Origin of the sequence: Actinoplanes sp. URMC 104 (genome assembly GCF_051386375.1) — a bacterium.
In the GTDB taxonomy this organism is placed as follows: domain Bacteria; phylum Actinomycetota; class Actinomycetes; order Mycobacteriales; family Micromonosporaceae; genus Actinoplanes.
Genome location: NZ_JBPQTO010000002.1, coordinates 504995 through 617034 on the forward strand (window position 1 = coordinate 504995; position 112040 = coordinate 617034).

103 protein-coding genes and 1 tRNA gene (2 of these 104 running past the window's edge) are annotated in these 112040 nt (G+C 73.5%); 48 read left to right on the top strand and 56 right to left on the bottom strand.

All coding sequences use genetic code 11. From position 1 onward, the window contains the following. Window positions 1-521: the start of a vanadium-dependent haloperoxidase gene (locus tag ACSNN8_RS03295; RefSeq protein ID WP_436646887.1), read on the bottom strand. Its footprint begins 769 nt before the window's first position; 521 of the gene's 1290 nt are visible here — the first part of the coding sequence; its start codon is at window positions 519-521; its stop codon lies off the left edge, out of view. 83 nt (window positions 522-604) lie between these two features. Here ACSNN8_RS03295 and ACSNN8_RS03300 point away from each other — a divergent pair, with 83 nt between their 5' ends. After that, the gene (locus ACSNN8_RS03300) at window positions 605-1273 is read left to right on the top strand and encodes a polysaccharide deacetylase family protein (RefSeq protein ID WP_436646888.1); all 669 of its coding nucleotides are present in this window, start codon (window positions 605-607) and stop codon (window positions 1271-1273) included. Here the strand turns inward: ACSNN8_RS03300 and ACSNN8_RS03305 are convergent. Further along, the gene (locus ACSNN8_RS03305) at window positions 1254-1703 is read right to left on the bottom strand and encodes a hypothetical protein (protein ID WP_436646889.1); all 450 of its coding nucleotides are present in this window, start codon (window positions 1701-1703) and stop codon (window positions 1254-1256) included. The genes ACSNN8_RS03300 and ACSNN8_RS03305 overlap by 20 nt on opposite strands. Window positions 1704-1800: 97 nt before the next feature. On the opposite strand from ACSNN8_RS03305, the gene ACSNN8_RS03310 reads away from it, so the two are divergent. Beyond that, window positions 1801-2373 carry a TetR/AcrR family transcriptional regulator gene (locus ACSNN8_RS03310; protein WP_436646890.1) on the top strand — a complete coding sequence of 191 codons (573 nt, stop codon included), beginning with the start codon at window positions 1801-1803 and terminating at the stop codon, window positions 2371-2373. 75 nt (window positions 2374-2448) lie between these two features. Further along, window positions 2449-3708: a glycoside hydrolase family 6 protein gene (locus tag ACSNN8_RS03315; RefSeq protein ID WP_436646891.1), complete on the top strand. Its 1260-nt coding sequence runs from the start codon at window positions 2449-2451 to the stop codon at window positions 3706-3708. Window positions 3709-3822: 114 nt separating this feature from the next. Here ACSNN8_RS03315 and ACSNN8_RS03320 read toward each other — a convergent pair whose 3' ends face one another. After that, entirely contained in the window at window positions 3823-4764 is a 942-nt protein-coding gene (locus tag ACSNN8_RS03320; protein ID WP_436646892.1) for an NADP-dependent oxidoreductase, read from the bottom strand. A gap of 171 nt (window positions 4765-4935) precedes the next feature. Beyond that, the gene (locus tag ACSNN8_RS03325) at window positions 4936-5442 is read right to left on the bottom strand and encodes a MarR family winged helix-turn-helix transcriptional regulator (RefSeq protein WP_436646893.1); all 507 of its coding nucleotides are present in this window, start codon (window positions 5440-5442) and stop codon (window positions 4936-4938) included. A gap of 124 nt (window positions 5443-5566) precedes the next feature. On the opposite strand from ACSNN8_RS03325, the gene ACSNN8_RS03330 reads away from it, so the two are divergent. Continuing rightward, window positions 5567-5761, top strand: a complete 195-nt coding sequence (locus ACSNN8_RS03330) for a hypothetical protein (RefSeq protein ID WP_436646894.1) — start codon at window positions 5567-5569, stop codon at window positions 5759-5761. 17 nt (window positions 5762-5778) lie between these two features. Here the strand turns inward: ACSNN8_RS03330 and ACSNN8_RS03335 are convergent, their stop codons facing one another. From ACSNN8_RS03335 to ACSNN8_RS03365, 7 genes are all read right to left on the bottom strand, one after another. Further along, a complete protein-coding gene (locus tag ACSNN8_RS03335; RefSeq protein ID WP_436646895.1) occupies window positions 5779-7215 on the bottom strand; it encodes an FAD-dependent monooxygenase in 1437 nt (478 codons plus the stop codon). 44 nt (window positions 7216-7259) lie between these two features. Then, window positions 7260-10091, bottom strand: coding sequence for an ATP-binding protein (locus ACSNN8_RS03340; protein ID WP_436646896.1), 2832 nt, complete (start codon window positions 10089-10091; stop codon window positions 7260-7262). Between the two features lie 45 nt (window positions 10092-10136). Next, entirely contained in the window at window positions 10137-11090 is a 954-nt protein-coding gene (locus ACSNN8_RS03345) for a hypothetical protein (protein ID WP_436646897.1), read from the bottom strand. 682 nt (window positions 11091-11772) lie between these two features. After that, window positions 11773-13098, bottom strand: a complete 1326-nt coding sequence (locus tag ACSNN8_RS03350; RefSeq protein WP_436646898.1) for a HupE/UreJ family protein — start codon at window positions 13096-13098, stop codon at window positions 11773-11775. Further along, on the bottom strand, window positions 13098-14252 hold the full coding sequence (locus ACSNN8_RS03355; RefSeq protein WP_436646899.1) for a DUF3500 domain-containing protein: 1155 nt from the start codon (window positions 14250-14252) through the stop codon (window positions 13098-13100). The genes ACSNN8_RS03350 and ACSNN8_RS03355 overlap by 1 nt, the downstream gene beginning before the upstream one ends. A 213-nt stretch (window positions 14253-14465) precedes the next feature. Next, a tRNA-Val gene (locus ACSNN8_RS03360) sits at window positions 14466-14537 on the bottom strand. Window positions 14538-14588: 51 nt separating this feature from the next. Next, a complete protein-coding gene (locus tag ACSNN8_RS03365; protein ID WP_436646900.1) occupies window positions 14589-14990 on the bottom strand; it encodes a TIGR02611 family protein in 402 nt (133 codons plus the stop codon). 276 nt (window positions 14991-15266) lie between these two features. Between ACSNN8_RS03365 and ACSNN8_RS03370 the strand changes: the two genes are divergently transcribed. From ACSNN8_RS03370 to ACSNN8_RS03385, 4 genes are all read left to right on the top strand, one after another. Then, window positions 15267-15698, top strand: a complete 432-nt coding sequence (locus tag ACSNN8_RS03370) for an SsgA family sporulation/cell division regulator (protein ID WP_020514863.1) — start codon at window positions 15267-15269, stop codon at window positions 15696-15698. A 187-nt stretch (window positions 15699-15885) separates the two neighbouring features. Next, window positions 15886-16743, top strand: a complete 858-nt coding sequence (locus tag ACSNN8_RS03375; RefSeq protein ID WP_436646901.1) for a helix-turn-helix domain-containing protein — start codon at window positions 15886-15888, stop codon at window positions 16741-16743. 65 nt (window positions 16744-16808) lie between these two features. Further along, the gene (locus ACSNN8_RS03380) at window positions 16809-17264 is read left to right on the top strand and encodes an RrF2 family transcriptional regulator (RefSeq protein ID WP_436646902.1); all 456 of its coding nucleotides are present in this window, start codon (window positions 16809-16811) and stop codon (window positions 17262-17264) included. A 64-nt stretch (window positions 17265-17328) separates the two neighbouring features. Then, entirely contained in the window at window positions 17329-17511 is a 183-nt protein-coding gene (locus ACSNN8_RS03385) for a DUF4236 domain-containing protein (RefSeq protein ID WP_436646903.1), read from the top strand. Here ACSNN8_RS03385 and ACSNN8_RS03390 read toward each other — a convergent pair. Next, window positions 17508-18398, bottom strand: a complete 891-nt coding sequence (locus tag ACSNN8_RS03390) for a hypothetical protein (RefSeq protein ID WP_436646904.1) — start codon at window positions 18396-18398, stop codon at window positions 17508-17510. The two genes, ACSNN8_RS03385 and ACSNN8_RS03390, sit on opposite strands and share 4 nt — an antisense overlap. A 67-nt stretch (window positions 18399-18465) precedes the next feature. Here ACSNN8_RS03390 and ACSNN8_RS03395 point away from each other — a divergent pair, with 67 nt between their 5' ends. From ACSNN8_RS03395 to ACSNN8_RS03405, 3 genes are all read left to right on the top strand, one after another. After that, window positions 18466-20055 carry a fibronectin type III domain-containing protein gene (locus tag ACSNN8_RS03395; RefSeq protein ID WP_436646905.1) on the top strand — a complete coding sequence of 530 codons (1590 nt, stop codon included), beginning with the start codon at window positions 18466-18468 and terminating at the stop codon, window positions 20053-20055. Window positions 20056-20207: 152 nt separating this feature from the next. Then, a complete protein-coding gene (locus ACSNN8_RS03400; protein ID WP_436646906.1) occupies window positions 20208-24386 on the top strand; it encodes a DNA/RNA non-specific endonuclease in 4179 nt (1392 codons plus the stop codon). Further along, complete coding sequence (locus ACSNN8_RS03405; protein ID WP_436646907.1) at window positions 24383-24931, top strand: SMI1/KNR4 family protein; 549 nt, start codon at window positions 24383-24385, stop codon at window positions 24929-24931. Before ACSNN8_RS03400 ends, ACSNN8_RS03405 begins: the two co-directional genes overlap by 4 nt. Window positions 24932-24981: 50 nt before the next feature. Here ACSNN8_RS03405 and ACSNN8_RS03410 read toward each other — a convergent pair whose 3' ends face one another. The 6 genes from ACSNN8_RS03410 to ACSNN8_RS03435 form a co-directional block, all read right to left on the bottom strand. Further along, window positions 24982-26205 carry a vanadium-dependent haloperoxidase gene (locus tag ACSNN8_RS03410; protein ID WP_436646908.1) on the bottom strand — a complete coding sequence of 408 codons (1224 nt, stop codon included), beginning with the start codon at window positions 26203-26205 and terminating at the stop codon, window positions 24982-24984. 135 nt (window positions 26206-26340) lie between these two features. Then, window positions 26341-28455: an EAL domain-containing protein gene (locus tag ACSNN8_RS03415; protein ID WP_436646909.1), complete on the bottom strand. Its 2115-nt coding sequence runs from the start codon at window positions 28453-28455 to the stop codon at window positions 26341-26343. Between the two features lie 123 nt (window positions 28456-28578). Continuing rightward, window positions 28579-29355 carry an endonuclease/exonuclease/phosphatase family protein gene (locus ACSNN8_RS03420; RefSeq protein ID WP_436646910.1) on the bottom strand — a complete coding sequence of 259 codons (777 nt, stop codon included), beginning with the start codon at window positions 29353-29355 and terminating at the stop codon, window positions 28579-28581. Next, on the bottom strand, window positions 29352-30830 hold the full coding sequence (locus ACSNN8_RS03425; RefSeq protein WP_436646911.1) for a phosphatase PAP2 family protein: 1479 nt from the start codon (window positions 30828-30830) through the stop codon (window positions 29352-29354). Before ACSNN8_RS03425 ends, ACSNN8_RS03420 begins: the two co-directional genes overlap by 4 nt. A 37-nt stretch (window positions 30831-30867) precedes the next feature. Continuing rightward, window positions 30868-31863 (bottom strand): YihY/virulence factor BrkB family protein, encoded by a 996-nt coding sequence (locus tag ACSNN8_RS03430; protein WP_436646912.1) that lies wholly within the window; start codon window positions 31861-31863, stop codon window positions 30868-30870. Beyond that, a complete protein-coding gene (locus ACSNN8_RS03435; protein WP_436646913.1) occupies window positions 31856-32821 on the bottom strand; it encodes a diacylglycerol/lipid kinase family protein in 966 nt (321 codons plus the stop codon). Before ACSNN8_RS03435 ends, ACSNN8_RS03430 begins: the two co-directional genes overlap by 8 nt. Window positions 32822-32866: 45 nt before the next feature. Here ACSNN8_RS03435 and ACSNN8_RS03440 point away from each other — a divergent pair, with 45 nt between their 5' ends. The 6 genes from ACSNN8_RS03440 to ACSNN8_RS03465 all read left to right on the top strand — a co-directional run bounded on the left by ACSNN8_RS03440 (window position 32867) and on the right by ACSNN8_RS03465 (window position 37116). Further along, entirely contained in the window at window positions 32867-33370 is a 504-nt protein-coding gene (locus ACSNN8_RS03440) for a DUF1990 family protein (protein WP_436646914.1), read from the top strand. After that, the gene (locus ACSNN8_RS03445) at window positions 33367-34143 is read left to right on the top strand and encodes an MBL fold metallo-hydrolase (protein WP_436646915.1); all 777 of its coding nucleotides are present in this window, start codon (window positions 33367-33369) and stop codon (window positions 34141-34143) included. Before ACSNN8_RS03440 ends, ACSNN8_RS03445 begins: the two co-directional genes overlap by 4 nt. Then, complete coding sequence (locus ACSNN8_RS03450) at window positions 34140-34733, top strand: DedA family protein (RefSeq protein WP_436646916.1); 594 nt, start codon at window positions 34140-34142, stop codon at window positions 34731-34733. Before ACSNN8_RS03445 ends, ACSNN8_RS03450 begins: the two co-directional genes overlap by 4 nt. 130 nt (window positions 34734-34863) lie before the next feature. After that, window positions 34864-35250, top strand: coding sequence for a hypothetical protein (locus ACSNN8_RS03455; protein WP_436646917.1), 387 nt, complete (start codon window positions 34864-34866; stop codon window positions 35248-35250). Between the two features lie 45 nt (window positions 35251-35295). After that, a complete protein-coding gene (locus tag ACSNN8_RS03460; protein WP_436646918.1) occupies window positions 35296-36216 on the top strand; it encodes a hypothetical protein in 921 nt (306 codons plus the stop codon). A 9-nt stretch (window positions 36217-36225) separates the two neighbouring features. Further along, a complete protein-coding gene (locus ACSNN8_RS03465) occupies window positions 36226-37116 on the top strand; it encodes an NAD(P)/FAD-dependent oxidoreductase (RefSeq protein WP_436646919.1) in 891 nt (296 codons plus the stop codon). Between the two features lie 11 nt (window positions 37117-37127). Here the strand turns inward: ACSNN8_RS03465 and ACSNN8_RS03470 are convergent, their stop codons facing one another. Beyond that, window positions 37128-37715 carry a GNAT family N-acetyltransferase gene (locus ACSNN8_RS03470; RefSeq protein WP_436646920.1) on the bottom strand — a complete coding sequence of 196 codons (588 nt, stop codon included), beginning with the start codon at window positions 37713-37715 and terminating at the stop codon, window positions 37128-37130. A gap of 17 nt (window positions 37716-37732) precedes the next feature. Between ACSNN8_RS03470 and ACSNN8_RS03475 the strand changes: the two genes are divergently transcribed. Continuing rightward, window positions 37733-38230, top strand: coding sequence for a DinB family protein (locus tag ACSNN8_RS03475; RefSeq protein WP_436646921.1), 498 nt, complete (start codon window positions 37733-37735; stop codon window positions 38228-38230). Here ACSNN8_RS03475 and ACSNN8_RS03480 read toward each other — a convergent pair. Further along, entirely contained in the window at window positions 38227-39246 is a 1020-nt protein-coding gene (locus tag ACSNN8_RS03480) for a hypothetical protein (RefSeq protein WP_436646922.1), read from the bottom strand. The two genes, ACSNN8_RS03475 and ACSNN8_RS03480, sit on opposite strands and share 4 nt — an antisense overlap. 137 nt (window positions 39247-39383) lie before the next feature. Between ACSNN8_RS03480 and ACSNN8_RS03485 the strand changes: the two genes are divergently transcribed. Further along, window positions 39384-40334: a serine hydrolase gene (locus ACSNN8_RS03485; protein WP_436646923.1), complete on the top strand. Its 951-nt coding sequence runs from the start codon at window positions 39384-39386 to the stop codon at window positions 40332-40334. Window positions 40335-40377: 43 nt separating this feature from the next. On the opposite strand, the gene ACSNN8_RS03490 is transcribed toward ACSNN8_RS03485, so the two are convergent. The 4 genes from ACSNN8_RS03490 to ACSNN8_RS03505 form a co-directional block, all read right to left on the bottom strand. Continuing rightward, window positions 40378-41409: a S1 family peptidase gene (locus ACSNN8_RS03490; RefSeq protein WP_436646924.1), complete on the bottom strand. Its 1032-nt coding sequence runs from the start codon at window positions 41407-41409 to the stop codon at window positions 40378-40380. Window positions 41410-41569: 160 nt separating this feature from the next. Beyond that, entirely contained in the window at window positions 41570-42835 is a 1266-nt protein-coding gene (locus ACSNN8_RS03495; protein ID WP_436646925.1) for an FAD/NAD(P)-binding protein, read from the bottom strand. Further along, the gene (locus ACSNN8_RS03500; RefSeq protein ID WP_436646926.1) at window positions 42832-43326 is read right to left on the bottom strand and encodes a winged helix-turn-helix domain-containing protein; all 495 of its coding nucleotides are present in this window, start codon (window positions 43324-43326) and stop codon (window positions 42832-42834) included. Before ACSNN8_RS03500 ends, ACSNN8_RS03495 begins: the two co-directional genes overlap by 4 nt. 55 nt (window positions 43327-43381) lie before the next feature. Next, window positions 43382-45571, bottom strand: coding sequence for a molybdopterin-dependent oxidoreductase (locus ACSNN8_RS03505; protein WP_436646927.1), 2190 nt, complete (start codon window positions 45569-45571; stop codon window positions 43382-43384). 71 nt (window positions 45572-45642) lie between these two features. Between ACSNN8_RS03505 and ACSNN8_RS03510 the strand changes: the two genes are divergently transcribed. After that, complete coding sequence (locus ACSNN8_RS03510; RefSeq protein ID WP_436646928.1) at window positions 45643-46224, top strand: NADPH-dependent FMN reductase; 582 nt, start codon at window positions 45643-45645, stop codon at window positions 46222-46224. Between the two features lie 64 nt (window positions 46225-46288). Here the strand turns inward: ACSNN8_RS03510 and ACSNN8_RS03515 are convergent, their stop codons facing one another. Further along, window positions 46289-47935: a S8 family peptidase gene (locus ACSNN8_RS03515; RefSeq protein WP_436646929.1), complete on the bottom strand. Its 1647-nt coding sequence runs from the start codon at window positions 47933-47935 to the stop codon at window positions 46289-46291. A 136-nt stretch (window positions 47936-48071) separates the two neighbouring features. Between ACSNN8_RS03515 and ACSNN8_RS03520 the strand changes: the two genes are divergently transcribed. The 3 genes from ACSNN8_RS03520 (at window position 48072) to ACSNN8_RS03530 (ending at window position 50226) form a co-directional block, all read left to right on the top strand. Next, window positions 48072-48194: a ribosomal protein bL36 gene (locus tag ACSNN8_RS03520; RefSeq protein WP_436646930.1), complete on the top strand. Its 123-nt coding sequence runs from the start codon at window positions 48072-48074 to the stop codon at window positions 48192-48194. Between the two features lie 147 nt (window positions 48195-48341). Further along, entirely contained in the window at window positions 48342-49679 is a 1338-nt protein-coding gene (locus ACSNN8_RS03525; protein WP_436646931.1) for a hypothetical protein, read from the top strand. Window positions 49680-49695: 16 nt separating this feature from the next. Next, window positions 49696-50226, top strand: a complete 531-nt coding sequence (locus ACSNN8_RS03530) for a dihydrofolate reductase family protein (RefSeq protein ID WP_436646932.1) — start codon at window positions 49696-49698, stop codon at window positions 50224-50226. 6 nt (window positions 50227-50232) lie between these two features. Here the strand turns inward: ACSNN8_RS03530 and ACSNN8_RS03535 are convergent, their stop codons facing one another. Beyond that, window positions 50233-50901, bottom strand: a complete 669-nt coding sequence (locus ACSNN8_RS03535; RefSeq protein ID WP_436646933.1) for a TetR/AcrR family transcriptional regulator — start codon at window positions 50899-50901, stop codon at window positions 50233-50235. A 65-nt stretch (window positions 50902-50966) separates the two neighbouring features. Here ACSNN8_RS03535 and ACSNN8_RS03540 point away from each other — a divergent pair, with 65 nt between their 5' ends. Beyond that, window positions 50967-51851 carry an alpha/beta fold hydrolase gene (locus tag ACSNN8_RS03540; protein WP_436646934.1) on the top strand — a complete coding sequence of 295 codons (885 nt, stop codon included), beginning with the start codon at window positions 50967-50969 and terminating at the stop codon, window positions 51849-51851. A 9-nt stretch (window positions 51852-51860) separates the two neighbouring features. Here the strand turns inward: ACSNN8_RS03540 and ACSNN8_RS03545 are convergent, their stop codons facing one another. Genes ACSNN8_RS03545 through ACSNN8_RS03555 form a run of 3 tightly spaced genes read right to left on the bottom strand, consistent with a single transcriptional unit; the run spans window position 51861 to window position 55634 of the window. Further along, on the bottom strand, window positions 51861-52961 hold the full coding sequence (locus ACSNN8_RS03545; RefSeq protein WP_436646935.1) for an XdhC family protein: 1101 nt from the start codon (window positions 52959-52961) through the stop codon (window positions 51861-51863). Further along, window positions 52954-53520 (bottom strand): nucleotidyltransferase family protein, encoded by a 567-nt coding sequence (locus ACSNN8_RS03550; protein ID WP_436646936.1) that lies wholly within the window; start codon window positions 53518-53520, stop codon window positions 52954-52956. The genes ACSNN8_RS03545 and ACSNN8_RS03550 overlap by 8 nt, the downstream gene beginning before the upstream one ends. 47 nt (window positions 53521-53567) lie before the next feature. Continuing rightward, window positions 53568-55634: a M14 family zinc carboxypeptidase gene (locus ACSNN8_RS03555; protein ID WP_436646937.1), complete on the bottom strand. Its 2067-nt coding sequence runs from the start codon at window positions 55632-55634 to the stop codon at window positions 53568-53570. Window positions 55635-55772: 138 nt separating this feature from the next. Between ACSNN8_RS03555 and ACSNN8_RS03560 the strand changes: the two genes are divergently transcribed. The 3 genes from ACSNN8_RS03560 to ACSNN8_RS03570 all read left to right on the top strand — a co-directional run bounded on the left by ACSNN8_RS03560 (window position 55773) and on the right by ACSNN8_RS03570 (window position 58132). Next, window positions 55773-56333 carry a hypothetical protein gene (locus ACSNN8_RS03560; protein WP_436646938.1) on the top strand — a complete coding sequence of 187 codons (561 nt, stop codon included), beginning with the start codon at window positions 55773-55775 and terminating at the stop codon, window positions 56331-56333. 99 nt (window positions 56334-56432) lie between these two features. Beyond that, the gene (locus ACSNN8_RS03565) at window positions 56433-57488 is read left to right on the top strand and encodes an RNA ligase RtcB family protein (RefSeq protein ID WP_436646939.1); all 1056 of its coding nucleotides are present in this window, start codon (window positions 56433-56435) and stop codon (window positions 57486-57488) included. Then, complete coding sequence (locus ACSNN8_RS03570; protein WP_436646940.1) at window positions 57485-58132, top strand: peptide chain release factor-like protein; 648 nt, start codon at window positions 57485-57487, stop codon at window positions 58130-58132. Before ACSNN8_RS03565 ends, ACSNN8_RS03570 begins: the two co-directional genes overlap by 4 nt. Here the strand turns inward: ACSNN8_RS03570 and ACSNN8_RS03575 are convergent. The 4 genes from ACSNN8_RS03575 to ACSNN8_RS03590 all read right to left on the bottom strand — a co-directional run bounded on the left by ACSNN8_RS03575 (window position 58077) and on the right by ACSNN8_RS03590 (window position 61349). After that, window positions 58077-58814 carry a dienelactone hydrolase family protein gene (locus ACSNN8_RS03575; protein ID WP_436646941.1) on the bottom strand — a complete coding sequence of 246 codons (738 nt, stop codon included), beginning with the start codon at window positions 58812-58814 and terminating at the stop codon, window positions 58077-58079. The genes ACSNN8_RS03570 and ACSNN8_RS03575 overlap by 56 nt on opposite strands. A 64-nt stretch (window positions 58815-58878) precedes the next feature. Next, entirely contained in the window at window positions 58879-60075 is a 1197-nt protein-coding gene (locus ACSNN8_RS03580) for an RNA polymerase sigma factor (protein WP_436646942.1), read from the bottom strand. Further along, window positions 60072-60413, bottom strand: coding sequence for a YciI family protein (locus ACSNN8_RS03585; protein WP_436646943.1), 342 nt, complete (start codon window positions 60411-60413; stop codon window positions 60072-60074). The genes ACSNN8_RS03580 and ACSNN8_RS03585 overlap by 4 nt, the downstream gene beginning before the upstream one ends. Window positions 60414-60485: 72 nt before the next feature. Beyond that, window positions 60486-61349: a S66 peptidase family protein gene (locus tag ACSNN8_RS03590; RefSeq protein ID WP_436646944.1), complete on the bottom strand. Its 864-nt coding sequence runs from the start codon at window positions 61347-61349 to the stop codon at window positions 60486-60488. 116 nt (window positions 61350-61465) lie between these two features. Here ACSNN8_RS03590 and ACSNN8_RS03595 point away from each other — a divergent pair, with 116 nt between their 5' ends. From ACSNN8_RS03595 to ACSNN8_RS03610, 4 genes are all read left to right on the top strand, one after another. After that, complete coding sequence (locus ACSNN8_RS03595; protein WP_436646945.1) at window positions 61466-62050, top strand: cysteine hydrolase family protein; 585 nt, start codon at window positions 61466-61468, stop codon at window positions 62048-62050. A 7-nt stretch (window positions 62051-62057) separates the two neighbouring features. Then, window positions 62058-62939 carry a GlxA family transcriptional regulator gene (locus ACSNN8_RS03600; protein ID WP_436646946.1) on the top strand — a complete coding sequence of 294 codons (882 nt, stop codon included), beginning with the start codon at window positions 62058-62060 and terminating at the stop codon, window positions 62937-62939. Continuing rightward, window positions 62932-63156 carry a hypothetical protein gene (locus ACSNN8_RS03605; protein WP_436646947.1) on the top strand — a complete coding sequence of 75 codons (225 nt, stop codon included), beginning with the start codon at window positions 62932-62934 and terminating at the stop codon, window positions 63154-63156. The genes ACSNN8_RS03600 and ACSNN8_RS03605 overlap by 8 nt, the downstream gene beginning before the upstream one ends. Window positions 63157-63238: 82 nt before the next feature. Continuing rightward, window positions 63239-63469: a hypothetical protein gene (locus tag ACSNN8_RS03610; RefSeq protein WP_436646948.1), complete on the top strand. Its 231-nt coding sequence runs from the start codon at window positions 63239-63241 to the stop codon at window positions 63467-63469. On the opposite strand, the gene ACSNN8_RS03615 is transcribed toward ACSNN8_RS03610, so the two are convergent. Further along, on the bottom strand, window positions 63466-64044 hold the full coding sequence (locus ACSNN8_RS03615) for a TetR/AcrR family transcriptional regulator (RefSeq protein ID WP_436646949.1): 579 nt from the start codon (window positions 64042-64044) through the stop codon (window positions 63466-63468). The genes ACSNN8_RS03610 and ACSNN8_RS03615 overlap by 4 nt on opposite strands. Window positions 64045-64109: 65 nt before the next feature. Here ACSNN8_RS03615 and ACSNN8_RS03620 point away from each other — a divergent pair, with 65 nt between their 5' ends. Then, a complete protein-coding gene (locus ACSNN8_RS03620; protein WP_436646950.1) occupies window positions 64110-65003 on the top strand; it encodes an oxidoreductase in 894 nt (297 codons plus the stop codon). A 112-nt stretch (window positions 65004-65115) separates the two neighbouring features. Here ACSNN8_RS03620 and ACSNN8_RS03625 read toward each other — a convergent pair whose 3' ends face one another. The 5 genes from ACSNN8_RS03625 to ACSNN8_RS03645 form a co-directional block, all read right to left on the bottom strand. Then, the gene (locus tag ACSNN8_RS03625; protein ID WP_436646951.1) at window positions 65116-66042 is read right to left on the bottom strand and encodes a sugar kinase; all 927 of its coding nucleotides are present in this window, start codon (window positions 66040-66042) and stop codon (window positions 65116-65118) included. After that, a complete protein-coding gene (locus tag ACSNN8_RS03630; protein ID WP_436646952.1) occupies window positions 66039-66683 on the bottom strand; it encodes a bifunctional 4-hydroxy-2-oxoglutarate aldolase/2-dehydro-3-deoxy-phosphogluconate aldolase in 645 nt (214 codons plus the stop codon). Before ACSNN8_RS03630 ends, ACSNN8_RS03625 begins: the two co-directional genes overlap by 4 nt. Then, window positions 66673-67284, bottom strand: a complete 612-nt coding sequence (locus ACSNN8_RS03635) for a hypothetical protein (RefSeq protein ID WP_436646953.1) — start codon at window positions 67282-67284, stop codon at window positions 66673-66675. The genes ACSNN8_RS03630 and ACSNN8_RS03635 overlap by 11 nt, the downstream gene beginning before the upstream one ends. 76 nt (window positions 67285-67360) lie before the next feature. Then, window positions 67361-70396, bottom strand: coding sequence for an AfsR/SARP family transcriptional regulator (locus tag ACSNN8_RS03640; protein ID WP_436646954.1), 3036 nt, complete (start codon window positions 70394-70396; stop codon window positions 67361-67363). A gap of 697 nt (window positions 70397-71093) precedes the next feature. After that, window positions 71094-72137 (bottom strand): class I SAM-dependent methyltransferase, encoded by a 1044-nt coding sequence (locus tag ACSNN8_RS03645; RefSeq protein WP_436646955.1) that lies wholly within the window; start codon window positions 72135-72137, stop codon window positions 71094-71096. Between the two features lie 83 nt (window positions 72138-72220). Here ACSNN8_RS03645 and ACSNN8_RS03650 point away from each other — a divergent pair, with 83 nt between their 5' ends. After that, entirely contained in the window at window positions 72221-73126 is a 906-nt protein-coding gene (locus tag ACSNN8_RS03650) for an NADP-dependent oxidoreductase (protein WP_436646956.1), read from the top strand. On the opposite strand, the gene ACSNN8_RS03655 is transcribed toward ACSNN8_RS03650, so the two are convergent. Further along, window positions 73110-74018: a GntR family transcriptional regulator gene (locus ACSNN8_RS03655; protein ID WP_436646957.1), complete on the bottom strand. Its 909-nt coding sequence runs from the start codon at window positions 74016-74018 to the stop codon at window positions 73110-73112. The two genes, ACSNN8_RS03650 and ACSNN8_RS03655, sit on opposite strands and share 17 nt — an antisense overlap. Window positions 74019-74076: 58 nt before the next feature. Here ACSNN8_RS03655 and ACSNN8_RS03660 point away from each other — a divergent pair, with 58 nt between their 5' ends. The 3 genes from ACSNN8_RS03660 (at window position 74077) to ACSNN8_RS03670 (ending at window position 76922) form a co-directional block, all read left to right on the top strand. Beyond that, window positions 74077-75270 (top strand): FAD-dependent monooxygenase, encoded by a 1194-nt coding sequence (locus tag ACSNN8_RS03660; RefSeq protein ID WP_436646958.1) that lies wholly within the window; start codon window positions 74077-74079, stop codon window positions 75268-75270. A gap of 137 nt (window positions 75271-75407) precedes the next feature. Then, a complete protein-coding gene (locus tag ACSNN8_RS03665; RefSeq protein ID WP_436646959.1) occupies window positions 75408-75983 on the top strand; it encodes a hypothetical protein in 576 nt (191 codons plus the stop codon). A gap of 123 nt (window positions 75984-76106) precedes the next feature. Next, complete coding sequence (locus ACSNN8_RS03670) at window positions 76107-76922, top strand: NmrA family NAD(P)-binding protein (protein WP_436646960.1); 816 nt, start codon at window positions 76107-76109, stop codon at window positions 76920-76922. Between the two features lie 73 nt (window positions 76923-76995). Here ACSNN8_RS03670 and ACSNN8_RS03675 read toward each other — a convergent pair whose 3' ends face one another. After that, window positions 76996-79269 (bottom strand): putative bifunctional diguanylate cyclase/phosphodiesterase, encoded by a 2274-nt coding sequence (locus tag ACSNN8_RS03675; RefSeq protein WP_436649394.1) that lies wholly within the window; start codon window positions 79267-79269, stop codon window positions 76996-76998. Between the two features lie 196 nt (window positions 79270-79465). Here ACSNN8_RS03675 and ACSNN8_RS03680 point away from each other — a divergent pair, with 196 nt between their 5' ends. Both ACSNN8_RS03680 and ACSNN8_RS03685 read left to right on the top strand, forming a co-directional pair. After that, window positions 79466-81517, top strand: a complete 2052-nt coding sequence (locus ACSNN8_RS03680; protein ID WP_436646961.1) for an N-acetylmuramoyl-L-alanine amidase — start codon at window positions 79466-79468, stop codon at window positions 81515-81517. Between the two features lie 40 nt (window positions 81518-81557). After that, window positions 81558-81923, top strand: coding sequence for a VOC family protein (locus ACSNN8_RS03685; RefSeq protein WP_436646962.1), 366 nt, complete (start codon window positions 81558-81560; stop codon window positions 81921-81923). Window positions 81924-81954: 31 nt separating this feature from the next. Here ACSNN8_RS03685 and ACSNN8_RS03690 read toward each other — a convergent pair whose 3' ends face one another. Beyond that, entirely contained in the window at window positions 81955-82200 is a 246-nt protein-coding gene (locus tag ACSNN8_RS03690) for a hypothetical protein (RefSeq protein ID WP_436646963.1), read from the bottom strand. After that, a complete protein-coding gene (locus ACSNN8_RS03695; protein ID WP_436646964.1) occupies window positions 82197-83882 on the bottom strand; it encodes a glycoside hydrolase family 13 protein in 1686 nt (561 codons plus the stop codon). Before ACSNN8_RS03695 ends, ACSNN8_RS03690 begins: the two co-directional genes overlap by 4 nt. 82 nt (window positions 83883-83964) lie before the next feature. Between ACSNN8_RS03695 and ACSNN8_RS03700 the strand changes: the two genes are divergently transcribed. The 4 genes from ACSNN8_RS03700 (at window position 83965) to ACSNN8_RS03715 (ending at window position 88844) form a co-directional block, all read left to right on the top strand. After that, window positions 83965-84963 carry a glycosyltransferase family 4 protein gene (locus ACSNN8_RS03700; protein WP_436646965.1) on the top strand — a complete coding sequence of 333 codons (999 nt, stop codon included), beginning with the start codon at window positions 83965-83967 and terminating at the stop codon, window positions 84961-84963. 157 nt (window positions 84964-85120) lie between these two features. Next, entirely contained in the window at window positions 85121-86266 is a 1146-nt protein-coding gene (locus ACSNN8_RS03705) for a glycosyltransferase (protein WP_436646966.1), read from the top strand. After that, window positions 86266-87357, top strand: a complete 1092-nt coding sequence (locus tag ACSNN8_RS03710; RefSeq protein ID WP_436649396.1) for a glycosyltransferase — start codon at window positions 86266-86268, stop codon at window positions 87355-87357. Before ACSNN8_RS03705 ends, ACSNN8_RS03710 begins: the two co-directional genes overlap by 1 nt. 8 nt (window positions 87358-87365) lie before the next feature. Further along, a complete protein-coding gene (locus tag ACSNN8_RS03715) occupies window positions 87366-88844 on the top strand; it encodes a glycoside hydrolase family 130 protein (RefSeq protein WP_436646967.1) in 1479 nt (492 codons plus the stop codon). A 3-nt stretch (window positions 88845-88847) separates the two neighbouring features. Here ACSNN8_RS03715 and ACSNN8_RS03720 read toward each other — a convergent pair whose 3' ends face one another. After that, window positions 88848-89492: a response regulator transcription factor gene (locus ACSNN8_RS03720; RefSeq protein WP_436646968.1), complete on the bottom strand. Its 645-nt coding sequence runs from the start codon at window positions 89490-89492 to the stop codon at window positions 88848-88850. Continuing rightward, a complete protein-coding gene (locus ACSNN8_RS03725; protein ID WP_436646969.1) occupies window positions 89489-90592 on the bottom strand; it encodes a sensor histidine kinase in 1104 nt (367 codons plus the stop codon). The genes ACSNN8_RS03720 and ACSNN8_RS03725 overlap by 4 nt, the downstream gene beginning before the upstream one ends. Here ACSNN8_RS03725 and ACSNN8_RS03730 point away from each other — a divergent pair. Beyond that, window positions 90591-91355, top strand: coding sequence for a YqeB family protein (locus ACSNN8_RS03730; protein WP_436646970.1), 765 nt, complete (start codon window positions 90591-90593; stop codon window positions 91353-91355). The genes ACSNN8_RS03725 and ACSNN8_RS03730 overlap by 2 nt on opposite strands. A gap of 8 nt (window positions 91356-91363) precedes the next feature. Here ACSNN8_RS03730 and ACSNN8_RS03735 read toward each other — a convergent pair whose 3' ends face one another. Beyond that, window positions 91364-92182: a methyltransferase domain-containing protein gene (locus tag ACSNN8_RS03735; protein ID WP_436646971.1), complete on the bottom strand. Its 819-nt coding sequence runs from the start codon at window positions 92180-92182 to the stop codon at window positions 91364-91366. A gap of 134 nt (window positions 92183-92316) precedes the next feature. On the opposite strand from ACSNN8_RS03735, the gene ACSNN8_RS03740 reads away from it, so the two are divergent. Beyond that, window positions 92317-93747, top strand: a complete 1431-nt coding sequence (locus ACSNN8_RS03740; RefSeq protein WP_436646972.1) for a diguanylate cyclase domain-containing protein — start codon at window positions 92317-92319, stop codon at window positions 93745-93747. A 118-nt stretch (window positions 93748-93865) separates the two neighbouring features. On the opposite strand, the gene ACSNN8_RS03745 is transcribed toward ACSNN8_RS03740, so the two are convergent. After that, the gene (locus ACSNN8_RS03745; protein ID WP_436646973.1) at window positions 93866-94273 is read right to left on the bottom strand and encodes a YkvA family protein; all 408 of its coding nucleotides are present in this window, start codon (window positions 94271-94273) and stop codon (window positions 93866-93868) included. A 117-nt stretch (window positions 94274-94390) separates the two neighbouring features. On the opposite strand from ACSNN8_RS03745, the gene ACSNN8_RS03750 reads away from it, so the two are divergent. Then, window positions 94391-95413 carry a Gfo/Idh/MocA family protein gene (locus ACSNN8_RS03750; RefSeq protein ID WP_436646974.1) on the top strand — a complete coding sequence of 341 codons (1023 nt, stop codon included), beginning with the start codon at window positions 94391-94393 and terminating at the stop codon, window positions 95411-95413. 6 nt (window positions 95414-95419) lie between these two features. On the opposite strand, the gene ACSNN8_RS03755 is transcribed toward ACSNN8_RS03750, so the two are convergent. Beyond that, on the bottom strand, window positions 95420-95968 hold the full coding sequence (locus ACSNN8_RS03755) for a TetR/AcrR family transcriptional regulator (RefSeq protein ID WP_436646975.1): 549 nt from the start codon (window positions 95966-95968) through the stop codon (window positions 95420-95422). Window positions 95969-96080: 112 nt separating this feature from the next. Here ACSNN8_RS03755 and ACSNN8_RS03760 point away from each other — a divergent pair, with 112 nt between their 5' ends. Further along, complete coding sequence (locus tag ACSNN8_RS03760) at window positions 96081-97484, top strand: MFS transporter (protein ID WP_436646976.1); 1404 nt, start codon at window positions 96081-96083, stop codon at window positions 97482-97484. Here ACSNN8_RS03760 and ACSNN8_RS03765 read toward each other — a convergent pair. The 8 genes from ACSNN8_RS03765 to ACSNN8_RS03800 all read right to left on the bottom strand — a co-directional run bounded on the left by ACSNN8_RS03765 (window position 97481) and on the right by ACSNN8_RS03800 (window position 110616). Continuing rightward, window positions 97481-98344, bottom strand: a complete 864-nt coding sequence (locus ACSNN8_RS03765) for an alpha/beta fold hydrolase (RefSeq protein WP_436649398.1) — start codon at window positions 98342-98344, stop codon at window positions 97481-97483. The genes ACSNN8_RS03760 and ACSNN8_RS03765 overlap by 4 nt on opposite strands. Window positions 98345-98535: 191 nt before the next feature. Further along, complete coding sequence (locus ACSNN8_RS03770) at window positions 98536-102081, bottom strand: discoidin domain-containing protein (RefSeq protein WP_436646977.1); 3546 nt, start codon at window positions 102079-102081, stop codon at window positions 98536-98538. Window positions 102082-102124: 43 nt separating this feature from the next. After that, window positions 102125-104464, bottom strand: a complete 2340-nt coding sequence (locus ACSNN8_RS03775) for a discoidin domain-containing protein (RefSeq protein WP_436646978.1) — start codon at window positions 104462-104464, stop codon at window positions 102125-102127. A 37-nt stretch (window positions 104465-104501) separates the two neighbouring features. Beyond that, complete coding sequence (locus ACSNN8_RS03780) at window positions 104502-106106, bottom strand: glycoside hydrolase family 13 protein (RefSeq protein WP_436646979.1); 1605 nt, start codon at window positions 106104-106106, stop codon at window positions 104502-104504. A gap of 72 nt (window positions 106107-106178) precedes the next feature. Beyond that, the gene (locus ACSNN8_RS03785; protein WP_436646980.1) at window positions 106179-107051 is read right to left on the bottom strand and encodes a carbohydrate ABC transporter permease; all 873 of its coding nucleotides are present in this window, start codon (window positions 107049-107051) and stop codon (window positions 106179-106181) included. Between the two features lie 4 nt (window positions 107052-107055). Then, on the bottom strand, window positions 107056-107997 hold the full coding sequence (locus tag ACSNN8_RS03790) for a carbohydrate ABC transporter permease (RefSeq protein WP_436646981.1): 942 nt from the start codon (window positions 107995-107997) through the stop codon (window positions 107056-107058). A 57-nt stretch (window positions 107998-108054) separates the two neighbouring features. Further along, on the bottom strand, window positions 108055-109434 hold the full coding sequence (locus tag ACSNN8_RS03795; RefSeq protein ID WP_436646982.1) for an ABC transporter substrate-binding protein: 1380 nt from the start codon (window positions 109432-109434) through the stop codon (window positions 108055-108057). 195 nt (window positions 109435-109629) lie between these two features. Continuing rightward, window positions 109630-110616 (bottom strand): LacI family DNA-binding transcriptional regulator, encoded by a 987-nt coding sequence (locus ACSNN8_RS03800; protein ID WP_436646983.1) that lies wholly within the window; start codon window positions 110614-110616, stop codon window positions 109630-109632. 142 nt (window positions 110617-110758) lie between these two features. On the opposite strand from ACSNN8_RS03800, the gene ACSNN8_RS03805 reads away from it, so the two are divergent. Next, on the top strand, window positions 110759-111166 hold the full coding sequence (locus ACSNN8_RS03805; RefSeq protein ID WP_436646984.1) for a YchJ family protein: 408 nt from the start codon (window positions 110759-110761) through the stop codon (window positions 111164-111166). 43 nt (window positions 111167-111209) lie between these two features. Beyond that, on the top strand, window positions 111210-112040 hold the 5' portion of the coding sequence (locus ACSNN8_RS03810) for a tryptophan 2,3-dioxygenase (RefSeq protein ID WP_436646985.1). 24 nt of this gene lie beyond the right edge of the window; the window shows 831 of its 855 coding nt (coding positions 1-831); the start codon lies at window positions 111210-111212; its stop codon lies off the right edge, out of view.

A 112040-nucleotide genomic window follows, 5' to 3' on the forward strand; every position in this document is an offset into this window, starting at 1 on the left:
GCCCGGAACACGCCGGGCCCGGCGCCCGCGGGCTGGGTCTCGACCGGCCGGGAGCCGTCGTCGGCGCGGGCGGCCACGACGGCGGCGCCGACCCGCTCACCCCAGGCGGCGCCGCTGGCGACGGAGGCGCCGGGGCCGAGCCGCTCGAGGTCGGCGACGAGCCGGGCGTCGTACGTGGCGGCGCGCGGGGCGTCGGCACGGGCGAGCACCGCGTGCGCCGCCGAGGCCGCCGCGGCCTGCGGGTCGGCTCCGTGCGGGCCGATGCCGCCGATCAGCGCCGGGGTGCGGCGGGCAGGGCCGGAGCGCAGCCCGTTGACCGCGTCGTAGACCGCGACGTCGACCAGGGCGTAGAGGCGGGCGGCGTCGGCGTCCGTCGCCCGGGTGGCGCGCACGGCGGAGACGGCGAGCTCGTTCCAGACCCGTACGCTGTCGATGTCCGGCCGCTCCCGGTGGGCGGCCGCCGGTGAGCCGGCTCCCACGCCGGCCACGAGCACAGCAACGACCAACAGATGCTTGTTCACATCGCTCACCGTGCTCCGCCGGGGCGCCGCGGCGGCGCGATGTGTAGCCGATCGGACAGGACATCGGCGGCCTACGATGGCTCATGGTGGTCGACATCCTGCGGCGCTGGCGTGACCCCGCCGTACGCGCCCTGTCCCGGCTCGTTCCCGGCGACGTCCTCTGGTACGTCGAGACCCGCGCCCCGGTCTTCGCCCTGACCTTCGACGACGGGCCGCACCCCGTGACGACCCCGCAGCTGCTCGACGTGCTGCGCCGGCATCGGGCGCACGCGACGTTCTTCCTGGTCGGCGAGCGCGTGGCCGCGAACCCCGAGGTGGTCGCGCGGATCGTCGCCGAGGGTCACGAGATCGCCAACCACCTGATGCGCGACGAGCGGTCGGCGTCGCTGCCCGACGACCGGTTCCGCGCGGACCTGGCCGAGGTCACCCGCATGCTCTCGGCGTACGCCCCGGTCCGGTGGTTCCGCCCGGGGTCGGGCCTCTACACGAGCCGGATGCTGCGGTCGGCCGCGGAGCAGGGCCTGCGGGCCGTGCTGGGCACGCTGGTCGCGGGCCACACCGGCGGCCCGCGCGACCAGGCCATCGCCGGCAGCCTGCTCCCCTCGATCCGCCCCGGCTCGATCGTCGTGCTGCACGAGGGCACCGACTGCCGCCTCGGCGTGGTCGCGAGCACCGACGAGCTGCTCACCGCCCTCGCCGCCCGCGGCCTGCGCGCCGTGACGGTCTCGGCGCTCATCGACGGGACGCCGTAGCGGAGGCCGCCGCTCGCTCCACACGGGCCACCCCGCCGCGCAGGGCCCGGGGCGCCAGCACCCGGTGCACGGCGGACAGCGGCGGCCACAGCAGCCGGGCCGGCGTGCGGTCGTAGCGGATGAAGGTCGACAGCGAGACCGTCCCTCCACCGGCCCGCACCACAAGGTTGGCCGACAGGGCATCGGAGGCGGCCTCCATGCGGATCCAGTCGGGGCCGCGGCCGCCGATGCGCCAGCCCGCGATGGTGCCGGGCGAGCGGCCGGGGCTGAGCCGCAGGCGCAGCAGCAGGCGCCAGATGAACAGCTCCCCGGCGTTCGGGACGTCGCCGAAGATGGCCCGGGCGAACTGCTCGGGCGTTCCGTGGGCGTCGGAGCGGACGGTGAAGCGATCGGTGTAGTCATGCGTGGACAGCGAGCTGAGCACGGTCATCGTCGGGTCCCCTTTGCGCTGTACGGTAGCGTATAAACGCAGGCTAGCATCAATGTACGGCTCCGTATATACGGCTACGTACAGAGAAAGGAACGACATGCCGCCGACCCGTACGACCCGGGAGAGCTGGATCGAGCAGGGCCTCGCGGCGCTGGCCGCGGGCGGCCCCGACGCCGTACGCGTGGAGGCGCTGGCGAAACAACTCGGCGTGACCAAGGGCGGCTTCTACGGCTCGTTCGCCGACCGCGACGCGCTGCTGACCGCGATGCTCGACACCTGGGAGCGGGAGAGCACGGACGACGTGCTCGACCGCATCACCCGCGAGGGCGGCGACCCGAAACGGCAGATCGAACGGGCGGGGCTGCTCACCTTCTCCGGGGACCGGCTGCGCCCGCTCGACCTCGCGATCCGCGACTGGGCCCGCCGGGACGAGGCCGTGGCCGAGCGCCTGCGGCGGGTGGACAACCGGCGGATGGCGCTGCTGCGCGAGCTGATCGGCACCTTCTGCGCCGACCCCGACGAGGTGGAGGCGCGCAGCCTGCTCGCCTTCTGCCTGCTGATCGGCGAGCAGTTCCTGGCCGCCGAGCACGACGGGCGCACCCGTGCCCAGGTGCTGGCGCGCGCGGGCGATCTGATCCTTTCCCGCAAGTCGGCCCCGACGCCCCATTGACTTGCGCGCACGGGACATCGAGGCTCGTTGACAGATGGGAACGCTCCCACCTTTGTGTACGAGCAGGAGTCCACCGTGTCCTTGTCTCTCCCCGTGCGGCGGGCCGCCACCGGCCTCGCCGCCGCGGCCGCCGCGTGTGCGGTCGCCTTGGCCGCCAGTCCCGCACCCGCGGGCGCCGTCATCCCGGACGGCACCCGCTTCTACACCCCGAAGCCCGACCCGGGCGCCGTTCAGCAGATCGCCCAGCTCAAGGCGGCCGGGCAGCGCGACCTCGCGCACAAGATCCGTACGATGATCGAGACCCCGCAGGCCGTGTGGGTCACCGGCGGCTCCGGCCGCACGCTGACGCAGTCGGTCAAGGCGGAGGCGAAGCGCGCGGCCGCCAAGCGGGCGCTGCCGGTCTTCGTCGCCTACAACATCCCGTTCCGCGACTGCTCGCAGTACTCCGCGGGCGGCGCCACGTCGGTGGCCGAGTACCGGGCCTGGATCGACGCCTTCGCCGCCGGCATCGGCGGGCAGCCGGCGGCCGTCATGCTGGAGCCGGACGGCCTGGGCATCATCCCCTGGTACACCACGATCAACGGCAACCAGGAGTGGTGCCAGCCGGCCGAGGCGGACGCGGCCACCGCCGCCGCCGACCGGTTCGCGATGCTCAACTACGCGGTCGACCGCCTGACCGCCCTTCCGCGTACGAGCGTCTACCTCGACGGCACGCACAGCGCGTGGCTCGGCGTGGGCGACATCGCCGACCGGCTGGTCAAGGCCGGCGTCCGCAAGGCCGACGGCTTCTTCCTCAACGTGTCGAACTACGAGACGACCGAGCGCCAGCTCAAGTTCGGCAACTGGATCTCGAAGTGCGTCTACTACGGCACCCAGGGCCCGGTCGAGGCCCGCGGCCACTTCGAGCAGTGCGCCAGCCAGTACTACCCGGCGAGCCCGGGCGACTTCAGCACCTGGCCGCTCAGCGACGCCTGGTACGACACCAACGTGGGCGACGTCTCGCCGCGCAAGCTGGCGCACTTCGTCGTGGACACCAGCCGCAACGGCCAGGGCCCGTGGACGGCGCCCGCCGGCGTCACCTGGCCGGACCCGCAGACCTGGTGCAACCCGCCGGACCGCGGCCTGGGCCTGCGCCCGACCACGAGGACCGGCGAGCCGCTGGCCGACGCGTTCCTGTGGATCAAGACCCCCGGCCAGTCCGACGGCCAGTGCGACCGCGGCACCGGCACCGGCACCGACCCGGCCCGCGGCAACATCACCGACCCCGCGGCCGGCGCCTGGTTCCCCCAGCAGGCCGTGGAGCTCGTCCAGCTGGCGAACCCGCCGCTGCGCTGATCACACGACCCCGGTGCATCGTCCGGCCCCGCCGGGCGGTGCACCGGGGCGTCGTCATCGGGCGGCCTCTGCCCGGTCCGGGGCGACGTCGCCGGCGAAATAGCCGCGGTGGGATCAGGCGCCGGGCGCGACGATGACGACCTTGCCGGACAGCTCGCCGGCAGCGGCCCGGGCGTGCACCGTGGACAGCTCCGCCAGCGGCACCCGCTGGGCCACCTCGACGCGCAGCTCACCCCGGTCCACTAGCGACGCCAGGTGTGCGAGCTGGCCCGCGTCGCTGCGGACGAAGAGGTCGATGCCCCGTACGCCCCGCTGCTCGTCGGAGGGCGCGGGCATCCACACCGTCGTGTTGACCAGCGCCCCGCCCGCACGGACCAGCGTGAGCAGCCCGGCCAGCTGCTTCGGCTCGACCGGCGCGAGGTTGAGCACCACGTCGACCGTGTCCGCCTCGGCGAGCACGTCGGCGCTGGTGTGGTCGACAACCTCGTCGGCGCCGTCGACCTTGACCCGATCGGCGCTGCGCGGGCTCGCCACGGCGATCACGTACGCCCCGGCCTGCTTGGCCAGCTGCACCGCATAGCCGCCGACCGCGCCACCCGCGCCGTTGACCAGCACCCGCTGCCCCACGGTCAGCTTCGCGTGGTCGAACAGCGCCTGCCACGCCGTCAGGCCCACCAGCGGCAGCGCCGCCGCGTCGGTCAACGGAATGCTCGTGGGCGCCGCCGCCAGCACCTCGGCCGGCGCCAGCACGTACTCGGCGGCCGCCCCCGTCCCCGCCATCGGCAGGAACCCGATCACCCGGTCACCGACCGCGAAACCGTCCACGCCCTCACCCAGCGCGTCGACCGTGCCCGCGACGTCGATGCCCGGCGTGTGCGGCAGCGTCACCGGGATCGGACCCTGCATGAAACCGCCGCGGATGTTGCCGTCCACGCCGTTGAACGACGTCGCCGCAACCCGCACCCGCACCTGCCCCGCGCCGGGGACCGGCTGCTCCACGTCCTCGTAGCGCAGGACGGACGGGTCGCCGTACTCGTGGAAACGCACTGCCTTCATCGGAGCTCCTCCATCGCCGTGTGCTTCGAGTCGAAGCAATAGCGTCGAGTGCGAGCCTGCCTGCATCCAACCGGGCGGCCCGTTCGACGGATCAAGCCTGGCGCGGCCCGGACCCCGGGTGAAGGTCGAACCTATCCACGGACAAGTTGTCCCTGGATCGCCCGCGCGGGGTCAGGCGTTCCTGTTCCGTCCCGCGCGGGGCTTGGCCGACCGCGGCGGGTTGGCGCGCATGTGGTCGCGGACGCGGCCCAGGACCGTGCTGAGGGTGGCGAGGTTCTTGCCCGTCATCGGCTCGAACAGCAGCTTCCGGACAATGTCGACGTGCCCCGGCAGCACGTGGGCGACCAGTTCCCGCCCGGCGCCGGTGACGGTCACCATCACGCTGCGCTCGTCCTCCGGCGACGGCGCCCGCGTGATCAGCCCGCGCTTCTCCAGCAGCCCGGCCTGATAGGTGAGCCCGCTGCGGCTGTAGACGACGCCGTCCGCCAGATCGGTCATCCGCAGCCGGCCCTCCGGGGCGTCCACCAGCCGGGCGAGGATCTGGAACTGCACGTAGCTGAGGTCCCCGTCGGCCCGCAGATGCTCGTCCACCGCGTACTGAAGGAGGCTGCTGACCTCCATCAGAGCGAAGTACGCCCCGAGCTGCTCGGCGTTCAGGCCAGGTGTCGGCTCCCCCACACCGAGGATCGTACTTGCTGAGAATTCGAAGCGCACTCACCCTCTGACCGTGCGGCACGCAGTCGGGCCGTTCTGACCGAGCACGGCCCTGGAGGCCACGCGGTGGCTGGACGCGGCCGTAGGGGTGCGCGACAAGGTCGTCGACACCGGGGCCGAGGTGAAGGACAAGGTTCTCGAGACCGGCGCGGACGGCGTGGGCGCCGCCGGCCGGTTCGGGGTGAAGGCCTTCGGCCGGGCCGCGTCGGTGATCGGCAAGGTCTCCGGCGACCTCGGCGACCGGGCGCACCGCCGGCTCGGCGGCGGTGACCCGGAATCGTGAGGCGACCGGCGTCGGCGTCAGGCGCGGTCGGTTGTCAGGGTCCGGCCGCGGGTTGCCGCCAGGACGGCGTCGCGGAGGACGGCCGCCGGGTCGGGCAGGGCGGTGTGCCAGCGCTCGGTGATGCGCCCGTCGGGACGGACGAGCACCGCGCCGTCGTGGCCGATCTCGAAGGCGGCCGTGTCGTCGAGAGGGTGGACGTCGAGGGGCGCGGCGGTCGCGTTCCTGCACTGCTCCGCGGCCCGGCGCCAGACCGTACCGCCGGGTCCGGTCAGCACCGTGAAGCCCGGGCCCAGCAGGTCGAGCGTCGAGAGGCCGGTTCCCCGCAGCCAGGAGTGCGGGAGGCGGCCGCCGAGGTCGTCGGCGAACGCCGCCGGGTCGGGCGGGCCGGGCGTCGCCGAGTTCATCGCGTTGCGAGCGCCCACCGGCAGCCGCTCCTCCTGGTAGCTGTCGAGCAGGCCCTCGGGCGCCCAGCCGCGCAGCACCCAGCCGAGCTTCCAGGCCAGGTCGTACGCGTCGTGGACGGCGGTGTTCATGCCGGTGCCGCCGCGCGGGGTGATGCGGTGAGCGGCGTCGCCCACGAGGAACGCGCGCCCCCGGCGGTAGCGCTCGGCGATCTGGGCCGCGAACGTGAACGAGCCGATCCGCAGGATCCGCACCGGCAGGTCCGCGACGCCGGCTCCGGCGCGGATCAGATCCGTCACCCGTGCCGCCGGAAAGTCCTCCCACCGTTCGGTCGCGGGGTCCCAGTTCCGCGAGTACAGCCAGCGGTCCCCGTCCCCGACCGGCACGAAGACCGCCGACTCCTGGATCATGTAGAGGCCGTGCCGCCGGTCCGCGACGACGCCGGCCAGCGGCGCCCGGAACAGCACCGCGAGGAAGTCACCGAGTTCGCCCGGTCCGTGCATGGCGATGCCGAGGCTTTCCCGTACGAGGCTGTGTGCCCCGTCGGCGCCGACCACATAGGAGCACCGTACGGTCGTGGTCCTTCCGGCCGTACGGATAACCGCCGTCGCGCCGTGGTCGTCGGTGTCCAGGGCGGTCAGCTCGGCGCCGAACCGGACGTCGGCGAGCCCGTACCCCCGCAGGTGTTGCAGCAGCACCGGCTCCAGATGGTCCTGCGGCGTGGCCGCCGGCGCGGTGGGACTGACCGCGAGGGCCTCCGCGGGGCTGGGGAAGCCGATCGACACGGCGAGGCCGGCCGGATCGGCCAGGCTGGCGCAGACCCAGCCGGTGGTGGCGACGTCCATCTCGCCGGCGCGGACGGCGGGCTCCAGCCCCCAGGACCGGAAGATCTCCATGGAGCGGGTGCTGATCCCCGTGGCGCGCGGCAGCGGCGAGGTGCGGGACCGCTTCTCGATCAGGAGCGAGGCGACGCCGTACCGGGCGAGGGTGATCGCGGCGACCAGGCCCGCCGGTCCGGCTCCGACTATCAGAACGGGTTTCGTCTCTGTCATGGTGCCAGCGTCGGCCGGGCCGGGCGGCGGCAGATCCGTGGCGGCTACGGAGTTTGCGCGCTCCAGTGCGCGGCGAGGGCGGCCCGGTCGGCGGCGCCGGTCTTGGCGAGCAGGTGCGACACATGGGTCTCGACCGTACGGGGGGACAGGAACAACCGCTCGGCGATCTGCGCGTTGGTGAGGCCGCGCACGACCAGGTCGAGCACGTCCACCTCCCGGCTGGTCACCCCGGCCGCCCGCAGGCGTGGCGGCACCCGGCCGGCGCCCCGCCCGCGGCGCGGCACCGGAGCGCCGGCGCGGCGCAGCAGGTCCCGGCACATCCGGGCCGGCCGCCGCTCGCCGGCCGACTCGAACGCGTCGAGGGCCGCCCGCAGCTCCTTCACCGGTTCGCCCCAGCCGTCGTCGAGGGCGCACTCCAGCACGATCAGCCGGGTGAACCGTCGCCACCAGTGCTGGGTGGCGAGCGCCTCGTCCCCCGCGGCGAGCAATGCGGCTGCTTCGTGGCGCCGGCCGGCGCGCCCGGCGGCGATCGCGTCGGCGTAGTGCAGCGCGCCGAGGTTGACGGCGCGGGCGGTCAGGCCGGAGCCGCGCAGCTCGTCGCGGGCGGCCCGGTCGCGGTCGGCGAGCGCGGCCCGGACCAGCGCCCACAGCCCCCAGTCGTGGACCGGCGCCGCGGCCGGGTGCCCGCGCATCGCGGCGACCGAACGGTCGAGCAGGTCCCGGGCGGCGCCGCGGTCGCGTTCGTACAGGGCGGCCACCGCGGCCACACCGGCCGCGGCGCCGACGACGTCGGGTGCACCGGGATCCAGCCGCTGCGCCTCGGCCAGCGCCGCGTTCATCGCGTCGGTCCGGCCGGCCGCGGCGTGGGCCAGCGCGACGAACAGCCTCGCCTTGGCCTGCACCTGCGGCAGGCGCAGGGTGGCCGCCATCCGCTCGGCGCGTTCCGCGAGCGGCAACGCGGCCGCCGGGCCCTCGACCAGTCCCCGGCAGTTGGCGAGCACCATGTCGATGCCGGCCACCTCGGCGATCATCCCGGCCTCGTCGGCCAGCCGGCGCGCCTGGTGGGCGTGCGCGGACGTCTCGGTGGCGAGCAGCTCCACGAACCCCAGCCCCAGCAGCGCCCGGATCCGCCAGGGCACTAGCCCGTGCGCCTCGGCCAGGTCGGCGGCGCGCCGGAACGCCGCCGAGGCGGCCGCCGGATCGCTCATCCGGGCGCAGCGCCCGACGACCTCCAGGGCCTCGCACGCCACGGCGGCCGAACCGGCCCGCTCGGCGGCGTCGAACGCCCGGCCGGCCAGCTCCGCCGCCTCGGCCACCCGGCCCGCCCCGAACGCCGCGTCGGCGGCCAGCGCGGCGACCCGCGGATCGTCGGGGCGGCCGGCCCGGTCCAGGTAGTCCCGCGCCGCCTGCCACCGCGCCATCATGATCGCCGCCCGGGCGAGGTGCAGGCACAGCTCCACCCGGGCCTCGCCGCCGGTCGCGGGCAGCGCGGCCTCCCCCACGGCGAGGGCTCGAGCGCCGCGCCCGGCCGTGGTGAGCACCCGGACCAGCTCGACGTCGACCGCGGTGCCGCCGCCGAGGTCGGCAGCACGGGCGAGGACGGCTTCCGCGGTACGGACGGCGCCGCGCGCGAGTGCCTGCCGGGCCACCCGGACGAGCAGCTTCGCGGCCCGGTGCGGCCGGCCGGCCCGGGCGTGCAGCTCGGCGATGAGCGCGCCGTCCGGGCCCGCCGGATCGGGGTCGCGCTGCTCCATCACCTGAGCCGCGCGCCGGGCCAGCAGCGCGTGCCCGGGCACCAGCAGACCGGCGAGGACCGCCTCCCGGATCAGCTCGTGCCGCCACCCGAACTGGCCGGGCCTCGCGGCCTCCGGCTGCAGCAGGTGAGCCTCGACGGCAGCCCGCAGCGCAAGCGCGACCGCCTCCTCCCCGACCCCGGCGATCGGCGCCAGCAGGCTCCAGTCCACGGACCGGCCGAGGACGGCGGCTGCCTGCAACACGCGCAGGTGCTCGGGCGCAAAACCCGCGGTGCGGTGCCGGACCAGCTCGGCCAGGGTCTGCGGCACCTGCGCCGTCAGCTCACCGCGGACCTGCCAGCCGCCGTCGTCGACCAGCGAACCCGACTCGACCAGGCCGTCCAGCAGCTCCCCGACCAGGAAGGGAAGGCCGTCCGCGGTGCTGGCCAGGAAGTCCAGCACCCGCGCCGGCAGCGGCTGCCCACCGGCGCACGCGGCGGCGAGCCGGCCCACCTCGTCGGGGGTGAGCCGCCGCAGGACGACCCGGATGAGCTCCGGCAAGTGCCGCAGCCGCGGCAGCAGCTCCGGCCCGCCCTCGTCGTCGCGCGCCGACAGGACGACCGCGACCGGCACGTCGGCCACGGCGGTCGCCAGATAGTCGAGGAGGCCGAGCGTGTCCCGGTCCGCCCAGTGCAGGTCGTCGAGCACCAGCAGGCACCCGTGCTCGCCGCCCGCGCGCCGCAGCAGGAGCAGCAGGCCCTCGCCCAGCACGACGAGCGGGTCGACTCCGGGCGACGTCGCCGCGTCGGCCCGGCCCGGCAGCAATCGTTCCAGCGCCGCGCGGAACGGCCGCAGCTCCGCCGACCCGGTGACGGCCGACCGTCGCAGGTGGCCGTAGAACGCCTCGGCGACCGGCCGCAGCGGGCCGCCCTCGGGCACGGCCCTCCCGCGCAGAACGGTCATGTGCAGGCCGCCGGCGACGCGGACCGCCTCGTCGAGCAGGCGGGACTTGCCGACGCCCGCCTGGCCGCTGACGACCAGCACGCGGCCGGCGCCGCCGCGTGCGTCCAGCAGCGCCTGCCGCACGGTCGCCAGCTCCGGCTCCCGTCCGATCAGGACCGTCGTACGCAGCGATCCGGCCACGCCTCCAGTAGACCGCACCCAGCGCCGCCGGACTCGCCCGTCCGGTCAGAGCGCTCCGGCCGGATCGGCGGCAACGATGATCACCGGCGCCTCCACCGGCGACCGGTGCTGCAGCGGCAGCGGTCTCCCCGGCGGCAGCACCGGTGCGAGCACCTTGAACGCCGCCTCCACGGACTGCACGGTGTAGTCCCGGAAGTCGTCGGTCACCAGCAGCGACACCCCGCCGCGCGCCAGCGGCCGTACCTGCGCGAACGCCCCGGACGCCGTCAGCGCGGCCACGCCGCCGAGCCGATCCACGAGCTCCTGCGGCACGATGGTCAGCCACCCGTAGCCCCGCAGCACCTCCCGGCAGGTGCCGATGGTCAAGGCCGGATCGCTCGGCCGATGGCCCGCCACACGCGGGTCGACCAGCTCCTCCACCGGGGTGCGCCCGCCGTAGTAGTAATACGTGATCTGCCCGTACCCGGGATTTCTCCGATCGGCGAAGTCCTCCAGGAACTCACGGCAGCGCTGCTGGGCGGCCAAGCCGTGCTCGGCGTCGAGGAATCGCGACCGGCGCACCGACGCGTGCAACTGCACCCACCCCGGCGACTCCGGATGGACGCTCGCCCGGGCGGTGAAGTTCTCCCCGCCGATCAGACCCGTCGCGTCGAGACGCCCGGCGTCCACGGTCACCTTTCGAGGCATCTCGGAGAGCTCGTCCCGCAGCCAACGCCAGCCTGCCTCCGACACCGCCCGGGCGGCAGCGCGCCGCGCCCGGCCCTCCCCACGGTCGACTCTGATCTGCCCGAAGCTGTCCCCGGCGCCGACGACACGCCCCGCCGCGGCAGCCAGCTCGGGAAGCCGCGCCGTGCCGGCCTTGATCTCCCCTGCGAGGACGGTGAAGCCGCGGTCCAGCCAGTCGTGGACCACCCGGGGAAGCTCTTCCGCCGACGCTTCCACGTTCACCTGCACATCGAGCGTGAAGTCGAACGATGCCGGGTCCACTCCGCCATACACCAGCCTCGCTCCCTTCCTCGATCATCGCCGCGTGTCAGTATGCCGCCGATCATCCATCGGCCCGGATGCCCACCCGGGCACCCGTTCGGATGACGTTTCGCGGTGGTCTGAACCGAAACGCTCCGGGCGTAGTGGCGGAGGTGTGGTGAGAGCAGTCGCCACCCGCCGAAAGGGAGACGCCATGACAGCACGAGGCAGTCGATGGGGAAGGGTTGCCGCCTCCGCGCTCGCAACCGTGATCGTGGGGGCAGGGCTGGCCGTGACCAGCACGCCGGCGCAGGCGGCCGGCTGCGACGAGAGCCGGGCCACGGCGCGCGAGCTGGCCGCGGCCGGCGACTTCTGGGAGCGCCGCGAGGAGCCCGAGCTGATCGCCCTCAGCATCCGGGTCTCGCCGTCGACGGGATGCGCCTGGGGGATCATCTCGGGGCTCCTGCCGTACGTGATGAGCGGTGACGTGTGGGTCGACCGGTCGTCGGACGGCGGGGTGACCTGGGTGAAGAGCGCCGTCCGTTCGGTGCCGGTCTCCCAGGGGAGCACCTACACGTCCGCCTACAGCACGTCGGGATTCGACGCCGTACGCACGTGCGGCATCTACACCCGGCAGACCGTCGCCGACGAGAAGAGCCTGCAGACGGGGTACTCCGGCCTGCCGAGACCTCGGACATCTACTGCACCGCCTGGGTCACTCCGTAGCCGGCTTCCCGCGCTCAGCCCTCGCGATCGAGCGGGGGCTGACGCATGCCGGGCCGAAGCCGGCGAGCCACAGCACGGCCACGAGCGGAAGGGCCACCGCGCCGAGCTGGTCGGCCGCGGTGGCGATGACGTTGGGTAGGCCGACGCGGTCGGCGAGCCAGCCGACGGCGGCAACGCCGGTCAGCGCGGCCGCCATCAGCCGGATGCCCCGGTAGCGGCCGGACCGGGCGAGCAGCACCAGCGGGGGCAGCACGAGCGCGACGACGACGAGCTGCATGAGCTCGATGCCGACGTTGAACCCGAGCAGCGACGTCACGAGCCGGTATCCGCTCAGGTTCAGGTCGCGCAGCGTCTCGGAGAAGGCGAGACCGTGGATGAGCCCGAAGCCGCCGGCGACCAGGGCCTCGCGGCCGGCGAACAGAGGGCGTACGGCGTGGGCCGCGGCCACCAGGATGCTGACCGCGATCAGCGCCTCGATCGGCGCCGCCGGAACCGGAACACCGAGCGCCCCCAACGCCAGCGTGATCGAGTGCCCGGCGGTGAAGGCCAGCGTGACCGAGCCGATCCGGCGGATCGCCGTCCGCGCGGGCACGGCCGCGGACCATCGGCGCCGCAGGGCGAGCAGCGGCGTGGGAAGCAGGATGGTCAGCAGGAACAGCTGGTGGTCCGTGCCCTCCGCGATGTGTTCCATGCCGAGGGCGACCATGCCGGCGAACCCGCGGTAGCCGCCGCCGGAAGCCAGGTCGACGTGGACGGTGCCGATGTCGCCGGTGACCGTGTCGCGCTTGACGACGCCGACCGAGGTGACCTCCCGCCGGGCGTCGCCCTGCTCCCCCGAGACGGCGGTGACGATCACCGTATGGGTGGCGACCTTGTCCACGATGGCGTCGTAGCCGAGGTTGAACTCGGTCAGGCTCTCGCCGGCGGCCGGGGTGAGCTCGAAGGTCGCGGTGAGGGCTTGATACGTACCGGTCGAGGAGTCACCCGCCGTGGTGACGGTGAAGCCGGCCGGCGTGACCGTCCACGCCGTACCGTCGTCACTGGTCGGGACGAAATGGGCGAGCAGGTACGAGGTGACGGCCGACCGCTGCGCGGTGACGGCGGCCTGCGACCCGTCGCCCAGGTCGAGGCCGGTGGCCGACTCGACGTCGGACACGGGGATCGAGACGACCGCCTCGACGCCGGCGTCACCACGGTCGAGCCGGAGGGTCGAGCCGGGGACGACGTGAGCCGACGCCGCCGACGCCGAGAAGGCCAGCGCGGCGACCACGAACAGGAACGTCAGCAGGATCCGGCGGGTCACGCGCCGCCGCATCAGCTCTTGGTCCCGCCGTAGTCGGTCGTCCGGTCGCGCCACACCGAGTGCGGGTGGTTGCCGGAGAGCACGATGCCGTTCTGCATGGAGAACTCGACCCACACCGACGGGCCGTCGATGCGGACGTAGTCGTTGCGCTCGGTGAGAGCCGTCGTGCCGGAGTACGCGACGTACGTGTCGTCCAGCTCGGACTCGTACCGGGAAAGGATCTTGGCGGCCTCGGCGTCGGAGATGTCGTCGACGTACGAGGCGATGGCCGCGAGCGCCAGCTTCTTCTGCGCCGCGGTCGCACCGGAGAGCCGCACACCCTGGCGGTCGGTGGGGAACGCCCAGTCCTTGCCCGGCCCGAGGACGAGGTCGGAGTAGGTGTCGCCGAGCTTCGCGGAGGCGAGCTGAGCGGCGGAGAGGCCGGCCAGCAGCGCGGCCAGGGCGTCCTGTTTGGCCTTCATCGGCTGGTTGGTGCGGCCGTTCTGCTGGAACTCCCCGTTCGGCTCGACGCCGCGGAACGACGGCGTGGCGCCGGCCAGCACCCCGTCGGTGTACGTGTTGGCGACGGCGAGGTGGTGGCCGCCGAACTGCAGCTCCCACGTGCCGGAGTCCTGCGGGCTGCCGAGGATGGCGACGTAGTAGTTGGCCCGGCCGTAGGCGTCGCCGCCGCCGTTGGCCGCGAGGTAGTCGTCGGCGTTCAGCTGCTGCTCGAGCCCGTCGTAGCCGGTGCCCGACCCGGATCCACTCGCCGCCTTGAGCAGCGCGTTGAGCGCCGCGAGCTGGTCGTCGTCCAGGTCACCGACGCTGAGCCCGACCCGCGCGCCGGTGCTCCCGCCCGGCCCGCCGCGCCCGAGGAGGGCCTGCGGCAGGTTCGACCACAGCTTCGCCTTGTCGAGGCTGTAGTCGAGCAGGACCGCGCTCTGCTGGTCACTGTCGAGCGTCTTGTGAAACGCCTGCGCGAGCGCCGCAACGCCGCCCGCCTTCGCCGTGCCCGTCGCCGTCGCCGTCGCGCCCGACGCCGACGCGCTTGCGCTGGAGCCCGACGAGCCGCCCGAGCTCGACGAGGCACACGCTCCCACGCCGACCAGTGCGGCCGCCGCCGGTATCGCCGCCAGAAGGTTCCGGCGCGTCACCGGCCGGTTGAGGATCGATTCGAAGGGTTTCATGCAGTCGAAGCTAGAAACGCTTCCGTTGCCCCACCTGTCCCCACCCTGTGCGCTCCTTGTGCAGTATGCGCAACCGATGGAACGCCCCGGCCCGCAACCGACCGGCAGAGGGGGTGCGGGTGGCGTAGCCCCCGCTCGCGCGACGAAGTCGCGCAAAAGGAACGAGGCTGGCCGGCTCGCGCTTTCCGCGAGCAGGATCCAGCCCCAGACTCGTGGGCGATACTGGGATCGAACCAGTGACCTCTCCGGTGTGAACGGAGCGCTCTCCCGCTGAGCTAATCGCCCTCAACGGAGACTGACTGTACTAGACCGCGACCCCGTGGAGCCAACAGGGGGTCACGCCAGGATGTCGCGCGCCTTCTCGATCAGGTCGATGCCGAAGCTGAGGCGCACGGAGAAGTAGACGATCGCGCTCACGAACACGAAGCAGACGAGCCCGACCACGGCCTTGACGGGCCACGACTGGCGGGCGATCCAGTGGGTCCAGGCGAGCACGTGCTTCTTGGTGAACTCGAGCAGGTGCCTGGCCCACGCGAACTCGATGGCCCAGATCGCCAGGCCGGCGATGACGATGGCCCATCCGGGCCCGGGGAACGGGATGAGCACGATGCCCACGGCGACGACGACGGCGCCGAGGGTGGCCACGGAGATTTTCAGGGCAAGACGCCCTGTGGGGTTGCCCCGGATCCTGTCCAGCACACCCACCGGCGACCGGTCGTGGTCCTGTTTCGCTGTCATTTCATCCCCCAGTGTCCCGGGTCCCCGTCACCACCCGGGAGAAATGGACGTTACCGGAGTAAGTCAACTGCTGGACCACCCGACGCCGGGCGGAACCGAGTACTTGGGCAGAACAGGACAAGATATCGCTTTACGTCTTGTGCGAAAGGGTTTTCGGAACCGTCTTCCCACTACTGGGTGAGATCAGCGTATGGCGGAGCGTAACGACAGGGATCACCTGAGTATGGGAAACGCGGGGTTCACCAGCCTCGCAGCGGTGCCGGGGGGAGTTCGTCCATGAGTACCATTCGTCCAACGACCGTCGAGGTCGAGACCTCGCTGCGGCTCGTAGCACCTGACGCCACGGCCCTGCCCGTGCGCGCCAGCCTGCGCTACGACCCAGCCGACCCTTACGCGGTCCACGTGTTGTTCCACGCAGAATCAGCCGGTGGGGAAGCCGTGAGCTGGTCCTTCGCGCGGGAACTGCTCGTGACCGGGCTCGATGAGCCCGCGGGCATCGGGGACGTCCGGGTGTGGCCGTGGGCCACGCCGCGGGGCGACTTCGTGGCCCTGGCGCTGTCGTCACCCGACGGCAACGCCCTGTTCGAGGTGCCTCGCAGCGTCCTCGTCCGATTCCTGCGGCGCACCTACGTGGTGGTGCCCCGCGGCCGGGAATCCGAGCACCTGGACGTCGATGCGGCGGTGAATCGGCTGCTGGCCGGCCGATAACCCGCGAAATGCGTCGGGGACGACCCGCGCGGACACTGCCGGTCCGCACGGGTCGTCTTTGTATATAACGCACAGAACAATGGTAACCGGACAATCAGCTCAGAAATGCCGGTCCAGGATGCCCATTCCCCCGAGCTGTGTTTTACCCCGTGCATCGCTGGTCATGGACGGATACCGTCGTGGCGCGATGTCCACTGCAGCGACGCGGCGCGAGGCCGCGACCACGTTCCGACCGCCCGGCTGGGCGGGCGTGGGCACCTGCGTGCTGGACGCGAGCACCGCCCAGCCACCGATCCGGCTGCCCTACCACGTGCTGGTTCTGGCCACCGCCGGGCACGGCACGGTCGAGGTCGACTTCTTCGGGCACACCTGCCGGCCGGGCACCCTGCTGTGGATCCGCCCGGGCCAGGCGCTGCGGGTGGGCCGCAACGGGCTGATCGCGTCGGTGGTCACCTTCGACCCGCGGCTCGCCGACGCCGGCGCCGACGAGGGCGTCCCGCACAACCGCTGGCAGCTGCGCGGCGAGGACGAGGACGCGGTCATCAACGAGTTCACCCAGCTCGCGGTCGACTGCGACCGGCATCCGCCCGGCCCGGTCGTCGCCGAGCTGCTGCGCAACGAGCTGCGCGTGCTCCAGCTGCGGCTGGCCCTGCTGATCGCGGGCGAGCCGCCGGGGCCCGAGAGCCGCACGTACACCCGGTTCCGCGGGCTGCTCGAGGCCGGTCATCCGCACAGCCGGCGCGTCGAGGACTACGCCGAGGAACTGGGCTGCTCGGTGCGCACGCTGACCCGGGCCTGCCTGACGGTCACCGGGCGCACCGCCAAACAGGTGGTCGACGACCGGGTCGCGCTCGAGGCGCGGCGACTGCTCGCCTGCACCCCGCTGTCGGTCGCCGAGGTGGGCCGCCACCTGGGCTTTCCCGAGCCGACGAACTTCGGCCGGTTCTTCCACCGCGAGGTCGGGATGAGCCCCGGCCAGTTCCGCGCCGAGGCCGTCGACGAGCCCCGCGGCGTCATTCCCGCACAGCGACGATCATCTGACTGAGCGTAATTCCCATAAACCCCTGGGGTATGTGCGGCACAGTGGCGCCGAGGGGGCATGATGAATGGGTGCAGATCTCCGCGCGCGGCGACTACGCGGTCCGGGCGGCCCTCAGCTTGGCAAGGGCCTACCCGGCTTTGATGTCGGCCCAGGCCATCGCCCAGGATCAGGACATGCCCCGCAAGTTCCTCGAGGCGGTGCTCGCCGACCTGCGCCGTGCGGGCGTCGTCCGGGCGCAGCGGGGCGCCGAGGGCGGTTACACGCTGTCACAGTCCCCTCGCGACGTGACGATCGGGCAGATCCTGCGCGCGGTCGACGGGCCGCTCGCCGGCGTGCGTGGCCTGCGCCCCGAGGAGACGCAGTACAGCGGCGCCGCCGAGAACCTGCCCAACCTCTGGGTCGCGGTGCGTGCCGCCGTGCGCGAGGTGGTCGACGAGGTCAACCTCGCCGACCTGCTCAGCGGGCGGATGCCGGCGCACGTCCGCAAGCTGACGACACGCCCCGACGCGTGGCAGCCGCGCTGACGTTTGCCGATTTCCTTGATCGGGAATCGTTCGCCCATCCGACGAACCCTGGAGGGACGTACCGATGGGCCTGGTGTTCCGCAGCCGCAAGAAGTTCGGCCCGCTGATCCTCAACTTCACCGAGAACGGCTTCTCGTCGTGGAGCATCAAGATCGGCCGCTGGTCGTGGAATTCGAAGACCCGGGCGCACCGCGTGGACCTGCCCGGCCCGCTGTCGTGGAAGCAGGACAAGAGCCGCGCCCGCTAAGCGGAGATGACGACGTCCCCGCCGAGCCGGCCGTGCGCGGGCCGGCGGGTGACCGTTCCCGCGTCGACGAGCGCGTGCAGCACCCGCGTGGCGTCCGCCGCCCGGTAGACCGTCTCGGTGAGGGCGAACGTCCGTAGCTCGGTCACCGTCGCCTCGCCTACGCGCCCGAGATGCGCGAGCAGCTCACGCCGCAGCGGGCCCGGGTGCGGGGTGAGCGAGATGTCGATCAGGTGCCGGTCCGGGTCGCCGGGGTCGCGGTAGCGGACGCCCGCGAACTCGTCGACCGCCCACAGCGCCTCCTTGAAGCCCTCGAGGCTCTTGCCGGCCGTCGCGCCGAACACCAGCAGCTCGCCCGGCTCGTCCGAGTCGGCCAGCTCGACCCGGGTGAACAGCGGCCACCCCGGCCGGTACGGGTCGGCCGCCGAGCCGGGCGGCAGCACCAGCAGCATCTCGGCCGGCTTTCCCGCGGTCAGGGCGGCCACTGTGGCCGGAGCGGGCGGCTGAGCCGCGCCGGCCGCATCGAGAAAACCCAGCAGCGGTACGCGGGTCGCGCCGATCGCCTTGAGCCCGACCGGCAGCCGCGCGTCCGTCCCGCCCGAGATCGTGTGGACGAAGAGCCCCGCCCCCGCGGCGATGCCCTCGAGCCGTCCACCGATCTCCGCCACGTCGTCGCCGGTGGCCACCATCGTGAGCTCCCGGCCGCGGACGAGATCGCTCTGCTCCGCCAGCACCCGCATCGCGGCCTCGGCCGACGCCCCGCCGTCCGCGTCCGCGTAGCCGTGCGCGTAGATCACCCGGCGGGCACGGTGCAGCGCCGCGGGCGCCCACGCCTCGAGGTGACGGACCAGCAGTTCCCGCTTGACGGAAGCGATCGCGGAGGAGGTCATGTACGAGTTCTACAGTGTCCGCCTCGCGAGTCGTTCGCAACATTGCCCTTGTACCTACAGTGGTCACATGAGCACTATGGGAAACGTGGCCCCTCCCCCGCTCGCCGAGCTGACCGCCCGCGCGCAGACCCTGACGTCTGCGGGCGACCTCGCGGGCGCCCGGCGCGTGCTGGCCACCGTGCTCGATCCCGCCGACGCGGCCGACCCCAGTCAGGCCACCCCCGACCTCGCGCTCGCCGCCGCCCTGCACGCCCGCATCCTGATCGCGCTGGGCGACGCCCCCGGCGCCCGCCGCTGGGCCGAGTACGCGCAGGCCGCCGAGGAGCACCTGCACGGCCCGCACCACGACCGCACGATCGCCGCCGCGGCCACCCACGCTGCCGTGCTGCAGCGCGTCGGCCACTTCTCGCGCGCCGCCGAGGTCTACCGCCGGCTCGTCCGCGACCTCACCGGCCTCGAGGGCGCCGACTCCCCGCGCGTGCTGGCCGCGGAGGCCGACCTCGCCACCGCCGAGCACTCGGCCGGCTACTGCACCGCCGCCCGCTCCCGCCTCACGGCCGCGTGGCAGCGCCACAGCCGCGTGCACGGCGACGCCGCCCCCGCCGGCATCAAGATGCTGGCCCGGCTGGGCGCCATGGAGCGCGAGTGCGGCCGGGACGCCGAGTCCCGCGAGCACCTGGGCAAGGCCCAGGAGCTGTGCGCCCGCTACCTGCCCTTCGACCACCCGCTCGTCCGCCAGGTGACCACGCTCGCCTCGGCCCCCGCCTCCGGCAAGCACGTGTGCGGCCGCGTCGAGCAGTCCCGCGGCCCCGCCGACGCGCCGGGCGTCACCGCGGTGGGCGCTCCCGGCGTACGCCCGGTGCCCTTTCCCCGGCGCCCTACGGTGCCCGACCCCGAGGCGGACACCGACACCGGGGAGATCCCCGCCGACAACCGCCCGACCGACCCCAACGGCACGGTCTACCAGCAGCCGCTCTATCTGGCCGACGTGCACCAGTCCCCCGGCGACCTGGCGGGCCGGCACGCCCGCGCCGACACCCCGCCGCCGATGCCCGGCATGCGCGCCCCCGACTACGGCCCGGACGGCCGTCCGCAGCCCGTGGGCTCCGCCCCGGTCAGCACCTACACGCCGCCGCCCAACACCCTTCCCGTACGGCGGGAGCCCGTTGCCGCTCCCCGCCGCCGCCAGCCGTTCCTGATCGCCGGCGTGCTCGTCGCGGGCGTGGCCGCCGCCGTGGCGGTGGTCGCGCTGACCCTGCCCGACGCCGACGGCGCGGAGGGCCCCGCCGCTGCTCCCGCGACCACCGCCCCGGCCGCGTCCGCCCCCGCCTCCGCGACCTCCGCGCCCGCCGCCTCGGCCACGCCCACCACCCGCCCGCCGACCGCCGCTCCCGGCGCGCCGACCGCTCTGCGGCTGCGCGACAGCCGCGAGAGCGTCACCCTGCAGTGGACCTACCCCCGCAACTCCGAGGGCCCGATCCTCATCTCCGGCGGTCGTGTCGGTCAGCCGCAGCGGGTGTTCCAGCAGCTCCCGGCGGGCAGCAGCGACTACGTGGTGTACGGCCTCAACGAGAGCCTGGACTACTGCTTCACGGTGTCGGTGGCGTACTCGAGCGCCAACATCGCCAAGTCGGTCCCGGTCTGCACGAAGCGCTGACCCGTCCGTCTGGATCGACGGATTTCGAAGGGTGATCGCCTAGAACATCGCCTGGTGTGCATGTTTGAATGTCGCCTGCCGCGTCACGGCCTTTCGGCCGCGGGGGCGCGGAGACGCACACGGGGGATGGACAAATGCATATGCGTAGACGGGTGCCTGCTGCCCTGCTGCGGAGACTTCTGCTGGCTTCGCTGGCCGCGCTGCTGGTCGGCACGGGACTGCACGCGCCGCCCGCCTCGGCGGCGCCGCCGCGGGCGCCGGGCCGCGTGCTGCTCGCCGAGGACGACCCGGTTCCGGTCCCGCCGCTGGTCACCGGGACCTGGGACGGCAAGACCGGCATCGACACGTCGAACGAGCGGTGGCGCAAGGCCGTCTCCGACGTCGCCGAGCTGTCGCCCTATCAGGAGGTCCGCGACGCGGCGCTGGCCGCGCTGGCGACCGGCGACCCCAAGGCGGTCCTGCAGTTCGCGACGGTCACCAAGCCGCAGCTCGAGAAGCAGGTCGACGCGCGCAAGAAGCAGGAGGCCGCGGACAACCTCGCCAAGATCAAGGCGATGGCCGGCACCGGCGGCCAGTACTTCAACGACGAGGTGCAGCGGGTGCTCAAGGGCACCGACGGCGACCGCGAGGCGTTCCTGGCCTACGGCGCCGACGTCGCCCGGGCCCGCGACCAGAAGATCGCCGCGAACGCCCAGGAACGGGCCACCCAGCTGCGCGACCGGCTGCGGGTGCTGGTCGCCGGCGCGGCCGCCGGATCCCAGCTCAAGGCCGCCGCCGAGCAGGCACTGGCCGGCGACGACGCCGCGGTGGCCGCCTTCTGGAGCACCGGCTACCTGGCCGCCGCCAAGGCCGACGCCGCGGCGCGCGAGCAGTACCTCAAGGATCTCGAGGCCCGCAACAAGGCCGCCGAGGACCTCTCCGAGCTGGCGCAGCGGGCCAAGCGGGCCTCGGAGGCGCGGACCCGGATGCTTGCCGCGCACGGCGAGGCGGTCCGGGCGCTGCAGCGGTCGGCCAACGCGATGGGCGGCGCGGCCAACGCCGCCCGGCACGCCGAGCGGGTGCTCGCCGGGGCCGGCACGGCGGCGAGCAAGACCGCCGAGCTGAACGCCGCGAAGGCGCAGACCGCCAACCAGGTGCTCGCCGCCCGGCAGGCCGCCGAGCAGGCCCGGACCTCGGCGGCGATCGCCGACACGGCCTCCAACGACCTGATCGACACCGGCCTCACCTACGGGGCCGAGTGGTCGCTGATCGTCGACGGGATGAGCGAGGCCGCCGCGGCCGCGGTGGGCGCCTCGACGACGGCGGCCAGTGCCGTGGATGCCACGATCGCCACGAACAACGCGCAGGGCGCCCAGGCCCAGGCCGAGGCGCACGCCAAGCAGGCCGAGCAGTGGCGCAAGCTGGCGCAGGAGCACGCCGCGACCGCCAAGAAGCTCGCCGCCGCGGCCGAGCGCCAGGCCGCCGCCGCCAAGACCGCCGCCGCGCGCACCAAGGTGGCTCGTCAGCAGGCCGAGGCCGCCGAGGCCAAGGCGGAGGCCGCCGCCGCGCGGGCGCGCCAGCACCGGCAGACCGCCGAGGCCGAGGCCGAGAACGCCCGCCAGGCCCGGATCGTGGCCGAGCGGGAGCGGGCGAACGCCGCCGCGGCCCGGCAGCGGGCCGAGGAGCAGGCCGCGGTGGCCCGCTCGGCCCGCGGCAACGCCGACGCCCAGGCCGCGATCGCGGCCGGCGCCCGCCAGCGGTCCGACGCGGCCGCCGGCGCCGCCAACGCCGCCCGCGACCGGGCGTGGGACCAGGAGAACCTGGCCGGCGAGGCGCGCGACTCGGCGCTGCAGGCCGAACGCGACGAGCAGACCGCCAAGGCGAAGGCGGCCGCGCTGCGCGCCAACGCCGCCGCGCAGGCCAGCGGGGCGGAACGCGACGAGGCCCAGCGGCAGGCCGACGAGGCCGACCGCGACGCCGGTGTGGCCGGCACCGCCGCCCGGTCGGCGCGGGCCTCGGCCAACCAGGCCACCGGCGCGGCGGCCAACGCCCGCGCCGCCGCCAACCAGGCCGACCAGGCCGCCGAGCGGGCGTGGGCCGCGGCCGAGCAGGCCCAGGCCGCCGCCGCCCGCGCGGACGCGGCCGCCGACGCGGCCGAGGCCGACGCCCGGGCGGCCCACTCCGCCCGGATGCGGGCCGAGGCCCGGGCGGCCGAGGCGACCCGTCAGGAGATCAAGGCGGCGGAGGCGGCCAGGGCCGCGGTGCGGCTCGCCGAGCAGGCCGCCGACGAGGCCGTGGAGTCGCTGTGGGCGGCCAACCGCACCCGCGACGAGGCGCTGGCGGCCACCACCGAGGCGGTGGCCGCGGCGGCCCAGGCCGAGATCGCGGTGACCGCCGCGGCGGCGGCCCGGCAGTCGGCCTCCGGCCTGGCCGAGCCGGCCAACGACGCGCTGGGCATGGTCTCCCCGTTCACCGGGTCCGACATCGACGCGGACTTCGTGGCGCAGGTGGCCGAGCAGGCCAAGACCATCGGCGAGGAGCAGGCCGCGGCGGCCGAGCAGCGCGCCGCCGAGGCGCTGCTCGCCGCGCAGAAGGCCCAGGACGCCGCCGACCGGGCCAACGACCAGGTCAAGCCGGCCTACGACGCGGCCGCCCAGGCCGCCTCGTCCGCGTCGGCCGCGGCCAAGTCGGCCGCCGAGGCCAAGAAGGCCGCCGCGCAGGCGGCGGCGGACGGCGCCGCGGCCCGCACCGCGGCGGCCAACGCGGCCAAGGCCGACGAGCAGGCCAGGGCGGACGCCGCCGCCGCGCGGCAGGCCGCGAACGAGGCAGCCAACGACGCGGCCATCGCGGGCCGCAGCGCCGAGGCGGCGCAGAAGGACGCCGACGCGGCCAACAGCGCGGCCAGCGCGGCCGAGGCCGACGCCGCGGCCGCCCGCAAGTCGGCCGACAGCGCCGAGGCCGACGCCGCGGCCGCCCGGACCAGCGCCGACCAGGCCCAGAAGTACGCCGACGACGCCAAGGTGGCCGCCGCCACCGCGTTCCAGGAGGCGGCCGAGGCCCAGCAGGCGTACGAGCGCACCGAGGCGGCCGAGCGGGCCCGCGCCGAGAAGGAGATGGCCGAGAGCCTCGACGGCGACCCGACCACGCCCGAGGAGGAGCAGGAGATCCTGGCCGGGCTGAGCCCCGAGGATCAGGAGCTCTACAAGCAGATGAAGGCCGAGGGCGACCAGAACATCCTCGACTTCATCAAGGCCAACGCCGGCGACCTGGTGCTGAGCCTGCTGGGGCTCGACGACATCAAGGGCTGCTTCGTCGACGGCAACATCAGCGCCTGCCTGTGGACGCTGGTCAACTTCATCCCGGTCGGCAAGCTGCTCGGCTCGGGCGCCAAGCTGGTCAAGCAGCTCGCCGAGCTGCTGCCCAAGGCCAAGAAGTTCATCGAGGGCATCAAGGCGGCCAAGAACAAGCTGGCCGACCTCAAGCTGCTGGCCCGCCGCGGCTGCAAGGGCAACAGCTTCCTGCCCGGCACCCGGGTGCTGCTGGCCGGCGGCGGCACGAAACCCATCGAGCAGGTCCGGATCGGCGACCGGGTGCTGGCCACCGACCCGGTGGCCGGGCGCACCGCAGGCGAGCCGGTCACCGACACCATCCGCGGCTACGGCGAGAAGAAGCTCGTCGACGTCACCATCGACGTCGACGGCAGCCGCGGCCACCGGACCGCGACGGTCACGGCCACCGGCAACCACCCGTTCTGGGTGCCGGCGCTGTCCCAGTGGGTCGAGGCGGGCAACCTCTCGGTGCATCAGTGGCTGCGCACCTCGGCCGGCACGCGGGTGCAGATCTCGGCCGTCCGGCCGCACACCGCGACCGCCACGGTCCACAACCTGACCGTCGCCGAGATCCACACCTTCTACGTGGTGGCCGGTGGCACGCCGGTCCTCGTCCACAACTGCCCCTACGGGGAGCTGGACGAGCACGGCCGCGCCACGGCCATGTCCACCACGATCGACCCGAGCATGCTCGGCGGCAAGACCAAGAAGCCCTCGTTCAACCCGGCCGGCTGGGAGAAGGACAAGGGCTACAACCGGTCCCACCTGCTCGGCGCCCAGCTCGGCGGCTCCAACACCGACCGGCGCAACTTCGTGACGATGTACCAGTACGCCAACACCCCGGTCATGCGCGACATCGAGGGCCGCGTCCGCGAAGCCGTCGAGAAGGGCGAGCTGGTCCAGTACGAGGTCACGCCCATCTATCGTGGGTCCGACCCGATCCCGCTGGGCGTGACCATCCGGGCGAACGGCAACAAGGGATTCGAGATCTTCCAGACGATCGTGAACAGGAAGGGCCCATGAGCGCGGACGTCGACGAGCTGCAGCGTCTCGTACCTCCCCCGCCCCGCGGCGACCGGCCGTCGCCCGACTGGGCCGAGGTGTCGGCCCGGCTGGGCACCGAGGTGCCCGCCGACTACGTCGAGCTGGTCGAGACGTACGGCGGCGGCCAGTTCGACGACTACCTGTACCTGCTGACGCCGTTCGCCGCCAACGACTCGTACGACATGGTGCGCGAGGCCTGGGTGCGCGCCGAGGCGTTCGAGCTGCTGTGGTCGGGCAGCGAGCCGCGACCGCCCTTCCTGGACACGCCGGGGCAGCGTCTGCTGCCCTGGGCGTCCGGCGAGAACGGCGAGTTCTGCTACTGGCTGGTCACCCCCGGCGTCGAGCCGGACCGCTGGCCGGTGGTGGTCAACGCGGGCCGCGGCCCCGAGTGGGAGCACTTCGAGCTGGGCTGCGCCGCGTTCCTGCTGGCCGTCCTGCGCCGCCGGGTCGACTCGGAGATCCTCATGGACGAGGACTTCCCGGCGGACCCGCACTCGTTCCGGCCGCTCGCCTCGTCCGGCTGAGCACCCGGCCGGGCCCGCGGTTCACCGCGGGCCCGGCGCGGAACGTCGGCTCAGCGCAGCACGTCCCGCTGGTGGGCGACCACGTGACGGGCGACGTCCAGGCCGAGACGAATGCCGGCCAGGTCGGCGCTGCGGGTGTGGATGCCCGACCACACGCGGGCGTCCACGTTCTCCACGCTGGGGCGGTGCCAGTCGGTGTAGGTGCGGGTCACGCCGGGCGCGGTGGGGCTGCCGATGGTGTACGGCCGGGCGACCGGGCCGGTCAGGGCGGTGAGCACGCCCTCGGCGAAGCCGGAGTACGTGTTGTGCCCGCTCGGGTAGTCGGGGTGTGCCGGGGTGTCGTGCAGCGGCAGCCAGGTGGTGTCGCCGGCGGCGCGGATCGCGGTGACCGGGCGCCAGCGCTGGTAGGCGTACTTGGCGTCGGACGTGGCGATCTGGGTGTCCACCGCCGCGACGTGGAACAGGGCGACGAGCCGGGTGCGCTCGGCGACCGAGCCGCGGGACTGGGCGACCCCGGCGCGCAGGATCGGCGTGTAGAGCGTCAGCGACGAGCCGAGCCAGAAGGTGGCGGTGTCGGTCTGCGCCTGGCTGCGGACCGTGCTGGTCGCCGAGCCGTACGCCCTGACCTCCGCCAGGTCGGCCGCGTAGCGCGGCGAGCCGACCGCCGGGGGCGCGGGGGGACGGAACTGCGCGACGGAGCGGAGCACGAACGGACGGGCGAGCCGGTTGCCGTACTGCGTGGCGGCGGCGTTCTGCGGCGGCGTGGGCTGCCAGACGCCGGGCGCGGGCGCCGGGACGGGGAACGGCGCGTTCACCGAGGCGGGGTCGAGGCCGTCGCCGGCGCGCTCGGTGAGCAGCCGGTCCGCCGCCGCACGACCCGCGGCCACGCCGTCGCGCACCGGCTTGCCGTCGGGCAAGGACCCGAGCTCGGCGGCGAGGGTGGCGTCGGCCGCGGCCCGCTGACCGGGGACGAGCGTGACGAGCGCCTGGTGCACCGCACCGGCGAGCGCGGCCCGCCGGCCGGGGGCCGAGGGCGTACGGGTCTGGGCGCGGGCGGCGGCCAGCCAGGCGACCGCCCAGGTGCGGCTGTTCGTGATCTGGGTCGGCGCGCCGCCGGCGGCGATCGCGGCGGCGGTCGTGTCGTACCAGGCGAGCACGGAGTCCGTGGCGGCCGGCGCGGCTGTGGCCGGCGCGGAGACGCCCAGTGCGGCGGCGGTCGCGGCGCCGAGCAGCGCCGCACCGGCCCGGGAGCGCACGGTGGCGGGGAAAGGCATCGAATAACCTCTCTCACAGATAGGAGATGTGCGTTATCCGCCAGCCTGCATCGATCCGCGTCACTGGGTCAACGAACGTGACGGGACCGTATCGAGTGTTTACCGCCGGCGCCCGGGCGCCGGCGGGTCGCGCGGTCAGGCGCCGCGCTGCAGGGGGAGGTCGTCGGCGCGGGTCATCAGCGTGCCGCGGTGCTCGTCGTCGCCGCGGACCAGGGCGGCGATCCGTTCGCAGACCTCGGGCGGCAGCGTGCTCAGCGTGGGCGCGGCCGGCTGCTGGGTGATGTAGCCCTGCACGTGGCGGATCCGCTGCTCGTAGATCTCGCGCAGCGTGAGCGGCGACTCGTTGTCCACGCCCTCGACGATGACCACCCGCGGAGGGTGGCCGGCGTAGCGGGCGGTGTCCATGACCAGCGACAGCTCCTTGGCCGCCAGCGGGTGGTGCAGGATGGCGCGGTCCACCTTGATCTGGGTGAGCGGCAGCTCGGCCATGCGCGACAATGACGCGTACCCCTCGCCGAAGTCGTCCACGGCGAACGCCACCCCGACGTCGCGGGCGATCGCGGCCAGGCGGTTGTGGAAGTACGCGTGCGGCGCCTCGGCCCATTGCTCGCCGCGGCGGGGCTCGATCGGGTCCTGCTCGGAGATCTCCAGCGTGACGGCTGCGGGGTCGAGGCCCAGCTCGGCGACGGTGGTGCGCAGCACCTCCACGTACGCGTCGCTCAGCAGCGAGCGGACGGCGACGTTGACCGACAGCGGCTTGGGCTCGCGCCACGGGCCCTCGGCGTGCGCCTGGGCATAGGCGGTGAGCGCCATCCGCAGGATCACCTTGTCGCGCTCGACCACGAAACGGTCGCCCCACACCTCGGCCAGCCGCAGCATGACCACGGGCGCGCGCTGGTCGGTGGGCGAGCGGCGGGCCAGCGCCTCGTAGCTGTGCACCTCGACCCGCCGGGCGGTCTTGCCCAGCGTGATGACCGGCTGGAACACCACGGAGTACGACGAGAGCACGCGCCGGTAGAGCTCGAAGCAGTGCTCGTAGAGCGGGCGGGGCAGCCGGCCGAACGCGCCGCGCAGCGCGGTCACGACCTCGATCTCGGCCTCGTCGGGTGACGCCGCGAAGTCCGTACGCCAGACGGTCTCCAGGATCTTGGCGAGCGGCTGGCCGAGGGTCAGCAGCGCGGGCGCGGGATCGACCACGGCGAGCAGCAGCGACCGGCCCTCGGCGTGCCGCAGCGGGACCGACAGCACCGTACGGCGGTCGTCGTGGGCGGTGTGCCCGAACCAGTCGGCGCCCGGCGGGAAGCGCAGCAGCGGCCGGATCTCGTCGAGGTCGAAGCGCTTGGTCGAGTCGATCGGCTGGAAGCTGCCCGCGGTGTATTCGAGCAGCGCGACGGAGTACGCCTCGGTGGCCGCCCGCACGTAGCCGACCCGGGAGGGCGCGGCCACCCCCGCGTCGGCGCGGTTGCCGGACGAGCGCGGGGCGGCGTGCCGGGGCATGCGGGCATTGCGGGACAGCCGCCCGATCAGGGCCAGGATGTCGCCCGCCTCGGGATCGAGCGGGTTCGCCAGCGGCACCAGCGCGGGCGCGGGCTCGCCGGCGGCGCCGGTCAGCGCCACGCCCGCGCCCCACGGCGGGCTCACCACCTGCGGCGAGAGGCCCTGCTCGCGGACGGCCGCGGTGAGCGCGCCGAACGTGACGTGCGGGTGGCGGCGCAGCGTCGCGAGCACGTGCGCGGTGAGCACGCCGTGCTGGATGACCGGGTTCTCCCGCGCGGCCGCGTCGGGCGCGCCGGACAGCAGGGCGCTGGAGCGGCGGCCGCCGTACGCGACGGTTCCCACGGCGTCGAGGACGAGCACCGCCGAGCCGGGGAAGAAGTCGAGCACGTCGCGCTCGAGGAACGACATCCGCAGCCCGCCGTCGGGATCGCCGGGCAGGGCCGCCTCGTCGAGGCCCGACGTGACCAGGTAGGTGTCGGCGCCGTGGCTCCAGGCGGGCGTCAGCGTGCTGCCCGCGAAATAGACGACCAGCAGGTCCGTGTTGCGGGCGCGCACGGCGAAGCGGCGCAGCGCCGACTTGACGGCGCCCGCGGTCGCCCGGGCGCCGGTGAGCAGCCGCGTCTGGAAGCCCTCGAGCGTCAGCTGCTCGTCGACGGCCTCGGCGTCGCGCTCGGCGAAGCGGTTGCCGGTCGCGCGCGTGCGGACGCCGGCGTCGTTGACGCCCACGAGCACCGCGAAGCGCTGACCTGCCATCGAACGCCTCCGGTTTCGAGCACCCCCGCAGCGGAGTGCTTCGGCTGTGCGGCGTCCGCTGATGATAGCGATCAGGCCGCGCCAAACAAATCGATCACCGTGGTGCCGCCGGGTATGCCCGGATCAGGCGAGGGACAATTCCACCCGTACCGGATAGTGGTCGGACGCGAACTCGGTCTCGTCGCCGCGCACGACCACCATGCCGGTGGCGCCCGCGGCGATCGCCGGGCTCGCCAGCACGTAGTCGAGCCGCATGCGGCTGAACTCGCGCCCGCCGCCCCGGGTGGTCGGCACCGTCAGCGGCGACCCCGAACCGGCCAGCTTCCACAGGTCGGTGTAGCCGCGGTCGAGGAACGCCGCGACCGCCCGGGTGTCGGCCGTCCCATCGGCGGCCAGGTGCCGGGCGCGCAGGAAGCCGGGCTGCGGGGCGAGCGTCCCGGTGTGGTCGGTGCCGGGGTCGAGCCCGTTGAGGTCGCCGGCGACCACCGTGGGCACCCGGTCGGGGCGGTAGCGCTCGGCCAGCCACACCGCCTCGCGCATCCGGCGGTAGGGCGAGAACGGGTTGAGGTGGGCGCTCACGACGCGCAGCGGCCCGGCGCCGGTGGCCACCGTGACGACGGCGGCCGCGTGGTGCAGCCGCCAGCGCACGGTGGCCCGGTCGGCGATCTCGAGAGGCGGGCGGACGAGCACCGCGACCGGCTGGCCCAGCAGCGAGCGCGACAGGTGCGGCACCATGCCGACCGCCTCGGCGAGCTCGCGCAGGATCCGGTCGTCGTCGCGCTCGAAGCCGCGCAGCTCCTGCAGCGCGAGCAGGTCGGGCCGCTCGCGCCGGATCACCGTCGCGATCGCGTCGAGCCGCCCGCCACCGCCGGTCTTGATGTTCCAGGTCATGAACCTCATGCCGCGACAGCCCTCCGGTCCTGCTCGTGAACGACGACGGCCGCCTCCTCGGCGGTCTCGGCGCGCTCGTTGGGGCGGATGATCAGATAGAGGGCGCCCACCCAGCAGAGCGTCAGCAGCGTGGCCCCCAGCACGTCGGTCGGGTGGTGCATGCCGCGATACATGCGCGAGAGCGCCACCAGGGCCGGCATCAGCACGGCGAGCGCGACGAACACCCAGCGCCACCACTGGCGCACGCGCGGCACGCAGATGATCGCGATCGCCGCCCAGAGGCACATGGTCGCCGCGATGTGCCCCGACGGGAACGACGAGGTCGGCATCTGTCCGTCCATCTGCTCGACCGCCGGGCGGGGGCGGCCCACCGCGGCGGCGGCGCAGAGGAACAGCGTGAGCTCGCCCATCATGGTCAGCACCAGGAACAGCACCGGCCGCCACTGCCGCCACAGCGCCAGCGCGATCGGGCAGAAGACCAGGCTGATCATCAGGATCGCGTGGGTGTCGCCGGCCTTGGAGGCCAGCCAGCTGAGGTGGTCGAGCCGCTCGGTGCGGAACGTCTGCAGCCAGCGGCACACGCCGTCGTCCAGCGAGCCGAACCGGGTGCCCTCCGTCCACTGCGTGAGGGCGTACCCGACGAAGTAGAGGATCCCGAACGTGAACACCCAGCCGACCAGGATCTCCGCGCCCTTGGCCCAGGGGTGGGGCAGCACCCGCTCCTCGGCGGGCGCGGGCACGAGGTCGTCGGCGGCCTCCGGGTCGAGCACGTCCGAGGGGGCGTCCGGGTGGCCGGCCTCGCGGCGCCACACCCGGAAGGCGTACGCGGTGACGCAGATCCACGCGAGGCCGAGCAGCCAGCCCGCCAGCACGTCGGAGAGGAAGTGCACGCCCAGCGCGATGCGGGTGAGCCCGACCGCGACGATCACGGCGCCCGCCGCCGAGAGGACCCAGCCGCGGTGCCGGCCCCGGGTGCCGGTGAGCAGCACGAGCGCCAGCATTCCGTACACGATCGTGGCGCCCAGCGTGTGGCCGCTCGGGAAGCTGTTGCCGCCGCCGTGCGCGATCGGGTCGGCGACCACCGGCCGCACCCGCCCGACCAGCGCCTTGAGCGCCGGGTCGAGGACCATCGCGCCCAGCCCGGTGACCGCCAGATAGATCGCCAGCCGCGGGAGGCGGCGGATCAGCAGCACCACGACGGCCATGACGACCAGCGGGATCAGCACGCCGCGGCCGCCGAGCGAGGTGATCGTGGTGAGCACCTTGACGGCCGCCGGGTGCGGGGCGACGAGGTCGTTGAGGCCGGCGGCGATCGACTCGTCCAGGCGGCGCAGCGGGCTCCAGTTGCCGCGGACCAGCAGCAGAAGCGTGCCGAAGGCCAGCCCGGCGAGCACGACCGCGACCAGCCCGGCGATGCTGCGCCCGGCGAAGTGCCGCAGGGGGGCCCAACCGGCGCGTTCCACCACGCGGTTGTCGTCGGTCACGTCAGGCTCCTCGGGGGTGTCGGGAATGTCCCGGCCCTTACCCGGTGGGCTCTTTCCGTACACCAGCCCGCGGCTGCGGCGGGGGCTCCCACCGGTCGGTCAGCGCCGGGCGGGGCAGGCCGACCCGGGCCGCCTCGAGCTGGGCGGCGAACGCGATGCCCAGGAACAGCGCGATGCCGGTCAGGTTGGCCCAGAGCAGCAGCGCCATGATCGCGGTGAGCGGACCGTACGTGGCGCCGAAGCCCCCGCTGAACCGCACGTAGCCGGCCAGCATGAGGCTGACCAGCCACCACAGCCCGGTCGCCACCACCGCGCCGAACAGCAGCCAGGACAGCCCGGGCTGGTGGCGGCGCGGCGAGTACTTGAACAGCAGGCCGACCGCGAAGACGATCAGCAGCAGGCTCAGCGGCCAGCGGACGAAGTCCCACGCCACGCGCAGGTCCTCCGCCCACGGCCAGTGCCGCACCGCGGCGTCGCCGAACGGCCGGCCCGCCACCAGCAGCAGGAACCCGACCAGCGCGGGCACGCCGGCGATCGCGGCCAGCACCGTGGCGCGCAGGTACTTCAGCGGCGCCGGGCGGTCGCGCTCGACGCCGTAGATCCGGTTGGCGCCCCGCTCGATCTGCGAGACGGCCGTGGTCAGCGCGGCCAGGCCGGTGATCAGGCCGAGGGTCAGCGCGACCTCGCCGGCGTCCGTGCTCTCCTCGGTGTCCTCGAGCAGCTCGCTGACGAGCGGGTCGCTGGCGCCCGGAGTCAGCTCGAGGATGGTCTCGGCCACCACCCGCCCGCCGTCCTCGGCGCCCAGATCGGCGGCGAGACCGGAGAGCGCGATCAGGAACGGCACGATCGCCAGGCAGAGCTGGAACGCGAACGCCCGCGCGTGGCTGAACCCGTCGCCGTAGCGGAACCGGATGAACGCGTCGCGCAGCAGCGGCCACCGCCCGTAGTGCCACAGGGCGTGAAACGCGTCGTCGGCCGAAAGCTCCTCCCCCTTCATGTCCCTGGTCTCGGGAACGGGTTCGGTACTACTCACGGGCGGCCTCGCGGATCTCCTCGGCCGCCTCGGCCGCGGGGCCGACGTCGTACGCCAGGTCGGGGTCGCCCGCCGGGCGCGGCACCATCAGCAGCAGCGCCGCCGGCTTGACGTGGATGTCCAGCTTGCGGCCCGGCTCGATGAGGTCGCCGTCGAGCTGGCGCGGCTGGATCGACCGCGACTGGATCACGACCCGGGAGGCGGTGTACGTCTCCATCAGCGGCACCCGCTTGTGCCGGCGGATCACGCCCCAGGCCAGCTCCGCCCAGTGCCGCAAGTTGTTCGGGCTCAGGATGGCGACGTCGAGCTTGCCGTCGGCCGGGTCGGCCTCGGTGAGCAGCCGCACCCCGCCCTGCAGGCGGCCGACGTTGCCGACGATCACCGTACGGGGGCGGCGCGGCATGGGGCTGCCGCCGTCCAGCACGATCCGGGCCCGCATCGGCCGGTCCCGCAGGTGCTTGAGCGCCCCGCCGACGTACGCGATCCAGCCGATCCGCTTCTTGGCCTGCTCCGAGGTGCCGGCCAGCATCTGCGCGTCGAAGCCCATGCCGGCCATCACGACGAAGCACTTGCCGTCGACCACGCCCACGTCGATGCGCTTGCGCCCGCCCTCGATCGCCACCTCCATGCCGGTGGCCGGGTCGGCGCCCAGCCCGAGGTTGGCGGCCAGCAGGTTGCCGGTGCCGGCGGGCAGCACGGCCATCGTCACGTCGGTGCCGGCCAGCGCGGACACCACCGCCATCACGGTGCCGTCGCCGCCGCACGCGAAGACCAGCTCGGCGCCGTCCTTGATCGCCTGCCTGGCCTGGCCCTCGCCGGGGTCCTCCGGGGACGTCTCGTACCAGGCCGGCTCGGGCCAGCCGACCTTGGCCACGCCTTCGCCGACGATGCGGCGCAGGAGGTCGACGTCGGGGACCTTGGCCGGATTGAACACCACGGCACTGCGAGGACCAGTCACGCCGACAGTGTGCCCAACGTTGGTTACGGCCGAAACTCGGGCACCATGGCTCACGTGAGTGAACTGACGTACTCCCCCGTGGGCGGGACCCGTACGGGAGTCAAGCCGCCCGGCTTCCGCCACCTCTACCACCGCACGCCGCTGGGCCGGGGCGAGGCGCTGTTCCGGCAGGCCGGAGAGCACGTCGTGAGCTTCCGGATGCACCGGTCGTTCACCACGCTGACCGGCGCCCCGCGCGCGGCGGAGGGCGAGCGGATCGTCGTCGCGCTCGGGCCGCTGCACGTGCCGTGCCAAATTGTGTGGACCTCGGACACGCCGTCCCTGATCGGTTTCGGGTACGGGACGCTGCCGGGCCACCAGGCGACCGGCGAGGAGGCGTTCATGGTGGAACGCGACGACCGCGACCGGGTGTGGTTCGTGGTGTCCGCGTACAGCCGTCCCGCCCGCTTCCCCATGAAGGCGCTCGGCCCGCTCTCGGTGATCTTCCAGCACGCGTACGCCCGGCTGTGCGGCCGCGCGCTGAAACGGCTCTGTACCGTGAAGTCGTGAGCACGACCTCGGTCACCTGGTGGGGCCACAGCACCGTGTGGCTGTCGGACTCCGGCACGACGCTGCTCACCGACCCGGTGCTCACCGACCGGGTCGCGCACCTGCGGCGCCAGGCCGGCTCCGCGCCCGAGCTGCCCGGCGTGCCCGACGCCGTGCTGCTGTCCCACCTGCACGCCGACCACTTCCACGTGGCCTCGCTGCGCAGGCTCGGCGGCGCGCCCCGGCTGATCGTCCCGCGCGGCGCGGCGGGGTTCGTCGGCCGGTGCCTGGGGGAAGAGGCCCTTTCCCGTACGGTCGAACTGGCGCCCGGCGACGAGACGAGCGTCGGCGCCGTCCGCGTCCGCGCGGTGCCCGCCGCGCACGACGGCTCCCGCGGCCCGTGGTCGCGCGAGCGGGCCGTCGCGATCGGCTTCGTGGTGGAGGGCGCGGCTCGCACCTGGTTCGCCGGCGACACCGGCCTGTTCGACCGGATGAGCGACCTGGCCCCGCTCGACCTGGCCCTGATCCCGGTCGGCGGGTGGGGTCCCACGCTCGGCGCCGAGCACCACCTCGACGCGGAGGCCGGCGCCGAGGCGCTGCGCCGCGCCAAGGCCGCCTGGGCTGTCCCGGTCCACTACGGCACGCTGTGGCCGATCGGCATGGCCCGCGTGCGCCCGCACATGTTCCACGACCCCGGCACGGAGTTCGCGCGCTTCGCCCAGCGCTCGGCCCCCGACTCGGTCGTCCGGGTGCTGGGCCACGGCGAGACGCTGACGATCGGGCCCACCGCGTGATCGCCACCCTCGGCGCGCTGGCCTGGCTGTTCGCTGTGGTGGCGTTCGGCGCCATCATCCCGGTGGTGCCCACCGGCGCCGCCGTCAGCGGCGCGGCGGCCCTGGCGTTCCACGAGCACCACCCGCTGACCATCCTGTTCACCGTCGCCGCGGGCGCCGCCGGGGCCTACGTGGGCGACCTGGTCATGTACGCGATGTGCCGGTTCGGCGGAGAGCAGCTCGCCCGGCGGCTGCGCTGGCTGCGCGACGAGGAACACCTGGCCGCCGTGAAAGAACGCCTGACCCGCAGCCAGATCCCCGTGCTGCTCGTCTCCCGGCTCATCCCCGGCGGACGCGTGCCGGTGCTGCTGGCGGCCGCCTTCCTGGGCATGCCGTGGCGCACGTTCGTGGTCGCCAACGCCCCCGCGTGCGCCCTGTGGTCCTGTGTGTACGCCGCGATCGGCGTAGCCGGCGGCTCCATCTTCCCCGAGCCGTGGCAGGGCGTGGTGGCCGCCGTGATCCTGATCCTGATCGTCAACCAGACCGTCTCGTGGATCACCAAGCGCCGCGAGGCCCGCGCCGCCGCCACCCAGTCCCCGTCCGAGGCCTGACCACCCCGCGGGTCGGTCCTCTCCGGGGACAGCCACTCGGCGATGGCGGGACCGCTGCCGGTGGTGATGTCCACAATGCGCTGACGGTCGGCGTACCTTGGCTCTCCCAGACATTTATTCGGGGGATGCCATGCCACACCTCAGCGTCCACGTGCTGGAGAGCGACCTCGCCGGCCGTGAGACGGCCCTGATCGAAAGCCTGACCGACGCCGTCGTCGCCGTCTACGGCGAGTGGGCCCGGAGCCTGACGGTCGTGCACCTGATCGGTCTGCCGCCCCACCGCTGGGGGATCGGCGGCGCGCCGGCGACGGCGCCCGCGCCGGCCGTCACGTTCGGCATCAAGGAGGGCGCGTTCCACCGCCCCGACTCCGAGGAGATCATCGCGCGCCTGGTGGCCGGGGTCACCGACGCCGTCGCCGGTGTCTTCGGCGAGCGCGTCCGCGCCGGCGTGACGGTCGAGCTCGTGGCGACCCTGCCGGGCCGCTCCGCCGTGGGCGGGGTGGTGGTCACGTCGTAGCGCCGCCTTAAGCTCCACGGGGCACGGGCGGACGGGGAGGCGACGGTGGCATTCGGACGTACGGTGTTGCGCCGGTCGGCCGGGGTGGGAGCGCTCGCGATCGTGCTCGCCTCGGCCGGCTCGGCGCCCATGCGGGCCGAGCCGGACGACGAGCTCGCCCTCTACCAGCAGTGCCTCACGGCAGCGCTGGAGATAGCGAAGCAGTACCGCGAGACGCCGGACGTGGGGTTCGCGGTGGCCTGCGAAGGGTTGGAGGGCATGGTGGTGGACCCCGACCAGGGGTGGCCACCCGAGCCGAGCGGGTCCGCGCCGAGCCGGCCGGCGCCGACCCCGGCGCTCACCGGGGGTCGCGCCGTCTGTGTCACCGGGCCCGGGCGGCCGGTGGTCGGCACGACGCTGACGAAGGTGTCCGCCAAGGCGCGGCCGGGTGAGCGGATCGTCTACGAGCTCCAGCCGCTCGACGGCAGCGAGACCCTAGGCTCGGACGGTTCGCCGGTCCTCGAGTTCGGTCCGGGCGACCTCGCGCCGGGCGGCAGCTACCGGTGGCGGGCCCGGGTCGACGACACCGCGGACCCGTCCGTCGTCAGCGACGACGAGGTCTGGTCGCGCTGGTGCGAGTTCACCGTGTCCGCCGACGCGGTCGACTACACCGGGCTGGGCGACGTCAGCCTGGAGGCGCTCACCGAGCTCGGGCTGCGCCCGGACCGGACGTACACGATCCGCCTGTCCGCCCGCCAGCAGCGCCTGCTGCGCGCCGGCACGAACATCGCCCGGACCGGCGCCCGGATGACGCTGACCGGTCCCCGGTGGACCGACCTGCTCGTCCAACTGACCGAATCGGCGTACGTCGCCGACGAGGTGGCGGCCGACACCGACTCGTCGTCGTCGGACGCGCCGGCCTACCGGGCGCTGGTGGACGCGCTCTCGGTCAAGCTGGGCGGCCCCCGCCACCCGCGGCTCGGATAGGGTCCGATCATGGACGTTGTCGTGGTGGGCGCCGGGATCGCCGGGCTCTCGTGTGCCCGGGCCCTGACCGACGGTGGCGCCCGCGTGCGCGTGGTGGAGCGCGGCCGGGTGGTCGGCGGCCGGCTGGCCAGCAAGCGCTACGACGGCCGGTACGCCGACATCGGCGCCGCGTACGTCGTCGCCGACGATCCGGGCTTCGCCGCGCAGCTCACGTCGTGGGAGTCCCGCGGGCTGGCCCGGCCGTGGACCGACACCCTGCTGGTGCACCCCGGCGGGAAGAAGACGACCGGGCCCGTACGGTGGGCGGCGCCCGGCGGGCTGCGGTCGCTGGCGGCCGACCTCGCCGACGGGCTCGACGTGCGGCTGTCGGCCCCGCTCGACGCGGTGCCCGCCGACGCGGACGCCGTCGTGCTGGCCATGCCGGGCCCGCAGGCGCTGCGGCTGGCACCGCCGCCGGGGATCGCCGCGGCGGCCGCCGGGCAGACCTGGAACCCGGTGATCGCCGCCGTCCTGACCTATCCGCGGCGGGAGTGGGGCGAGCTGCCCGGCATCTTCGTCAACGACCACCCCGTGCTCGCCACCGTCTGCGACGACGGCGACCGCCGCGGGGACGGCGCCCCGGTGCTGGTCGCGCACTCCACCGCCGCGCTGGCCGCGCGGTATCTGGACGACCCGGAGGCCGCCGGGCCGATCCTCGCCGGGGCCGTCGGGGAGCTGCTCGGCCTCTCCGCCCGGCCGGGGGTGCACCTGCACCGCTGGACCTTCGCCCAGCCCGAACCGGTCGACGCCCCGTACGCCGTCGACGGCCGCGTCTGGCTCTGCGGCGACGCCTTCGGCCGCCCGCGCGTGCAGACCGCCTGGCTCTCCGGCCGCGCCGTGGCGCAGGCCCTGCTGGGCTGAGCCCTCGAGCGCTACGCGGAGTCGCCGCGGATGCGGGCGTGCAGGTGCATGTCGTGGCGGCCGTCGGCGTGCACGGCCTCGCTGCGCTTGGTGCCCTCGAGCCGGAACCCGGCCTTGACCGCGACCCGGCAGGACGCGTCGTTGCGGGTCGAGTGGTTCAGGTCGAGGCGGTGCAGCCCGGCCTCGCCCAGCGCCCAGTCGCTGACGGCCACCAGCGCGCGGGGAGCCACACCCGCGCCCCGCGCCGCGGGCAGCATCCAGTAGGCGCACTCCGCGAGGCCGTCGGCCAGGTCGATCCCGGTGAGCGCCATCCGCCCGAGCACCTCGCCGCCGCGGGTCACCGCCCAGCTCGCGCCGTCCTCGCGCTGCCAGGACAGGCGGTAGTGCGCGAACGCCTCGCGCACCTGCTGCTCCGACGCGGGATGCCGGGTGTGCCAGCGCCGGATGGCCGGATCCCGGTACGCGGCGAAGAAGACCGGCGCGTCGGCATCCTCCCAGGCGCGCAGAACCAGCCCGCCCGGCGCGGTCAGGACCGGTTGGGGGTTCGCGGCGAGCGTGCCGGCGGGAACAGCGGGCGGGATGGAGAGCGGAAATTTCACGGGCCCATCATCGTCGGATGGACCATCCCCATCTGCACCCGCCCGAGCGGGAGACGCTGGAGCAGTTCCTCGAGGAGCATCGCGCGCTGGTGCGGGCGGCGCTCGACGGGCTGAGCGACGACGTGGCGGCCGCGCGGCTGCTGCCGGCCACCGACATGACGATCGGCGGCATCGTGAAGCACCTCGCGCACATGGAGGACCTCTGGTTCACCCACAAGCTGCTGGGCGAGGCCTTTCCGCCGCCGTGGGAGGCGGTGCGGGGCGACGAGACGTGGGCGTGGGAGTCGGCCGGCGCGGACACGGTGGCGTCGCTGCGCGAGCTGTACGAGGCGGCGTGCGCCCGCAGCCGGGCCGCGGTCGCGCGCTTCGACGACCTCGGCCACCGGGCGGCGCTGCCGTCGTTCGGCAAGGCGCCGGTCAGCCTGCGCTGGATGATCGTGCAGATGATCCGCGAGACCGCCCAGCACCGCGGCCACCTCGACCTGATGCTCGACGTGGTGCGCCGCGGGGCCTAGCGGGCGTCGTCGACCCGCTCCTCGCCGCGGCGCTTGAGCATCTTGAGGCCGGGCAGGCCCGCGATCGCCAGGTGCAGGTCCTCGGTGACCTCGAGCAGCTTGTGCAGGTCGGGGCCGACCCGGTCCAGCTTGCCGAGCAGCGGCATCACGTCGTCGACCAGGTGCGCCCGCAGCTGCGGCAGCTGGTCGATCATCCGGATGGCGGCCATGACCTCCTCGGGCGACAGCTCCTCGACGAACTTGCGCGCGAGCGGGGCGCCCTGCAGGAGCGTTTCCGAGTACGCCTCCAGCAGCCGGTTGGCCTCCGATGCCGCGGCCTCGGCCTGCCGGACGACCGTCTCCGCCCGCGTGCTGACCTTCGTGGCCTGCTCCACGACCCCCGCGGCCGCGTCCGAGACCCCCACCGCCCGCAGCACGACCGCGTCCGCCCGGCCGCTGACCTGCTCGGCGCTGCCGACCACCACGCCGGCCCGCCGGCTGACCTCCTCGGCGTTCCCCACCACGGCGCCGGCCCGGGTGCTGACCTCCTCGGCGTCCGCGACCACGGCGCCGGCCCGGCTGCTGACTTCCTCGGCGTCCGCGACCACGGCGCCCGCCCGGCGGCTGACCTCCTGCGCGTCGCCCACGACGGCGCCCGCGCGGCCGGTGATCTCCTCGGCGCCGGCCACCACCGCCGACGCCCGGCCGGTGATCTCCTCGGCGCCGCCGACGACCGTGCCGGCCCGGCTGCTGATCTCCACGGCCTGGCCCACCACGCCCGAGGCCGCCGACGCGATCGAGCGCGCCTCGGCCACCGTCGACTCCGCGGCCTCGACCACCGCGGTCACCCGCCGGATCAGCCCCTCGGCCTCGTCGGCGATCATGGTGACGCGGCTCACCAGCAGCTCGGTCTGGCCCAGCAGGCCGATCACGCGGACGGGGACAGTCGCCACGGCCGCCGCCGTCTCCACGACCTGACCGACGGCGTACCGGGTGAGCTCGGCGACCGCGGACGGGGACACCAACGGGAAGCGCATCCCACCATCATGCGCCAGGAACGCCCGTCCGGCCCGGCTCACCGCGGCGCGCGCGATTCACCCGTACGTCGATAGTCTTGGCCCATCGCGCCGGGGAACCACCCGAGGACACCCATGATCGGTCGCAACACGGCACTATGGCAGGCGTGCGAGGTAGGCGAAACTGGATCGTGGCCGTCGCGACGGCGGGAATCCTCGGTGGCGCGGGACTGGCCGGCGTGGGCGTGATGCGCGACGACCCGGGCGGCCGCGCGCTGCCGCTGGCCGGGGCGCTCAGCGACACCGCGGCTCAGGCGGCTCCCGTGCCGACCCGGGCCGCCCTGCCCTCCCCGACCGGGCCGAGCCCCGCGCAGCTGGCCGCGCAGGAGCGCGCCAAGCGGGTCAGGGCGCTCGACGCCGCGCTGAAGAAGTACGCCGCGACCGCCCCCGAGTTCTCGGTCGCCGTGCTCGACCGCCGCACCGGCCGGCGCTACTCGTTCCGGGGCGCCGAGCGGTACGAGACCGCGAGCGTCGTCAAGGTGCAGGTGCTCGCGTGCCTGCTGCTCACCGCGCAGGACGACCGCCGCGCGCTCACCGCCACCGAGCTGTCGCTGGCCAAGCGCATGATCCGGCTCAGCGACAACGACGCCACCACCTCCCTGTTCGCCCGCCTCGGCCGCGCGCCCGCCGTCGGCGCCTGCAACCGGCGGCTGGGCCTGACCCGGACCACTGTCAACAGCGCCTGGGGCCTGACCCGCACGACCGTCGACGACCAGGTGAAGCTGCTCGCCGAGCTGGTCGACACGTCCGGCCCGCTCACCGCCGCGTCGCGCAAGCTGGCGTACACCCTGATGAGCACCGTCGACACCAGCCAGGACTGGGGCGTGCCCGCCGTCGCGCGCACCGGCGAGCGGTTCACCGTCAAGAACGGCTGGCTGGCGCGCTCGACCGAGAACCATCGCTGGATCGTCAACTCGGTCGGCCGCGTCACCGGCCCGTCCACCGACGTCTCGATCGCCGTGCTCTCGCACGGCAACGCCTCGATGTCCGGCGGCATCACCGTCGTCCAGCGGGTCGCCGCCCTCACCCGCAAGCACCTGCAGTACTAGCGAAGGCCCCGCCGTCGCCGGCGGGGCCTCGCGCAGGGGCCGATCAGTAGACGCTGACGCCGTAGACGCTCAGCGGCTCGACGACCGGCTGGAAGTACGTGGTGCCGCCGGAGGTGCAGTTGCCGCTGCCGCCGGAGGTCAGGCCCAGGGCCGTCGTGCCGGAGTAGAGCGAGCCGCCGCTGTCGCCGGGCTGGGCGCAGACCGTGGTGCGGATCAGGCCGGAGACGGAGCCCTCGGCGTAGTTCACGGTGCTGTTGAGCGCGGTGACCCGGCCGGAGCGGATGCCGGTGGTGGAGCCGCGGCGGGTGACCGTGGCGCCGACGGCCGGGGTGCCGGCGGAGGTGATCTCCTGGGAGCCGACCGTGCCGCTCTTGGTGATCGTGGTATTGGTGTAGCGGACGATGCCGTAGTCGTTGCCGGGGAAGCTGGTGCCGGCGCGGGTTCCCAGCGTCGTCGAGCCGTTGGTCCACGTGCTCGCGATGTTGGTGCAGTGGCCCGCGGTCAGGAAGTAGTAGGTGCTGCCGGAGCGGACGTTGAAGCCGAGCGAGCAGCGGCTGCCGCCGGCGTAGATGGCGTCACCGCCGCTGATCTTCACGCTGAGCGTGCCGGGGGTCCGCTCGATGCGGGCGCTGTCGCCGAGCCGGGCGACCGTGGCCTCGACCGCGGCGAGCTTCGCGCCGGTGACCGAGTCGTCGACCTGCACCACGACCTGGTTGCTGACCGGGTCGATCGCGAACGCCGTGCCGGGCGTCTTCAGGGAGGTCTTGAGGGTGTTGTCCGCGGCGGCGAGCGTCGCGCCGCTGCGGGCGACGAAGCGGGCCTTGGCGCCGGCCGCCTGGACCGACTTGGCGGTGGCCGCGTCGGTGACGTTGACGACGACCTTGCCGGCGTCGTCGATGAAGGAGCCGGCGTCGTTGACGCCGAACTGGGCGTCCAGCTTGGTGGCGAGCGCCGACGGGGCGAACGAGGCGTCTCCGGGGGCCGCCGAGGCGGGTGAGGCGGCAGCGAGTCCGGTCCCGACGAGCATGCAGGCAGCAAGGCCGACGATCGGCCGGCGCAGCTTCCGGTTGAGCACGGGGGTCCTCCCAGGGGGTGGGGGTACGCCGGAACCGGCGTACCGCTTGCCCACGAAGTATTGAGAGTTCTCGATGCTCGTTCAAGGCTCGGCCATTCTTGCCACAAGCCGTTCACAATGGGTCTGAGCTGCGCGAACGGCTCACATAGCGCGAATCGTATTATCCAACCGGGATGGCGAGCCGGCGTGCCTGCGCGCGGATCTCGGGTACGGCCGTCGTCTCCCACCGCGCTCCCCGGCGCAGCGGCCCGATCAGCCAGCGGTCCGGCCGGACCCGCCCGTCGGCGCCGATCAGCCGGCCCGCCGCGTCGATGTCGAGCCCCAGCGCGTGCGGCCCCACCCGGGCCTGCCCCTCGTCGAGCAGGCTGCGCACGAACGACCCCGCCGCGGCGGGCAGCCGTCCGGGGCCGGCGCAGTTGACGACCGCGCCGAACCACTGCACGCCCGCCTCCAGCTCGACCAGCAGGCCGCCCGCGGGCGGCGCGGTCATCGAGCGGATGCCCCCGGCGCGCACCTCGAGCCGGCCCTCCTCGCGCAGCCGCGCCACGCGCGCGCCGACCGAGGGCGCCATGCGGTGCCGGTGGCACTCCCACGGGCGGGCCAGGTGGCGCAGGAACGCGTCCTGCTCGTCGGGCGTGAAGGCGGTCCACAGCTCGTCCAGGTACGGGCGCAGGCCGTCGACCACCGCGCGCCAGTCCCCCGCCCGGGCCGCCTCCGCGCGTACGGCCCGGACCACGTCGCGCAGCGTGGTGCAGTCGTTGAGCGCCGGCCCCACCGGCGGCGCGGCCACCGCGGTGTGGGTCAGCGGCAACTGACCCCGCCGGCTGACCGCGGTGATCGGCGCGTCCCGGTCGCGCTCGGTGAGCGTGAGCGCCACGTCGATCGCGGTCAGCCCCGCGCCGACCAGCAGCACCGGCACGTCCGACGGGATCGCCTCGAGCACGCCCTTGGCCCACGGGTCGGCGACGTAGTCGGGGTGGTCGGGCCGCGCGGCGGGCTGCGCGGGCGCCGGGTTGCCGGTCGCGACCACGACGCGGTCGGCGCGCACCTCCTGCCCGTCGGCGAGGCGCACGCCCTCGGCGGTCAGCCCGGCCGCGCGCGCCGGCCGCACCGTGAGCCGGTCGGCGTGCGCGGCCGCCGCCTCCTCGAAGACCGAGCGCAGGTAACGCCCGTACTCCAGGCGGGGCCGGAACTCGTCGGGCGAGCAGCCGGCCCAGCGCGCGAAGTGCCCCGGGTCGTCCGGGTCGGCGCTCATCGCCCCGGCCCGCGAGTTCAGCAGGTGCCAGGGCTGCGCCGACCCGTACGCCAGGCCGCCGCCGGGCTCGTCCGGCTCGATCAGCACCACCCGGTCGTCGGTGCCCCGCAGCAGCTCCCGGGCGGCCAGCACGCCGGCACAGCCACCCCCCACGACGGCGACGGTCGTCACCGCTCGACCACCGTCACGCACGCCTCGTCGGCCAGCCGGTAGCCCAGGCCGTAGACGGTGGTCACGACCTCCGGGTCGGCCAGCTTGGTGCGCAGCCGGCTGACGTGCACGTCGACCGTGCGGTTGGTGGTGTGGGTGTGCCCCCAGACCCGGCTCAGCAGCTGGCTGCGGCTGAACACCTGGCGCGGGTGCCGGGCGAGGAACAGCAGCAGGTCGAACTCGAGGCGGCTGAGCTCGAGCGGCCGGCCGTCGCGGACGGCCGTACGGGCTCCGGGGTCGAGGTGCAGCCCCCCGCCGGCCGGCTCCGGCTCGAGCGAGACCGTGGGCCCGGCCGCGTCGACGAGCTCGCGCAGCGCGGCGAAGACCCGGTCACGGCCGGCGCCGCTCCCCGCGATGCTGATGGTCACGGTGACCGGCGACTCGGGCACGTCCGGCACGGGGTGCAGCCGGCGTCGGGGTACGGGCGGGTGGGCGATGGCGAGCGCGGACATGGGGTGCTCCCTCCGGTAACGGCGGGAACAATATATCTCCTATCTGCTAGATAGGTTAAGACCCGACCGGCGGGTCGTACGCTTTCACCGGCGGGGGCGACCCCTCGAAGCGGGTGATCTCGACCCTGGTCACCTGGCCCGTGCAGCCCTGCGCCAGCCGCGACGTGCCGATGTCCGCGGTCAGCGCGTTGGGGTTGCCGTGCACGCAGGTCGCCACCGAGGGCGCCGACGCGTCCCACCATGCGCCCGTGGAGAGTTGCGCCACACCCGGCATGCAGTCCTCGCTGAGCACCGCGCCGGCCAGCACGCTGCCGTGGTCGTTGTGCAGCCGCACCACGTCGCCGTCCGCGATCCCGCGGGCCGCCGCGTCCGCCGGGTGCAGGCGCACCGGCTCGCGGCCCGACCGCTTCGCCGCCTGCGAGAACCCGCCCATGTCGAGCTGCGAGTGCAGCCGCGTGCCCGGCTGGTTGCAGATCAGGACCAGGGCGTACGCGTCCTCGCGCGGCGCCAGGAAGACCGGGTGGCCGGGGCACTCCTCGTACCCGAAGCCCGCCACGGTCGACGAGAACAGCTCGATCCGGCCGCTCGGCGTGTCCAGCGGCCGCCCGTCCCGGAAGTCGGCGAACAGCACCGTGTCGTCGCGCCGCCCCGGCGTCTCCATCTCGCCGTCGGCCCAGAACTGGTCGAACGGCTTCTTGGGCTCGGCCCGCCAGCGGTCGTAGAGGTGGCGCAGCCACTGCTCGCTGCTGCGCCCCTGGGTGAACGCGTCGGCGTAGCCCAGCCGGGCGGCCAGCGCGGCGAAGATGTCGTACTCGTCGCGCGCCTCGGCGTACGGCTCGGCGGCCCGCTGCATCGCGATCAGGTGCGTGTCGCCGTGGCCGATGCCCAGGTCGTCGCGCTCGAGCGTGGTGGTCACCGGCAGCACGATGTCGGCGTGGCGGGCGGTCGCGGTCCAGAACGGCTCGTGCACGATCACCGTCTCGGGACGCTGGAACGCCCGGCGCAGACGGGTCAGGTCCTGGTGGTGGTGGAACGGGTTGCCCCCGGCCCAGTAGACGAGCTTGACGTCGGGATAGGTGTGCCGGGCGCCGTCGTAGTCGAACTGCTCCCCCGGGTGCAGCAGCAGGTCGGCGATCCGGGCCACCGGGATGAAGTCGGTGACCGGGTTCATCACCTGCGGAAAGGTCGGCAGCCCGTACGGCAGGTAGCCGCCGCCGACCCCGCCGGTGGAGCCGTGGCCGTGCCCGAAGCCGCCGCCCGGCAGGCCGATCTGCCCGAGCACCGCGGCGAGCGCGATGCCCGCCCACAGGGGCTGCTCGCCGTACCGGGCCCGCTGCAGTGACCAGCTGACCGTGACGAGGGTGCGGCCGGCCGCCATCCGCCGGGCGAGGTCGACAATCGCGCCGGGGGCGATGCCGCAGATCTCCGCGGCCCGGCCGGGCGGCATGTCGGAGATCTCGGCCAGGAACCGGTCGCCGCCCACCGTGCAGCGCTCGAGGAAGTCCAGGTCGGCGTTGCCGTCCGCCACCAGCTGGTGGGCCAGCGCGAACATCAGCGCGACGTCGGTGCCGGGCCGGATCGGCAGCCACTCCCCCTTGTCCGCCGGGACGTCGTCGCGCAGCGGGGAGATCGACACGACCCGGGCGTGGCTGCGTGACAGGTGCGACAGCGTGGTGTGGGTGGCGCGCCCGCCCGGCGTGACCCGCATGGTCTCGGGCCGCAGCCCGCCGAACGCGATGATCAGGTCGGTGTGCTCGGCGATCACCGGCCAGTCGGTGCCCTGCCACAGCAGCCCGTTGGCCGCGCGCCGGCCCACGATGTGCGGCAGCACCACCTCGGAGGCGCCCACGCTGTAGGTGTTGCGCGAGCGCGTGAACCCGCCGCCGAGGCTCAGGAACCGGTGCAGCTGCGACTGCGCGTGGTGGAACCGGCCCGCGCTGGCCCACCCGTACGACCCGCCGAAGATCGCGCTGTCGCCGTGCCGCTCCCGCGTGTCGCGCAGCGCCGCGGCCGCCAGGTCGAGCGCGTCGTCCCAGGAGACCTCCTCGTACGCGTCGTAGCCGCGCCCCGCCGACCGCCGCCGGATCGACGGCCGCGCCACCCGCGAGCGGTGCCGCTGCGCCCCGGCTATGTTGCCCAGAAGCGGGGCCGGATCGGGGTCGCCCGGCCGCGGGGTGACCTCGCCGGTGGCGCGGGAGACCCGGAAGGCGCCCCAGTGCGAGCTGCTGCTCCATGCGTCGGCCATTGCCCGAGCTTAAGTTGCCCCATAACCTGTAGGCGCAGTAGGAAATCCGCGCGAATCCCGAGGGAGAACTGATGACGCAGTACGTCGTCGTGTCCGGCAACCCCCGTCCCGGCTCACGGACGTCGACGCTGGCCGTCGCGGTCGGCGAGGCGCTGGTGAGGGCGGAGGGCCGTCCACAGGAGGAAGCTCCTGTGGACGACGCCGCCCCCGGAGCCGCCGATGAGGTAGCGTCGGCGCCCCCGGGTGGGTGGGGGGTAGGGACGGCCACACCGCGATCTTGGACGAAGATCGAAGTCGGCGAGCTCGGCGCGGGGCTGCTCACGCCGGGCGACGAGGCGACCGCGGCGGCCGTGGCGGCGCTGCAGCAGGCCGACGTGCTGGTGGTGGCGACGCCGACCTACAAGGGCAGCTACACCGGGGTGCTCAAGGTGCTGTTCGACCAGCTGCCCGCGCGGGCGCTGGCCGGCAAGCGGGCCGTGCCGGTGGTGACGGCGGGGGTGGCGCCGCAGGCCGCGGCGGCGGAGGCGCTGCTGCGCCAGCTGCTCACCGAGCTGGGCGCCGACGTGGCGCCGGGCCTGCCGGTGGTGGAGGCCGACCTGCCGGAGTCGGCCGCGATCGCCGAGAAGTACGCGTCGGCGTTCCACACACCCTGACAGCGGGACCCGGACGGCGAACGTCCCGCCCGGCATCTGCCGAGCGGGACGCAAGTGCCTACCGTCAAGCCACGTCGAGGGTCAGGGTCCGTACGGCACGGGTGCCCCACCCGTCGGTGAACGCGACCGCGAAGGTGGCGCTCCCCGCGGTGGCCGGCCAGCCCTCGAGGTGCCCGCCCGGGCTCAGCGTCAACCCGTCCGGCAGGCTGCCCGACTCCAGCGACCAGGTTCCCGCCCGGCCGTCGGCGACGGCGAGCTGCTGCTCGTAGTAGGCGCCGGAGGTGGCCGGCGCGACAGCGGTGGTGCTGATCACGGGCGTGGTCCTGCGGACGGTCACGGTCAGCGTGCGGGTGGTCGTGCGGGGCACGTAGTCGGTGAAGCGCACGGTGACGGTGGCGGAGCCGGGGCCGGTCGGCTTGCCGGTGATGGTGCCGCTGGGCCAGAGCGTGAGACCCGTGGGGAGCTTGCCCGCGGCCACGGTCCAGGTGCCGGTGCGGCTTGCCTTGAGGGTCAATTTCCCGGTGTACGCCTGACCGGCGGTCACGGTCAGCGCGGAGCTCGTGATGACCGGCGCGGCCGGCGGCTTCGGGACGAACAGCAGGCGGTTGGGGGAGCCCCTGAGGTCCTTGACCTTGCCGGTGGTGGCGTTCTTGACCAGGTAGTTGCGCACCTGCGCGGGGGTCATGGCGGGCGCGGCGTCCAGCGCGAGCGCGGCCGCGCCGGCCACGTGCGGGGAGGCCATGGACGTGCCGCTGGCGACGGCGGTGGCGTAGTCGCCGCCGTAGTAGTCGGAGCGGATGTTGACGCCGGGCGCGAACAGGTCGACCACGGGCCCGTAGTTGGAGAACGAGGCGCGGCGGTCGGTGCTGCCACTGGCGCCCACGGTGATCGCGGCGACGAGGCCGGCCGGGCTCATCCGGCCCGCGCTGACGTTCTCGTTGCCGGCGGCCACCACGTACGTGACCCCGGAGTTGATGGAGCGCTGCACGGCGGCGTTGAGCGAGGCGCTGTACGTGCCGCCCATGCTCATGTTCGCGACGGCGGGCTTCACGGCGTGCGCGGTCACCCAGTTCACGCCGCTGATGACCGCCGAGAGCGTGCCCTCGCCCTCGCAGTCGAGCACGCGCACGGCGACCAGCTGCACCTTCTTGGCGACGCCGAACACCGTGCCGCCGATCGTGCCGGCCACGTGGGTGCCGTGCCCGTTGCAGTCGTCGGCGGCGGTGGTGCCGGTGAGGGCGTCGTAGCCGTAGGAGGCGCGCCCGCCGAAGTCGGCGTGCGAGATGCGGATGCCGGTGTCCAGCACGTACGCGTGCACCGCGCTGCCGTCGTCGGTGGGCGTGTAGCTCTTGGAGGCCTTCACCGGGCGCTGGTCGATGCGGTCCAGACCCCACGGCGGGTTCTTCTGCGTGCCCTGGATCGTCAGCACCCGGTCCTGCTCGACGAAGCGGACGTCCGGGTCCGCGGCCAGCCGGCGCGCCTGCACGGCTGTCATGTCAGCGACATAGGTGCTGCCGCCGTCGACCGACATCGCCGCGGCGTCGCCGGTGAGCGGCTTGCTGAGCGTCACGACATAGCGGCCCGGGATCGCACCCGGGGCGCCCGCGCCGAGGACGGTGCCCTCCTCGAGGGCGGCCTGAGCCGGGACGGCGGTGCCGGTGAGGACGACGGCGGCGGTGGCGGCCGCGGTGGCCAGGTGGCGCATACGCATGGCCGCCTCATCGGATCCGCGCTGGTCAGCATGAGGAAAGCGCCGCGACGAAACGCGGAAATACCGGCTTTGCTCCGGGCGTTACCTCCCACGCGACCGGCGAAAGCCATCGCCGGCGCACGAGAGGGGCACCCCCATGAAGGTCCGGAACTCGCTGCGGTCGCTGAAGAGCAAGCCCGGCAGCGTGGTCACTCGCCGTCGCGGCCGGCTGGTCGTCATCAACCGCAAGAACCCGCGCTGGAACGGCCGTCAGGGTTGAGACAGCACGGATTGCGGGACGCGAGCGGCGAACCGCGATAACCTTGATCTGCAACGGCCGGAGTCCCGCCGCCACGGGGCTCCGGCTTTTTCCTGCCCTGCGCCCGCCGTGCGGCGGCTTCCCGCGCGAGACGCGATACTGGCGCGCGTGATCGAGTTTCCCGCCGACGAGACCGGCCGCCGCAGCAGCGCTGCCTTCGGACGTGCCGTGGTCGCCGACGCCCTGCGAGCCGCCGACCCCGCCGCCGCCGACGCGGCCGCCGCCGAGAAGGACTGGCGGCGCGGCTACCTGCGGCACTTCCGCGCGCTGGTCTCGGCCGGGCTCTCCGACGGGTACGACATCGCGGCCGCCGGCCTCGCGTCGGCGCACGCGCGCATGCCGGTCGAGATGCCCGTGCCCGACCGGCCGTTCGAGACGCTGACCGTCGAGGGCCGCGACCGGCCCGAGGCCGAGGCCGTGGTGCCGTATCGCGGAGAGCTTCTCCGGGGGACAGCGCTGCACCGCAGGCTGGACGCTTGGGTGACCGCCGGGGTGATCGAGCCGTCGTGCGCGGAGGCGGTGCGGGAGGTCGCCGCGAACCCCGACTGGCTCGACCTGTCCGACCAGCGGCTCGTGGTGCTCGGCGCGGCGGCCGAGATGGGCCCGCTGCCCGCCGTGCTCGGCTGGGGCGGCACGGTGGTGGCGGTCGACCTGCCCGCGACGTGGGAGCGCCTCGCGGGCGCCGCCGGAGCCGGACGGCTGGTCGCGCCCGTGCTTCCCGGGCGGCCGGCGGGGGCCGACCTGCTGACCGAGCTGGGCGCGGTGGCGCACTGGCTGGACGGGCTCGGCGGGCGGCTCGTGCTCGGCAACTACGTGTATGCGCCCGGGGCGGCGTACACCCGGCTCTCGGTGGCCGTCGACGCGCTCGCCGCCCGCCTGCTCGAGCGCCGCGGAGGCGTCGCGCTCGCCTTCCTGGCCACGCCGACGGACGTGTTCGCCGTGCCGCGGGAGGCGGTCGACCAGGCGACGGCCCGCTTCCGGGCGCGGTCACGACGGGCGCGCGTCGCAGGGGCGCTGTCCGGCGGACGGCTGTTGCAGCCCAACTACGACGGGGACGCCGTCAACGACAGCCTGGTGCCGCAGCAGGGCCCGAACTACGCGCTGGCCAAGCGCCTCCAGCGCTGGCGTGCGTCGCTGGCCCGGCGCGACGGCGTGGTGAGCTTCGCCGTGGCGCCGCCCACCCGCACCCGCTCGGTCACCAGCAACCGGGCGCTGGCGGCGGCGTACGCGGGCGCCCACCTGTTCGACGTCGAGATCTTCGAGCCCGCGACCGCCAACCGGCTGATGGCGCTGCTGCTCGTGCACCAGCTGCGCAACCCGCGCCCCGCCGCGCCGGCCGCCTGGCAGGACGAGGCGGTGCTGGCGGCGCACGGCGGGCTGTGGCGCACCGCCTATCGGCCCCGGACGGCTCTGGGGCTCGCCGCGGTGCGCGGTTTCCTGCCGTGAGGGGGTACAACGAGATATGCGCAGACTCGTGGTGACCGAGAACATCACCGTCGACGGCATCATCTCGCCGCTGGGCGACTGGTTCGACCCGATGGCCGCCGACGACGAGCTGGCCGCCGTCAACGCCCGCAACGGCGCCGACTCCGACGCGTTGCTGCTCGGCCGGGTGACGTACGAGGAGTTCGCCGGCTTCTGGCCCCAGCAGGGCGGCCCGATCTCCGACTACCTCAACCAGGTCTCCAAGTACGTGGTGTCGGCCGGCCTCGGCGAGCCCGGCTGGCAGAACACCACCGTCCTGCGTGGCCGGTTGGCCGACGAGGTAGCGGCGCTCAAGGCTGCCGACGGCAAGGACATCACCGTCACCGGCAGCGCGACGCTGGTCCGCTCGCTGGTCCCGACCGGCCTGGTGGACGTCTACCGCCTGTTCGTCCACCCGGTCGTGCAGGGCCACGGCGTCCGGCTGTTCCCCGACGCCGCCCTGCGGCTGACGCCGGCCCGGACGCAGGTCTTCACCTCGGGCGTGGTCCTGCTGGAGTACACGACCTGACCGGCCTCATCCGGCGTCGGTGAGCAGTCCCCGCAGGACGCTGCGCACGGTCACCCCGAACAGGTCGCGCCGCGGCGGCGGGCCCGGCGGCCCGGAGAGCGTGGCGACCAGGTGGGGGTACGCCGCCATGTCGAGCCCGTCGAAGCTCAGCGCGGGTCCGGCGGCCTCGCTGCGCGCGAACAGCGACACCACACCGATCATCAGGGCGATCGCCTCGAACTTGGCTGCGGGCGCGGCGGGCACCGGCCGCAGGATCCCCAGGCAGTGGTCGAACCAGGCCAGGGTCTGCGGGCCGGGAGCGGTCGGCCGGGGCAGGATGTCCACCAGCCACGGATGCCTGCGGTGCAGGTCGAGCTGCCCCCGGGCGACCTCCAGCATCGCCTCCAGCCAGTCGTCGCGGGCCTGCGGGTACGGGCCCGACTGCCCCACCACCCGGTCGGCCATCAGGTCGAGCAGGTCGTCGCGCGAGGAGAGATAGCGGTAGAGCGACCCGGCGCCGGTGCCGAGCGCGGTGGCGACCGCCCGCATCGACACCGCGCCGAGGCCGTCCGCGTCCGCGATCACGATCGCCGCGGCCACGATCTCGTCCCGCGAGTGCGCGGGCGCCGGGCCGCGCAGGCCCCGGGCCGGGCGGGACCAAACCGTCTGCCGCACTGGCTCCGCGGGTGTCGTCACCGCTACACTCTAAACCGCAAACGACGTTCGCAGTTTTAGGAGAGCACAACGACGGGGAGGGCGACATGCACCAGGGCGACATGCAACAGAACGGGATGCAACAGAGCTGGACCGTGCAACGGGTGCCGACCGCCGACGGCGCCGAGATCGTGCTCCACTCCACGGGCGCCGGGCCCGGCATCATCCTCGTGCACGGCGGCGGCATCACCATCGAGACGTACCGGCGCCTGGCCCGCCGGCTGGCCGACCGGTTCGCCGTGCACCTCTACAACCGCCGCGGGCGGGCCGACGCGGCTGCGCGCGCCGAGCCCTACGACGGCGAGCAGGACATCGACGACCTGGCGACGCTGCTGGCCGCCACCGGGGCCCGCAACGTGATCGGCCACAGCAGCGGCGGCTTCATCGCGCTGCGCGCCGCCACGCGGCGGCTGCCGATCGACCGGCTCGCCCTCTACGACCCGGCGGTCCAGGTCAACGGCCTGGGCCCGTCCGCGTGGCTGCCCGCCGCGCAGGAGGCCGCACGCGCCGGCGACATCGCCCGCGCCCTGGCCATCACCGGCGCCGGCATCAACACCCACCTGGCGACGTCACGCCTGCCGCTGCGCGTCCAGGTCGCCATCGTCCGGCTGTTCCTACGCACGCCCATCGGCCGCGAGATGGGCGAGCTGCTCGCGTCCACCCTCGACGAGTCCGCGCTCATCCACCGCCACGACGGCCCGCCCGAGCAGTGGGCCGGCGTCGACGCCCAGGTGCTGCTGGCCTGCGGCGCCGACGGGCCGCCCTACTACCGGCCGACCATCGAGGCCCTGGCCCGCGTCATCCCGCACGCCCGCACCCTGGTGGTCCCGCGGGCGAGTCACGACGGGCTCAACCGCGCGCCGCAGCATCTGGTCGACGCGCTCGCCGAGTTCTTCACCGCCCCGGTCGCCTCGGAGCCGGCCGGCTCGTGAGGCCCCGGCTCAGCCGCCGGGGTGGATCCGGCCCTCGGTGGCGGTGAGCCGGGCGCCGCTGCCGCCCCAGCGCAGGGCCACGATCTCGGCGGCGATGCTGACCGCGGTCTCCTCGGGCGTACGGGCCCCGAGGTCGAGGCCCACCGGGGAGGCCAGGCGGGCGAGCTCGTCGCCGGTGAGGCCCGCCTCCTGCAGGCGCTTGGTGCGGTCGTCGTGGGTGCGGCGCGACCCCATCGCGCCGACGTAGGCGACCGGCAGCCGCAGGGCCACCTCGAGGACGGGCACGTCGAACTTCGGGTCGTGGGTGAGGACACACAGGACGGTGCGCTCGTCGATGCGGCCCGCGTCGGCCTCGGCGCGCAGATAGCGGTGCGGCCAGTCGACCACGACCTCGTCGGCGGAGGGGAAGCGGCGCGCGGTGGCGAACACCGGCCGCGCGTCGCACACGGTCACGTGATAGCCGAGGAACGAGCCGATGCGCGCGGTGGCGGCGGCGTGGTCGGTGGCGCCGAACACGAGCAGGCGCGCGGGCGGCGCGAACGAGCCGGCGAGCACGGACAGGCCCTCGCCGCGACGCTCGCCCGCCGGTCCGTAGTGCAGGACGCCGGTGCGGCCGGCCGCGAGCAGACCGCGCCCGTCGTCGGTGGCCGCGTCGTCGATGCGGTCGCTGCCGAGCGTGCCGGTGCGCCGCTCGGGCGTCAGGAGCAGGTGCCGCGCGTCCTCGAGGCGGGTGAGCAACGCGACCGGGCGGCCCCGCGCGACCGCGTCGGCGAGCTCGGGCAACTGCGGGAACGACTCCCGGTCGACGCGCTCGATCAGCAGCTCGATCGTGCCGCCGCAGGTGAGCCCCACCTCGAACGCGTCGTCGTCGCTGACGCCGAACCGGGCCGTCCGGGCCGCGCCCGTCTCGACGACCTCGCGGCACAACTCGTAGACCGCACCCTCGACGCACCCGCCCGACACGCTGCCCACGACCTCGCCGCCGGGCCCGACCACCATGGCCGCGCCGGGCTGCCGCGGCGCGCTCGACCACGTCGCCGTCACGGTGGCCAGGCCGACCGGCTCGCCCGCCTCCCACCACCGCAGCAGGCTGTCCAGCACGTCACGCATGGGGGTTCAGCTCCGGAACGTCGAGGTCGAGGTCGTCGGCCACGTCGCCGACGGGCACCACGCGTACGGCATGGGTCCTGAGATAGGCACGTGCCCCGGAATCACCGGTCGCAACCGCACGCACGCCGGCCCAGTGCGCCCGCCCCAGCACCACCGGATGGCCGCGGCGGTCCCCGTAGCCGCCCATGACCAGAGCGCTCTCCTGCGCGTACGAGACCACGCGCCGGACCGCCTCGGCGGTGACCCCGGGCATGTCGACCAGCAGCACCACCACCGCCCCGGCCGGCGTCGCCTCGAGCGCCGCCAGCCCCGCCCGCAGCGACGACCCGAGCCCCGTACGCCACTGCGGGTTGACCACGGTCGCCGGCAGGCCGGGCGCGGCCGCCCGCACCCGCTCGGCCTGCGCGCCGAGCACCACGACGCTGCGCGCGACGCCCGCCTCGGCCAGCGTGTCCGCCGCCCGCTGCACCAGAAGGCGTTCCGGGTACGGGATCAGCGCCTTGGGCATGCCGTAGCGCCGCCCCTCCCCCGCCGCGAGCACCAGCCCCGCCGTCTCCACGGGTCGAGCGTAGCGGGGCCGGTCGCCCGGCCCCGCCTCGAAAACTCCTACTGCTCGCTCGCCGCCTTGTCGCGGGCGACGCGGAGCAGCTCGACCAGCCCGCCCGCGTACTCCTGCGCCTCGGCGTGCGCCTCGTCGAACGGCGGCTGGAAGCCGACGCCCTCCCACTGCTGGGTGGCCTCGTTCCAGCGGTCGTTGCCGACCTCGAAGTCCCACGCGTCGATGCCCAGCTCGTAGTAGAGCTGGTCGGCCGAGTTGCCGGCCGCCGAGTAGAGCACGTCGGCCACCGGGCCGGTGTACGACGGCCACGTCACCGTGCCGCGCTCGGTCGCGATGGCGCCGACGATGCGCCGCGCGCTGTCGAGGAAGAACTTCTGCTCGTCGATCGACGGCCGCGGCAGCGTGACCCGGCCGTCGGCCTTGTAGGCGCCGGGCGGCCACATGAAGTAGCCGCCGTAGCTGTGCACATTCATCGCCAGCCCGATGTTGGGGTGCGCCGCGGCCAGCGCGACGACGTTGCGGCTCTCGGCCTCGGACAGCTCGGCCGTGCCCGCGTACGTGCCGGACAGGCAGTTGGCGCTCGCCCCGACGTAACCGTCGAAGTAGGACCCGACGGTGTAGTTGCGGTTGACGTCGACGCCCCACGAGTCGCGGTTGCGCGGGTCGCGCGACGCGCCGGTGCAGTGGTTGACCAGGTTCTTGCGCTGGAAGTTGAAGTCGTTGAACGAGTAGTTCGCGCCGTCCGGGTTGACCGTCGGGATCACGAACACGTCGACCGCGTCGACCAGCTCACGGGTGGCCGCGTCGGTCGCGTAGTTGGCCAGCAGCCGCTCCGCGAACTCCAGCGTCACCAGCGGGGTCGCCCACTCGCGCGCGTGCTCCTGCGAGTACGCGAGCACGCCCGGCTTCGAGCCGTCGCGCACCTTGCCGATCCGCAGCGCCTGCACCGTCCACGGGCCGCGCGGCACCTCGGTGCCCTCGAGCCCGTCGTCGAGGCGTACGGGCCCGGTCACCGGCATCGGCGCCCCGGCCGAGCCCTCCTCCACGAACGCCCGGAACCGTTGCGGGTAGCGGGCCGTGACGAACGCGGCCACGTCGTCGGTCGTGCTGATCACCTTGCCGCCCGCGTCGGTGGCGAGGCGGATCGTGAGCACGCGGTCCCGGTAGGTCGCCGACAGCGGCCGGTTCGCCGCGCCCGGGTCGACCGTGCGCACCTGCACGCCGTTCATGCCCTGGTCGCCGAACTGCACCGACTCGACCACGACCGCGACGGCGTTCGGGTCGCCGAGGTACGCCACCGCCGTACGCCGGTAGCCCTGGGTCTTGTTGGGCAGGTTGATGACGTCGACCAGCGCCGGGTACTGCCGCGCGAGCCGCCTGATCCGCGCCCGCACGTCGGTGGGCGTCATGTACGCGTCGACGAAGTCCTTCTGGTAGCCGCTGGGCGCGGGCGGCGGGGTCGCGCCCGGCCACGCCGCCGGGGTGACCGCGCGGGCCGTGCCGCCGAGGCTGGAGGTGGCCGTCACCTGCACCGGCTTGCCCGGCACCGGCTGCGGCAGCGTGTAGTGGTACTGGTACTCGCCCGCGTCCTCGAACCGCACCAGCGGGAACGACCCGGTGGCGCCGTCCGCGGTCCGCCAGGTGACGGTGATCTCGACGTCCGGGTCGTCGCTTGCCGTCGTGAACACCTGCGCCTGCAGGAACGTCCGCCCGGCGGTCGTCCACCAGTACGCCTGCTGGAAGTGCAACGTGTCGGCCTGCACCGCTCTTGTGGTGGCGAGCCGGCGGACGTCGGTCTGTCGCTGGACGACCTGCACCGGCACCGCGCCCTGCCCGGTGAGCGCCGCCAGCTGCCGGTCGTCGACCACGATGTCGACCAGCACCACGCCGTCCTGCGTGCGCGGCCGCGCCGCGAGGTCAGCGCCGCCCGCCACGAGCCGGCGCAGCGCCGCCTCGTCGGGCAGCCGGAACCGGACGAGCGCCGACTCCCCGGCCCCCAGCTCGACGCTGACGGAGGGCGCCGCCCCGGGCGCCGCCTGCGCCGGCACGGACACCGACGCGGTGATCAGAGTGAGGACGGCAGCGGCCGCCACCCATCGAGGACGAAGCGACATCGAACCCCCTGCTTCATTGAAGGATGTCGCTGTCCACCTCACCCGGCGCATAGCGACTTGTCAATCGACCTCGGCGCCGGAGGCATGGTGCGGCGACATCGGCCGAGCCCGCTAGGGTCGACGGGTGTGGGGGCCGACATGTCCGGGGTCCGGGAGCTCGACCGGCTGGTGAGCTTGCACGCCCGGGGAATGATGACGCGCGAGGAACTGGCAGCCGAGATCGCCGAGTGGGTGGCGCGCCGGCATCCCGACGGGATCCGCACAGCGTCGCGTCATCCGGATCCGGTCGTCCGGGAAGCCCTCGTCGGTGTCTTCCGGTTCCCCGCCGCCGGACCCGGTCACGAGGTCCTTCAGGCGCTGACGCGGGACGAGTCGGCCGAGGTGCGGGCGGCGGCGACGCGGATGGTGGACGATCTGACCGACCGCCACGATCGCGAGCTGGAACGCGAGGACCTGCTGGGCAACGGCTACGAGATCCGTTTCGTCCTGTCCCGGATGCGGTTGTCCCGGCGGCTGGTGAACGAGCTGCTCGCCGAGGACGACCCGCACACGGTGGCACAGCTGGCCGGCAACCCGCACCTGCCGGCCGAGGTGGTGGCCGGCCTGGTCGCGCACCCGGACCCGGAGGTCCGGCGACGGCTCGCCGGACGTGGCGACCTCACCGCCGAGCAGCTGCTCCGGCTCTCGGCCGACCCGTAATTCGGTTGTCCGCGAAGGTCCGATCCGGGAAAGTCCACGGCATGACGTACTGAGACGCCGCCGCCCCTTTCCTTTCTCTCTCTCTTCGCGGAGTCTCGTTTGTCCACCGTTCGTGTCTTTGCTTCTCCCGGCAGCTGGATCGAGTCCGACGCCCTCGCGCAGTGTGACCGGGTCGCCGCGCTCGACGGGATGGTCCACGTCGCCGGCATGCCCGATCTGCACCCGGGCAAGGGCGCGCCGATCGGCGCGGCCATGCTGTCCTCGGTGCTCTACCCGTTTCTCGTGGGGTCCGACATCGGGTGCGGCATCGCCGTGTTCCCGATCCGGCTCAAGCGGCCCGACGCCGAGCGGATCGCGGCCCGCTTCCCCGACCTCGACCGGGCACTCACCCCGGACGACGACGAATGGCCCGACGAGATCCCGGCGGGGCACACCGACAGCCTCGCCACCGTCGGGCGGGGCAACCACTTCGTCGAGCTCGCCCGGGTCGACAGCGTGCTGCGCGAGTCGCCGCTCGCGAAGGGCGACCTCGTGCTGATCGTCCACAGCGGATCCCGGGGGCTCGGCGAGAGCATCCTGCGGGCGCACACCGAGGTGCACGGCGCCGGGCCGGCCGCCGACCCCGCCGCGTACCTGAAGAGCCACGACGACGCCGTACGGTGGGGGTCGCTCAACCGGCGGCTGATGGCGCGTCGGGTCGCGCACGCGCTCGGGGCCGAGGCCGCCGAGCCGATCGTCGACGAGTGCCACAACCTGGTCGAGGTCCGCGGCGGGCTCTATCTGCACCGCAAGGGCGCGGCCCGCGGCGACGGGCGCGACGTGCTGGTCGCGGGCACGCGCGGCACGCCGTCGTACCTGGTCGCGGCGCACGCCGGAGCGGAGGCGAACTTCTCCGTCGCGCACGGCGCCGGGCGCAAGATGTCCCGCGCGGACGCGCTGAAGCGGGGCAAGGCCAAGCACACCGTGGCCGAGCTGCGGCGTACGCCGGTGGGTTCCCTGGTGGTCTGCGGCGACCGGCAGCTGCTGTTCGAGGAGGCGCCGACGGCCTACAAGCGCATCGAGCACGTGATCGCCGACCTGGTCGCGCACGACCTGGCCACGCCGGTCGCGGTGACGGTGCCGCTGGTCACCTACAAGACGCGGGGCCACCGGTGAGCGTGCACCTGCTGCTGTCGGCCGGTCGGGGGCCGCGCGAGTGCACGTGGGCCCTCGCGGAGCTGGTGCGCCGGCTCGAGACCGAGGCGGCCGCGGCCGGGCTGCGAACCGAGCGCGTGGCGACCGGCCCCGGCAACCGGTCGGTCGTCGTCCGGATCGACGGGCAGGCGGGCGATTTCGCGAACGCCTGGACGGGCACGCTGTGCTGGCAGGCGCCGAGCCCTTACCGGCCGGGCCACGGGCGCAAGAACTGGTACGTCACCTCGCAGCCCTGCAGCCTGGACGTGCCGCACACCGTGTTCCGCGAGGACGACGTCGACGTGGTCGCCACCCGCACCGGTGGCCCGGGCGGCCAGCACCGCAACAAGGCGAGCACCGCCGTGCGCGCCACCCACCGGCCGTCGGGGCTCGTCGTGGTGGTCGACACCGAGCGGCAGTTCGGGCTCAACCGGCGGATCGCGCTGCGGCTGCTGCGCGACCGTCTCGCCTCGGGCGACGCCGCCGCCGAGCGGGCCGCGGTCACGGCCCGGTGGCGGGTGCACGACGGGCTCGTCCGGGGGGACCCGGTCCGCGTCGAGCGGCCGGTGGCTACAGCGAGCGACCGCCGAGGAACGAGACCGCCTCGGCCAGCCCGAGGTCGGTGAGCTCCGGGTCGTACCGGGCGCCGACGTCGCGCATGAAGGCGTGCTCGCCTCCGGCGTACACGTGCAGTTCGAGGTCCTCGAGGCCGGCGGCGTAGAGCTCGGACACGATCCGCAGGCGCGCGTCGGCGGGCACGTGCGGGTCGCGGGAGCCGAATATGATCATCAGTTTGCCGCGGATGTCGGCGGCGCGGGCCAGCGAGCCGGCGTCGTCGGCGCCCAGCGCGCCGTTGTGCAGCCCGGTCGGATAGAAGCAGACCGTCGAGGCGACCCGCTCGTCGAAGGCCGCGCGGAAGGCCAGGTGCCCGCCGAGGCAGAAGCCCGCCGCGTGCAGCGTCGTGACGTCGGGGCGCCCGGCGAGGTAGTCGAGCACGGCGACCCGGTCCTCGTCGAACTGCGCGGTCGTCGTGGCGGCCGCGGCGCCGAGCCCGGCCTGCTTGCCGGCGTCGTCGAACTCGAGCGCCACCCCGGCGAGCTCGCCGCGCGGATAGATCTCGGGCGCGCACACCAGCAGCCCGGTCGCGGCGAGGCGGCGGCAGGTGCGCAGCGTCGACTCGGTGAGCTGGAAGATGTCGGTGTAGAGCAGCACGCCGGGCCGGTCGCCGCCGCCGTCGGGCGTGAGCACCTTGGCGCGGATCTCGTGGCCCGCGCCGGCGATCCGGACGTCTTCCTCGTGCACCTTCATGCCGATGCACCCTAGCGGCAAGCCGGTCCCGTACGCCGGACCGTGCCCCGGCAGCGGCGCGTCCTCAGCCGAGGCGGCCGCGCAGAAAGGCGCGCTCGGTCTCGTTGTCGGTCAGCGCCAGCGCCTCCTCGTAGGCGGCCGCGGCCTCGGCACTGCGGCCCAGCCGGCGCAGGAAGTCGGCGCGGACGGCGGCGAGATAGCCGTACGTCGCCAGGGCCGGCTCGGACAGCAGCGGCTCCAGCGCGTCGAGCCCGGCCCGGGGGCCGTCGCGGAAGCCGATCGCCACGGCCCGGTTGAGCGCCACCACCGGGGAGCCGCCGGTGAGGCGCAGCAGCACGTCGTACAGCCCGGCGATCTCCGACCAGTCGGTCGCCTCCCATGACGGCGCCTCGGCGTGCACGGCGGCGATGGCGGCCTCGACCGCGAACCGCGTGGGGGCGTGCCGGCGCAGCGAGCCGGTCAGCAGCGCCACGCCCTCGGCGATCTGGGCGTGGTTCCACAGGGTGCGGTCCTGGTCGGCGAGCAGCACCAGGCGGCCGTCGGGGGCGACGCGGGCGGCCGCGCGGGCGTCGTTGAGCAGCAGCAGCGCCAGCAGCGCGGCGACCGGCGCCGAGCGGGGCATGAGCAGGTGCAGGGTCCGGGCCAGGCTCAGGGCGCCCGCCGTGAGGTCGCCGCGCATCAGGGCGGGGCCGACCGGCGCGGTGTGGCCGGTGGTGAAGAGCAGGTGGACGACCTCCAGCACCGGCTCGAGCCGGTCGGCTAGCTCGTCGGGCGCCGGGACCCGGTACGGGATGCGGGCGGTGGCGATCTTCTTCTTGGCGCGCGTGATCCGGGCCGCCATCGTGGCCTCGGAGACCAGGAAGGCGCGCGCCACCTCGGCCGTCGACAGGCCGCAGACCAGCCGGGCGGTGAGCGCCACCTGGTTCTCGCGCGACAACGCCGGGTGGCAGCAGGTGAAGATCAGCCGCAGGCGGTCGTCCGCCTCCGGCGGCGACACCACGAGCTGGGGCAGGCGGCGGTGCAGCGCCGCCTCGCGCCGCAGCACGTCGAGCGCCCGGTTGCGCGCCACCGAGGTGAGCCACGCCCCCGGCCGCTCCGGCACGCCGTCGCGCGGCCAGACCGCCAGGGCCCGGGCGTACGCGTCCTGGGTGCACTCCTCGGCGAGGTCCAGGTCGCGGGTGAGCTGGGCCGTGGTCGCCAGCACCTGTGCCCAGTCGCGGCGGTGGGCCAGCTCCACCGCCGCGACGACGTCCGTGCTCATCCGTGGTCGACGACCGGCCGGATCTCGACCCCGGTGTGCCCGGCGTGCACCTCGGGCAGCAGCTTCGCCAGCGCCAGCACCTCGTCGAGGTCGGCCGCCTCGAGCAGGTAGAAGCCGCCGAGCACCTCCTTGGTCTCGAGGAACGGCCCGTCCGAGGTGACCGCGCCGCGCAGCGTGGTGGCCGTCGCCGGGCCCTCGAGCTGCTGGCCGCCGACGACGCGGGCGCCCGCCGCGGCGCGGAACTGCTCGTGCCCGGCGTGGTTGGCCTCCCACTCCTGGTCGGTCATCGCGTCCCAGCGGGCCGGGTCGCCGTAGATCAGCAGGGTGTACTTCGCCATCTCGATTCCTTCCGTTCTGCGGATCGTGTCATTGCACCGACGAACACCGCAGGCGCGGAATCGACAACGCCGTCAGGAAACCGCGGATTCGATCGTCAGGGTGCCTGCCTGCGCGTCGAGGAACGCGGGGGTGCCGACCGGGATGGCCTCGCGGCCGACGGGCAAGCCGCCGAGGATCGGCACGCCCAGCGGCGCAAGCCGCTCCCGCAGCACGTCCAGCACCGGGCCGGGGCCGCACTCGGTGTACCGGCCGATCGCCACTCCGCGAACGCCCTTGAGCCGCCCGGTGCGCTCCAGCATGGTCAGCTGCCGGTCGATCTGCTCGGCCCGCAGCCCGTACGCCTCGAGCAGCAGGATCGCCCCGTGCAGGCTCGGCAGCACCCAGCCCGCGGCGGTCGCGATCTGCTCCTGGTCGCCGCCGAGCAGCACGCCGGCCGCCTGCCCGCTCGTGGTCAGCTCCGCGGTGTGCGAGTCGGGCTCGCTGCGCAGCACCACGGGCTCGGTGCCGAAGGCCGCGGCCGCGAACGACTCGTCCGGGCGGCCGTAGATGCCGGCCAGCCCGGAGCGCTCCCAGAACGCCAGGTGCAGGATCGTGCAGTCGCGGCCGACCAGCAGCGTCGGCAGGTGCGCGGCGGTGGAGAAGTCCAGGTCGTCGGCGATCCGGTGGGCGCCCGTGCCACCGCCGACGTCGACGATCGCCTTGACCGACAGGTCGCGCAGGGCCTGGTCGATGTCGCGGATCCGGTCCGCCTCGGCCGCCGGGTCGAGCGCGCTCGGACCGACCGACACCCGCAGGCCCAGGCTCTCCAGCCGGCGGGCCGTGGCGTCGACGTCCGCCCGCGCGGGCGGGCCCGTCGGCGACACCAGTCGCACGTGGTCGCCGGCGCGCAACCGCGGCGGCCGGACGACATCGACATACTCGTATGCGCTCTGCACAAGCGCATTATCTCGTCGGTTGCGCCGCCGCGCCTCGGGCGAGCGACCGGATCGTTCCGGCTCCGGGCGCGATGGTGCCTTCCGCATCCGGGGGCGTACGGCGAAAAATCGTCCGCATGACCACCGCGCTCCTCGTCATCGACGTCCAGGAATCGTTCCGGCAGCGACCGCTCTGGCGGACCCTGAACAACCCCGGCCTCATCCCGAACGTGAACCGCCTCGTGGAGGCCGCCCGGGCCGCCGGCGACCGGGTCGTCTGGGTGCTGCACGCCGAGCCGGGCACCGGCAACCTGTTCGACCCCGAGACCGGGCACGTGCACGTCATCGACGAGCTCGAGCCCGCCAAGGACGACCACGTCGTCGTCAAGACCTCGCACAACGCGTTCAGCACGACCAACCTGCAGCAGTACCTCACCGCGGCCGGGGTCACCGCCGTGACCGTCTGCGGGCTGCGCACCGAGCAGTGCGTGGAGACCACCGCCCGGGTGGCCTCCGACTTCGGCTACGAGGTCACCTTCGTCACCGACGCCACCGGGACGTTCCCGATCCCGCACTGGACGGCGCCGGCCGGCCAGAGCGTCCAGGAGCTGCTCGCCGACCCGCGTACGCTGGCGGCGGCGGACGTGGTGGCCCGCACCGAGTACGCGCTGGCCGGCCGGTTCGCCGCCGTGCGGACCGTGGACGACTATCTGGGGGAGTGACCGGATCGTGCACCGGGTGGTGTTCGTGCTGGCCCCGCAGGTGCACCTGCTCGACCTGGCCGGCCCGGCGCAGGTGTTCTCCACCGCGCCGGGCTACCGCCTCGACTACGTGGCCGAGACCCCGTCCGTGCCGTCCTGGCAGGGCGTGCGGCTGCAGGCGTCGGTCGAGTGGCCGGCGCTGCGCCCGGACGACCTGGTCGTGGTGCCCGGCTGGCGCGACGGGTTCGGCCCCGTCGGCCCCGCGCTGCTGCGGCGGATCGCCGCGCACCACGCCGCGGGCGGCACGGTCGCCAGCGTCTGCTCGGGCGCCGAGGCGCTGGGCCGCGCCGGCCTGCTCGACGGGCGCCGCTGCACCACCCACCACGACCTGCAGGACCGGCTCACGCGCGACCATCCGCGCGCCATCGTCGTCCGGGACGTGCTCTACGTCAGCGACGAGCGGGTGGTGACCTCCGCCGGGATCGCGAGCGGCATCGACCTCGCGCTGCACCTGGTCGCGCAGCGGCACGGGCCCGCGGTCGCCGCCCGGGTGGCGCGCGAGATGGTCGTCTACGCCCGCCGCAACGGCCACGAGCAGCAGGCCTCGGCGATGCTGCGCTACCGCGGGCACCTCAGCGACGTGGTGCACCGGGTGCAGGACCGCATCGATTCCGAGTTCACCACCCCGCTGCCGCTGGGCGACCTCGCCTCGGCAGCGGGGGTCAGCGAGCGGACCCTGACCCGGCTCTTCGAGGCGGCGACCGGCCAGACCCCGCTGCGCTACCAGCAGCGGCTGCGGGTCGAGCGCGCCGAATACCTGATCGGCCACGGCACGACGGTGGAGGCGGCGGCCCGCGCGGTCGGCTTCAGCGACGCCCGCATGCTGCGCCGCCTGCGCGCCCGTGTCTGATCGACCCGCGCTGCGCTGCGTGCTCCTCGACCTCGACGACACCCTGCTCGACCACCGGGGCGCGGTCGCCGACGCCCTCGACCGCCACGACCTCGACGTCGTGCCCGCGCGCGCGGCCGGTCTGCGCGCGATCCACCTGGACCGCCACGGTGCCGGGCCGCTGGACGAGCCCGAACGGGTCACCACCCTCACCGCGGTGATGACGCGGCCGGCGTAGTCGGACGCTTCTCACATCCGCTGGTTGCCCGCCGATGGTTGGGGTACAAATTGTTGGCGTGGCAACGGACGGGAGCAGGGGCATGGCGAAGGACGCCGCGGGGCGTGGACGGGTGCGGCAGTGGTTCCACGAGACGTTCGACGACTGGTGGTTCCGGTCGCTGATCGGCCCGGCCCAGACTCAGAACGCCGTGCAAGGCTGCGACGAGCAGGCGCGCGAGCAGTGGAAGCGCGACCTCGAGAACCGCAAGCGCTACACCCGTGAGCAGCGCGAACGCAAGCGCCTGGCCCGCGAGGCCGGCCAGCAGCGCTAGCGCGGGCCGGCCCCGCGCAGGAACTGGTCGACCGCGGTCTCGACGAGGCCGTCCAGCAGCTCCGGCTCGACCAGGCCGCCGTTGAGCAGCGCGGCGATGCCCTGCATCGTGGCGAACATGACGACGCCGATCCGCCCGGGATCGCCCGCGGCCAGCCTGCCCTCCGCCTGCCCCTGCACGATCAGGTCGTTCATCAGCGCGAACGCGGGCTCGGCCGCCGCCGCGACCCGCTCGGCGCCCGGGCGGTGCTTGCCCGTGAACATCAGCTCGAGCAGCGCCGCGTCCTCGGTGGCGAAGCGGATGTACGCCCCCACGACCGCCTCGACGCGCGGCACGTAGTCGGGTGTCGCGGCCGCGGCGCGCAGCTCGGCGTGCAGCCGCTCGAACCCCGCCTCGGCGAGCGCGTCGAGCAGCGCCTGCCGATCCGGGAAGTGGCGCCGCGGCGCGGCATGGCTGACGCCCAGCTCGCGGGCCAGCTCCCGCAGCGAGAGCTGCTCGACCCCCTGCTCGCGCAGGCTCTTCTCCGCCGCGTCGAGCAGCGCGGATCGCAATTGACCATGGTGGTAGGGCGGCACGGGCCGATCCTAGCCGCTCTTTGTTGCCATTGACGACATTGTTGTCGCCGCCTACATTGTTGCTCATGACAACATCAACGTTCGGCAAGGGCCACACGGCCATCGTCACCGGTGCCAACAGCGGGATCGGGCGGGCCGCCGCCCGGGCGCTCGCGGCCCGGGGAGCACGGGTTGTGCTGGCCGTCCGCGACCTCGCCAAGGGTCGCGAGGCGGCCGCCACCATGAGCGGCGACGTGCACGTACGCCACCTCGACCTGGCCGACCTCGCCTCGGTGCGCGCGTTCGCGGACGAGCACGACGGGCCGCTCGACCTGCTCGTCAACAATGCGGGCGTGATGGTGCCGCCGCTGAGCCGGACCGCCGACGGGTTCGAGCTGCAGTTCGGCACCAACCACCTGGGGCACTTCGCGCTGACGAACCTGCTGCTGCCGCGCATCCGGCAGCGCGTGGTCACCGTCTCGTCGACCGGGCACCGGGCCGGCACGATCGACTTCGACGACCTGAACTGGGAGCGCCGCCGCTACCGCCCGATGGCCGCGTACGGGCAGTCGAAGCTCGCCAACCTGCTGTTCACGGCCGAGCTGCAGCGCCGGCTCACCGAGGCGGGCTCGCCCGTGCTGGCGACCGCCGCCCATCCCGGCCTCGCGGCCACGAACCTGCTGCGCCGGCCGGACCGCCCCGCCTGGATCATGGCCATCCAGCACGGCTTCGTGAACCTGATCGCCCAGAGCGACGAGGGCGGCGCGCGGCCAACCCTCTACGCGGCGCTGGCCGACGTGCCGGGCAACAGCTTTGCCGGGCCGAGCGGTTTCCTCGAGGGGCGCGGCGCTCCGAAGCTGGTCGGCCGGTCCAGGGCCGCCCGCGACGACGCCGTGGCCCGCCGCCTGTGGACGGTGTCGGAGCAGCTCACCGGCGTCCGCTTCCCGCTGAGCAAGATCACCGGAAAGACGGCCGGATAGGACCGGTGAGCGGCGCCCGGGTTGGGCTGATCACCGGCGGCCGGTCAGCGGCGCACGAGCGGGCTGGTCACCGGCGAGCCGATCGGGCCGGTGTCAGCGGCGTGCGGGCTGGTCAGCGGCGGACGTCGGCGCCGGACAGGGACGCCAGCTCGGCGCGGGTGGGGGCGCCCTCGCAGTCGCCGGGCACGGTCACGGCGAAGGCGCCGGCGGCGATCGCGGTGGTCAGCCGGTCGGCGGCGGCCGCGCCGGCCAGCCGGTCGGCGAGGTAGCCCGCGACGAACGCATCCCCCGCGCCCACCGGGTCGACCACGGTGACGGGCAGCGCCGGCACCTCGTAGCGCTTGCCCTCGATCAGCGCGACGCAGCCGCGGCCGCCGTCCTTGACCACCACCTCGGCCGGGCCCAGCTCGGCCAGCGCGGCGGGCACGTCGCCGTCGTCGACGAACAGCGCCGCCTCCTCGGGCGAGGCGAAGACCACGTCGGCGCGCGACACCAGGTCGCGCAGCACGGGCGCGGCGTCGAAGCGGCTCCACAGCTTGGCGCGGTAGTTGACGTCGACCGAGACGGGCACCCCGGCAGCCCGCGCGGTCTCGACCGACTGGAACACCGCGGCCCGCGCGGTCTCGCTGAGCGCCGGCGTGATGCCGGTGACGTGCACGATCGAGGCGGCCGTGAGCTCGGCGGCGGGCACGTCGGCGGGCGAGAGCCGTGAGCCCGCGCTGCCCGCCCGGTGATAGTCGACCTGGGTGAACTCGCCGGACCGCCGGTGGCGCACCATGAGGCCGGTGAACGACTCGTCGGTGATCGCGAGGGTCCGTACGCCCGAAGCGGCTATCCGGCCGGCGATCAGGGCTCCCGTCGCGTCGGGCCCCACCCGGCCCAGCCACGTCGCCTCGCCGCCGAGGCGGGCCACGCCGATCGCGACGTTGCTCTCGGCGCCGCCGATGCCGAACGAGAAGCTCCTGGCGTGCGCCAGCGGGCCGATCCCGTCGGCGGCGACCAGGCCCATCGTCTCACCGAAGGTGAGCAGGCCCGTCATGAGCGGGCGAAGGAGACCGCGCTGACCGCGTGCCGCGCGCGGGCGGCCAGGGCCGTGAGGCTGCCGCCGGCGACCGCGTCGCCGACGAGCGGGCTGCCGACGCCGACCGCCTTGGCGCCCGCGAACAGCCAGTCGGCGATGTCCTCGATCTTGACGCCGCCGGTGGGCATGACCCGGATCTGCGGCAGCGGGGCGCGCACGTCGCGCAGGAAGCGCGGGCCGAGACCGGCCGCGGGGAACAGCTTGACCAGCGCGGCGCCGGCCTGGTGGGCCGCGTACATCTCGGTGGGGGTGGACGTGCCGGGGATGAACGGCACCGGGGAGTTGCGGACGAGCTCGGCGTCGAAGACGGGCGACACCAGGAACTCGGCGCCGGCGTCGACCGCGGCCTTCACGTCGGCGGAGGTCAGCACGGTGCCGGCGCCGACCGCCACGGAGGCGGGCAGCTGGCGGCGCAGACCGGCCAGCGCCTCGAGCGCGCCCGCCGAGGTCAGCGTCACCTCGAGCGCGGTGATGCCGTTGTCGACCAGCACGTTGGCGACGGTGGCGAAGTAGTCGGCCGTGGGGGCGCGCAGGATCGCGACGATCCCGCTGCGGACCACGGCGGCGGACACGGAGTCGAGGGGGCTCTCATCGGTCACGACCTAGATCCTGCCCGACTTCGGCCAGTCCATCCAGAGGCTCGGTGCGTGCGGGTCGTCTCAGCAGGGCCCGCGCCCGGCCGCGCAGGTCGGCGTCGGCCGCCACGGGCTGCGCCGGCGGGGTAGCCTCGATCCGCAACTCGTCCCGGACCGCCGCCTCGAACTCCTGCATGACCAGCGGAACCTGGGTCAGCAGCTCGCGGAAGTGCGTCTGCGGCTCGACCCCGATCACGGCCGCCGGGTTCATCTCGCCGTGCAGCTTCTGCAAAAGGACGTGCACGGCGAGCGCGGCGCTGCGCACCGGGCCGGAGGCGAGCAGCCGCACCCGCATCAGCGCGGGCGCCACGTCGTCGAGGTAGACCAGCGCGGGCACCGGCTTCTCCCCGGCGTCGTACGCGGCCCGCAGCCGGTAGGTGTCGCGCTCGAAGACGGCGAGCAGAGCCACGTACGCGGCCTTGCGCTCCTCGTACCACCGCCGGGTGCGCTTGCGGCGGCTGCTCAGGTAGTCGTTGCGGGCCGACGCGAACTGCACCGCAGCGGCTCCGGCCAGGGCGAACACGGCGGCGACGAGGGGCAGCCCCCACCACGGGATCTCAGACACGCGCTAACGGTAGCGACGCCGCGGGCGACGGGCCCGGCGCGTCCTGCTTTCGTGACCGGGCGGCGACCAAAGCCACCTATCCGGCCAACCGGGACAGCGCAGCGTCGATCGCCCGTGACGCTTCGTCGTGCACCTGGGCCGGCGACAGCAGCGCGCCCCGCCGCCGCAGCGCCGCCACCGGGCCCGCGCCGAGCCGTTCGGCGGCCGCCGAGCGGGCCCGGTCGAGGCGGGCGCGCTCGGCCGGGTAGACGTCCGCGACCGGCAGCGCGGCGTCCACCAGTACGGCCGTCTCGTCCGCGCCGACCCGCACGAGCAGGACGACGAGGTTGCGCAACGCCGCCGTACGGAGGGTGTCGTTGCCCACCCGCCGCCACAGCGTCAGCACGTCGCGGAACGCGGCCAGCGCCGCCGCCGGATCGCCGTGCCGGCTGCGGATCGCGACCGCCGCCGTCTCGGCCGCGCCCAGGAACAGGCGGTCGTCGACGCTCGCGGCCAGCTTCGCGGCCTCGGTCAGCAAGTCGAGCGCCCGGTCCGGGTCGGTGTCGCCGAGGGCCTCCCCCAGCCCGTAGAGCGCCTCGGCCCGCGCGCTCGGGTTGCCGATCGCCCCGGCAAGCTCCACAGCGGACTCCGCGGCCGCCACGGCCTGCGCGGTCCGGCCCGCGTACGCGCAGACGAGCGCCTCCCCCGTCAGGCCGGAGACGCGGTGCACCGGCTCGTCGCCCATCGCGCGGTAGTGCGCCAGGGCCGTGTCCGGGTCGCAGGAGACGAGCGCCACGTCGCCGAGCACCTCGTGGACGGGGTCGCTGGGCGGGTCCGCCGCCGCCGCGAGCGACCGCGCCTCGGCCAGGTCGCCGCGGCCCCAGGCGTGCGTGGCTGCCGCGGCCAGCGCGTCGGGGTTCCTGGTGGCGTGCCGGCCCCATGCCAGCACCTCGTACTGCTGGCAGCGGTAGCCGTACCGGTAGAGCGCGGCCGCCAGCTGCTCGCGCAGGCCGGGGCCGACGCGGGCCGCGGCCAGCCGCAGGTCGGGCAGCAGCTCGTCGAGCTCCCGCACGGCGGCGGCCTGCGCCGGCCCGCGCAGTTCCCGGTCGAGCCGGCGGGCGGCCGCGAGCATCGTCTCGCCGTGCCTGCGGAACAGCGCCGCCCGGTCGTCGGCGGGCTGCCGGGCCGCGTACGCCCGGACCGTCTCGAGAAGGCGGAACCGCCCCGGGCCGTGGCGCGCCACCAACGACCGGTCGACCAGCCCCGCCAGCTCGGCCGCCACCGCCCGCCGCGGCACCACCCCGTCGCCGTCCCCGACCACCGCTTGGCCCGCGACCACCGCCTCGGCCTGGCCTGCAGCTCCGTCCGCGACCACTGCCTCCGCCTGGGCCGCCGCTCCGTCCGCGACCACCGCCTCCGCCTGGGCCGCCGCTCCGTCCGCGACCACCGCCTCCGCCTGGGCCACCGCTTCGTCCGCGACCACCGCCTCCGCCTGGGCCACCGTGAATGCTCCCGCGAACGCGGACAGCCGGCACAGCACGGTGCGCGCCCGTGGCTCGAGCAAGCTGAACGACCACGCCACCACCGCGCGCAGCGTCCGGTGCCGCGCCGAGCCCGTACGCCGCCCCCGGTCGAGCAGGTCGAGCCGGTCGTCCAGCCGTTCGCGCAGCTCCGCGACGCCCAGCGCGGACGCCTGCGTGGCCGCCAGCTCGATCGCCAACGGCAGACGATCCAGCCGCCGTACGATCTCCGCCACGTCCGCCGGGTCCGCCGGCACCTGCGCCCTCTCCCGGAACAGCCGGGCCGCGTCCGCCGGCGGCAGCGGACCGAGGTCGAGGACGCGCTCGCCGTCCGTCCGCAGCCTCTCCTGGCTCGTCACGACGACGCGCACGCCGCGCATCGCCTCGACCACCGCCGCGGCCGGCTCCAGAACGTGCTCGCAGTTGTCCAGGACGACGACCGAGTACGCCCGGGCCTGCCGCGCGATCATCGCGAGCGCGTCGTCGAGCGGCCCCACCCGCGCCCCCACGCCCACCGCCACCGCCGCCACGAAGTCCTCCGCCGCCACGTCGGCCGCGTCCACCCACGCCACCCGCGCCCCCGCCCGCACCGTCTCCGCGACGAGCCGGGTCTTGCCCACCCCGCCCGGCCCCGTGACCGTCACCAGCCCCCGCTGCGCCACCATCTCCGCCAGCCTGCGCTGCTCGGCGTCCCGGCCCAGGAACGACGAGAAGCGAAGCGGCACCCGCCGCCCACCGGCCGCCGCCTGCCCGGCCCTTGCCGGCTCGCCGCGGAGCAGCTCGACCTGCAGCAGCCGTACGCTCTCCGACGGGTCGATCCCCAGCCGTTCCACCACCGCGTCCGCGTGCCGCCTCAGCGCCTCGAGCGCCTCTCCTCGCTGCCCGCTCCTGGCCAGCGCCTTCGCCAGCACCTCGGCGCCGCGCTCCCAGCACGGGTCCGCCACCGCCGCCTCGCGCAGCTCATCCACCGCCCGCTCGAACTCGTTCCCTCCCCCGCGTGCCGCTGGTTCCGCCTCCCCAGGGCTCTGCATACGCACGCCGGTCCCGTGCGGGCTCTCCATCCGCACGCCGTCACCCCCGGGCGGGCTCTCGAGCAGCACGCCGTCACCCCCGGGCGGGTTCTCCAGACGCACACCGGCCCCGGGCGGGCTCTCCAGGAGCGCGCGCACCCAGCGCGCCAGGGCGTCGCGGTGCAGGCCGGCGAGCCGTTCCGCCATACCCCGGAACGGCTCTCCCTCGAACTCCGGCAACGGCGCCCCACGCCACAGGCGTAGCGCAGCCTCGACCTGGCCGTCGCGCAGCAGATCCTCGAACCGCAGCACGTCGACGTCCGCCCGCGCCACGGACAGGCAGTAGCTCGCCGGCCCGAGCGCCACCAGCCCCGAAGCCCCGCCGAGCGCCGCCCGCAGACGGGCCACATGCGACTGCAGGCTGTTGCGCGCCGAGGCCGGCGGCCCGTCCGGCCAGAGCGCGTCCATCAGCGTCGCAACGCTCACCGGCCGCCCAGCGTGCAGCGCGAGCAGGGCCAGCACGGTGCGCTGGCTCCCGCCGTGCACCTCCACCGGCCCGTGGTCGCCGCTCACTTCGAACGGCCCGAGCATCCGGACGAGCACGCGCCGACCCTACGGCCACCGGCCTGCCGAGCGCCCCGAGCAGCCGAAATCCGACAGCCCGCCGGCCTTCACGTCCGCCCGCAGCCCGGCCCGGCGACCGTCACGTCCGCCCGCAGCCCGTCGCGCCCACCCGCAGCCCTGCCCGTAGGCCCACGAGCCGGCCCACCCTGCGGCCAACAGCCGGCTGCCCCGCCGGCACGCCTCAGCCAGCGGCTCGCCTGTCGGCACACAACCGGCCCACCAGCCAGCCCACCCGCCCTGGGGGCCACCACCCTACGCCGGGCGGGCCGCCGCAACCGCGTTTTCCACAGCCCGCCCCATCAGCCAGCTCACCCGCCCTGGGGGGGCCACCACCTACGCCGGGCGGGCCGCCGCGACCGCGGTTCTACAGCCCGCCCCATCAGCCAGCCCACCCGCCCTGGGGGCCACCACCCTACGCCGGGCAGGCCGCCGCAACCGCGTTCTCCACAGCCCGCCCCACCAGCCAGCCCACCCGCCCTGGGGGCCACCACCCTACGCAGAGCGGGCCGCCGCAACCGCGTTCTCCACAGCCCGCCCCACCAGCCAGCCCACCCGCCCTGGGGGCCACCACCCTACGCAGGGCCGGGGCTGCGCCGACCGAGTTTTCCACAGCCCGCCCCACCACGGATCGCGTTGTCCACAGGCGACGCCCACCGACAGCACGGGCGCCGGGCCGTCACCGCAGCCGGTAGAACCGCCAGAAGTCGTTGGGGATGTCCAGCACTTCGGGCTTTTCGTAGCCGGCCGACCGCGCCCACTCGAGCAGCGTCGGCGCGCGCAGGATCGTGCCGTTGGCGATCACCGGCTGTTCGGCGCGGGTCGCCGGCAGGCAGTGCAGCACGCTGAACGCGTACTGGAGCCTCTCGATCTCCGAGGCGGGCGCCGTGAACGTGTCCTCGACGCGTTCGTCGCCGATGAACACGGTGCCGCCGGGGGCCAGCCGCCCGCGGGCGGCGCGCAGCACGCCGACGGGGTCGCCCATGTCGTGCAGCGCCTCGAAGATCGTGACGAGGTCGTACTCTCCGTCCACATCGGCCGCGTCGCCGAGGGTGAAGCTAACGCGGTCGGCGACACCGGCTGTGGCGGCCGCCGCGCGCGCCTCCTTGATCGAGGCCGGGTCGAGGTCGATCCCGCGCACGGTGATGGCCGGGTACGCCAGGGCCAGCGCCACCGAGGACCGGCCGGTGCCGCACCCCAGGTCGAGCACCCGCGCGCCCGGCACGGCCCGCAGCCGCGACTCGATCTCGGGCACGGCGGGCAGCCATTCCGCGGTGAGCAGGTGGTCGAACATCGGACGGTTGAACGCCGCGATGCCGTGCCGGATGTGCTTGCCGTAATCGGCGTACGGAACACCAGCGCCGGTGCGGAACGCCTCGGCCACACGCGGCGTGAGCAGACCCAGCCCGACCGCGAACTCCCCCGCCGTACCGAGGAAGTGAGGTCCGCCCTCGTCGAGCAGCACGTCGCTCGCGCCGGCGGCGAGCGCGAAACGACCGTCCTCGACCGTCAGGAAACCGGCGGCGGCCTGCTGTTCGAGCCACTCCCGGGCGTACCGCTCGTCGATCCCGGCCGTCTTCGCAAGCTCGCCGGCGTCCGCGGGCCGGTCCCGCAGCGCCGCGTAGAGGCCCAGCTCACGGCCGAGCTCGACGGTGAACAGCTCGGCTGCCCCGATCAGCGCGGCCAGCAGCCGCTCGCTCAAGTTCTGTGCGTCAGTTGTCATGCCGACCACCGTGGACCGCCCCGCGTGCAGCGCGCGTGCAGCGCCCTTGACCTCAACCGGGGTTGAGCTTGCAGGCTCGTCTCATGAGAGCTGCGGTGTTCGACAGGTTCGGTCCGCCGGAGGTGCTGCACGTCGTGCACGTCCCCGATCCGGAGCCGGCGCCGGGCGAGGTACGCGTACGGGTGCTGGCGGCCGGTGTCCAGCCGTTCGACGTCGCGGTGCGCCAGGGGCTCATGCCGTGGGCCGAGGTGCACTTCCCGCAGACGATCGGGCAGGAGTACGCCGGTGTGGTCGAGGCGCTGGGAGAGGGCGTACGGGACCTGGCCGTCGGCGACGCGGTGCTCGGCTCGACCATGCTCAACGGCGCCGCCGAGCGAGTGTGCGTACGCGCCGGGACCGTCGTCCGCAAGCCCGCCGGCCTCGGCTTTCCCGCCGCCGCGGCCCTGGTCGCCGCGTCGCAGACGGCGAGCGGCGCGCTGCTGGAGCTGGGTGTCGACGCGGGCGACGTGCTGCTGGTGCACGCGGCCGCGGGCAGCGTCGGAACCGTGGCCACCCAGCTCGCGCGGCTCGCGGGCGCGACGGTGATCGGCTCGGCGAGCCCCGGCAACCACGACCGCGTACGGCGGCAGGGCGCGATCCCGGTGACCTACGGCGCCGGGCTGGTGCGGGACGTCCGCGAGCTCGGCCTGCAGCCGACCGTGGCGCTCGACGCGGCCGGCGCGGAGGCGATCGCCCAGTCGGTGGAGCTGGGCATCGCCGCGGACCGGATCGGCACGATCGTCGACGACGAGGCCGCGGAGAAGCACGGCGTACGGGTCGTGCGGGCCGGCCGCGATCCCCGGCGTCTCGCCGAAGTGGTCGCCCTGGCCGCGCGGGGCAAGGTGGTGCTGCCCGTGCAGGCGTTCCCGCTCGCCGAGATCGCCGAGGCGCACCGGGCGGTCGAGTCGCGGCACAGCCACGGCAAGGTCGTGCTCATCCTGGAGCCCTGACGTCCACCAGCAGGCTGAGCCCGTCGAGCAGGCGGGCCAGGCCGAACTCGAACAGCTTGTCCAGCCCGAAGTCGAACCCGTGCTCGGTGAGCTCGCGGAAGTGCTCCAGCGCACCGGAGTCGATCAGACCGGCGAGCGAGCCTGCCTGCGTCTGCAGCCACTGCTCGTTGGTCATCCCGGTCTCGCGGATCGCCTCGTTCTCGATCTCCAGGGCGCCCGCGAGCCCGCGCACGAACGTGAACAGCATGATCTGGGCGTACATCCGGTCGCTGACGGTCAGCGAGGTGGTGTCGAACGCCTTGAGCACCCACTCGCTGAGCAGCACCCCGTTCGGTGCGAGCTGCGGCCGGGTCAGCGACATCGACGGGCCGAGCCACGGGTGGCGCTGGAAGGCCGCCCACTGCTCACGGGCGCACAGCTCGAGGGCCACCCGCCAGTCCGGCGGCGGGCGCCGGGGCAGCCGGATCGCGCCGATCGCCACGTCGATCATGCCGATGACCAGCTCGTCGCGGCCGGCCACGTGCCGGTAGAGCGCCATCGTGGCCACGCCCAGCTCGGCGGCGAGCCGGCGCATCGTGAGCTCGGCCATCCCGTGCTCGTCGGCGAACGCCACCGCGGTCCGGACGATGCGGTCCCGGCTCAGCTCGTGCTCGCGGCGCGGCAGCGACCCGGCGACGACCGTGCCGACCCCGGGCCGCGGCAGGGTCAGCCCCTGCTCGCGCAGGGTGGCGTGCGCCTTGGTCGCGGTGGCGATCGCGACGCCCCACTCGCGGGTGATCGCCCGCGCGGACGGGACCCGGTCGCCGGGCTGCAGCTCCCCCGACTCGATGCGGCGGCGGATCTCCGCCACGATCCTGCGGTACGGCGCCGTACTAGTACGCTCACTCGCCATCCCGGCACTGTACTAGCGCGAATTGCAGTCCTAGTACATCGCGGGACACCGTACGCAGATGCGCATCCTCATCTCCGGCGGCGGGATCGCCGGCCCCGCCCTCGCCTGGTGGCTGCACCGCGCCGGCGCCTCCGTGACCATCGTCGAGCGGGCCCCCGCGCCCCGTCCCGGCGGCCACGCCGTCGACATCCGCGGGGTGGCCCGCACCGTCGTCGAGCGGATGGGCCTGATGCCCGCCGTGCACGCGAACCGCGTCGACGAGCGCGGCTGGGCCCTGGTCGACGACCGCGGCCGCCGCCTGGCGGCGATGCCCGCCGACCTGTTCGGCGGCGAGGGCGTCGTCGCCGAGATCGAGATCGCCCGCGGTGACCTGAGCCGCCTGCTGCTCGACGCCACCACGTCCTTCGTGGACTACCGCTTCGGCGAGCACGTCACCGCCCTGGCCCAGGATCCGGGCGGCGTCGACGTCACGTTCGCGAGCGGCAGCACCGAGCGCTTCGACTTCGTGGTCGGCGCCGACGGGGTCCGCTCCGGCGTCCGCGCGCTCGCCTTCGGGCCGCACGGCGACTTCGTCCGTCCGCTCGGCGGCTACCACGCCCTGTTCAGCGTGCCCGACCCCGGCGATCTCGAGAACTGGTTCCTGATGTTCAACGCGCCCGGCGGCCGGGTGGCCGGGCTGCGACCCGAGCGGGCCGGCACCGCCAAGGCGTACCTGAGCTTCCGCTGCTCCGACCGCCTCGGCCGCCTCGACCGCGCCGCGCAGATCCGCCTGCTGACCGACCGTTTCGCGGGCGCCGGCTGGCGCGTCCCCTCGCTGCTGGCCGCCCTGCCCGGCGCGGACGACCTCTACTTCGACTCGCTCGACCAGGTGTACGTCGACCGCTGGCACCGCGGCCGGGTGGTGCTGCTCGGCGACGCCGGCTACTGCGGTTCGCCGCTGGCCGGCCTGGGCACCAGCCTGGCCCTGGTCGGCGCGTACGTCCTGGCCGGCGAGCTGGCCGAGTCGCCCCCGGAGGCCTTCGCCGCCTACCAGTCCGCGATGGCCGCGTACGTCGCCGACGGCACCCGGCTGCCACCCGGCGGCATGGCCGCCGCCGCTCCGCGCTCCCGGCTGATGATCCGCATGCGGGCGCTGTCGATGCGCTCGATGGGGCACTGGCCGATGCGGCAGTTGCTGGCCAGGCAGTTCGGCAAGGCCGACGCGATCACGCTGAAGCCGTACCCGTCGCTGGCCCCCGCCCGCAAAGGCTGATCATCCGGTCTCCACCGACGTGGGCCGTCGGTCAACCGGCGCCGAGCCAGGCCATCGAGCCTGCGGAGATCAGAGGCGTACAGTGCGGAGCCGCTCGTGATCGAATGCCGGGTGGCCGGAAACCTCGAGGAGCCACGATGCCGAGTTCGTCCCGTCGATGGGCACCCACGGTGACCGCTGCCCTGGCGGTCCTGGCCACCGCGCCCGGGTGCAGCGCCGCGTCCACCGCCGACGAGATGCCGCAGCCGCTGACCGACGAGCAGGCAGGCGCGGCATGCCGGCGCGAACTTACCGAACTCAACGGCGAGATCGCCGACCGGCTCGAGCAGCGGTTCGTGGCCCGCGACCGTGACGGGCAGATCCGCGTCTACGTCTCCGAACCCGACGAGCGGATCAGCACCTGTCGGCTCGGCGCTTCCGGGGTGGAGGAGACGTTCGCCTCGAGGACGGACGACGGGCCGCACGACCGGATCATCTTCTACGGCGGGGCCGACGCGGTGTTGAAGGCTCATCTGCTGATCGGGCGCCTGCCCGCCAAGGCGACCTCGATCACGGCGTCACTGCCGTCCGGCGCCACGCTCACCGGCTCGACCGACCGTGACCTGTTCCTGATCTGGGCGCCGGGCGTCGCGGTCGACGGCGCCCGGCTGACCGCACGCGCCAAGGACGGTACGACGATCACCACCGCGACAGCCCCCGGCTTGGGCACCTGAATGCTGGTCCCAACGCGTTGATCCTCAACAGGGAGGGCGTTGCCGTACCGCACGAGGACTCGATTCGTCCAGCGGGTCCGATCGTGCCCTGGCGCGGGCCGCCGTGCGGCCTATCGTGGGGCGATGCGCATCATCGTGCTGGGGGCGACGGGCAACGTCGGCGGCGAGGTGACGGCCCAGGCGGCCGCGCTCGGGCATGACGTCCGCGCGGTGGCCCGACACCGTCCCGCCGACCTGTCGGCCGGGGTCACCTTCGTGCCCGGCGACCTGAACGACGCCACGTCGTACGCGGACGCCTTGACCGGCGCGGATGCCCTGTTCACCCTGCCCGGGTACGCCGGGCTCGCGGACACGCTGGCGTCCGTGTCCAAAGTGGTGCTGTTGTCGTCGTCCGCCGCCCCGAGCGGCCGCAAGGACAACGCCGTCGCCAAGTACATGATCGAGTCGGAGGAGACGGTCCGCGGCAGCAGCGTCCAGTGGACCTTCCTGCGGCCCAACGCCTTCATGTCCAATGCGCTGCGCTGGCTGCCGCAGCTCCGCGAGGGCGACGTGATCCGCGAGGCGTTCGGCGACGTGCCGCTGTCCGTGGTCCATCCCGCCGACCTGGCCGCGGTTGCCGTCGCCGCTCTGACCGAGGACCGGCACGACGGCCAGGCGTACCGGCTCAGCGGTCCCGAGACGTTGTCCACCGGGGAACGGGTCCGGATGCTCGGCGACGCGATCGGCCGCGACCTCACCTTCGAGGCGCTGCCCGACGACGTGGCTCGGGCGGAGATGCTCAAGGACACCCCCCAGCCGTACGTGGACGCGTTCTTCCAGTTCTACCGCGAGGGCCTGATCGACGAGACCACCGTGCAGCACACGTTCGAGCAGGTGATGGGCCGCCCGCCGCGCACCTTCGCGGACTGGCTCGCGGGCAACGCGGACCGGTTCCGCTGACCATCGCCGACATGCGGCACCGGCCGGGCATGCGGGTCGGGGCGTCGGTCGGAGTGGCCCGTGCCGGCCGCCGTCAGGCGGAGACCTTCGGCGTGAGCCAGTGGGTCAGGTTCTCCGGGCGGTCGGCCTTGCCGTAGAACCAGCCCTGGATCAGGTCGCAGGCCTGGTTGCGCAGCCAGTCGCGCTGCTCGGGGGTCTCGACGCCCTCGGCCACGACCCGGTGGCCCATGGCGTGGGTCATGGCGAGCACCGCGCGGACGATCGGCTCGTCGGCGCCGTCGGCGATGCGCGAGACGAAGGAGCGGTCGATCTTCACGATGCCGATGGGGAGCCGCTGCAGGTAGCTGAGCGACGAGTAGCCGGTGCCGAAGTCGTCGATGCAGAGGGTGACGCCCAGGGCGTGCAGGGCGTTCAGGGTGAGCAGCGTCGCCTCGATGTCCTCCATGACGCCGGACTCGGTGATCTCGAGCCACAGCGACGACGGCGGCAGCCCGGTGTCGCGGAGGACCTCGTCCACGATGCGTACGAGCGAGCCGTCGCGCAGCTGGCGCACGGCCACGTTGACCGACATGTGCAGCGGACGGGCGGTCGGTCCCCGTACGGCGGACCATTCCACCAACTGTCGTGCCGATTCCCGCAGCAGCCATTCGCCCATCTCGACGATCATGCCGGTCTCCTCGGCTACCGGGATGAACTCGGCGGGGCTCACGAACCCGAGCTGCGGCGACTGCCAGCGCATGAGGGCCTCGAACCCGTCCAGCTCCTCGGTGGCGACGTCGACGATGGGCTGGAAGTGCACGGCCAGCTCGCCGCGCTCGGCGGCGCCGCGCAGGGCCTGCTCCAGGTGGACCCGCTCGCGCACCCGTTCCCGCAGCGACGAGTCGAACAGGGCGACGGCGTTGCGGCCGGACCCCTTGGCCTTGTACATGGCGGTGTCGGCGTCGCGGATCAGCTCGAGGGCGTGCGCGCCGCCGTGCGACCTCGCGACGCCGATCGACGCGGAGATGACGACGTCGCCCACCGACAGCGGGAACGGGCGGGCGAAGTCCTCGATCAGGCGGTCGGCCAGCGACTCGGCCAGCCGCGAGTGCGACGGGCTGGCCAGCGCGATCACGAACTCGTCGCCGCCGATGCGGGAGACCAGGTCGCCGGCGCGCACCTGGGCGGACAGCCGGTCGGCCACGGCGCAGAGCAGCTCGTCGCCGACCTTGTGGCCCCAGTGGTCGTTGACCATCTTGAACCGGTCGAGGTCGATGAACAGCAGGCTGATGTCGAGCCCGTCGGCCTGCTCGGCCCAGCGGCTCACGGTCTCCGACAGCAGCTCGCGGTTGGGCAGGTCGGTGAGGGCGTCGTGGGTGGCGCGGCGGCGGCTGGCCTGCTCGGCGCGCGCCCGGGAGTTGTTGGAGCGGACGACGCGGGCCAGCACGGCGAGGATCAGCAGCACGCTGAGCGTCGCCCGGACCAGGTCGCTGGCGAACCCGCTTCGCGGCATCATCGAGGTCACCGCGGTCGGCACGGCGACCACCAGCCCGATCACGATGAGACGGCGACGGCTGAGGTCCCGTACGACGATTTGTTGTGGTTCGGTCAGCGTCCGCATCGACGGGTGCAGCGCCGCGGCCGGAACCGTCACGAGCATGAGCGCGAACATCGAGTCGAAGGTCTGCTCGGCGACGTCGATCAGCTGAGCGTTGTGCAGCGTGTAGAGCAGGTCGCCGACGAACATCGCGGTCGCCGAGACCACCAGCAGCCAGAGCGAGGGCTGGCGTACGCCGCCGGCCAGCATCAGCTGGGCGATCAGCACGAGCAGCACGACGTCGATGACCGGGAAGCACGCGTCGACGATCCGCAGCAGGTCCATCCCCGAGCCCGCCACGGCCGGCGCCATCACGAACGTCCACGTGAGGAACGCGCCGGCCAGCCCGACGAGCAGCGCGTCGACCTGCGCGGGATCGTCGTCGGCGGCGCGGCGACGGCGCAGCATCAGCGCGAAGGAGGTCCCGATGCAGACGTACGCGGGCAGGACGAGCGCGTCCGGGATCAGCATCATCTTCGTGGGCGGGGACGTGTCGGTCGACGGCACGGCCACCCGCACCACGGTCGCGGCCACGAAGAGGTACGCGGCGGTCCGCAGGTAGCGCCACGGGCCCCGCTCGGCGGGCGGCAGGTGCCGGCGCGGGCCGACGTGCAGCGCGGCAAGGCCCAGCGCCATGATCAGGATGAACGCGACACCCTGGACCGCCGGAGGCGCGAGGGTCTGCACCGCCAGCAACGGCACCGCGAGGGCCAGGTAGAGGCCCAAGCCGAGCACGCCCTTGCGGGGGCGCGCCGGGGCGCCGGCGTCCATTCGGGTCACGTCATCCCATCGGCAGGGTCAGCCGCGTCTTTAAACAAGCGGACCGATCGACGACACGCCGGACGTTCGGCCAGATCGCGGCGCTTTTCGGCCGATATGCCCCGCTTGTTTTCGGATTCCCGGGACGGGCGTACGCGGGAGCGGCAAGGTGGCACACGGCCGACCGACCAGCACCATGGGGGGACACGTGCACCGGAATCGGACGAGAATTTCTGCTGCCGTCGCGCTGCTGACGATGATCGCGGGCGGAGGGAGCGTCCCTGCGGCGGAGGCGACCACGGGCGCCGCCGCGGCGACGGACCCGGCGTTGCAGACGATCACGCTGACCGGGGTCGCCGGGCGGGCCGCGACGACGCTCAGGCCGTTCAGCCTGCTCGGCGTCACCTGGGCCGACCCGCGCGCGACCGTCGACGGCGTGGTGCAGGTGCGCACCCGCGCGATCGGCACCGGCCGGTGGACGCCGTGGCGGACGCTCGAGACCGACGGTCGCGCTCCCGCGGACGTACGCGGTTCGTCCGACCCGCTGTGGGTCGGCCCTTCCGACGGCATCGAGACCCGCGTGCGCGGCGCCCGCCGCCCGCTCCCCGCCGGCCTGCGCGTGGACCTGATCAACCCCGATACGCCCCAGCCCGCGAACCGCCGAACCGCGAACAACCGCGCAACCGTGGAAGAGCGCGCGACCGGGGGAAGGCGCGCCACCGCGCAAGAACATGCATCGGCACGGAGGGCCGTCCCGCTGCCGGCCCGGCCGGTCCCCCGCATGCTGACCAGGGCGGCGTGGGGAGCCAACGAGGCGATCGTCCAGGGCGCGCCCGAATACACCGGGCCCACCCAGGTCTTCTTCGTGCACCACACCGCGAGCGGCAACGACTACAGCTGTGCGCAGTCGGCGAGCATCGTGCGGGGCATCCAGGCCTATCAGGTGCGCAGCCGCGGCTGGGACGACGTCGGCTACAACTTCCTGATCGACAAGTGCGGCACGGTCTTCGAGGGCCGCAAGGGCGGCGTGGGCCGCACCGTGCTGGGCGCGCACACGCTGGGCTTCAACGCCGACGCGAGCAGCATCGCGGTGATCGGCAACTACGGCGGCGTGCGGGTCACGCCCCGGGTCCGGACGATGATCGCCGCCGTGGCCGCCTACAAGCTGGGGGCGTACGGCAACGCGCCGGCCGGCCGCGTGGTGCTCACCTCCGGCGGGGGCAACCGGTTCCCGCAGGGGCGCAGGGTGACGCTGTGGCGCATCGCGGGCCACCGCGACGCCGGGCTCACCGCCTGCCCGGGCAACGCCCTCTACGCGCAGCTCCCGTCGATCCGCGCGATCGCGGGCGGCGCGCCCACCGGGGTGCACGTGCTGCGCATGCCGGGCGCGGCGCTCGCGGGCAAGCTGTACTTCACCAAGGGCCTGATCCGGCCGGTCTGGACCACCAGCACGCCGAGCGCGCTGATCAACCGTTTCGAGGTGTGGGTCGACGGCGTGCTGCGGGTCGCCACGCCCGGCAGCAACCGCACCGCGGCGATCCGGCTCGCGCCGGGCAGCCACTCCGTCACCGTCCGGGCGCTGCACCTGTCGGGCCGGTCGACGACCGTCAGCAGCCGGGTCGTCTCGGACGCGAGCGCGCCGATCTTCCGGCGCAGGCCCGACCTGGGGCTGCGGCCGGGCACGGTGAGCGGCGCCGCGGTGCCGATGCACCTCGACTGGAACGTGGGCGACAACGTGGCGCTGGGCTCGGTGGGCCTGGTGCGGCCGGTCGCCGGAAACCTGGGCACCGCGATCCGTACGCGCGACGTCGGCGCGCCGGCGAACCGGGCAACGACCTTCACGGTGCGCGCCACCGACCGGGCCGGCAACGCGGTGAGCGCGTCGGTCACCCGTACGCCCTGGGTCGTCTCGGAGGTCTCCGCCCAGCGCTCCGGAACGTGGCACACCCTGCGCAACCCGTCGTATCTCGGTGGCACGGCCGTCGGCGGCAGCACCGCTGGGGCGAGCGCGACGTGGCGGTTCAGCGGCACCTCGGCCGGGCTCGTGCTGAGCCGGGGACCGCGGGCGGGGCGGATCGGCGTGTTCCTCGACGGCCGCCCGCAGGGGATGGTCGACCTGCGCTCGTCCGCGCCGCAGCCGCGCCGGGTGGTGTGGTCGCGCTGGTGGCCGCAGGCCGGCGAGCACACCGTGCGGGTCGTGGTCGAGGGCACCAGCGGCCGCCCGGGGGTGGCGCTCGACGGGCTGGTCTATCTCAAGTAACTGGCAGAAGGTGTCAGCCTCTGCGGGGAGGATCGCGTCCATGACTGGATTCGCAACACTGGCGATGATCAACCTGGACGCGTCCGACCCCGCGGGGCAGGCACGCTTCTACGCCGGCGTGCTGGGCTGGGAGGTCCTGCACAGCCAGGACGAGTACGCGATGATCGGCGACGGCTCGACGAGCATCGGCTTCGGGCAGGTGCCCGGCTACTCGGCGCCGGGGTGGCCGCAGGAGAGCGCGCCCAAGCGCTACCACCTCGACTTCTACGTCGACGACCTGGACAAGGCCGAGCAGCAGGCGCTCGCGCTGGGCGCCACCAAGCCCGGCGAGCAGCCGAATCCCGACCGCTGGCGGGTGCTGCTCGACCCGGACGGCCACCCGTTCGACCTGTGCCTCAAGAGTTAGGCAGACACGGCCCGGCCCGCGCCGCCGGCGTTCAGTCGCGCGGCGGCGGGTCGGGCATGGCCTTGTAGAGCTGCCGTGCCGCCTCCACGTGCTCGTCGATCAGCCGTTCGACGTCGGCGGCGATCTCGTCGGGGGTGCGGTCCGACCGGGCGTGCAGCAGCACGGCGTACGCCAGCAGGTCCATGTCCTCCGGGTTGAGCGGCAGGTCGAAGCGCCGGACGAACGGCGTCAGCACCGCGGCCGCGTGCCTCAGCTCGCCGGCGGTCGGCTCGCTCATCGCCGGTAGACGACGGCCTGCCACGGCTGCAGGGTCCAGTCGTCCGGCGGCTTGGGCAGGTTGTTCAGCAGCAGCTCGGCGCCCGACCAGTCGTCGCCCAGGTCGGCTCGCACCGGCTCGCCCGAGAAGTTGCCGACCACCAGGAGCTCGGTGGCACCGAGGCGGCGGGTGAACGCGTACAGCTGCTCGTGGTCGGGCAGCAGCATGGTGAAGTCGCCGTCGACGACCGCGGGCTCGGTGTGGCGCAGCTCGATCAGCCGGCGGTAGTAGTGGTAGACCGAGTCGGGGTCGGCGTGGGCGGCCTCGGCGTTGATCTCGACGTGGTTGGGGTTGACCGCAAGCCACGGCGTGCCGGTGGTGAAGCCGGCGTGCGGCGACGCGTCCCACTGCATCGGGGTGCGGGCGTTGTCGCGGCCCCGGGCGCGCAGCACGGTCAGCACCTCCTCGGGCGTACGGCCCTCCTGGTCGAGCGCCTGCGCGTACTGCCCGAGCGCCTCGATGTCGCGGAAGTCCTCGATCGTGCGGAACGGGTAGTTGGTCATGCCGAGCTCTTCGCCCTGATAGATGTACGGCGTCCCGCGGTGCAGGTGCAGCACGGTGCCGAGCATCTTGGCGGACGCGACCCGGTGGGCGGCGCTGTCGTCGCCGTAGCGCGAGACGACCCGCGGCTGGTCGTGGTTGTTCCAGTAGAGGCTGTTCCAGCCCACCTCGGCGAGCCCGGCCTGCCACCGGTGGAAGATGCCCTTGAGCTTGGTCAGCCGCAGCGGCTCGAGCCGCCACGGGTCGTCGCCGCGGTCGGCCCACACGTGGTCGAACTGGAACACCATGTCGACCTCGCCCCGCTCCGGGTCGGTGAACAGCTTGGCCTCGTCGACGGTGACGCCGGGCATCTCGCCCACGGTCAGCAGCGCGTCGCGGCCGGCGAACACCTCGGCGTGCATCTCCTGCAGGAACTCGTGCAGCCGCGGGCCGCCGACGAAACCGGGCGAGCCGTCCCCGTACGCGGATCCGGCGGTCACCCGTCCGTCGGCCAGCGGCAGCACCTTGGAGATCATGTTGATGACGTCCATGCGGAAGCCGTCGATGCCCCGGTCGAGCCACCAGTTCATCATCGCGTAGACCGCCTGGCGGACCGCGGGGTTCTCCCAGTTGAGGTCGGGCTGCTTCGTGGAGAACAGGTGCAGGTAGTACTCGCCGCTGCTCTCGTCGAACTCCCAGGCCGAGCCGCCGAACACCGACCCCCAGTTGGTCGGCTCGGCGCCCGGCGCGCCCGGCTGCATGCCCTCGCGGGCGGGCCGCCACCAGTACCAGTCGCGCTTGGGGCTGTCCTTGCCCGACCGGCTCTCGACGAACCACGGGTGCTCGTCGGAGGAGTGGTTCACGACCAGGTCCATGATGAGCTTCATGCCGCGCTCGTGGACCCCGGCGAGCAGCTCGTCGAACGTCGCGAGGTCGCCGAAGACCGGCTCGATGTCCTGGTAGTCGCTGATGTCGTAGCCGTTGTCGTCCTGCGGCGAGGGGTAGATCGGCGACAGCCAGATCACGTCGACGCCGAGGCCGGCCAGGTGGTCGAGGTGGTCGATGATCCCGCGCAGGTCGCCCATGCCGTCGCCGTCGGCGTCCGCGAAGCTCCGCGGGTAGATCTGGTACACGACCGCGCTCTTCCACCACAGATCCGTCATGGGTCTTCTCTAACACGAGAACGGGGACGCCATCGGCTGGGCATACTAAGCACGTGTTAACTGCCGGAAAGGGCGATTTGTCATGAAGGTCGCCATGCTGGGCCCGATCGCGTGGCGGACGCCGCCGGTGCACTACGGGCCGTGGGAACTGGTCACGAGCATGATCACCGAGGGGCTGGTGGAGCGCGGCGTCGACGTGACGCTGTTCGCCACGCTCGACTCGATCACCAAGGCCACCCTCGACGGCGTCGCCCCGGCCGGGTACGAGGAGAGCGAGCTCGACGGGCGCATCTGGGAGGCGCTGCACGTCTCGCACGCGCTGGCCCGCTCGGGCGAGTTCGACCTGGTGCACAACCACCTCGACTGGCTGCCGCTGGCCTTCTCGCAGCACTGCGCGGCGCCGATGGTCACCACGATCCACGGCTTCTCGGGCGCGAACATCCTGCCCGCCTACCGCCGCGGCCGGTCGGCGTACGTCTCGATCTCCGACAGCGACCGCTCGCCCGACCTCGACTACGTCGGCACCGTGCACCACGGGATCGACTTCGACGGGCTGCCCGCCCGCGAGCGGGGCGGCGAGGACCTGATCCTGTTCGGGCGCATCCACCCCGACAAGGGCACCGACCTGGCGATCGAGATCGCGCGGCGGGCCGGCCGTCGGCTGGTGATGTGCGGGATCGTGCAGGACCGCGCGTACTTCGAGGAGCTGATCGAGCCGCGCATCGACGGCGACCGGGTGGTCTATCGGGGCTCGGTCGGCCCCGGCGAGCGCGGCGCGATCCTCGGCTCGGGGCTGGCGCTGCTGCATCCGATCCGGTTCGCCGAGCCGTTCGGGCTCTCGGTCGTGGAGTCGATGGCCTGCGGGACGCCCGTCATCGCGTACCGCAGAGGGTCGATGCCGGAGGTCGTCGACGAGGGCGTCACCGGATACCTCGTGGAGGACGCCGACGGGGCGGTGGACGCCGTCGAGAAGGCCCGCGACCTCGACCGGGCGGCCTGCGCACGGCGGGCGCGGGAACGGTTCTCGCGCGACCGCATGGTCGACGACTACCTGGCGATTTACCGGAAAATCGTCGGCTGAATGGTGTTCCTTGTTAACGTCGTAATGTGAATTGCGCGTCAATCCGGGCTATTTCCCGGTGTTCCGCAATGGCATATGCACGCGCCCGGCACAGCCCTGTCCGGGTGCGCTGAGCCGTGCTGCGGGGAGGCAGCCGCAGAGCGAGAAAGGCGATGTCATGCCCGCGTACGGTTTCCTGAGCACATATCCCCCGACCCAGTGCGGGTTGGCCACCTTCAATGCGGCGCTGGCCACCCACCTGAACGCCGGCGGCGGCTCGGGGGTGGTCCGGCTGCTGTCGAGCGACAGCGTCAGCGGGGGCATCGAGCTCGACCGCGCCGCGCCGCGGACCGTGCACACCTGGCACACCGACGCCCCGGGCGGCTGGTCCGCGGCGGCCGAGGCGCTCAACCGCTTCGACGTGGCGATCGTGCAGCACGAGTACGGCATCTATCCCGGCGACGCCGGCCGGGAGGTGCTGCCGCTGCTGGGCGCCCTGCGGGTTCCCTCGATCGTCGTGCTGCACACCGTGCTCAGCGCGCCCGATCCGCTGCAGCGTGAGGTGCTCGAGCGCGTCGCCGCCACGGCCGACGCGGTGGTCACCATGACCGACACCGCCCGGCAGCGGCTCACCGGCGGCTACGACGTCGACCCCCGCAAGATCTCGGTGATCCCGCACGGCGCGGGCAGCCGCGGCACCGGCCCGCGCGAGGAGCACGACCGCCCGCACCTGCTCACCTGGGGGCTGATCGGCCCGGGCAAGGGCATCGAGTGGGCGCTGCGCGCGCTGGCGCTGCTCGGCGACGTGCGGCCGGCGCCGGTCTACACGGTGGCCGGGCGCACGCATCCCAAGGTGCTGGAGCAGTTCGGCGACGCGTACCGGGACTCGCTGCGGGCGCTCGCGGAGGAGCTGGGCGTGGCCGACGCGGTGCGCTGGAACGACGCGTACCTGGAGGAGGACGACCTGACCCGGCTGATCCGCTCGGCCGACGTGGTCGTGCTGCCGTACGACTCCACCGAGCAGGTCACCTCGGGCGTGCTCATCGAGGCGGTCGGCGCGGGCATCCCGGTCGTGGCCACCGAGTTCCCGCATGCCGTCGAGCTGCTCGCCGACGGTCCCGGGCTGCTCGTGCCGCACCAGGACCCCGAGTCGATGGCGTCCGCGATCCGGCACGTGCTGGCCGAGCCGGGCCTGCCCGCACGGCTCACCGGCCTGGCCGGCGGCCCCACGCTGCGCTGGCCCGCGGTGGCCGCGCGCTACCAGTCCCTGGCCGCGCGGCTGATCGAGGCGCGCTCGCCGCTCGCCGCCCCGGTCCCCGCGTGATCACGGCCGCCGGCGGGCTGCGGCTGGTGCCGCCGCCGATCCAGCTCGCCGACGCCCCGCAGCCGGACTGGAGCCACGTCGCCCGCCTCTCCGACGACACCGGGCTGCTCGAGCACGCCCGCAACGCGATCGTGCGGCGCGAGCACGGCTACTGCGTCGACGACGTCTCCCGCGGCCTGCTGCTGATCAGCCGGGAACCGCGGCCGACCGCCCAGCTGGTCGGGCTGGCCGAGCGCTACCTGGCCTTCCTCACCCACGCGCAGGGCCCGGACGGCGGGTTCCGCAACCGCTTCTCGTACGAGCGGCGCTGGGAGGACGAGCCGTCGGTGGGCGACTGGTGGGGCCGCGCCCTGTGGGGCCTGGGCACCGCCGCCGCCCGCTCGACCGTGCCGTGGATCCGCCGCGAAGCCGCCAACGCCTTCCGGATCGGCGCGCAGCAGAGAAGCCCGTGGTCGCGGGCGATGGCCTTCGCCGGGCTGGGCGCGGCCGAGGTGCTGCGCGGCGACCCGCGCGACAGGCAGGCGGCCGAGCTGCTCGCCGACGCCGCCACCGTGATCGGCCTGCCGGGCACGGCGACGCCGGACTGGGTCTGGCCGGAACCGGAGCTGACGTACGCGAACCCGGCGCTCGCCGAGGTGCTGATCTCGGCCGGCGACCTGCTCGGCGACGAGTCGCTGCTGCGGGCCGGGCTCCGCATGCTGGCCTGGCTGTGCCGCGAGCAGGACCACGACGGGCACCTGTCGGTCGTGCCGGTCGGCGGCTGGCGGCCCGGCGTGCCCAAGCACCGCTTCGACCAGCAGCCGATCGAGGCCGCGGCGACCGCGGACGCGTGCGCCACCGCCGCGGCGGTCACCGGCGACGAGCGCTGGGACGAGCAGCTGTTCCGGGCGATCGCGTGGTTCCTGGGCGACAACGACGGCCGGCAGACGATGTACGACCCCCTAACCGGTGGATGTTATGACGGACTGACCGCAACTGGCCCTAATGTGAATCAAGGAGCCGAATCAACCCTCGCGCTCGTCTCCACGCTGCAGCATGCCCGCACGCTGGCGAGCCGGAGCGCGACCCGACCGTCAGGCGGCCTAGCGTGACCGCAACCGTGAACACCTCATCGACGATCACCCGGCACGACGTCGTGCTGCAGCCGGACGGCCGGCGCGTCGTGATCAAGCTGTTCGTGCCCGGCGAGGACCAGTACACCGTCAAGAACCGGGCGGGCCGCCTGATCGAGCGCATCCTGCAGCTCGACGAGGCCGAGATCGCCCGGCTGCTCGACGACGTGCTGGCCCGCTTCGGCGGGCGCCACCACGACCTGCTCGGCACGTTCGGGCACCACTACGACCTGGTGCAGCACCGGGTGCCCCCCGAGATCGAGCTGTCGCCGACCGCGCGCACGCTGATCGGCGCGTACTTCAGCCACGAGTTCGCCGTCGAGGCGGCGGCGCTGTGCAACCCGTCGATGGTCGTGCACCCCGACCAGGGCGGCCTCGAGCCGGGCGAGCTGCGGGTGGCGATCAGCCTGCGCCAGATCGGCGAGGGGCACATCTCGTCGATCGGGTTCTGCTCGGCGGTGCTCGGCCCCGGCGACCAGCTGCGCATGGAGGACCGCGGCGGCCCGCTGGCGATCGGGCAGCGGGTCGGCGCCACGCACTGGAAGAACCAGCTGTCCGCGGCGCTGATCGACGCGGCCATCGACAACGAGGCGTCGGCGTACGTCGTCTCGGCCCTGCCCGAGCGGTTCACCGACGTCGAGTTCGAGGACGTCATCGCGCACGTGCCGGGCGAGCTGCTGGCCCGGCCCAAGGCGCAGGAGACGATCGACCAGATCCGGCACATCGTCAGCGAGGACTACGCGCTGTCATTCCCGTGCGCGGTGCCCCTGCACCAGCGGGTGATGTGGCCGGCCACCCCGGCCGAGAGCAACGGCATGGAGGACGCGCGGTTCGTGCGCGTGCTCGACCCGGACGGGCGCCACGTCTACCAGGCCACCTACACCGCGTACGACGGCCGGCAGATCTCCGGACGCGTGATCTTCTCGCGCGACCTGCGGCACTTCGAGGTGACCCGGCTGAGCGGGCCGGCCGCGGCCAACAAGGGCATGGCGCTGTTCCCGCGCTACATCAACGGCCGCAAGATGGCGCTCTGCCGCTCCGACGGCGAGACGCTGGGCCTGGCCGTCCGCGACGACCAGCACCGCTGGCAGCCGTCCGTGCCGCTGCTGCTGCCGCACCGCGGCTGGGACCTGATCCAGGTGGGCAACTGCGGCTCGCCGATCGAGACCGAGGCCGGCTGGCTGGTGCTCACCCACGGCGTCGGCCCGATGCGGCGCTACGCGATCGGCGCGATGCTGCTCGACCTCGACGACCCGTCGCGGGTGATCGCCGACCTGCCGGAGGGCCTGCTCGACCCCGACGAGGTGGAGCGGGAGGGGTACGTGCCCAACGTGCTCTACTCGTGCGGCGGGCTCGTGCACGACGGGCGGTTCTGGATGCCGTACGGCGCGAGCGACGTCCGGATCGGCTTCGCCAGCGTGGCGCTGGACCACCTGCTCTCGCGCATGGTGCCCACCGGCCGCTGAGCCTCAGCGGGCGTCGTGCACCAGCAGGGCGATCTGCACCCGGTTGGTCAGCGACAGCTTCGTGAAGATCCTCGACACGTACGCCTTGACGGTCGCGGTGCTCATCAGCAGCTCCGCGGCGATCTCGGAGTTCGTGCGGCCCTCGGCGATCAGCCCGGCGACATCGCGCTCGCCGGGGCTGAGCCGGGCGAGGGCCGCACGCGCCCGTTCCCGGCCGGGGTCGGCGCCCGCGCCCGACACCAGGCCGATCATCGTGCGCAGCACCTCGGGCGACATCATCGGCTCGCCCGCCGCGACCCGCCGCACGGCCTCGGCGATCTGCCGCGGCGGGGTGTGCTTGAGCAGGAACCCGCCCGCCCCGGCGCGCAGCGCCCGCAGCACGTGCTCGTCGGTGTCGAACGTCGTCAGCACGATGACCTGGGGCGGGTCCCGGCGCGCCCGCAGCGACTCGGTGGCGCTGAGCCCGTCGAGCCCCGGCATGCGGATGTCCATCAGCACGACGTCCGGCCGGTGGGTGCCGACCGCGGAGGCCACCTCGGTGCCGTCGGCGACCGCGCCCACCACCTCGAGGTCGTCGAACGCGGCCAGCATCATGGTCAGACCCGCCCGCACGAGCGCGTCGTCGTCGACCAGCAGCACCTTGATCATGTCGGCCACGGCAGCCAGGCCCGCAGCCGGAACTCCCCCGCCGGCGTCGGCCCGTGCTCCAGGCGCCCGCCCACGAGCTGCACCCGCTCGCGCAGCCCGGCCAGCCCCGCGCCCGCACCGGGCAGCCTCTGCCCGCCCGGGGTGAGCGTGTTCGCGACCGCCACGTCGAGGCCCTTCTCGGCGCAGCCGCTGATCGTCACCCGCACGGGCGCGCCCGGCGCGTGCTTGCGCGCGTTGGTGAGCGCCTCCTGGACGATCCGGTACGCGTGCCTGCCCACCGCGTCGGGCACGCCGTCGCCGCCCTCCAGCTCCAGACCCACCTCGGCGCCCGCCACGCGGGACTGCTCGACCAGCGCCGGCACGTCGCCGAGCGTGGGCTGGGGCTGGTCCTCGACGGGTGCGCGCAGCATGCCGATCACGGTCCGCAGGTCCTCCAGGGCCTCGTACGCGCACTCGCGGATCACGCCCGCCGCCTGCTGCTCGCCGGCGGGCGCGTCCCGGCGTACCTCCAGGGCGCCCGCGTGCACCGCGAGCAGCGAGATGCGGTGGGCCAGCACGTCGTGCATCTCGCGGGCGATGCGCTCGCGCTCGGCCAGCCGCGCCTGCTCGACCCGCAGCCGCTGCCCCTCCTCGGCCTGCCGCGCCCGCTCGGCCCACGAGGCGACCAGCTGCCGGTGCGACCGCAGCAGCATCGCGATCGCGACCAGGCTGACGTGCACCAGCACGACGAACACGACGCTCTCGTAGTAGAGCCGGGTGCTGCCCAGCGCCACGTAGTAGGTGACGGCCACCAGCACGGCGTGCAGCCCGGTGAGCGCGACGGCCACCCGGCCGCGGCGGTGCAGCCCGACCGCGAACAGCGCCACCGGCGTGGCCCCCATCGGCATCGCGAACAGGATGCCCAGCGGGATGAGCACCAGCGTCAGCGCGACCGGGCGGGTGCGCCGGAACAGCACCAGCCCGACGGCGGCGACCACCGCGGACACCGCCTCGACCGGCAGCGGCGCGCCGTCGCCCTCGCTGATCGAGGTCATGAGGAAGAACAGGCCGAGCAGCGTCGCCACGGCGGCGAGCGACAGCTCGAGCAGCCATCTCCGCATGGCTGAGACGCTACCGGCGGCGCGCCACGGCGGGCAGTCGACTTTGGTCTACGCCCGGTCGACCGGAGTCGGTATCGCGCCCGCCGCGGGCGCGGGAATGATCGGCGGCGTGCTGCGACAGGAGACGATCGTGCCGGCCCCGTGGTGGGGCCGGGTGCTGGTGTGGCTCTGCCTGCCGCTGGCCGGGGCGGCGCTGCTGTGGGGCGTGCTCCGGCTGATCGAGTGGCTGCCGATCGGCGGCCCGTTCACCCTCCTGCGCCGGCTGCCCTCGCCCTGGGACCTGGTGGCGGCGCTCGCGATCGGCGCGGTCATCGGCCTGATCCTCGCCGCGCTGGCCGACGCGGAGTCGCTGACCGTACGGATCACCCCGCTCGAGGTCGTCCTCACCCGGCCCGGCCGGCGCCGCGTCGTGCCGCGCGGCGACGTCGCCGTGGCCTTCCCCGACCGCGACCAGCTCGTGCTGCTCGGCCGCACCGGCCGCGAGCTGGGCCGCGAGCCGTGCCACCTGTCCCGGTCCCGGCTGAGCGAGGCGTTCCGGGCGCACGGCATCGCCTGGGCCGAGCAGGACCCGTACCTGCAGGCGTACCGCCGCTGGGTGCCGGGCCTGCTGCCGCCGGACGCCGAGGCGCTGCTCACGGCCCGGCAGAAGGCGCTGCGCTCGGGCGACGACGAGGACGTGCGCGAGCTGCGCGAGGAGCTGGGACGGCTCGGCTACGTGCTGCGCGACGAGAAGAAGCGCCAGTACTGGCGGCAGGTCTCCTGAGAGTCCCGCTAGCCGACGGTGCCGGTGACCGCCCAGATGGTCAGGACGGCCAGGAAGTCGCCGCGCGCGCCGGCGGCGTCGACGTGCGAGAACCAGGTGTCGCGCAGGCCCGGGGGCGTCATCCACGAGTCCTCGGGAACCCGGGGGTTGACCATGGGCAGCACCACGGCGGCCGACGCGGGGTCGCCGAACAGGCAGGTCACCGGCGTCGCGCTGATGTCGTAGACGCCCCTGCCGATCAGCCGGCGCCGCAGCGTGCGGCCCATGTCGATCTGCCGCGGGGTGAGCCGGCCGTGCATGGCGGCCACCACGGCGCCGGACAGCTGCGACGGCACCCCGTCGAAGGCCAGCGAGCTCCAGTCGGTGTCGATCAGGCAGATCCGCCCGCCGGGGCGGGTCACCCGCACCAGCTCGGCCACGGCCGCGTCGGCGTCGTCGACGTGCTGCAGCACCCGCTCGCACCAGACGCCGTCGACGCTGCCGGCCGGCAGGTCGATCGCCGAGACGTCGCCCGTGGTGTACCGCACGTTGCTGCCGTCGTGCCGCTCGATCGCGGCGGCGATGGTCGCGGCCGAGTAGTCCAGCGCGATTACCTCGCCGGACGGCCCCACCTCGGCGGCCAGCCACCGGGCCACGTCGCCAGCGCCGGAGCCCGCGTCGAGCACCCGCCAGCCCGGCTCGGGGCGCAGCGCGTCCATCGCCGTGCGGCGCACCCGGCGGATCTCGGGATGCCGGCCCATCGCCTCGAGGGCGGCGAGCAGCATCGCGGTCATCTCGCGGGGCAGCCCGTCGATGTCGGCGAAGGGCGTGCGGTCCATCTGCTTCATGCGTCGAATGTTGACCCATCAGACGCCCCGGATGACGGGACCGGTCACCCATCCGACAGGAGAAGATCACCGTACGCGCTCAAGTCCGCGCGCCGCCCGTCGAAGAGCACTCGGTGTGGCGACTGGAGACGCGAATGCCGCGTAGGGGGCTGAGCCGGACCCGTCTGGCCGGCGTCGCCGTGGGCCTCGCCGCCGCCGCCAGCCAGTTCGGCCAGGTGGGCAACGCCGGCCGCTCGGCGGAGTTCCACCGGCTGTCCGCCGCGGCCCTCGCCGGGCTGCTGGTCGTGCTGGTCGTGACCGCGGTGCGCGGCCGGTCGGGCTGGTGGAGCGTGCCGCTGGTGCCCGCCCTGGTCGTGGTCGCCGCCGCCGGCCTGCAGGACCCGCTCGCCGGGCTCGCCCTGGCGCTCTCCTCCGTGGTCGTGCTCTCGCTCTACGGCTCCACCGCCGAGTGGGCGGCCCGGGTGCTCGGCGCGGTCGTGGCCGTCCCGACCGCCGTCGCGATCTCGCCGCTGTCGGCGGGCCGGGTGATCTCGTGGCACTCCGGCACCGTGCTGGGGCTGCTGCCGCAGGTGCTCCTGATGGCGGCCCTGTCCCGCGGCATCCACGCGGCGCTGCGCCGCCAGGAGCGCGACGCCGCCCGCGAGTCCCTGCTCGCCCGGGCCGGGCACGCCATGCTCGGGGTGACCGACGTGGCCACCATCCGCGAGGTCGGCCGCCGCACCGCCGCCGAGATCGTCGAGCTCAACCCGGATGTCGCCATGCTGATCCTGCGCCGCGACGGCGACGCCCTGCGGGTGGCGAACCTGGCCGGCGCCCCCGAGCAGCTGCGCGGCCGCCGGCTCAGCGGCGCGGTGCTCACCGACCGGCACCTGCTCACGCCGCTGCTGCCGGGCTTCCGCAGCTGGCACGTCGACCCGCTCGGCGGCGACCCCGCCACCGGCGACGTCCACCTGGTCGTCGCCGGCCGCCGCACGGTGCCCGCCGACGTGCTCGACGCCTTCCGCACCCTGTCGCACCAGGTGATGCTCGCCGAGAAGGGCTGCCTGGCCCACGCCGAGCTCGAGCACAGCGCCCACCACGACCACCTCACCCAGCTGCCCAACCGCGCCAAGTTCCTGCGCGCCGCCGCCGAAGCCGTCGCCACGTGCCCGCCCGGCACGGTCGCGCTGCTCAACGTCGACCTGGACGACTTCAAGCAGGTCAACGACGGCTACGGCCACGCGGCCGGCGACGAGCTGCTGATCGAGGTGGCCGCCCGCCTGCGCGTCGGCGACGCCGTGGCGGCCCGCTTCGGCGGCGACGAGTTCGCGCTGCTGCTCACCGGCATCAGCGGGCCCGCCGAGGCGGCCGGCGTGGCGGCGCTGCTCTCCGCCCGCCTGGCCGCGCCGGTCGCCCTCGCCTCGGGCGCCACGGTCACCGTCGGCGCGAGCATCGGCGTGGCCGTCACCGAGCCCGGCATCACGCTGGCCGAACTGTCGCGGCTGGCCGACATCGCCATGTACTCCGCCAAGGCGCAGGGCAAGAACCGGGTCGAGCTCTGCGCCCGCACCGCCGTCCCCGCCTGAGTCCCGCCTGCCTCCCCGGCGCCGCCCGCCTCCTCGCACCGCCTACTTCCCCGGCGCCGACCGCCTCTGCGTGCCCGCCTGCCTTCCGCGCCGCCCACCTCGCCGCGTGCCGGCGGGCTCAGCGGTCCAGGCCGGTGAGCCGGGTCAGGGCGGCGAAGCCGTCGTCGCTGCCGGGCCAGTGCCGGCGGACCGCGTCGAGGCCCGCGCGGCGGACGGTGGACCGCAGCACCGCGGTCACGATGATCGCGTCGTCGGCGTAGCCGAGCACCGGAACGAAGTCGGGGATCAGGTCGAACGGCATCGCCAGATAGCCCAGCAGCAGCCCCAGGCGGACCCGCACGCCGCGCGGCAGCGACCGGTCACCGGCGAGGCGGCGCAGCAGCCGCACCAGGTCGGGCAGCAGCCGCAAAGCCTCCTTGAGCCGCGCCCGCTCCGGCTTGACGACCAGCAGGGCGACCACCAGCAGCAGCCAGATCAGCAGCAGCGCGGCGCCCAGACCGATCAGCGTCTGCCACCACCAGTCCACGGCCCCCATCGTAGGCCCGCCGTACCCCGCCCCGGCCGTTGTCCACAGTTCGCCGCCGTCCACAGCCCGGGTGATCCCCCGGCGCCGCTCGCCCACCGATGTGGCAGGCTTTCCGGAATGAGCGACGCGGTGCGATTCGGGCTGGTGGGCTATGGCGCGGGCGGGCGGATCTTCCACGCCCCGCTGATAGCTTCCGCGCCCGGCGTCGAGTTCCTCGGCGTGGTCACCACCAATGACGAGCGCCGCCGCGAGCTCGCCGGGCAGCGCCCCACGCTGACCGCGTACGACTCGATCGCCGCGCTGGCCGAGGCCGGCGCCGAGGCGGTCGCGATCTCCACGCCCGTCACCACGCACGCCGACCTCGCGCTCGAGGCCATCCGGCACGGCCTGCACGTGGTGGTCGACAAGCCGTTCACGCCGACCGCCGAGCGGGCCCGCGAGGTGGTCGCCGCCGCCAAGGAGCGGGGCGTGCTGCTCAGCGTCTATCAGAACCGGCGGTGGGACTCCGACTTCCGCACGCTGCGCCGCCTCATCGACGACGGGCAGTTCGGCACCGTACGCCGGTTCGAGTCCCGCTTCGAGCGGTGGGCCCCCGAGCGCAAGCCGGGCGCGGCGGGCGGCGGCACGCTGCTCGACTTCGGGTCGCACCTGGTCGACCAGGCGCTGCTGCTCAACGGCCCGGCCGTGCGGGCCTACGCCGAGGTGCGCGGCAGCGGCGAGCTCGACGACGACTTCTTCCTCGCGCTGCACCACGTCAACGGCGTCGAGTCGCACCTGTGGGGCAGCTGGCGGCAGGGCGCGCCCGGCCCGCGCTACCGGGTCGCGGGCACCACCGGCACGTTCGTGATCGACGGCATCGACGGCCAGGAGGCCGTGCTCAAGGCCGGCCGCTCCCCCGCCGACCTGGGCGACCAGTGGGGCGTCGAGCCCGAGGACACGTGGGGCCGCATCTTCCGCGGCGACGAGGGCACCCGGGTGCGCAGCGAGCGCGGCCGGTGGGACCTCTTCTACCCCACCTTCGCGGCGGCCGTGCGCGGCGACACCGCCGTGCCGGTCGACCCCGCCGACGTGGTCCGGAACATGACAGTCCTCGACGCGGCCCGCGAGAGCGCCCGCAGCGGGCAGGCCGTCAGGCTCTGACGCCGCTCATCTCGGGCGCAGCCCGCTCAGCGCGATGCCCAGCACCCGGTCGCGCTGGGCGGCGTCCACGAACGTGGCCGACGTCAGGCCCGAGACCAGGCGCAACAGGTCGTCGAAGCTCGCGTCGGTGCGCACCTCGCCGGCGTCCTGGGCGCGCCGGAACAGCGGCTCGCCCGCCTCGTACATGGTGGCCCGGCACGCGCGGAACATCTCGGAGTCGCGGTTGAGCGCCTCGATAACCGCTCGCTTCGTGCCCACGTACGAGACAAACTGGTCGAGCCAGGCGGTCAGCGCCTCCCACGGTGGCAGCTCGGCGACCGCCGCGGCGACCTGGCTGAGCTGGTCGATCTCCTCGACGTAGACGGCCTCGAACAGGTCCTGCCGGGTCGGGAAGTTGCGATAGAGCGTGCCGATGCCGACCCCGGCGCGGCGGGCGATGTCCTCGAGCGAGGCCTCGGTGCCGTTCTCGGCGAACGCCTCGCGGGCCGCGGCGAGCAGCGCGTCGAAGTTGCGCCGCGCGTCGGCACGCTGCGGGCGGCGTACGGCGACGGGCATGGAGACCCTCCTCACAGACAAATCCGGTTGCGTACCGGAGGCACCCCTCCGCTAATGTGGAGGCATGCCTCGACTTTATCAGGGCTCCCCGCGAGCCAGGAGCGGACCGCGTGTGACCTTCGCGGTGCTGGCCGCCGCCGCGGCAGCCTTCTCGCTCATGCAGTCGCTGGTCACGCCGGTGCTCCCGACGATCCAGCGGGATCTGCACACCTCCGCCGGCACGGTCACCTGGGTGCTCACCGCCTGGCTGCTGGCCGCCTCGGTCGCCACCCCGCTGATGGGCCGCATCGCCGACATGACCGGCAAGGACCGCGCGCTGCTGGTCGCGCTCGCCGCGATCGCCGCCGGCTGCCTGCTCGCCGCGGTCGCGCCCAACGTCACCGTGCTCATCGTCGCCCGCATCGTGCAGGGCCTCGGCGGCGCGATCTTCCCCGTCTCGTTCGGCATCGTCCGCGACGAGTTCCCGCCCGCGCGGGTCAGCTCCGCGATCGGCGTGCTGGCCGCGGTCATCGCCACCGGCGGCGGCCTCGGCATCGTGCTGGCCGGCCCGATCGTCGGCGCGCTCAGCTGGCGGTGGCTGTTCTGGCTGCCGATGATCGTCGTGGTGGCGGTCGGCGTGCTCGCCTGGCGCCTGGTGCCGAGCTCCCCGGTCCGTACGCCCGGCCGGGTCAACTGGCTCTCCGCCGCGCTGCTGTCCGGCTGGCTCGTGGCGCTGCTGCTGCCGCTGAGCAAGGCCGCGGCGTGGGGCTGGGCCTCCGGCCGTACGCTCGTCCTGCTCGCCGCCGCCGCGGTGCTGTTCGCCGCGTGGCTGGTCGCCGAGCTGCGTTCCGCCGAACCGCTGATCGACATGCGCATGATGCGCCTGCCCGCCGTCTGGACCGCCAACCTGGTCGCGCTGCTGTTCGGCGCCGCGATGTTCGGCGTGTTCGCGTTCCTGCCGCAGCTCATGCAGATCCCGGCCTCGTCGGGCTACGGCTTCGGCGCCACCGTCACCGGCGCCGGCCTGCTGATGCTGCCGATGCTCGTCACGATGGCCTTGTTCGGCTCGCTGAGCGGCCCGCTCACCCGCTGGGCCGGCCCCAAGGCGCAGCTGCTCTGGGGCGCCGGGCTGAGCACCCTCGCCACCCTGTCGCTGGCCCTGCGCCACGGCGAGCGCTGGCAGGTGGCCGTGGCCGGCGGCGTCTTCGGCATCGGGCTGGGCCTGGTCTACTCGTCGCTGGTCAACCTCATCGTGCTGAGCGTCCCGCGCCACCAGACCGGCGTCGCCAGCGGCATGAACACCAACATCCGCACGATCGGCGCCTCGCTGGGCACCGCGCTGGTCAGCTCGATCGTGACCAGCCACCCCGGCGCCGCCGGGCTGCCCGCCGAGGCCGGCTACACCGACTCGTTCCTGGTGCTGACCGTCGTCGCCGCGGCCGCCTTCGCCGTCGCCCTGCTGGTGCCGGTCGCCCGCAGGACCGCCCCGCAGCGGCCCGTCGAGACCCTGCCCGAGCTCACCCCCGTCGAGGCCTAGACGGTCGTGTGGGCGAGCAGGTTCTCCACGACCTCGTCGATGCCCGCCAGCAGCGACAGGTGGCCCTCGGCGGGCAGCAGGTGGACCTCGGCGCCCGGCACGTGGGCGGACAGCCAGTGCCCGTGGGCGGGCGGGACCATCCGGTCCTGCTCGCCCTGCCACACCGCGACGGGCACGCGGATGTCGGCGAGCGGAAAGCCCCAGTGGGCCAGGAAAGCCAGGTCGTCCTCGCGCCAGCCGGCGATGCCCGCGGAGACCGAGTAGCGGGTCGACTCGGCCAGGTAGCCGGCGAGGCCGCCGGTCAGGGCCCGCTTGTCCACCTCGGACAGCAGGTCGCCGAAGGCCTCGACCACGTCGGCCGCGGTCACCCGGGCCAGGCCGTCGGCCATGCCGGTCAGGAACGCGTCGAGCGCCTGCACGCCCTTGGCGGCGGCCTCGAACTCGGCGATGTTCTCCTCGCCCATGCCGGCCGGCCAGTCGAGCCCGGGCGCCTCGTACGGGGCGACGCCCGCGATGGTGGAGGCGCCGACGCAGCGGCCGGGCAGCAGGGCCGCGCAGGCCAGCGCGTGCGGGCCGCCGCCGGACCAGCCGATCGTCACGAAGTGGGCGGCGCCCAGGCTGTCGAGCAGCGCGGCGGTGTCGGCGGCCACGTCCGCGACGCGGCGGCCCGGGTGCGGGGAGGAGCCGCCGTAGCCCGGCCGGCTCGCCAGCACCAGGCGCAGGCCGTGCCGCGCGGCGGACTCGAAGACCGGCGCGAGGCGTACGGCGCCGGACGGGGTGCCGTGGTGCAGCACCAGCGGCAGGCCGCCGGGCGGCCCCTCGACCAGGTACTCCAGCGTGCGGCCGCCGGGCAGGGTCATGCGTTCCACAGAAGGAACCTACGCGAAGACGTCGCGAAAATCCTCCGGTGCAGCCACCGCCTCCCCCGCCCACCCAGGGAAACAAAGAGGTGCGAGCAGCCTACGACCTGTCAAGGGGAGACGGCCGAGTTGTCCACAGATAGGGGTGGGGCCCGCAGGGGACGGTGCGGGCCCCACAGGTGAGAGCGAGGTCAGTTGCGGACGATGGTGAACGTGGAGGTCGGGTTCTCGATGTCGCGGTAGTTGTTGCTGAACTGCAGGTTGGTGAAGGTCGCCGAGCCCACCGCGGGGCCCTGGCCGGCCTCGGGCATCGGGTTGGCCCAGACGCCGTAGCCGGACTTGGCGTCGTACGCGTCGCCGCTGCGCTGGGCGCCGCTGATGGTGACGTTGGTGAACGTCGTGTCCTTGATGACGTTCTGCGGTTGCCCGCCGACGTAGTTGGTCTGGAACATGATCCCGGCGTAGGTGGGGTCGACGATGTCGACGTTCGAGACGCGGATGCCCTGGAACACCTTCGACGCGCTGAACAGCCAGATCGCGGGGAAGACCTGCGAGCCCCAGAAGTGGCCGCCGGCCCGCACGATCGAGATGTTGTCGAAGACCGTCGGCGGGTTGGCGCCGAAGCCGTTCATCGGGTAGCCGAAGTCGAGCGAGCTGATCGTGATGCCCGAGTAGACGAGCGTGTCGGCGATGTAGATGTTCTTGAACGTGTTGGCGTAGCCGCCGTACACCGCGATGCCCGCGGCCCGCCAGGTGAGGATCGACGTCAGGTTGCTGTACACGTTGTTGATCTCGTCGGACCCACCGGCGTCGATGGCGGAGAACAGCGCGAAGCTGTCGTCGCCGGTCGCCCGGGCCTCGTTGTTGTCGACCAGGTTGCCGGTGCTGCCGTTGGTCATGTTGACGCCGTCGGCGAAGGTGTTCCGGATCCGGCTGTTCCTGATGACCATGTTGTCGGTGTTGGCGCCCCAGTAGAGGCAGACCACGTGCTCGGCCCAGATGTTGTCGATCGTGATGCCGCTGACGTTGGCGAAGTCGAACACCTTGCCCGGGCCGTCGATGCGGATCGTGTAGTTGCCGAAGAACGCGAAGTCCGCGAACGTCGACCCGTTGGCGGTGCTGTCGGCCCGGAAGCCGGCGTCGGTCTCGGTCTGGTTCGACGGCGTGAAGAACCGCGTGTACCAGGGCCCGGCTCCGACGACGCGGATCGACTTGCCGTACACCTGGAACTTCGACGACGTCTGGTAGTCACCGGCGGGCAGGTAGACGCCGAGCTTGGACGAGTCCTGGCGCGCGGTGTCCAGGGCGTTCTGCACGGCCTGCTGATCGAATCCGGTGGGTACGACGTACCGCGCCGCGTCCGGGTTGGCCTTCGGCGCGACCTGCTCCAGGTTGATGAAGTCGATCGCGATCGAGCCGCTGTTGGCAGAGTCCTTCTGCAGGCGCAGGGTGCTGCCGGCCGGGAACGAGCCGGTCAGCAGGATGTTCGCCTCGTCGTAGATGTGCCGCGGCCCGGTGCCCGAGTTCTGCGGCGCGGTCTCGTTGCCGTAGAGCCAGGCGTACTTCGAGGTGAGCGGCAGCGTCTTGTTGAGCGAGCCGTTGACGTACACGTTGATCGAGCTGGTCGTGCCGTCCGGGATGGAGAACCGCGCCACGACGGTGTTGGTCGCCGCCCGGGTGGTCCACTGCACGTACGCCCCGGTCTGGTTGAGCGTGACCGCGCGCCGGCCGGACGCCTCGCCCGCGAGGTCGCCGACGGTCCGGTTGGGCCCGACGGTCGCCGCGCCCCCGCCGAGCTGACCGTCCTCGGCCTCGTACATGTCGTAGGGCATGTTCGCGCCGCGCCCCACGAAGAACGGCTTCTCGCTGGTGTTGTTGGCCTGCTTCACGGGCAGCTCGTTGGCGTCGTTGGCAACCACGGTGCGTACGGTGTACCGCCCGTTCACCGCCGTCCAGGTGCCCAGGGTGATCGCCGGCGACGAGGCGCCCGCCGCGAGCGTGCCGGTCCACGAGCCGGTGAGCGTGCGCACCACGGAGGAGCCGTTCAGCACGGTCAGCGTGATGCCGTGCGCGCCGCCCGCCGACGCGGCCGAGCCCTGGTTCTGGAGCACCACCGAGAACGTGACGGTGTTGCCCGCGGCCGGCGTGCCGGGCGACCACGTGACCGCCGACGCGACCAGGTCGGAGCTGCTGACCGGCGTCACCGTCAGCGTGGACGAGAACGCGTTGTTGGCCTCGTTGGTCTCGATGACCGTGTTGGCCTCGTCGACCTTGGCCGAGACGGCGTACGTCCCGGCGTCGCGAGCGCCGACGTTCGCCGACACGGTCGCCGAGGCGCCGGCCGCCAGCGCACCCACGGTGGCGGTGCCGACCTTGGTCGTACCCAGGTAGAAGGTGACGTTGGTGGCCGCGCTCGCCAGGCCGCCCGCGTTGCGCACGGTTGCCGACAGCGTGACGGCGTCGGTCTCGACCGGAGAGGCCGGCGATGCCGACGTGCCCGTGATCGTCAGGTCCGGGTTGGGGGCTGCGGTGCCGATCACCTGCAGCTCGGCCACCTGCCCGCTCGGCGCGCCGCTGTTGGCGGTGAACGACAGGCGCAGGTCGGCGACGGTCGCGCTGACCGGGATGGTCACCGTGTTGCCCGAGGCCGGGTTGAAGCCGTACGAGGCCGACCCCACGACCGTCGTGAAGGTGCTCGAGCTCTGCTCGCGCCCGAGGATCGAGAACGTCTGCTGCCGCGCGCCCCACGAGCTGTCCGGGTTGAGCTTGACCACCACCGACGACACGGCCGCGTTCGCGCCCAGCTTCACGGTCAGCGTCGCGGGATAGCCGCTGCCCTCCCAGTACGTGCTGGTGTCGTTGTCGTTCGCGTTGGTGGCCACGAACGTGTGCACCGTCGACGACGCCTCGATCGGCTTGCCCTGCGCCAGGTTGCTGCCCGGCCCGGCCGTGCCGTTGCGGGTCACGGCGTTGCTCAGCGCCGACACGTTGCCCGCCGCGTCCTTCGCCCGCACCTGGTAGGTGACGGTCGCGCTCGCGGGCTGGGTGTCGGTGTACGTCAGCCCGGTCAGCGACGTGCGCAGCACGCCGTTGGCGAACACGTCGTAGCCGGCGACGCCGACGTTGTCGGTCGACGCCGACCAGGTCAGGCGGATCTGGTCGCCGCCGGGCTGGGTGAAGGCCAGGTTGCCCGGCACGCTCGGCGCCTGGGTGTCGCCGCCGCCGGAGACCGGGCCGTACACCTCGACCTCGGACAGCTGACCGGCGGGCCAGCCGGTGTTCCCGGTGACGGTGACCCGGACGAACCGCGCGCTCGCGGCGGTGAAGTCGACGGTCACCGCGTTGCCCGACGCCGGGTTGAAGGCGTACCCGGCGCTCGCCTTGAGGGTGGCGAACGAGGAGCCGTCGGCGCTGCCCTGGATCGCCAGCGTCTGTGTGCGGGTGGACCACGCGGCGGCGGGCGGCAGCTTGAGGACGACCTGGTTGACCTGGGTGGCGGCGCCCAGGTCGACCTGGATCCACTGCGGGAACGCGTTGTTGTTGCTCTCCCAGTACGTGTTGGCGTTGCCGTCGCCGGCGTTGCCCGCCGGGTAGACGTCGGTGAAGCTGCTCGCACTGAACGTCTTGCCGGCGGCCAGGTTCGGGCCGGCCGCGTTGGCGGCCGGGGCGTGCACGAGCGCGGCGACCACACCCGCGGCGACCGCCGCCGCGAGGAACTTTCTTCTCCATCTGGACATGCGGGAGCGCACCTTTCCTTCGAGGAGGCAGAGCGGGACGGGCTCAGGAGGAATGGACCTCGAACTCGGAGAGCTGACCGGCGGGCCAGCCGGTGTTGCCGGTGAAGGTCAGCCGCACGTAGCGGGCGGTGGCCGACGGGAAGGTGACGGTGACGGTGTTGCCCGAGGACGGGTTGAACGTGTAGCCGGCGCTCGCCTTCAGCGTCGAGAAGGCGGAGCCGTCGGTGCTGCCGAGGACGGACAGCGTCTGCGTGCGGGTCCCCCACGCCGCGGGCGGTGGGAGCTTGAGAACGAGCCGGCCGACCGTCCGGTTCTGTCCGAGATCGACGGTCAGGGACTGGGGGAAGGCGTTGTTGCGGCTCTCCCAGTACGTGCCGGCGTTGCCGTCGGTCACGTTGGCCGGCGCGTAGACGTCGGTCTGGCTGGTCGCCGTGGCCGGGCGCCCGGCGGCCAGGTTGCCGGCCGGCGGGGTGGTCGGCGGCGTCGTGGGCGGCGTGGTCGGCGGCGTCGTGGGCGGAGTGGTCGGCGGGGTGGTGGGGGTGTTGCCGTAGCGCGGCGCCGGCCAGGGCCCGCAGTACGGGTTGGCGGTCGACCAGCCGGAGTTGCCGCCGCCGTCGGCGATCTGCAGCCCGGCGCCCGAGCAGTTGTAGACCGTCTGGCTCTGCGCGATGCCGGACGCCCGTACGTTGGTGAACCGGGCCGACGCGGGCGCCTGGGCCTGCAGCGCGAACGTCCCGGCCCCGGCGATGGTCACGTTGGTCAGGTTGAGCCCGGTCGTCTGGTTGCCGATCCACTGGATCGCCGCGTACGAGCTGTCCAGGATGTCGGTGTCGGTGACGTTGATGGTCGCGCCGGTGATCGGCCCCTGGTCGCCCCAGAACCACAGCGCGCCGATGCCGAAGTTCCAGTTGTAGTCCGAGTTGCCGGCCCGGAGCAGCGTGTTGCGCGCCAGCGTCCAGGTGCCCGCGACCGCGGTCGGCCCGGTGACGCCCGGATAGCGGTTGCCGACGTGCAGGCCGCCGCCGTTGGTCACCGACTCGCTGACCACGTTGTCGGTCATCACGATGTCCCGGCCGCCGTAGCTGACGATGTTGTTGGCCAGGATCGGGGCGACGACCGTGTTGCGGGTGAACGAGTTGCCGACGTTCGGCACGTTCTCGGCCCACATCGCCAGCCCGTCGTCGCCGGTGTTGCGCACGAACGTGTTGGTGACCGTGGAGTTGGTGACGCCGATGTGGAAGTTCACGCCGTCCGCGGTCTGGTCGAGGATCCGGCTGTTGCGGATCGTGAAGCGGTCCATCGGCCCGTCCATCCACGCGCCGACCTTGGTGTGCTGCATCCACACGTTGTCGACGGTCGAGTTGCTCATGGCGCCGCCGAACGCGTTGACCTGGTCGTTGTCGACCCGCTCGCGGATGTCGCCGATCACCGCGAGGTCGCGGACCACGACGTTCTGGCTGGGGCCGCCCTCGCTCGTGTACTTGCCGTAGATGCCCGCGGCCAGGTTGCGCTGGGTGGGGTGCCGGCCGCCGAGCACGCTGTACCAGGGTCCGGCGCCGGCCAGCGTCACCCGGTCGACGATGACGTGGCTGTAGAGCGTGAAGTTCCCGCGCGGCACGTAGACCGTCCGCCCGGAGGCCGCGCCCGCGTTCACGGCCGCCTGGAACTTCGCCGTCGAGTCGGACGCGCCGGTCGGGTCGGCGCCGTAGTCGGCGACCACGTCGATGGCGCCGGAAGGCTTGGGAAGAGGGTCCGGCACGAGCTCGAAGTCGGCCAGGTCGACGGTGAACGACGGCGACTGCGCGGTCGACGACACCTGCAGCCGGATCCTGGTGCCGGCCGGATAGGTGGTGCCGAACAGCGTCCGCGCCTCGTCGTAGAAGTGGTGCGGCAGCGGGTCGCCGGGGTTGTTCGTGAACGGGTAGTAGCCGTAGTACCAGCTGTACTTCGACGTGACCGGAACCGTCCTGATCAGCGTTGAGCCGGTGCGCACGTCGATCGTGGCGTCGCGGCCCGCGCCGTTCGCGCTGTCGGGGATGCTGTAGCGGAACGTCACCGCGTTGGCGGGTTTGGTCAGCGTGAACTCGACGTACTCGCCGGCCGCGTCGAGCGTGACCGCCTCGCGGCCGGAGGCCTCCGACGACAGCGTGCCGTACGTGCGGCTGGTGCCGGTGGAGGTGCCGTTGTGCGCGGCCCGTTCGGCCTCGATCTCGGTGAAGGGGACGGTAGCGCCGCGGCCGGCGATCTCGAACGGCGAGATGCCGGCCGCCTGCGCCGGGGTGGCGGCCCAGGTGATGGCGACGGCCGTGGTGGCGATGGTGGCGCCCGCCGCCAGGGCGGCGAGCACTCGTCGGAGCGGGCGGTGAGAGGTGCGGTTGGCCATGGGGATCCCTTTCATAGGTGGCCAGCCCCCCGGTGTCCTACTTGGTCTGCCCCTCCCTTTCCGCGAGGGGCTTCACGCGCAGCCATACGGCGGTGTCCGGGGGAAGGAGCGCACCGTCGAGGGGGCCGCTGGCGAGCAGAGGGTGGTCGTGGGCGGGCAGGGCGATGGGGGCGCCGGACATGTTGACGACGCACGCGAACCCGGCGCCGCGGCAGAAGGCGAGCACGGCCGGGCCGAGGTCGAGCCAGGAGAACCCGGGCGCGAGCGAGCTGCGGCGCAGGGCGATCGCGGAGCGGTACAGCTCCAGCATCGAGCTGGGGTCGCCGGTCTGCGCCTGCGCCGTGCGGTCCTTCCACTCCGCCGGCTGGGGAAGCCAGGGAGTTCCGGTGGTGAAGCCGAACGGGGGCTCGTCGCCGCTCCACGGCAGCGGCACCCGGCAGCCGTCGCGGCTGTGCCCGCGGCGGCCCCACATCGGGTCCTGGAACTGCTCGGGCGGGATGGTCTCGTTCTCCCAGAGCCCGAGCTCCTCGCCCTGGTAGATGTACGTGGCGCCGGGCAGCGACAGCGAGAGCAGCGCGGCGGCCCGGGCGCGGCGGGTGCCCAGCTCGAGGTCGACCGGGGTGCCGTCGAGGTTGTTGTCGAAGCTGAACGTGGTGTCGGCGCGGCCGTACCGGGTGACGTGCCGGGTGACGTCGTGGTTGGACAGCACCCAGGTGGCCGGGGCGCCGACCGCGGCATGGGCGTCGAGCGTGCGGTCGATGCACTCGCGCATGAGCCGCGGGTCCCAGGCACAGCCGAGGAAGTCGAAGTTGAACGCCGCGTGCAGCTCGTCGGGACGCAGGTAGTTGGCGAACCGCTCGACCTCGGGCATCCAGACCTCGCCGATCAGCGCGCGGTCACCGCCGTACGAGTCGGCGACGCGCCGCCACGAGCGGTAGACGTCGTGCACGCCGTCGAGGTCGTGGAACGGGTGCGGGGTTCCGTCGAGCACCTCGGGCAGGGCCGGGTCCTTGAGCAGCAGCGCGGCCGAGTCGATCCGGATGCCGTCGACCCCGCGGTCGAACCAGAACCGCAGGATGCTCTCGAACTCCGCCCGCACGTCCGGGTGGTCCCAATTGAGGTCGGGCTGCTGCGGCGTGAACAAATGCAGATACCAGGACCCGTCTTCCGTACGGGTCCAGGTCGTGCCGCCGAACTCCCCTCGCCAGTCCGTCGGCATCTCGTCGCCGCGCTCGCCCCGGCCCGGCCGGAACCAGAAGTAGTCGCGCTCCGGCGCATCAGCGGAAGCCAGCGCCGCCTTGAACCACGGGTGCTCGCTGGAGATGTGGTTCGGCACGATGTCGACGATCATCCGGATGCCGGCGGAGTGCGCCTCGGCGATCAGCGCCTCCGCCTCGGCGAGCGTGCCGAACACCGGGTCGATGTCGCGGAAGTCGGCCACGTCGTAGCCGGCGTCGGCCATCGGCGACGGGTACCACGGGCTCATCCAGATCGCGTCGACGCCCAGATCGCGCAGGTGGCCCAGCCGGGCCCGGATGCCGGCGATGTCGCCGACGCCGTCGCCGTCCGCGTCGGCGAAGCTGCGCGGATAGACCTGGTAGATCACCGCGTCGCGCCACCACTGGGAGTCGTTCGGAGACACTGCTACCCGCTTTCTGTGCACGCTGGGTCCGGCGGTCCTGGACGGACCGCCCGATTTGTCAGTGTTAGGAGATCAGCCCTTGAGGCTGCCCGTGGTCAGGCCCGACATGATGTTCCGCTGGAAGAGCAGGAAGATGATCACGGTGGGGATCGCGGCGATGACCGAGGCGGCGATCACGACGTTCTGCGGCGTGCCGCCCGCGAACGCATAGATGCCGACGCTGAGCGTGCGCGTCTCCGGTGACGGCATGACCAGCTTGGGCCAGAGGAAGTCCTTCCACACCGCGGTCACCGCGAAGATCGACACCACGCCGAGGATCGGGCGCGACATCGGCAGGATGATCGACCAGAGCGTGCGCAGCGGCGACGCGCCGTCCACCTGCGCCGCCGCGATCAGGTCCTCGGGGATCGAGTCGAAGAACCGCTTGAGCAGAAAGATGTTGAACGCGTTGGCGACCAGCGGCAGCCAGATCGCCCACGGCGAGTCCAGCAGGTTGACGTGCACGAACGGCAGGTCGATCGCCGTCACGTACTGCGGGACGATGAGCACCATCGCCGGGATCATCAGCGTGGCCAGCATCAGGGCGAGGATGACGTTGCCGAACGCGGGCCGCAGCTTCGACAGCGCGTACGCCGCCGCGGTGTCGAACACGAGCTGGAAGAACACCGCGCCGGCCGCGTAGTAGAACGTGTTGAACATCAGCTTGGCGAGGTCCAGGTTGTTCCACGCGTCGCGGTAGTTCTGCAGCTGCGGATCGCGCGGCCACAGCGTGGGCGGGGTCTGCGCGATCTCCTGGCCGGACTTGAGCGCGCCGGTGACCATCCAGTACAGCGGTCCGAGGAACACCAGCGTGAAGCCCGCGACCACGACGCCGAGCACGGCCCAGTAGACGAACCGGCCGCGCCCCCGCTTGAGCTGCGACTGCGAAATGAGCGTACGGGTCATCGTCCTAGTCCTGTTTCGTCGTCAGTCGCACGTAGACGGCCGAGAAGGCGGCCAGCACCAGCAGCATGATCACGCCGAGCGCGGCGGCGCCGTTGAGGTCGTTCTGGAAGAAGCCGTGCTGATAGATCAGGTACGCCACCGAGGTTGCCGAGTCCTGGGTGCCGGCGCCGTTGGCCAGGATCAGCGGCTCGATGAACAGCTGCATGGTGGCGACGATCTGCAGCATCGCCAGCAGCGCGAGGATCAGCCGCGTCTGCGGGATCGTCACGTTCCAGATCCGCCGCCAGATGCCCGCGCCGTCGAGCTCGGCCGCCTCGTACAGCTCGCCCGGGATGTTCTGCAGCGCAGCCAGATAGATCAGCACGGCGCTGCCCATGTTCATCCAGGTGGAGGCGATCACCATGGCGGGGATCGTCATGCTCGGCGACTGCATCCACTCCGAGGTCGGCAGGTGCAGCGCCTTGAGGATCGCGTTGAACAGCCCGGCGTCGCTGGGGTCGTACGCATAGAACTTGAACAGGAACAGCGCGGACGCCGGCGGCAGCATCACCGGCAGGTAGACCAGAATGCGCAGGTAGCCCTTGGCGTGCCGCAGCTCGTTGAGCAGGATCGCCACGAAGAACGGCAGCGCGTAACCGAGGATCAGCGCGAGCACCGTGAAGACGATCGTGTTCTTCCAGGCGGTCCAGAAGCTGGGGTCGGCGACGATGCGGACGTAGTTGTCCCAGCCCACCCAGGTGGTCTCGCCGCGACGGGTGCGCTGGAAGCTCATCACGACGCCGCGGATCATCGGGAACCACATGAACAGGGCGAAGCAGAGGACCGCCCCGATGAGGAACGCGTGCCCGGTGAGGTTGTCCTTGATCTTGCGGGTGAGGCTGCCGTTCTGCTTCGGGGCCGCGGTGACCGGCGCCGACGACCGGGCCGGGGCGGTGATGATCGCCAAGGCGAACTCCTGGGGGAGGTTCGCGGGGGCCGCACGCGGCGGCCCCCGCTCCGTTGATCAGCTACCGGCGGCCTGGAGCTGGTTGACCTTCTGCTCCGCGGTCTTGAGCAGCGCGTCGATGTTCGCGTTCGGGTTGGTCAGCACCCCGGACATCGCCGCGTCGAGCACCGCGTAGATCGCCTGCGCGTTGCGCGGCTCACCCTTGATCGGCACCGGGTTGTCCTCGAACGGCTTGAAGTTCGCGGTGTCGAGGTTCGCGTTCGCCTTGCGCAGGTCGAGCTCCTGCTTCTGCGCCTCGCTGCCGTTGGTGAACAGCAGCGGCTGGGGAAGGCCGACCGGGTAGTTCTGCGGCTTGGCCCGCACGTAGTCGAACTGGCCCTTGCCCGGGGTGAGCTTCTCGTAGGCGAGCCACTTGAGCCCGGCCTTCACCTGCGCCTCGGACAGGCCCTTCTTGAAGAAGTAGCCCTCGCCGCCGCCGAGCGTCGCCTTCGCCGGGCCGTCCTGGCCGGGCATCGGGCCCATCGCCCAGTCCTCGTACTTGCCCTGGAACTGGCTGACGATCGCCTGGGTGGCGTCGGGCGCGCCGATGAACATGCCGACCTTGCCCGCGCCGGCGTTGGTGAGCAGGTCGGCCCACTGCAGCAGCTGCCGGGAGCCCATGCTGTTGTCGCCGTACCGCATGTCCTTGAGGTTCTGCAGCACCTGCTTGCCCTGCGCGGTGTTGAAGGCCGCCTTCTTGCCGGACTCGTCGAGCACCTGGCCGCCCTGCGCGTAGATCTCGGCGGTGAAGTGCCAGCCACCGGTGTTGCCGGCGCTGTACTCGGAGTAGCCGGCGACGCCGCCGCCGAGCGCCGAGATCTTCTTGGCCGCCGCGCGGACCTCGGCCCACGTCTTGGGCGGGCTGGCCGGGTCGAGGCCGGCCTTCTTGAAGAGAACCTTGTTGTAGACCAGGCCCATCGAGTAGTTCTTCACCGGGACGGCGTAGAGCTTGCCCTCGTCGGTGAAGACCTCCTTGAGCGCGGGGTCGATGCTGTCCCAGGTGCCGATGGTGTCCTTGCCGACGTACGGCGTGATGTCCATCGCCTGGCCGGAGTCGAGCACCTGCTGCAGGTCGGTCATGTAGCCGTAGAAGACGTCGGTCATCGTGCCGCCGGCGAGGCGGGCCGTGAAGTCCGGCGGGTTGTTGCACTGCTCGCCGACGCTGACGCTCTTGATCGTGATGTCGGGGTTCTGCTTCTGGAACTCCGCGACATCGGCGTTCCAGTTCGCCAGCAGCTCCTTCTGCGCGCCGACCGGCTGGCAGTCGACGGTGATGGTGACCTTGCCGTCGGCGTCGGTCCCGGAGTCGTCGCTCTTGGTCGAGCACGCCGCCAGGCTCAACCCGAGGCCGGCCGCGAGCGCGAGCGCCGCAGCCTTCCGGTACTGCGGTACGGACATCTGTCCATCCCTTCGGGGAGGGGCTATGAGTGACGCAGGTCTCTCGTCATGTTTCGTGAAGGTGACGATACAAAGTCACACCGGTTCACGCAATAAGTCGACTGACATGAGAAAAAACGCGACACCGCTCCACGGTGGGCGGACACGACGAAGGGCGGGCCGGCGGCCCGCCCTTCGAAGTCAGTAAATGCCTGGTCAGCCCCGCTGCGGGGCGGGCGCGGTCGAGCCGCGCACCACGAGCTCCGGCTCGAACAGCAGCTCGTCCGGCTCGACGCCGCTGCCCTCGATCTGGTTGACGAGCAGGTCGACGGCCGCCTGGCCCATCATCTCGATCGGCTGCCGCACGGTCGTCAGCGGCGGGTCGGTGCAGGTCATCAGCGCCGAGTCGTCGAAGCCCACCACCGAGACGTCGGCCGGCACGTCGAGGCCGAGGCGCCGCGCGGCCCGGATCGAGCCGAGCGCGAGCACGTCGGACGCGCAGATCATGCCGGTCACGCCGCGCTCGATCAGCTTGCCGGCCGCCAGCCGCGCGCTCTCCATCGAGAAGCTGGTGCGCTCGACCAGGTAGTCCTTGCCCTCGAGCGCGGCCAGCTTGCGCCGCGACGGCACGTGGTCCTCCGGGCCCATCACCATGCCGATGCGCTCGTGGCCCAGCGACCGCAGGTGCCCGTACGCCTGCTCGACGGCCACCGCGTCGTCGGTGGAGATGTGCGGGAAGCCCAGGTCGGCGACGCCCGCGTTGACCATGACGACCGGCATGCGGCGGTCGGTCAGCGCGCGGTAGTGCCCGTGCTCCGCGTCGGCCAGCGCGTAGGACCCGCCGGCGAACACCACGCCGGAGACCTGGTGGTCGAGCAGCATCTCGATGTAGTCGCGCTCGGGCACGCCGCCGATCGTGCGGGCCGCCAGCAGCGGGGTGAAGCCACGCTGGGCCAGCGAGGCGGTCACCACCTCGGCGAGCGCGGGGAAGATCGGGTTCTGCAGCTCGGGCAGCACCAGGCCGACCAGCCGGCCGCGCTCGCCGCGCAGCTTGGTGGGCCGCTCGTAGCCCAGCACGTCGAGCGCGGTCAGCACCGACGCGCGGGTCGCCTCGCTCACGCCGTTGCGCCCGTTGAGCACCCGGCTGACGGTCGCCTCGCTGACGCCCGCCTTCTTCGCCACCTCGGCCAGACGTTTGGTCACCGGCCGAGCCTACGTCAGACCGCTGCAAATTTCGAACGGGAAATTTCAGAACGGCCGGTCTCTTGCGCTCGTTCTTGCACCGACGGTGAAAGCGGCCGCGCCCCCGCTGAGCCGATGCGATGCTGTGGGGACAATGGCTCTCATGGCGCACCGAACCAAGCACTGCCCCTGCGGGCGCGGCCTCGCGTACTCCGAATGCTGCGAGCCCGCGCACCTCGGGCAGCCGCCCGCCACCGCCGAGGCGCTGATGCGCTCGCGCTACTCGGCCTTCGCGATGGACGACGACGCGTACGTCCTCGCCAGCTGGCACCCGAAGACCCGGCCCGACCACATCGACCCCGACTCGCGGCTGCGCTGGGTGGGCCTGGAGATCCTCGAGTCGACCGGCGGCGGGCTGTTCGACACCGAGGGCGTCGTCGAGTTCCGCGCCCACTACAAGGACCACGGCAAGCCCGGCGACATGGTCGAGCGCAGCCGGTTCGTCCGGCACGACGGTCAGTGGACGTACTGGGGACCGATCCTTACCAACGGCTCACTCGCCAACATCTGAGCAGGTGTGATTCCCTTCAGGTGACAACCGAGGAGGGATTCCCGTGAGCTCCGACCCCCGGCCGATCGAGGACTCCGTCGTCCGCGATTTCAAGGTCAACCTCTCGTACGGCCGCTATCTGCACCTCGACGAGCTGCTGAACGCGCAGCACCCGGTCAGCGTCCCCGAGCACCACGACGAGCTGCTGTTCATCCTGCAGCACCAGACCTCCGAGCTGTGGCTCAAGCTGGTGCTGCACGAGCTGCGCGAGGTGACCCGCCGGCTCGGCAAGGACGACCTGCGGCCGGCGCTCAAGGGCCTGGCCCGCGTCAAGCACATCCAGCGCACGCTCACCGAGCAGTGGTCGGTGCTCGCCACGCTCACCCCCAGCGAGTACGCCGAGTTCCGCAGCTTCCTGGGCACGTCGTCGGGCTTCCAGTCGTACCAGTACCGGGCGGTCGAGTTCATCCTCGGCAACAAGGACCGGCGCATGCTGTCGCTGTTCAACGACGACGTGAGCGCGCAGGAGATGCTGACGGAGGCGCTCGAGGCGCCCAGCGTCTACGACGAGTTCCTGCGCTACCTGCACCGCCACGGCCACGACGTGCCGGTCGAGCTGCTGCAGCGCGACGTGACGCTGCCGTGGCGCTTCCACGAGGACCTCGTGCCCGTGTTCGTGCGCATCTACAGCGACCCGGAGAAGTTCTGGGAGGCGTACGAGGCCTGCGAGGAGCTCGTCGACATCGAGGAGAACTTCCAGCTCTGGCGCTTCCGGCACCTCAAGACCGTGGAGCGCACGATCGGCTTCAAGCGCGGCACCGGCGGCTCCAGCGGGGTGTCGTTCCTCAAGGCGGCGCTCGACCTGACGTTCTTCCCCGAGCTGTACGCCGTCCGC

Coding starts and splice junctions, on each gene's coding strand:
- ACSNN8_RS03645 (WP_436646955.1), bottom strand. CDS start 72,137: ATGACAACTGACGCACAGAACTTGAGCGAGCGGCTGCTGGCCGCGCTG.
- ACSNN8_RS03420 (WP_436646910.1), bottom strand. CDS start 29,355: ATGAGGTTCATGACCTGGAACATCAAGACCGGCGGTGGCGGGCGGCTC.
- ACSNN8_RS03775 (WP_436646978.1), bottom strand. CDS start 104,464: ATGGCCAACCGCACCTCTCACCGCCCGCTCCGACGAGTGCTCGCCGCC.
- ACSNN8_RS03670 (WP_436646960.1), top strand. CDS start 76,107: ATGCGCATCATCGTGCTGGGGGCGACGGGCAACGTCGGCGGCGAGGTG.
- ACSNN8_RS03385 (WP_436646903.1), top strand. CDS start 17,329: ATGGGCCTGGTGTTCCGCAGCCGCAAGAAGTTCGGCCCGCTGATCCTC.
- ACSNN8_RS03415 (WP_436646909.1), bottom strand. CDS start 28,455: ATGGCAGGTCAGCGCTTCGCGGTGCTCGTGGGCGTCAACGACGCCGGC.
- ACSNN8_RS03660 (WP_436646958.1), top strand. CDS start 74,077: ATGCGCATCCTCATCTCCGGCGGCGGGATCGCCGGCCCCGCCCTCGCC.
- ACSNN8_RS03685 (WP_436646962.1), top strand. CDS start 81,558: ATGACTGGATTCGCAACACTGGCGATGATCAACCTGGACGCGTCCGAC.
- ACSNN8_RS03455 (WP_436646917.1), top strand. CDS start 34,864: ATGCCACACCTCAGCGTCCACGTGCTGGAGAGCGACCTCGCCGGCCGT.
- ACSNN8_RS03355 (WP_436646899.1), bottom strand. CDS start 14,252: ATGAAACCCTTCGAATCGATCCTCAACCGGCCGGTGACGCGCCGGAAC.
- ACSNN8_RS03305 (WP_436646889.1), bottom strand. CDS start 1,703: ATGACCGTGCTCAGCTCGCTGTCCACGCATGACTACACCGATCGCTTC.
- ACSNN8_RS03765 (WP_436649398.1), bottom strand. CDS start 98,344: ATGACCCTGCCCGGCGGCCGCACGCTGGAGTACCTGGTCGAGGGGCCG.
- ACSNN8_RS03655 (WP_436646957.1), bottom strand. CDS start 74,018: ATGGCGAGTGAGCGTACTAGTACGGCGCCGTACCGCAGGATCGTGGCG.
- ACSNN8_RS03740 (WP_436646972.1), top strand. CDS start 92,317: ATGCCGCGTAGGGGGCTGAGCCGGACCCGTCTGGCCGGCGTCGCCGTG.
- ACSNN8_RS03320 (WP_436646892.1), bottom strand. CDS start 4,764: ATGAAGGCAGTGCGTTTCCACGAGTACGGCGACCCGTCCGTCCTGCGC.
- ACSNN8_RS03770 (WP_436646977.1), bottom strand. CDS start 102,081: ATGTCCAGATGGAGAAGAAAGTTCCTCGCGGCGGCGGTCGCCGCGGGT.
- ACSNN8_RS03365 (WP_436646900.1), bottom strand. CDS start 14,990: ATGACAGCGAAACAGGACCACGACCGGTCGCCGGTGGGTGTGCTGGAC.
- ACSNN8_RS03310 (WP_436646890.1), top strand. CDS start 1,801: ATGCCGCCGACCCGTACGACCCGGGAGAGCTGGATCGAGCAGGGCCTC.
- ACSNN8_RS03335 (WP_436646895.1), bottom strand. CDS start 7,215: ATGACAGAGACGAAACCCGTTCTGATAGTCGGAGCCGGACCGGCGGGC.
- ACSNN8_RS03700 (WP_436646965.1), top strand. CDS start 83,965: ATGAAGGTCGCCATGCTGGGCCCGATCGCGTGGCGGACGCCGCCGGTG.
- ACSNN8_RS03375 (WP_436646901.1), top strand. CDS start 15,886: ATGTCCACTGCAGCGACGCGGCGCGAGGCCGCGACCACGTTCCGACCG.
- ACSNN8_RS03735 (WP_436646971.1), bottom strand. CDS start 92,182: ATGAAGCAGATGGACCGCACGCCCTTCGCCGACATCGACGGGCTGCCC.
- ACSNN8_RS03725 (WP_436646969.1), bottom strand. CDS start 90,592: ATGCGGAGATGGCTGCTCGAGCTGTCGCTCGCCGCCGTGGCGACGCTG.
- ACSNN8_RS03540 (WP_436646934.1), top strand. CDS start 50,967: ATGCACCAGGGCGACATGCAACAGAACGGGATGCAACAGAGCTGGACC.
- ACSNN8_RS03410 (WP_436646908.1), bottom strand. CDS start 26,205: ATGCCTTTCCCCGCCACCGTGCGCTCCCGGGCCGGTGCGGCGCTGCTC.
- ACSNN8_RS03795 (WP_436646982.1), bottom strand. CDS start 109,434: ATGTCCGTACCGCAGTACCGGAAGGCTGCGGCGCTCGCGCTCGCGGCC.
- ACSNN8_RS03620 (WP_436646950.1), top strand. CDS start 64,110: ATGACAACATCAACGTTCGGCAAGGGCCACACGGCCATCGTCACCGGT.
- ACSNN8_RS03675 (WP_436649394.1), bottom strand. CDS start 79,269: ATGGACGCCGGCGCCCCGGCGCGCCCCCGCAAGGGCGTGCTCGGCTTG.
- ACSNN8_RS03505 (WP_436646927.1), bottom strand. CDS start 45,571: ATGGCCGACGCATGGAGCAGCAGCTCGCACTGGGGCGCCTTCCGGGTC.
- ACSNN8_RS03610 (WP_436646948.1), top strand. CDS start 63,239: ATGGCGAAGGACGCCGCGGGGCGTGGACGGGTGCGGCAGTGGTTCCAC.
- ACSNN8_RS03500 (WP_436646926.1), bottom strand. CDS start 43,326: ATGTCCGCGCTCGCCATCGCCCACCCGCCCGTACCCCGACGCCGGCTG.
- ACSNN8_RS03395 (WP_436646905.1), top strand. CDS start 18,466: ATGAGCACTATGGGAAACGTGGCCCCTCCCCCGCTCGCCGAGCTGACC.
- ACSNN8_RS03720 (WP_436646968.1), bottom strand. CDS start 89,492: ATGATCAAGGTGCTGCTGGTCGACGACGACGCGCTCGTGCGGGCGGGT.
- ACSNN8_RS03530 (WP_436646932.1), top strand. CDS start 49,696: ATGCGCAGACTCGTGGTGACCGAGAACATCACCGTCGACGGCATCATC.
- ACSNN8_RS03650 (WP_436646956.1), top strand. CDS start 72,221: ATGAGAGCTGCGGTGTTCGACAGGTTCGGTCCGCCGGAGGTGCTGCAC.
- ACSNN8_RS03510 (WP_436646928.1), top strand. CDS start 45,643: ATGACGCAGTACGTCGTCGTGTCCGGCAACCCCCGTCCCGGCTCACGG.
- ACSNN8_RS03405 (WP_436646907.1), top strand. CDS start 24,383: ATGAGCGCGGACGTCGACGAGCTGCAGCGTCTCGTACCTCCCCCGCCC.
- ACSNN8_RS03750 (WP_436646974.1), top strand. CDS start 94,391: ATGAGCGACGCGGTGCGATTCGGGCTGGTGGGCTATGGCGCGGGCGGG.
- ACSNN8_RS03595 (WP_436646945.1), top strand. CDS start 61,466: ATGACCACCGCGCTCCTCGTCATCGACGTCCAGGAATCGTTCCGGCAG.
- ACSNN8_RS03690 (WP_436646963.1), bottom strand. CDS start 82,200: ATGAGCGAGCCGACCGCCGGCGAGCTGAGGCACGCGGCCGCGGTGCTG.
- ACSNN8_RS03390 (WP_436646904.1), bottom strand. CDS start 18,398: ATGACCTCCTCCGCGATCGCTTCCGTCAAGCGGGAACTGCTGGTCCGT.
- ACSNN8_RS03440 (WP_436646914.1), top strand. CDS start 32,867: ATGGCTCACGTGAGTGAACTGACGTACTCCCCCGTGGGCGGGACCCGT.
- ACSNN8_RS03785 (WP_436646980.1), bottom strand. CDS start 107,051: ATGACCCGTACGCTCATTTCGCAGTCGCAGCTCAAGCGGGGGCGCGGC.
- ACSNN8_RS03695 (WP_436646964.1), bottom strand. CDS start 83,882: ATGACGGATCTGTGGTGGAAGAGCGCGGTCGTGTACCAGATCTACCCG.
- ACSNN8_RS03730 (WP_436646970.1), top strand. CDS start 90,591: ATGGCTGAGACGCTACCGGCGGCGCGCCACGGCGGGCAGTCGACTTTG.
- ACSNN8_RS03515 (WP_436646929.1), bottom strand. CDS start 47,935: ATGCGTATGCGCCACCTGGCCACCGCGGCCGCCACCGCCGCCGTCGTC.
- ACSNN8_RS03350 (WP_436646898.1), bottom strand. CDS start 13,098: ATGCGGCGGCGCGTGACCCGCCGGATCCTGCTGACGTTCCTGTTCGTG.
- ACSNN8_RS03475 (WP_436646921.1), top strand. CDS start 37,733: ATGGACCATCCCCATCTGCACCCGCCCGAGCGGGAGACGCTGGAGCAG.
- ACSNN8_RS03465 (WP_436646919.1), top strand. CDS start 36,226: ATGGACGTTGTCGTGGTGGGCGCCGGGATCGCCGGGCTCTCGTGTGCC.
- ACSNN8_RS03545 (WP_436646935.1), bottom strand. CDS start 52,961: ATGCGTGACGTGCTGGACAGCCTGCTGCGGTGGTGGGAGGCGGGCGAG.
- ACSNN8_RS03370 (WP_020514863.1), top strand. CDS start 15,267: ATGAGTACCATTCGTCCAACGACCGTCGAGGTCGAGACCTCGCTGCGG.
- ACSNN8_RS03625 (WP_436646951.1), bottom strand. CDS start 66,042: ATGACGGGCCTGCTCACCTTCGGTGAGACGATGGGCCTGGTCGCCGCC.
- ACSNN8_RS03480 (WP_436646922.1), bottom strand. CDS start 39,246: ATGCGCTTCCCGTTGGTGTCCCCGTCCGCGGTCGCCGAGCTCACCCGG.
- ACSNN8_RS03485 (WP_436646923.1), top strand. CDS start 39,384: ATGGCAGGCGTGCGAGGTAGGCGAAACTGGATCGTGGCCGTCGCGACG.
- ACSNN8_RS03580 (WP_436646942.1), bottom strand. CDS start 60,075: ATGAGCACGGACGTCGTCGCGGCGGTGGAGCTGGCCCACCGCCGCGAC.
- ACSNN8_RS03665 (WP_436646959.1), top strand. CDS start 75,408: ATGCCGAGTTCGTCCCGTCGATGGGCACCCACGGTGACCGCTGCCCTG.
- ACSNN8_RS03575 (WP_436646941.1), bottom strand. CDS start 58,814: ATGAAGGTGCACGAGGAAGACGTCCGGATCGCCGGCGCGGGCCACGAG.
- ACSNN8_RS03805 (WP_436646984.1), top strand. CDS start 110,759: ATGGCGCACCGAACCAAGCACTGCCCCTGCGGGCGCGGCCTCGCGTAC.
- ACSNN8_RS03555 (WP_436646937.1), bottom strand. CDS start 55,634: ATGTCGCTTCGTCCTCGATGGGTGGCGGCCGCTGCCGTCCTCACTCTG.
- ACSNN8_RS03705 (WP_436646966.1), top strand. CDS start 85,121: ATGCCCGCGTACGGTTTCCTGAGCACATATCCCCCGACCCAGTGCGGG.
- ACSNN8_RS03520 (WP_436646930.1), top strand. CDS start 48,072: ATGAAGGTCCGGAACTCGCTGCGGTCGCTGAAGAGCAAGCCCGGCAGC.
- ACSNN8_RS03755 (WP_436646975.1), bottom strand. CDS start 95,968: ATGCCCGTCGCCGTACGCCGCCCGCAGCGTGCCGACGCGCGGCGCAAC.
- ACSNN8_RS03300 (WP_436646888.1), top strand. CDS start 605: ATGGTGGTCGACATCCTGCGGCGCTGGCGTGACCCCGCCGTACGCGCC.
- ACSNN8_RS03585 (WP_436646943.1), bottom strand. CDS start 60,413: ATGGCGAAGTACACCCTGCTGATCTACGGCGACCCGGCCCGCTGGGAC.
- ACSNN8_RS03560 (WP_436646938.1), top strand. CDS start 55,773: ATGTCCGGGGTCCGGGAGCTCGACCGGCTGGTGAGCTTGCACGCCCGG.